Genomic DNA, 104,169 nt, shown 5'->3' with positions numbered 1-104,169 from the left:
GTATCCCTTTTGGCATAATAAAGCACCCCACTTGTTATCCAGTATATCATACTGTCTAACAAATGGGGTGCAGTTCATTTTGCGGACTCCGGTTCTTTCGAATCATGCCCATCGTCAACTGGCAGGCTTATTCAGCCGAAGAGCAAAGGCCGGGGTTTACCGGACGGATAAAGCGCGGTATAATGGAAAAAACAACCATATCGTCAGGAAAATCTTTGGGGGATTGTGCGATGGAGAAACGGACGTTGAAAGAACTTCTTGTTGTGGCGAGTATGCTGTTTGGCATGTTCTTTGGGGCGGGCAATCTGATTTTTCCAGCTTCCATGGGGCAAATGGCAGGCTGGAACCTTTGGCAGGCGTCCGCTGGCTTCCTGATCACCGGGGTGGGGCTGCCGCTTTTAGGGGTGGCCGCCCTTGGAGTCAGCCGCGAGGATGGGCTTCTGGGATTGAGCAGCCGGGTCGGGAAACGGTACGGGCTTTTCTTTACCTGCGTTCTTTATCTTACGATCGGGCCGTTCTTTGCGATCCCCAGATGCGCGACGGTTTCCTACACGGTCGGGATTGAACGGGTCCTGCCCGGAGCGGGGCAGACCGTGGGACTGGCGGTGTTCTCCCTGCTCTTTTTCGGCGTGGTGCTGTTCTTTTCGCTCAGGCCGGGGGAAATCCTGACGTGGATCGGGAAGGTGCTGAACCCGCTGTTCCTCTTCTTCCTGGCAATCCTGGTGGTGCGCGCATTGGTTTCCCCGCTGGGGAACTTCGCAGAGATTGCCCCGTCGGGCGCCTATGCATCGCATGCGTTTTCCACAGGGCTTTTGGAAGGGTACAACACCATGGATGCGCTGGCCGGGCTTGCGTTTGGAATCGTTGTGGTGGAGGCAATCCGCGGGCTGGGCGTCAAGGAACCGGGGCAAGTGGCAAAACGTACGGTGTATGCCGGGATTTTTAGTTCGCTGCTGATGGCGCTGATCTATGTGCTGGTCACGATTGTGGGCGCACAGAGCCGCGGGATGTTTGATGTGGCAAGCAACGGCGGAGAGGCGCTTGCCCAGATTGCAGAGCATTATTTCGGAGGGGCCGGGGCCATCATCCTGGCAGCCACGATTACAGTGGCCTGTTTGAAGACGGCGGTCGGGCTGGTTACCAGCTGCGGGGAGACGTTCGTGCGGATGTTCCCGGGCGGGCCGTCTTACCGGGTGTGGGCAGTGCTGTTCTGCATCCTATCCTTCCTGATCGCGAATGTTGGACTGGATGCAATTATCGCTTACTCCACGCCGGTCCTGATGTTCCTCTATCCACTGGCGATTGTGTTGATCCTATTGACACTGTGCGGGAAGGCGTTCCACAACGACCGTGTGGTCCTGCAATGGACGGCCGGCTTTACAGCGGCAGCGGCGGCCTTTGACTTTCTCCGGGCGCTGCCCGAAGGCGTGCGTACTGCCCTGCATCTGGACCCTGTGGTCAGGCTGGCGGACACCTGGATCCCGCTCGCCAGCCAGGGCTTTGGCTGGATCTGCCCCGCATTGGTGGGGCTGTTGATCGGCCTTCTGGTCCGATATATCGGGGGGAAAAAGAACCCAACCGGCGGCGAAAAGGCTGTGCCTTCCCAGACTTCCGTATAAAAATGTTATCCGCATGGGATAGGGCGGCGCGGCGAAGATGCCGCCGCACAACAGGATGCCTTTGCAAACAAAAGCGTGGAAAAAGGGACCGGAATCCACAATCATGGATTCCGGTCCCTTTGTATTTGATTGGATTTCAGGTGTTGAAAGAAGATGTCAAATTCGTTGCCGGTTTCCCATTACCGGCGTGCCGGTGCGGGATCGCGGGCGGGTTCCGCCGGACGGCCGGGGATCTTCGGCAGGGAGTCGAAGCCGGGCTGCAGGTCCGCATCGGTCGGGATGTAGTCGGTCATGGTCTTCTCCATGAAGGAGGTGTAGGCGGCCATGTCGAAATAGCCGGTCCCGGTCAGGCCGAACAGGATGGTCTTTTCCTCGCCGGTCTCCTTGCATTTGAGCGCTTCGTCGATCGCCACGCGGATCGCATGGGAGGATTCCGGCGCGGGCAGGATGGTCTCCACGCGCGCAAACAGCATGGCAGCCTCGAAGACCTTCGTCTGCTCGACGGAACGGGCTTCGTCGATCCAGCCGTCGTGGTAGAGCTTGGAGACGATCGGAGACATGCCGTGGTAGCGCAGGCCGCCCGCGTGATTCGGAGACGGGATGAAGCCGCTGCCCAGTGTGTACATGCGCGCCAGCGGCGTGACCTTGCCGGTGTCGCAGTAATCGTATGCATAGAGGCCGCACGTCAGGGACGGGCAGGAAGCGGGTTCGACCGCGATGAAATATGGGTTCTTTTTGCCCAAGAGCTTATCCTGCATGAAGGGCGCGATCAGGCCGCCGAGGTTGGAACCGCCGCCGGCGCAGCCGATGACGATGTCGGGATATTCGCCGAGGATGTCCATGGCTTTTTTCGCTTCCAAGCCGATGATGGACTGGTGCAGCAAAACCTGGTTCAGGACGGAGCCGAGCACATAGCGGCAGCCCTCCGTCGAGGTGGCAAGCTCAATGGCCTCGGCAATGGCGCAGCCCAGGCTGCCGGTCGTGTCCGGGTTATTTTCCAGGATGGCGCGGCCCACCTTCGTGGTATCGCTCGGGCTTGGGATGACATTCGCGCCAAAGGTTTGCATGATGGCTTTGCGGTAGGGTTTTTGGTTGTAGGAACCCTTTACCATGAACACGGTCAGCGGGATGCCGAAATAGCCGCAGGCCTCCGCAAGGGCGGTGCCCCACTGCCCAGCGCCGGTCTCTGTGGTCAGGCTGGTGATGCCCTGCATCTTGGCGTAATAAGCTTGCGCGACAGCCGAATTGAGCTTGTGGCTGCCGGAGGTGTTGTTCCCTTCAAATTTGAAGTAGATCTTTGCCGGGGTATCCAGATATTTTTCCAGATCGTATGCGCGGTTCAGCGGGGAGGGCCGGTAGGCTTTATAGATATTGAGCACCGGTTCGGGGATGTCGATGTACCGCGTGGTGCTGTCCATCTCCTGCGCCGCCAGCTCTTCGCAGAAAATCGGATAGAGCTCTGGGGTCTTGACCGGCTCCAGGGTTGCCGGGTTCAACATGGGGTCGGGCTGTTCTTTCATATCCGCACGCAGGTTGTACCATTGCGTGGGCATCTGTTCCTCTGTTAAATTAAATCTGTGTGGAATCTTTGCCATGCGAATTTCCTCCTTTTGATTTTTATAAACAAAAAAGCCCTTGCCCCATTTTCTGGGACAAGAGCATTCACTCCTGCGGTACCACCCGGATTGCGCCTTCGCGCCGCTTGTTCCGCATACTTCCATACGCGCTCCCTTGGTAACGGGTGGAGTTCCCGTCGGCAGCTACTGGGACTGTCTTTGTCCGTTCGCCCCGCCCTCGTAAGCCCATTCCATAAGCCGCTGCCCGCCGCAATCGCACCGCCTGCGGCTCTCTTTTGAGCGCTTTGCCTATGTACTCTCCTTACTCAACGGTTTCTTTTGTTAATTTCATTATAGAAATGGAAATGCCATTTGTCAAGGGTAAGAAACAAATTTTTTATTTTCCGCTGGATTTTAGGGACATGTGGTGAATAATACAGGGAGAAGAAAGTGTTTTACTTGCAAAATGTGCGTTATAGGGATATAATCATACAAATACCAAATTTTCAGGAGGTACCAATTTATGCAGCTTAACCAACCTGTTCAAAATCCTGCGTTTATCAGCAAACTGAAGCAGTTTGATACAAATAAAACAAGGAAAGACGAACTGGAACTGATCGAAGAGATGCGGAAAATGCACTACATCACCCCGGTGACGCTGGATCCGAGTCCCGAAGAAGGCAAGCCGAACCAGCAGACCCAGGTGAAGTTCCGTGCAGCGACCACCACAAAAGGGGAGAGCTTCTTTGCAATGTTCTCCGACATGGACGAACTCAAAAAATGGGCGCCCGACACAAAGGACGCCATGACGCTCGATTTTACCGAGCTGCGCACGTTGGTCCTGGGCCAAAAGGGGCAGGTCGCGGGCTTTGTGGTCAACCCGGCAAGCCAGAACCTGGTGATCCGCACCAATACGATGGAGCAAATCGCCAATCCGTTGCAGCAACGCCCGATCAGCCCGGATATGGTGGTGCTCTCCAAGCCCGATCCGTATCCGAAGGAGCTGGTGCAGACGCTGTGCGAATATTTTAAGACCCGCACAGAAGTGCTCAGTGCATGGCTGTTCACGGCGAATTATAAGACCAACATGAATGAGCCGCACCATCTGGTGATCGTGAGCCTGACCCAGGGCGTCAACCACCAGGAACTCTTTAAAGCGACGGTCGATGCCTGCCATAAGGCGATGAAGGCGGGCGAATTCCTGGATCTGATGCCGTCCAGCGGCAAATTTGGCAAACAGGCCATCGAGGACAAGAAGCCGTTCTACCGCAAGGGCATCGACGTGGAGTTGGAAGATTAAATGACCGCCCTGCGCGATTTTGACTTGGGGGCGACGCTGGAATGCGGGCAGTGCTTCCGCTGGGACCGCCAGCCGGACGGCTCCTATCGGGGGACCGCCGGGGGGAAGGCCCTGTGTGTTTCGCAGGATCATATGGAAGCGGCCATGGACGATCCCTTCTGGCGCGCGTATTTTGACCTGGACCGCGATTATGCGGCCATCCGGGAGGCCTTGTCCGCGTCCAGCCCGGTTTTGGCAAAGGCTGCGTCCTTTGCGCCCGGGATACGGATTTTGCAGCAGGACCCGTGGGAGGCGCTTTGTTCGTTTATCATCTCCCAGAACAACAACATCCCCCGGATCAAAGGGATCATTTCGCGGCTGTGCGAAGCCTTTGGCGAGGAGATGGAGCAAGGGGTCCGGTGTTTTCCATCGCCGGAACGTCTTGCCGGCCTGGAGGAAGAGGACCTCGCGTGCCTGCGCTGCGGCTTCCGCGCGCGGTACATACTCGACGCGGCGCGGAAGGTGGCTTCCGGGGAAGTCGATCTGGAAGCCCTGCGGGCCGCTCCCCTTGCACAGGCGCGCGAGCAGCTGATGGCCATTGTGGGCGTGGGCCCCAAGGTGGCGGACTGCGCGTTGCTCTATGGCCTGCACCGGCTGGAAGCATTCCCAATGGATGTGTGGATGAAGCGCGCCATGAAGGAATGGTTCCCCGGCAGGAAACCGGAGGACTTCGGCCCGTATGCCGGCATTGCCCAGCAATACCTGTTCCATTATATCCGCACGGCGCCGCCGGGCGGGCAATCCGTGAGCGCTTAACGTCGTCAAAAAGACCAATTCAAACAACCATCCCGGGCACGGGCGTTTTCGCCCCGTGCCCGGTTTTTGGTCCGATGGCTTTCCATAAGGAGGATACGTTTTGTTGGGTCCGGCCAATTTTTTGCAGATTCGCTGCGGCTTACAAACTCGCCCATTCTCCGCTTGCTTTTTTGCCAAAAGGTATTTCTTTTTTGTGGAATATGCGGTATAATAAGGGCATCTAAAAGATAGGAGTGATTCCAATGGCATTGGTAAATACCAAGGAAATGTTCAAAAAGGCATACGACGGCGGCTATGCGATCGGCGCGTTCAATATTAACGATATGGAAATCATCCAGGGCATTATGAGCGCCTGCGCGGAGCTGAAGGCCCCTGTGATCCTGCAGGTTTCTTCCAGCGCCCGCAAGTATGCGCACCCGGCCTATCTGGTAAAGATGGTCGAGGCCGCTGTAAAAGAGAATCCGGATATTCCGGTTGCCCTGCATTTGGACCATGGCCCGTCCTTTGAGATGTGCAAGGCTTGCATCGACGACGGCTTCACCTCCGTCATGTTTGACGGTTCCGCAAAGCCCTATGAGGAGAATGTGGAAGAGGCCCGCAGAGTGGTCGAGTATGCACACAAGTACAACGTCACGGTAGAGGCCGAGCTCGGCAAGCTTGCCGGCGTTGAGGACGACGTCAAGGTAGAAGACGACAAAGCACAGTTCACGGATCCGGACGAGGTACAGGATTTTGTAACACGGACAGGCGTGGACTCCCTTGCCATTGCAATCGGCACGAGCCACGGTGCTTACAAGTTCAAACCCGGCCAGAAGCCGAAGCTGCGCCTTGATATCCTTGAGGAAGTTTCCAACCGCCTGCCGGGCTTCCCGATCGTTCTGCACGGCGCCTCCTCTGTCCTCCCGGAGTTTGTGCAGATGGTCAACCAGTACGGCGGCCAGATGCCCGACGCAATCGGCATCCCGGAAGAGATGCTGCGTGAAGCGGCAGCCAAGGCAGTCTGCAAGATCAACGTGGACTCCGACCTCCGCCTCGCGATGACCGCAACCGTCCGCAAGTATTTTGCGGAGAATCCGTCCCACTTCGATCCCCGCCAGTATCTGGGGGTTGCGCGCGACGCCATCCAGGGCCTCGTGGAGCATAAGATCAAGACGGTTCTCGGCTGCGAGGGCAAAGCCTAATTGTAACGCTTCCAATCGAAATGTTTGCCGCCGCCTTTTCCACTGCGGAAAGGGCGGCGGCTTTTTCTATGCATTTTCGGCAGGACGGAACGGCAAAATTTTGGGTTCGGTTTGCGTCCTTTCTTGGGGGAACCCTTGGATTTTCGCGCATTTGGCCAGAAAAGAGAACCCAGTTTGTATAAACTATACAGAGAATTGCATGCAATTTATAACTTTCCAGAAAAACTTTCTATTTCTATTCCGTTAATTTTTGCATTTTGGCTTGTAATGTTTGTGAGAATACGATATAATTGTTATTAATTTGATTGAACAATTGTAAAGTTGTACCAATCAACCCCTGAAAGGAGTTTTTAAGGTGAAATTGTACAATGCAAAAGATATTCTGAACATTGCAATTGCGGGGCATAGCGGAGCAGGCAAGACCTCCATCGCGGAGGCCATGCTCTACCTTTCCGGCGCCACAGACCGCTTTGGCAAGGTCGGCGAGGGGAATACGGTATGCGACTATGACCCCGAGGAAATCAGGAGAAAAACAACCGTCAGCGCGGCAATCGCCCCGCTGGAGTGGAGAAATCATAAGATCAATCTGCTGGATGCTCCCGGACTGTTTGACTTCGAGGGGGCCATGTGTGAAGCGGTGCGCGCGGCGGATTCGGTCCTGATTGCGGTTTCCGGCAAGGACGGCGTGAACGTCGGCACGGAAAAGGCAGTTGCAGCGGCGGACGCCCGTGGCCTGGCGAAGATTTTCTTTGTCAACGGCCTGTGCGATGAGAGCGCGCGTTTTTACCGCGTGTTCGAGGACTTGAAGGCCAGTTTCGGCCCCTCGGTTTGCCCGGTGGTTGTCCCGTACATCGAAGATGGCAAAGCAAACATATATGTCAATATTTTGGAATATAAGGCCTACGATTACTCGAACGGCAAGCCCGTTGAAGTGGCCATGCCGCCCATGGGCGACCGTTTGGAGGGCCTGCGCACGGCAATCTATGAGGCTGTTGCGGAGACCAGCGACGAGATGTTTGAGAAATATTTCTCCGGCGAGCCTTTTACGCCGGAAGAGGTCATCGTGGGCGTCAGCAAGGGCGTCAAATCCGGCGCGATCTGCCCGGTGTTCTGCGGCGACGCGCTCCTGATGCGCGGTATGGAGCAGTTCCTGGACGGCCTGACCTGGCTGGCCCCATCCGCTTTGGAAAAGAGCGGCGAGATTGCAGCCGACATCGATGGGAACCCGGTCGAGCTTTCGGTCAACCCGGACGGTGCAACGGCGGCGATCGTCTTCAAGACCATCGCGGACCCCTTCGTTGGAAAGATGTCCTTCATCAAGACCATCTCCGGCAAGGTTGCGACGGACGCCCAGCTCATCGATATGCGCACGGGCAACTTGGAGCGCATCGGCAAGACGGTTATGATGCGCGGCAAAAAGCAGGAGGAGATGGGCTGCATCACGGCGGGCGACATCGGCGCTGTGCTCAAACTAGGCAACGTCTCCACGGGCGACACGCTGTGCTCCCCGACGCGCAAGGTCACCTTGGACGGAATTACCTATCCGGTCCCGACGCTCTCCATGGCCATCCTGCCGAAAAAGAAGGGCGAAGAGGATAAGGTGGCGCAGGGCCTGTTCCGTTTGATGGAAGAGGACCCGGTCATCAAATTTGAAAACAATGCCGAGACCCATCAGATGGTCATCAGCGGCCTGGGCGAGCAGCATCTGGATGTCATCGTTTCCAAGCTGAAAGCGAAGTTCGGCGTGGAGGTCACGCTGGAGCAGCCGCGTGTCCCGTACCGCGAGACCATCCGTAAGAAGGTGCAGGTCCAGGGACGCCATAAGAAACAGACGGGCGGCCACGGCCAGTTCGGCGATGTGTGGATCGAGTTCGAGCCCTGCGACAGCGAGGGCCTGGAGTTTGGAGAGCGCGTTGTGGGCGGTTCCGTCCCGAAGGGCTACTTCCCGGCGGTCGAGAAGGGATTGCAGGAGTGCATTGCGCACGGCCCGTTGGCTGGCTATCCGGTGGTAGGCCTGCGCGCCACGCTGTATGACGGTTCGTATCACCCGGTGGATTCCTCGGAAATGGCGTTTAAGACCGCGGCCTCCCTCGCGTACAAGGCAGGTATGCCGCAGGCCAGCCCGGTGCTGTTGGAACCCATTGGCACCCTGCGCGCCACGGTTCCGGACGCGAACATGGGCGACATCATGGGCGAGGTCAACAAGCGCCGCGGCCGCGTGCTGGGCATGGAGCCCGCAGGCCCCGGCAAGCAGACGGTCGAGGCAGAGGTCCCGGTGGCAGAGATGCACGACTTCTGTACATTTGTCCGCCAGGTTACCCAGGGACGCGGCAGCTATACCTTCGATTTTACCCGCTATGAAGAAGCGCCCGCCCAGGTTGCCCAGAAGGTGATCGAGCAGGCCAAGGCGGATGCCGAATAAAGGCTTCCAGCAGGGGCATGAAAAAGCCGCCTTTCCCAGCAGAACGTTTTTGTAAAATTTATGTAAGAGAACCGGCAGCCGTTCCAGTCCATTTCGACTGGAACGGCTGCTTTATTTTTTGCCTAGATTTAACAAAGGGAAAACATGCCTTTAACGCTGCCCATCTATTCTATGTATCGGTAAATTTCGTAGGGAATTGATACGGCTTATCAAAGCCGGATGGGAAAGGTTGTTAAAAAATGGAAGAAAACAAGAAAACATGGAGCGCCCAGAAGAAGGGCGTGCTGATCGCTGCCGGTATCCTGTGTATGTTGCTTTTGATGGGTGCGGGTGTTTTTGCAGGGATGCATTACCAGGAATGGGTGGATGCCCCGTATAACGAGGAGCAGACGTTCACCCCCGATCTCGACGAGGCGGCGCAGGACTGGAATGGCAACACACCGCCGAGCGCAAATGGCGAAGAGCAGGGGATCAAGATCCCGGGCTATGCGTCCATCGCTCTGCCAGCTGGGGAGAAAGATGTTAAGATCCTGCTCCTGAACCCGGAAGAAAACCCTTGCTACTTTATTTTTGAGCTGGTTTTGGACGAGACGGGCGAGACACTGTACACTTCGAAGATGGTAGCGCCAGGCAAGGCCATCCAGGAAGAGACGCTTTCCCGTGCGCTGGATGCAGGTGAATATGAGGCGACGATTAAAATCAGTACCTATTCTTTGGATACCAATACCCAGATGAATGGGGCGAACGTCAAAACAAAGCTGCTGGTTGGCTAACGTCTATTCTGATCCCTTTACAGGGGCATTTAGATAGAGATTTCTACAATAATGGAGGAACAAATTATGAAAAAAGCAATGGCGTTTTGCCTCGCAGCGCTGATGGCGGCCGGTATGACGACCTCCGCGTTTGCAGCGGCAAAGGACGTGAACCCCGGCAGTGTCATTTTCGATCAGGATTCCTTTATCAATGGCAAAGCCAGCGTAGAACTGGAATATGACGCTGTGGCGGAGCCGACCTATACCATCACCATCCCGATGGGCGTACAGCTCGTCAAGGGCGGCACAACCTCCACGTTCAAGGCGGAAGGCATCTCGAATTTGAACGGCGGCAAGATTGTGCTCTCGATTACCAGCACCCGCAAGTCCGGCATGCCGGACGATTGCCCGGATTTCGCGCTCTATCGCGGCCACAACTATGTGCCGTATGAGGTGCAGGGCTTCTATAAGGACGGTACATCCCACTTTGTCAGCGAACTCAATAAAGAAGTGATGTCCTTTGATGAGGACGGCGAGTACCGCTACAGAGTCATCCCGTCCAAGATCATTCCGGTGACCGGCACCTATTGGGGCAACATCACCTTCCAGTTCGACATTGTTGAATAAGATCCCCTGTGTTTATTAAGCTAAAATCGTTTTCTATCGATTTGAAATCTTGCAAATATCTTCTTTCTTAGATCTTCAACTTCCCCCGAGCACCCGCTCCGGCAAACTGCCGGGGTGGGTGCTTTTTCTTACTGCTGTCTTCCTCAGCGCAGGAAAGGCATGTTTCCCTGTGCTGGCGCATATTCATTAGAGATGAAAAAGCGGCGGCCGCCGCGGGGAGGGATCCGTTATGTTTGTATGTTCCATAAAAGCGGGAAAGAAGAAGTGGGTGATTGTTGCGCTGGCGGTGATTTTGGTGGCTATAACGGTATTTTTGGCCTTTGGGAAATGGAATGCTGCCGCGGAATCCGGAAACGCCAAGGGGTACAGCTGCCTGGCCTCCAGCAATGACGAGCGCGTCGCTTTCTTGGCACAATTCGGCTGGCAGGTGGAGACGGAACCTTTGGAGATCCGGGATGTGGCCATCCCAGATCCATTCGACGAGGTGTACACCCAATACAACACCCTGCAAAAGCAACAGGGCTTTGACCTGGAACCATTGGCGGGAAAGGTCTGCCGTCAATGGGTTTACGAGGTGACCAATTATCCAGCCGAAACCCCGGTTCATGCCAATTTGTTGGTCTTTGAGGACCGTGTGGTCGGCGGCGACATCTGTTCCACGGAATTGGATGGTTTTATGCTCCCATTTGACGCGCTGGGCAGTGGGAATGCGGGCACGGCTTCCTCTGCTGTGAGCTCCGCCCTTCCGGAGAGCGCGGTCTCTTCCGGGGCCCCGGTTTCGTCCCAGGCGCCGGTTTCGTCCGAGGGAGCTCCTGTCTCCTCTTCGGAGATCCCCGCGAACGCCTGGCCGACGGACTGAGGAAAAGGCATGGCACGATGCCGCAAAACGTTCGCGGCATCGTGCCATGTTCGTGCGTTTGGCCAGCGGGAGGATTTTGCTCTTTGCGGAAAGAACGATTGTATTCGCGGGGGAAAACCGATATAATAGAGGAATCAAATTTGGATGGATGTGAAAACATGCCAAAGGAACGGTTGGACAAGGTATTGGCTTCGCAGAATATCGGGAGCCGGAAGGAATCCGGCGCGCTGATCCGGCGCGGTGCGGTAACCGTCAATGGGCAGGTGGTGCGCCAAGCGGACAGCAAGGTGGATCCGGAGCAGGACGCCATCGCGGTGGAAGGACAGGCGCTCCATTTCCAGCGGTATTCCTATATTATGATGAATAAGCCCGCAGGGGTGCTCTCGGCGGCGCGGGACGCACGCCAGGAGACCGTGTTGGATCTTTTGCCCCCGGAGTTGAAACGCCGTGGTCTTTTCCCGGCAGGGCGGTTGGACCGCGATACAGAAGGGCTGCTATTGATTACGGACGACGGGGATTTTGCCCATCGGATGCTGGCGCCAAAGAGCCACGTCTATAAGCTTTACGAGGCGGAACTGGACCTTCCGGCCACCCAGGAAGACGTCAAAGCCTTTGCCGCTGGAATCGAATTGGGCGACCGCATATGCCTGCCCGCGGAGCTCCGGCTGTTGGATGCTACGCGGGTGCAGGTGCAGATCTGCGAGGGCAAGTTCCATCAGGTCAAGCGCATGTTCCACGCGGTTGGAAAGACCGTGTTGCACCTCAAACGCCTGCGTATCGGCGCGCTGGAACTGGACCCTGCGTTGGCCCCCGGGCAGGCGCGTCCGCTCCGCCCGGAAGAACGGGACAAGATCTTTCGTGCGAAAGATTCTGTAGCGCTTTAAGAAAGCATTTGTCTTTTAGCGGATTTTCATAAAGGTGTTGTTGCATTTTTGGGTAAAAATCGCCTGTTCAAATAGGGGGGCATCTGATATGATAAGGACTAGCCCCGTTTTTTGACATAGGGACGGGACGCTTGTTTTTCATCGTTGCAGAGGGAAACAGGGTTCTTGACGGAATTTAGGAAAGACTCGCTTTTTGGAGGATTTGTAATATGGCGAACATATCATTGAGGCATGTTTGTAAGACGTTCCACAATGGAGTGGTAGCGGTGCGGGATTGCACATTGGAAGCGGCCGAAGGGGAGTTCCTGGTTGTGGCGGGTCCGGAAGGCTCCGGAAAGTCCACTTTGTTCCAGCTCATTGCCGGCCTGGAGACGCCAACCGAAGGGGATATCTATATCGGCGGCGTGGTGGTGAATCAGCTTTTTCCGCAGCAACGGGACATCGCGATGGTCCTGCCGAACCACGTTCTCTATCCGGAGTTAACGGTCAAGGAGAACTTAGCGTTCCGCCTAAAAATGCACCGGATGCCGGAGGCAGAGGTGGAACGGCATGTGCAGGAGGTTGCCGGCTTGTTGCAAATCGATCCGTTGCTGGACCGAAAGCCGGGCGCGCTTACTTCCATGCAACAGCAGATGGTAATGCTGGCCCGGGCCATGGTGCAAGGGCATAAGGTCCTCCTTTTGGATGAGCCATTTGTCCATTTGGACGAAAAACTGCGCGCGCAAATGGGGAAGGAGCTTCGCGAACTTCATAAGCGGTTGGGGATCACCATCCTTTATGCAACGAAGGATCAAGCCGAAGCGGTGGCTTTAGGGGACCGGATTGCCGTAATGAAGGAAGGCTTTATCCAGCAGGCAGGTGCGCCGGAAGAACTCTATGCGTCCCCGGCCAACCAGTTTGTGGCGGGCTTCCTTGGCAATCCTCCGATGAATTTCCTCAATGTCAAGGTGGGCGCGGACGGTTCGGATTATACGTTCACGTTCGGAAAGAGTGCCGTGCGTATGCCGCAAGGCTGGGATGGAACCGGCGTTTTGAAGAGCTATGTGGGCAAGAACGTTGTCCTGGGGGTGCGCCCGAAGGATGTCCATGACGATCCCGCCTTTGTGGAAAAAATGGAAAAGGGCGTTGTAAATGCAGAAGTCGAGGTTATGGAGTCCGTTGGCGGGGAATCCTATCTCTATCTGACGTGCAGCGGACATTCCATCACAGCAGGGGTTGACGCAGATGCGATGCGGCAGAGCGGCGAACAGATCCAAATCGCCTTTGATATGGAGAAAATAAAGCTTTTCGACAGCGATACAGAGCATACGATTTGGCGTTGAACAGGCTTTCTGTGGCTTGGGAAAGCTCAGCTAGAAAAATAGCCCTCTGAAATATGAACAAATTGTAAATTACGCGGCAATTTCCACAAAAAAATTTTTTATTTTGTGATATATAGTTGAAATGTGTGCTGCTTTTATGTAAAATATATGTAGCCTTTTTATAGAATCCACCATCAAGATTAGCAAATATAGATAAAGTGAGGGAGCAGCATGTCAAACAGACTATTTCAAGGGGTTATTCACCAGATGAGGGACGCTATTGACCGCACAATCGGTGTGATCGACGAGACGTCCGTCATTATTGCCTGCAGCGAGCTGGGGCGGATCGGCGAGGTCAACGACAGCATTACCGCCGATGTCTTGGCAGCTCCGGGAACCTTTGTGGTGAATGGTTACACCTACAAATCCTTTGGCAGCAGGCCGCGGCCGGAATATGCGGTGTTTGTCTCCGGTTCAGACCCGGAAGCCAGCCGGTATGCATCGCTGCTTGCCATCTCTTTGAGCAGCATCAAACAATACTACGATGAAAAGTATGACCGCAGCAACTTTATTAAAAACGTGATCTTGGACAATATCCTTCCCGGCGATATTTATCTGAAAGCGCGGGAACTGCGCTTTAATTCCGACGTCAGCCGGGTCTGCATGTTGATTAAGATTACAAACAAGTCCGATATTTCCGCTTACGATGTGATCCAGAACCTCTTCCCGGATAAGAGCAAGGATTTTATCATCAACATCAACGAGACAGACATTGCGTTGGTCAAGGAGATCCGGGCGGGCATTGAACCGAAGGACTTGGAAAAGCTGGCCGGTTCCATTGTGGATACCCTCTCCAGCGAATTTTATACGCATTGCGTGGTCGGCATCGGCACCATTGTAGTTGGCATCAAGGATTTGGCCCGTTCCTTTAAAGAGGCGCAGGTTGCTTTGGAGGTCGGCAAGGTGTTCGATACGGAGCGCGCCATCGTCAGCTATGACAATCTGGGCATTGCGCGTCTGATCTATCAGTTGCCGACGACCCTGTGCGAAATGTTCCTCAAAGAGGTCTTTAAGCGCGGCTCGATCGAGTCCCTGGACCACGAGACGTTGTTTACCATCCAGCGCTTCTTTGAGAACAACCTGAATGTCTCGGAGACATCCCGTAAGCTGTTTGTACACCGCAATACGCTGGTGTACCGCTTGGAGAAGATCAAGAAGATCACCGGTCTGGACCTGCGCGAGTTCGAGGACGCAATCGTCTTTAAAGTGGCGCTGATGGTCAAAAAGTACCTTTCTTCGAATCCGGTCAAGTTCTAATAGAGGGATTTTTGCCGGAGGTTGTCGGAAGCTTAAAAAATTACAAAAATATTACAAATTATTTCTTTTTGAAAACAATAAATACAGCACCCATTGGTATTATGTAAACATGCCGGTGGGTGCTGTTCTGTGTATAGAAAACGGCCTGTTGAAACGGCTTACAGCCGCACCGGCTGGGCAGATATGGTAATTACGCGGGGATGGAACATCCCGTTTCGAGATAGAAACCATCGTGTGCTTTGAAAACCGCACGGCGTTTTGATAACCGGTCTTTTATGGTCCAAGGGGGATCTGCGCCCTTGGCGCGGTTTTTATGCACCGCAGGGCTTTGGGAGAGAGAAAATGATTGAATTTAAAAATGTGAGCAAGACATATAGCAACGGGACACATGCACTGCAAAATGTGAATTTGACCGTTGCAGACGGGGAGTTTGTATTTATCGTAGGCTCTTCCGGCGCCGGAAAGAGTACGTTCTTGAAATTGATTATGTGTGAGGAAACGCCCAATGAGGGCGATATTATCGTCAACGGCACCCATATTACCAGCCTAAAAAAGCGGGAGATCCCGTATCTCCGGCGCATGATGGGCATCGTTTTCCAGGATTTCCGTTTGATCGATAACATGACGGTCTATGAAAACGTGGCCTTCGCTATGCATGTGATCGGGGCCACACAGAGCGAAATCAAAAAGCGCGTGCCCTACATATTGAGCCTGCTAAATTTGCAGGATAAGCAGAAATGCCGCCCGAACGAACTCTCTGGCGGCGAGCAGCAGCGTGTTGGGCTTGCGCGCGCACTGGTCAACAACCCGAAGCTCATCATCGCAGACGAGCCCACCGGGAATATCGACCCGGCGCTCTCGTTTGAAATTGTCGACCTGCTCAGCGAGATCAACCGGAGGGGGACCACCATCCTCATGGTGACGCATGAGCACTCTTTGGTCAAGCACTTCCATAAGCGTGTGGTAGAGATTCATGACGGCCGGATCGTGGCCGATACAGCTTCGATGGAGGTGGAACCAGATGCGCAAGATTAAAACGGTACGTACCCCAAAGAAACGGTCCGGTTCCCGGCTTTCCAGCTTGGGGTACTTGCTGAAAGAGGGCGTTAAGAATATTTGGAGCAACCGGACCATGAGTTTCGCCTCCGTTGGCGTGCTGGTTTCCTGCCTGCTGTTGACGGGCGCGGCGGTGCTCTTTTCCATGAATGTGGATGTGGCTATGAAGTCGCTGGAGGGGAACAACTCCACGACGGTCTACCTTCAAGAAGGGCTGCCCACCTTGACCAGCCTCCGGGTGGGGCAGGAGATCAAGCAGCTGGACAATATTGAAGAATGTGAATTTGTCTCAAAGCAGGACGCTGTGCAAAATATGTTGGATATGCTGGGCGACGACGGCACCGTATTGGAGGGCCTTTTGGGGGATGAAAATTTCCTGCCGGATGCGTTCCGCATCTCGATGAAGGACCTGAATCTGTATGATGAGACGGCGGCGCAGATTGAAGCGATCAATGGCGTGGACGAGATCATCGATTATTCCGACATCGCGGAGCAGCTCACCAGCTTGGACAACCTAGTGACCTCCGTAGGCTTTTGGATTGTCCTGATTTTGAGCCTTGTTTCCCTGTTTATCATTTCCAATACGATCCGTGTGACGATGTTCTCACGGCGGTTGGAAATCAGCATTATGAAATCCGTGGGTGCGACAAACTGGTTTGTCCGGGTCCCCTTTATCGTGGAAGGCGTGATTATCGGCCTCCTGTCCGGCGGGGTGGCCAGCGGGTTGCTGGTGCTCGTCTATAACAAGCTGGTGTCCTCCATTGCGTCGATCCCCTTGTTTTCGCCGGTGGACATCGGGCCCATCACTTGGCGCATTACTCTGATCTTTATGTTGGCCGGCGCCTTGTTTGGCGCCCTGGGCGGCCTGATTACGCTCGGTAAATACCTGAAGAAAGAAGGAGGAGATTTAGGTGGCCTGTAAGAAGAGATGGCTCAAGGGGTTTGTGGCATTGGTATTGGCGTTTTCCGTATTCTGCGCGCCGGGCGCGATCCAGCTGCATGTGGATGCAGCCTCGTCCGACCAGCTTTCCGATCTGCAACAGAAGCAAAAGGACTTGCAGCAGCAGAAGCAGGAGTTGGCCAAGCAGCAGGCGGCAACCGACCAGAAGCTGGCCAGTTTGAAGGCGGATAAAGAAAAACAGCTGGAATACAAAAATACACTGGATCAGCAGATGGAAAACCTCCAGAGCCAGATCACGGTGCTGAACGAGCAAATTTCCACACTGGATCAAAACATTACGGAAAAAACAGAGCAGATTGCCGACAAGCAGGCCGACATTGACTTTAACTATGAGCAGCTAAAGGAACGCCTCTGTGCCCTGTATAAGACGGGCGAAGCGAGCAACTTACAGATCCTTTTGAATTCCGAGAATGTGATGGATCTTGCCAATAAGACCCATCTCTTGCAGGTAATCACCGAGCATGACACAGAATTGATCAATACGCTCAAAGAAGAGTTGCAGTCCATTGCAGACGAAAAGGCGGAGATCGAGCAGAACCGCCAAGAGGTCGCCGCAGCGAAGACGGAGCTCGATAACAAGCGCAACGAATTAGGTACGTTGGAAAGCGAGGCCCAGCGCGTGCTGGATGAGCTGACCGCAAACGAGCAGTCGATGCAGTCGGAGAGCGACAGCCTTGCTGCGGAACAGAGAAGGATTGAGCAGGAAGAGGCACAGGCTGCCGCGGAAATCGACCAATGGTGGGCGGATTATTATGCCTCCCAGAACAGTGGAAGCAGCGGTGGGAATAGCGGCGGAAGCAGCAACACCACGGCGCCAGAGAGCTATGTAGGCGGGCAGTTCACCTGGCCGGTGCCGGGCTATACGCACATTTCCTGCGGTTACAGCAGCGGCCATAAGGCCATCGACATCAACCGGACCAACGGAAAGAGCATTTCCGGCGCGCCGATCGTGGCGGCAAACGGCGGTACAGTGGTTGTGGCAGGCTGGCATTACAGCTATGGCAACTATGTGATGATCGACCACGGCGGTGGATATTCGACCTTATACGCCCATGCGAGCAGCCTGGCGGTCAGCAAAGGGCAAACCGTGAGCCGCGGGCAGACCATCGCCTATGTTGGCAGCACCGGGAATTCGACGGGGCCGCATCTGCATTTTGAGATTCGTGTCAACGGCGTGCGGAAGAACCCGTTCAATTGGTTCTCTTAATTAGAAGCGCATTTTAGACAGGCATGTCCTTTTGGGAAGGGGCGCCCGCAGCGGCGTCCGCAGATCCGTCGTTGCTTGCGGGTGGCAGGCCCTGCGGCGGATGGGATTTCCGGCGGGACATGCCTGTTTCAAATCGGATAAAAGGGGTTGTGCAAAGGAGGGAATCCATGAAGCAGTCAAAAAAAATCCGGCGCGTGGCCGCGGTTCTGGCGGCGGTAGCTGTGCTGTGCTCCTCTACCACGTCGCTTCGGTGCGCTGACGCGGCCGTTTCCGAGGGGGATCTGGATGCACTCCAGCAGGAACAGCAGGAGCTGGAGCAGCAGCGTGAGAAATTAGAGCAACAGCAGGAAGCGACGAAAGCAAAGCTGGACCAACTGCGCGCGGATAAGTCAAAGCAGCAGGAATATAAGGCAACCCTGGACAGCCAGATGCAGAATGTCCAGAGCCAGATCAATGTTTTAAACCAGCAAGTTTCAACACTGGACACCAGCATCCAGGAGAAGACAGCACAACTTTCCGGCAAGCAGCAGGAAGTCAATACGACCTTTGATGAATTGAAAAAGCGCTTGTGCGCAATCTATAAGACAGGGGAAGCCAGTACCCTACAGATCCTCCTAAGTTCCCAAAATGTAATGGATCTGGCCAATAAGACCTATTTGCTCCGCAGCATTACGGAGCATGACGTCGCATTGATCAATGGCCTCAAGGAAGAGATGCAGGGGATTGCGGCGGAGAAAGCGGAGATTGAGCAGAACCGGGCCGATCTCACCGAAGCGAAGAGCACCTTGGATCAAAAGCGCACCGAATTGGGGGCGTTGCAGAGCGAAGCGCAGAATGTTTTGGACGGCATTGCCAATCAGGAACAGGGTATCCTGGCGGAGAGCGACGCGCTCTCCATGGAGGAAGAGGAGATCCGCCGGAGAGAAAATGAGGCCGGCGACCGGATCGACCAGTGGTGGGCCGATTATTATGCGGAGCAGAAGCGCCAACAGGAGGAGCTCAAACGCCAGCAGGAGGAAGAGCAGCGGAAACAGCAGGAACAGGCGCAGCAAAACCAAGAGGAAAGCGAAAGTTCCACACAGCCGGTGGAAGAACCCGAGCAGGAATCCTCCGCGCCACCGGTTGTGAACGACGCCCCTCTGGAATACGTGGGCGGGCAGTTTACTTGGCCAGTGCCGGGATATACCCACATTTCCTGCGGCTACAGCAGCGACCACAAGGCGATCGACATCAACCGCACCAATGGAAACAGCATTGATGGGGCGCCGATTGTGGCGGCGAACAGCGGAAAGGTAGTAAAAGCGGGCTGGGACAACAGCTATGGCAACTTTGTGATGATCGACCACGGCGGCGGCTACTCCACCCTATATGCACACGCCAGCAGCTTGGCAGTGAGCACGGGCCAGCAGGTGGAACGGGGCCAGACCATCGCCTATGTGGGCAGTACAGGCGATTCTACAGGCCCGCATCTGCATTTTGAAGTGCGCGTCGACGGCGTCCGGCAGAACCCATTCAATTGGTTTTCCGCAGGTTGACCAGCAATGGTTAACAGCGGATGGGACCGTTGGAGCGGGCAATATATGGCTGGAAAGGGCCAAAAACGGGTAGGATTGACAGAAAATTTACATTTGGCCGTATAAAAAGAAAACGAAATCCGGTATGATAGTAAAAAAGGCCGGGGACACATGAACAGGCTCCGCCGGAATCTTTTTCAGGGATGAAAGGGTTCTTGGAATATGGATGCGGGGCGGAAAGATGGAAATACCTGCATAGTAAGGAATGATATGTGATGGGTAAGAAAATATCTCTGGGGGCGGCAGTTGCTGTTGCTGGGATCACAGCGGCGGTCACCGTATCCCTGACATACGTATACGCGATGAACAGCTTCAATGAAAAGGTGGCCGACGTCAACGAGCGGCAGGCGATGTACACAAAGCTCAGTGAGATCGACCAAAAGGCGCGGCAGGACTACGTCGGTGAGATTAACGAAACGCAGTTGACCGATGGCATTTGCGCGGGATATATTGCGGGGTTGGGCGATTTACAGGCCCAGTACATGTCCGCGGAACGGTATAAGACCTATCAGACCGGCACGGCAGGGAAAAACACCGGCGTTGGGATTAAAACAGCCATGGACGAGGACGGCAACATGGAAGTCATCCAGGTGATGCCGAATTCCCCCGCGGAGCAGAGCGGCATCCGAAAGGGCGATACCATCGTCTCGATGGACGGCCGCGAGATTGTCCGGATTACGTATGGCGACGCGCTCAACCGCCTGGACGGGACAGCCGGAACGACCGTCACCCTGGGGATTTACCGCGCAGCCCAGCCTACAGAAGCCGCCGCGGAGAGCGAGAATACTGTTGCGGACGGCACAGACTCGTCTGGGACGGAACCGCAGGGGGAGTATCTGGAAATCACCGTTACCAGGGCGGAATACACCAAGCAGAGCATTACTTCGTCCGTGATCAACGGGAATGTGGGATACATCAAAATCTCTGAATTCAACGACAGCAGCGTCGAGCAATTCAATTCCGCCCTTTCCTCGCTCAATAAGCAGAAAGTAGCGGGTTTGGTAATTGACTTGCGGAACAATTCCGGTGGCAGCGTGGAGGCGATGGCGTCCATGCTGGACACCCTGTTGCCGGCGGGCAACCTGGTGACCACGCAGGATAAGAATGGGCAGACGACGGTGGAATATACATCGAAATCCAACGAGATTGCGCTTCCGATCAGCGTCATTGCAAATGAGACCACCTTTGGCGCAGCAGAAATTTTTGCTGCGGATATAAAGGAATTCAAAAAGGGCCTGGTTGTCGGACAACCGACGGCGGGATATGGCACAAAGGACGAGGTCATCCCCCTTTCGGACGGTTCTGCGATTACGCTTTCCGTGGCGAATTATTTGACGCCGGGAGGGACCGTGTTCAACGGCGTAGGGATTGCCGCAGATATATCCGCCACCTTGACCGAGGAGCAGATGGACTTGCTGGCGCGCGATGAACTAGCCCATACCGATGATGCGCAGCTGCAAGCCGCCGTCAGCGCATTGGTACGCCAAGGGGCGGCAGTTGCAGAAATCCCCGGGACGCAGAGCGCGCAGGGGACGGACGCCATCCCGGAGGAGGCCGGGGAAGGTTCGGCAACCGGTGAGGACGCCGCCTCTTCGGAAGGGACCCAGCCGACGGAAGAAAGCAGTACGTCCAGCAGCACGGCAGGATAAACGTTTTTCCTGGGAAGCACAAGGGGTTGCCAGAAAACCAGAAGATGTAAGAAGGTATCCCCAGCCGTGTGCGGGTTTGGTGAATTTTGCAGAGAGAGGTTTTTCTCCCTTATGGCTGCCTTTTGGAAAACCGCCCTATAAAGAAGATAAGGGGTCTGCTTGGAAGCAGAGTAGCCTTATGGCCGTAAAAAGAGCGAAAAGCCCGTGCAGGGAGATAGAAAAAATGGAACGAAAAGAGGAATATCTCTTTTTAAGGGAAGAAATCATGAAAAATAACAGCGCTGCGGAGAGTTACCGGAATGTCATGTACACGGTGACGATCGCTTTGCTGACGATTGCATTTAGTCAAAAGGAACCATTGCTGTTCCTTTTGCCGCTTTGCATTATCCTCCCGGCCTATAAAATCATTATAGATAAATTATTGGGAATGTGTAGGATTGCAGCCTATTTGATCGTATTCTTAGAGGGCAAGGACTTTCAATGGGAGACGAATTTATACCACTATGACAAGCTGTTTTCCAAGGGAAAGGCATCTATTGACGCATACTTATATTATGGGATTACGGCTTGCTGTTCTCTATTGGCAATGATACGAATCGATTTTTCGAAGATGCTGGATGCCGCAAATTTGTTCCGTATGGCTGTCATTGTGATCACAACAATCCTTTGCTTTGTAATCATTCGAAAATTGGATATTCGTTACCTTCAAGCGAAAGAAAAGTACATAGATGGATGGAAGAAGGTAAAAGAAGCCAAAGCCTCTGGACAAAATGGAAGCTTTTAGAGGTGAGCGGCATGAGCGCTGTTGCTTATCCGTTTGGAAAACCGTTCACTTTATAAAAACCTCCAGATCTGATAGAAAAAGGATACCCCCTCTTCACAGCCTTAGCTGTGAAGAGGGGGTTCTTTGGACAGCATCTGAAAAGTATGAAAGCAAAAATCTGCCTTGCAAGCCGGCGGATAGAATGATAAACTATAAACATACGAAAAGGATGGGATTCATGTGGAAAAGCTGAAAAAAATTTGGCGGTTCTTGACTGCCCCAGAGATGCTTCTGTACATTTTGTTCGGCATCCTGACCACGGCGGTCAATATCCTTTCCTTTGGGCTGCTGCGGGATGTCCTGCAATGGCAGTTGCTGACGGCCAATACGCTCGCGTGGGTGCTCTCCGTCGCGTTCGCCTTCCTCACCAATAAGGTCTTTGTGTTCCGAAGCAAAAGTTTTGCGGCCAAGTTGGTGCTGCGGGAGCTGGTCTCCTTTGTGGGTGCGCGCCTGTTTTCCCTCGCGGTGGATACCGCAGGCATGTGGCTGCTGGTGGACGTTCTCACCTGGAACGACTGGCTGGCAAAAGTCCTCATGAATGTCATTGTAATTGTTCTCAATTATGTGTTCAGCAAACTGTTTATTTTCAAACGCCCGCAGTAGAGCGCATTTCCCCAATATCATCAACGGAGCGCAGCCAGCGCCCCGGCCAATGGAGGATTTTACATGTTAGCAACGGAAAAGACCATGGAAAAAATTGTAGCGCTTTGCAAAAGCCGCGGCTTTGTCTACCCGGGTTCTGAAATCTACGGTGGCCTATCCAATTCCTGGGATTACGGCCCGCTCGGTGTGGAGTTTAAGAACAATGTGAAAAGGGCTTGGTGGAAGAAGTTCGTCCAGGAAAGCCCCACCAACGTCGGTTTGGACGCCGCAATCCTGATGAACCCGGAGGTCTGGGTGGCTTCCGGCCATGTGGGCGGCTTCTCCGACCCGCTGATGGACTGCCGCGATTGCAAAACGCGCCATCGTGCCGATAAATTGATCGAGGACTTCACCGGGGAACCGGCGGACGGTTGGAGCAACCAGCAGATGATGGATTTCATCAAAGAGCACGACATCAAATGCCCGAACTGCGGTTCCTCTAACTTTACGGACATCCGCCAGTTCAACCTGATGTTTAAGACGTTCCAGGGTGTGACGGAGGATGCGAAAAATGAACTCTATCTCCGCCCGGAAACTGCCCAGGGCATCTTCGTAAACTTCAACAACATCCAGCGCACCACGCGTAAAAAGGTCCCCTTCGGCGTATGCCAGGTGGGAAAGAGCTTCCGCAATGAGATCACGCCGGGCAACTTTATCTTCCGTATCCGTGAATTTGAGCAGATGGAATGCGAATTCTTCTGCAAGCCGGGCACCGATCTGGAATGGTTCGAATACTGGCGCGGCTTCTGCCGCGACTGGCTGCTGTCCCTCGGCATGACGGAGGAGAACATGCGCCTGCGCGACCACGCCAAAGAGGAGCTTTCCTTCTATTCCAAAGCCACCACGGACATCGAGTACCTGTTCCCGTTCGGCTGGGGCGAGCTCTGGGGCATTGCAGACCGCACGGACTACGACCTCAAGCAGCATCAGGAGCACTCCGGCAAGAGCCTGGAATATTTCGACCAGGAGGCCAACGAGCGCTACATCCCCTATGTGGTGGAGCCGTCCCTCGGCGCGGACCGTGTGACTTTGGCCTTCCTCTGCGACGCATACGACGAAGAGGTGGTCGATGCAGAAAAGAAGGACACCCGCGTAGTCATGCACCTACATCCGGCGCTCGCGCCGTTCAAGGCTGCTGTGTTGCCCCTCTCCAAAAAGCTGAACGATAAGGCGCAGGAGGTCTACAACCGCCTGACCAAGCACTTTATGGTGGATTACGACGACGCCGGTTCCATTGGCAAGCGGTATCGCCGGCAGGATGAGATTGGCACACCATACTGCATCACCTATGACTTTGACAGCGAGACCGACGGCTGCGTTACCGTCCGTGACCGCGACAGCATGGAGCAGGAGCGTGTGAAGATCGACGACCTGGTGCATTACATTTTGAAAAAGATCCAATTCTAAAAATCGGAAGAGGCCGGAACCCATGCGGTTCCGGCCTCTTCTTTTATAGAAACGTTACGTTTCGGCTGTATAAATGCGCAGGACGTCGTCCGATCCGTAGGCAACCAGATGGTTGGAATCGTCCGGCGCGATGGCGAGAAAATCCGATAAGGTCATAAAAGCGCCCCCGTTGGCATAGGTGACCGGGTATTCCTTTCCACCAATCTGGCAGGCTTGGTTCTTTACCGTGGCTTGGAGCCCACAGAGGCGCGCCGTTTCTGGGACGGGAAGGAGCACCGCTGTATCGCCTCCGGAACCCATCATCATGTTGCGGTTCAAGCTGGTGTCCCGCCCATTTACCCGGATAGTCCTGCGCGCCGATGCCGCACGGAGGGCCACCGTCATATCAGGCAGGGAAGAGAGGGCAACCGGCACACGGACGATCCCAAGGGCATAGGGGGCCACGTCGTATGGCTGAAAATAGACGACCAGATTTTCGCCGTCGAGGTAGTACGAATAATTGCCATCCAACGCCCGCACGGCCTCTGATGCGGTTTCATAGAGCGATTCATCCGTTAAGATGTTCTTCAAATGGGAAAGGATTTTATCCGTGATTTCCGGGATCGCTTCTTCCGGATTCCGGAAGAGATCGCGGAACTCGTAGAATTCGCCGGTCTCCGGGTTTACATTATAAGAACTAACCCAGCTCATCCCATGCGCGCCGCCGGTGTAGGTTTCATTGGTCAGCCAGACCGATAGCAGCCCGCTGTCCTGGTAGTCGAATACACTCTGGTAGAACAGTGTGGACGCCTGTCCCGCGCCGCCGTTTCCCGCTGCGGTTTCCTCCAGGTCTGCCATGGCATCCTGTTGCTCCGCCACAATTTTTGCGTTGAGCTCGTCCGCACCGGGAAATCCGGAGAAGTGCGGTGTGACGATTTTCCGCTGGATGTTCCCCTCGGTTTGGTTCTCAATGGAGATCGTTGGCGCGGATATGGTCGGTTGCGCCTCCGGAAGCGGTGCCTGCGAAGACCCAACGAGATCAGGTTGGGAGCCTGAATTGGAGGAGGAGCTCTGGGAAGAGGAGATGGTACCAGAAGAAGGAGCCTCCTGATTGGTGCATCCGCCTGTGGACAAACAGAGGCATACCGCTAACATCATTGCACATACGCGTATCAACATATATTTCATAGGAATTCTCCCTTTTGTTTCTTGAAAAAATGCATATCGTTTCAAAGAAGTTGTCTGCATTCATTATAAGGAATTTAAAAAAAATCGCAATAGAAATGACACAATTGTAAGCTGTGGTTTCAATCCGTAATGTCTTTGAAAAAGCCTATAACAAATATGCATATTTTCAGGGACGCTTCCGAGCGCAAAGCAGTCCGGAGCGTTTTCAAAGAGGCAGGACGCACTTCATTTATATGTGTCTATAGTCGCTTCTCTACTTAAATAATCATGCCACCGTTTACGCCCAGGACCTGGCCAGTGATGAATGATGCGCGGTCGGAGACGAGAAACCGGACGGCGTCCGCAATGTGGGTCGGGGAACCGAGCAGTTCCAGAGGCGTTTCCTCCCGTAGGGCTTCCAGGGCCTCTGCGCCCAACAGGGCGTTCATCTCCGTGTCGATCACGCCCGGAGCGATACAATTGACCCGGATGTGGGACGGCCCCAGTTCCTTTGCAAGGGCCTTCGTGAAGCCGATCACAGCAGCTTTGGCGGCGGAATAATGTACTTCGCAGGATGCGCCCACCTGCCCCCACATCGAAGAGATATTCACAATCGCCCCGCTCTTCTGATGGATCATATGTGGGAGCGCCAACTGGCAGCAATGGAAAACGCCTTTGACATCCACATCAAACATGCGATCCCAATCCGCCTCCGTCAGGTCGGTGAACAGCTTTTGCTGTGCAATCCCTGCGTTATTGACAAGCACATCCACTTCACCAATGGTGTGGAACATGGATTCTACCTGGGAGCGGTCCGAGACGTCCGCGCGCACAAGGATGTGCGGAAGGCCGGCAATTTGCTGCAATTCCCGGCAAAGCGCCTTGGCATCGGCTTCGCGGCTATGATAGTTGACGGCAATGCGGTAGCCGTCCGCAGCCAACCCGCGCGCAATGGCTGCACCGATCCCGCGCGAAGCGCCGGTCACAAGAGCTGTCCTCATAGTATGTGCCCCTTTCCTTATAGATTATCCGTGGCGAGCATGATCGCCGCCAACGCTGCGATGGGGGCGGTTTCCGTGCGCAAAATGCGGGGGCCAAGCGTTGCGATTTTTGCGCCGTGCTCCTGGGCAAAACGGACCTCTGCCTCAGCAAATCCGCCCTCCGGGCCGATGAAGAGGGAGAGCTTCTGCGTCTTCGGCCCAACAAGTGCGGAGATATGCTCGCCGCCGCCCTCATAAAAGAATAGGATTTCCCCCGCTTTTTCGGCTTCTTGGATGGCGGCGCGGAAGGGCAGGGACGGGGAGACCTGCGGAATCACGCCGCGCCCGCTTTGCTTGGCCGCTTCCTCGGCGATCTTTTGCCAGCGGTCGGCTTTCTTTTTGACGGCCTTCTCGTCCGGCCGGGAGACGCAGCGCTCCGACAGCATGGGGACAATGCGCGATACGCCCAATTCGACGGACTTCTGGACGACCGCATCCATTTTATCCGCCTTGGGAAAAGCCTGATAAAGCGTGACAAAGACAGAGGGTTCGCTAACACTGCGGCAGAAATTCAGCACTTTTACGGTCACGGTTTCCCCGTCGATCTGCTCGATTTCGCAGTTGTAATCCGTGCCGATGCTGTCGCAGAGGATGAGCGGTTCGCCCGGCCGCATCCGCAGGGATTTGGCGATGTGATGGGCGTCGGGCCCGGTCAGAATGGCGCGCTCCTCTGGAATATAATCGATAAAAAATCTTGGCATGATGGTCACCTCAATGGTTTGATTGCTTTATTATACCATATCAGGAGGTTGCTAGGTCGTTTACCGCCATAAAAATCATAGACCATTTGCGCTTAGTAGCGGTAAGATGGCGTATTGTTGGAAAGTGGCATATGTGATGTTCGCCCCTCTAAACGCACACAGCAGGTTATAGAACATTCGGCAAACGGGTAGCAACGTACAGATGGGGAATTCTTGAAGAAATGGCTTGACAAATCCTGTGATGTACATATAATAATACTTAGTAATACTAAGTAATTTAAATAGGAGAAGGGAAATGGATACAAGGTATGAACGGCAGCTCAAACGCGGCGTGCTGGAAATCGTTGTCCTCAAGCTCTTGAGCCAGGGGCGCGCCTATGGCTACCAGCTTTTGCAGCGTCTTGACCAGGAAAGCGGGGGCCTATTCCGCATTAAGGAAGGGACCCTATACCCGATTTTATACCGCCTGGAGGACGATGGCCTGGTTGTCTCGGAGTGGAGTATCCCCGAAGACAAGAGCGTTGCAAAAAAATATTACCGCTGTACGCCGAAAGGGGAGGAGGCCCTTGTAGAGCTGCTGGAGCTTTGGCGCAAATTTGACAGGGTAGCCAACCATTTTTTACAAGGGGAGGATGGGAAAACATGACAAAGGAAGCTTATATCCGCGCGGTGATGCGAAACTTGCGGCTGCCGCGCAAAATTAAAAAACGGATCAAAAACGATTTGCTGAGCGATTTTACAGCGCGTATGGAGGCGGGTGAAACGCAGGAGCAGATTATAAAAGATATGGGGACTCCGGACAAAGTAGCCGCGGAGTTCCACGAGAATTTTGCCGGTCAATTGCTTCCCCAAAGGACGCCGTTGGATTGGTTCCTTCTGATCGCGGGGATTTTGTTTGGTGCAATTGCCCTCTTGAAGGTTTTGGGCGAAGTGTTGCTTCCAGCCGTTTTATCGGCACTTTTTGCAGGCGGACCAGCATTCCCAGAGGATGTCGCTATCATCGGAGGGGCGGATGGGCCGACCGCGGTTTTTGTCACAGGGAGTTTGGCCATAGGTTCCATCCAGTGGATCGGGATCTTGCTTCCGCTTCTGCTGTGTGCGCTTTTTGTAGGGGCTTATCTTTGGCATCGAAGGAAGAAGAAATCTTCCATATCGTAAAAACAAGCGGCAGGAATCCTGCCGCTTGTTTTTGCATGGATTTACCACTTGACAGGGTGCGAGAAATATGTAATACTCTTAACTGTACTATTTAAAATAATACAGATATTACATATAAAGGAGGAGATTCCCAATGTTTCTTGGCGTGCTGATCACGGGCATTCCCTTTTCGTTGGTATTGGGAGCCCTGTTGTATTTCCCCTTCTTCCTGTGGAAGAGAAAACTCCATCTTTCCGCCCTGCGCCATCTGACGGTATATGCACTGATCTGCTTTACCATTCTGGTGTTTGATGCAACCTTGCTGATCGGTGGAATCAATTTCATGCCGCCCTATTATTTCTTAAACCTGGCGCCCTTTGAATGGCTGCGCCATCCCTATGAGATGGGCATGGAACGGATGGCCAGCCAGTTGGTGCTGAATATCCTGATGTTCGTCCCATTTGGCCTGCTGTTGCCAATGGTCTTTCCGCGTTTGCGCGCCTGTTGGAAAACGCTTCTGGCGGCTCTCGGCATCACGGTGTTGATCGAGGTGCTGCAATATTTCACCGGACGTTCCGCGGACATCGACGATGTGATCATGAACGTGCTGGGTGCTGTCATGGGGTACGGCCTGTTTGCCCTGCTGAACAAAGCGCTGCAATCCAGAAAGTGGTGGCAAAATATGTTGGGGGCTCAGTTGCCTGCATCCCTTAGAAAATAAATCAAATGATTTGATGGAACTAGGCTTGTTGAGAACTAGCTCGATGGGAAAGGAAAAGGACCTGTTCAAAATGAACAGGTCCTTTTCCTTTGTTTATGATGGAATCCTCCGTTAGGGACGTGGAAAAGGCACAATGAAATAAGAAAGCAATCGATTTCCCGCTTGCGGAGTCCTGCGAATGCTCCGGACATCTAGACTTCTTATACATATTTTTACATCTTTTATTAAGACTATTATACCATATTAATATGTTTTTATATACACTTAAACCACGCTTTATATACCTATAAAATTAGATACAAGAGTATTGAGCAATGAAAGAGTGGAAATATGGGATATTTTGACGAGAAGTTTCATAAGCGCGAAAAGAAGTACCGGCGGAATTATGAAATAGACGACAGCCTCTATGTACGCTTGGAACAACTCTCCACTGTATACGATGCCACCATTACCGACTTAGTAAATGCTTCTTTAGAGCACTTGATCGAAAGCGAAAAGATTTCCCTCTATAAAAAGGCAGACAACGATTTTTCTGTGACGCATACGCTTCTGATTCGTGAGAGCAATCTCGCCGGGCTCGAGGAACTGAAAGCGAAATACGGCGTGAGCATCTACAAACTCGTGAATATCGCCATCAGGAATGCGCTCGATGAATCGTAAAACAAAAAGCGGTTGAACGAGAAATTTATTCCTCAAATGCATGGATTTGTGAGGTGGCATAGGAAGTGTCAGACAAAAAAGTGATCGTACCGTTTACTGCCTTGACCTTTTGTATTGCCTATGGTGTGTCAAGCGTGTTGATTGTGCTTGGCCAATTCGGATATAGAGTTTACGGCTTGGTTGGCTCATTACAACAATTTGCAATGAATATCCCCTTTGCTATTTATATTTTGTCTCCCGCGATTGCTTCATTTGTCGTTTTAAGAAAGAATGGCGAAGTAGCAAGTTTGCGGGAATGGATAAAAACGGTCTTTTATTGGAAAACGGATGTTTTTGTCTATCTGGTTGTAGTTGCAGGCGTTGCACTGTATTTTGGTATACATATGGCAGTAGCAGCAGGCACAGATAAGATGCTTCCGTTTTATATGTTTTTCCTTTCTTTGCCTGGGAATTTTTTTATCGGCGGCCTGGAAGAAACTGGCTGGATGTATGTATTGCAGCCCGGACTAGATAAAAGATATGGGTTCCTTGTTTCCTCCATTTTCGTTGGGGTTATTTGGATTTTTTGGCACATCCCCCTCTTTTTTATTCCTGGAACAAATCACTGTGACGGGCTGATTGACTTTTGGATGTTCAATATACAGGTTATGTCATTAAGTTTTTGGCTCTGTCACAACAAATGGTTGATTTTTGACGAGAAATAGCGTATAATAATAGTAAGAAACAGTACCACCGAAGGAGGTAATTGGATATGCCTACTATCAAAGACGCATTAGATATTATCGGTAAGTTGACTGTCGCAGAGCAGGAAAGCCTTAAAACAATGCTTTTAAGTCCTGCCTTTGTAAAGTCTTTGAATATTGAAGATTTCGTAGCAAAGGAACGCTTTGCAAATGGTCGTGTATGCCCTCTTTGTGGCTGTATCCATGTGGTTCGCAATGGTCATCGTAAAGATGGCACACAGCGATATGTATGTAAGGATTGTGGCAAGTCCTTCGTGATTGCTACGAACTCCATTGTGTCTGGTACAAGAAAAGACTTGTCCGTGTGGGAGCAGTACATTGATTGTATGATGAATGGCTTATCCATTCGTAAGACTGCTGTTGCTTGTGGGATTCACAGAAACACCGCATTCCTTTGGAGACACAAGATTTTGGATGCACTTCAGAATATGGCAGACGATGTTACCCTTGACGGCATTATTGAGGCTGACGAAACTTTTTTCGCCATCTCGTACAAGGGCAATCATAGCAAGAGTAAGACATTTGCTATGCCACGCAAGGCTCATAAGCGTGGTCATTCTACACATATCAGAGGCTTGTCCCAAGAAAAGGTATGTGTTCCTTGTGCGGTTAATAGGAATGGCTTGTCTATCTCCAAGATTACGAATACTGGTAGAGTTTCTACAAGAGATTTACATCATATTTATGATGGTAGGATTAAGACCAATTCCACTCTTGTTACGGACAAGATGAACTCCTATGTGAGATTTACAAATGCCAATGGCATTGACCTTGTGCAGTTAAAGACTGGCAAAGCCAAGAAAGGCATTTATAATATCCAACATATCAATAGCTACCATAGCCAGCTAAAGAGGTTTATGCGTGGCTTTAACGGTGTTTCTACCAAGTATCTGAACAACTATCTTGTGTGGAATAACCTTGTAAATTACGCCAAAGAAAGCGACATGGAGAAAAGGAACATCTTCTTAACTTTCGTTTTGGCAACATTGAAAACTGCTAAATGCAGAGATTTATCAAACAGACCAGCAGTTCCTCTGGTCGCCTAATTAGAATTTGTGGAGATGATAAGATGGTCAATATAACAGATGTAAAACAGATTCTTCAATTTGCAATAGATGCGGAGATTAAAGTCTTTCTTGATGGTGGCTGGGGTGTAGATGCTCTTCTTGGATATCAGTCAAGAGCCCATAATGATATTGACATTTTTGTAGAAAAGAACGATTATCAGAACTTTATAGAAATAATGAAAGCTAATGGCTTTTATGAGATTAAGATGGAATATACAACATTGAACCATACTGTATGGGAAGATTTGAAAAACAGAATTATTGATTTGCATTGTTTTGAATATACGGACGAAGGTGAAATTCTTTATGATGGGGATTGTTTTCCGGTAGAAACTTTTTCGGGTAAAGGAAGAATTGAGGAAATAGAGGTTTCCTGTATTGAACCATATAGTCAAGTAATGTTCCATCTGGGATACGAGTTTGATGAAAATGATGCACATGATGTGAAGTTATTGTGTGAGACACTTCATATCGAAATTCCAAATGAGTATAGATAACTGCAAATAACAGTTTGTAGGGGAGTTCTGATACTCCCCTATAAAAATGGCTATTTATCAACTGTTTGTTGTGACATAGCCAAGTTTTTTTAGAGGGGCAATCTATAAAATAGCAGGAAAAGGGTATGTGTTTGTGTATGTGCTGTTTCATACCATGTTTAATGCCATGTCCTCCTTGTTTGTTTCCAGGATGACATGGGCGGGGACAATTGTTGCAAATATTGCAATGATTCTTTTTTCGATCGCAATTGTTACGATGCATCGCAAATCTAAAACGAAAGATGGATAAGCTTTATCTTTTAAGCGGTTCGTCCCGCACGGGTAACCGCTTTTGCGGAAAAATTCTAAAAGGGCTGCATCATCGAACGATGCAGCCCTTTTCCTTTTGTCTGTCTATAAATTTAAAATGTCAGAGCCGCTTCCAGAGGAGAAAACAAGGGGACTCTTTTGAGGCCTTTCGTATAGCGCCAAGTGTTTTCAGTCCATTTCAGCTTTAAGATTCCGTTTCGCGGACCAACTGGTAGGTCTTCATGCCGCCGCTGAGATTATAGGCGTCAAAGCCGTGTTGCTTTAGGATACGCGTAGCAAGGTAGCCGCGAAGCCCCACACGGCACGTAACATAGACCGGCTTATTCGGATCCAGTTCCGATAGGCGGCCGCGCAGTTCGTCCAGCGGGATGTTTTGATAACCGGGGATGGTGCTCATACCGAATTCCGCCGGGGTGCTCACATCCAGGCGAGTGGTGCCTTCGGGAGAGAGGCCCGGGATATCCTCCGCATAATAGACGGGCATATCGCCCTTGAGGATATTAGCCGCGGTAAAACCCAGCATATTGACCGGGTCCTTGGCGGAAGAAAACGGCGGTGCATAGCAGAGCTCCAATTCTTCCAGGTCGTAGACAGTCCCATGGAGACGTATAGCGGTTGCCAGCACATCGATCCGCTTTTCTACGCCCTCGTATCCTATCGCCTGCGCACCGAGAATGGCACCGTTGCCGTCAAACAACATCTTCATAGAGATTGGTGTTGCGCCGGGATAGTATGAAGCGTGGGACTGCGGATGGATATAGGTCTTGCGATAGGGAAGGCCCAGCGCCTTGGCCTGCTTTTCGTTTAGACCTGTCGAGGCAGCCGTCAAATCAAACGCTTTCAACACCGAGCTTCCCTGCACCGGCTGTGCAGCTTGATGGCCGCCCAACGCATTTTCTGCAGCGAGCCGCCCCTGTTTGTTGGCCGGACCTGCCAGCGGGACCAGCGTTTCCTTTCCGCTGACCAGATGCGTCACGCCGATGGCGTCCCCAACTGCATAAATGTCCGGGTCGGACGTCTGGTAGGAAGCGCTTACAGCGATGCTGTTGCCCACGCCGAGATGCAATCCGGCCTCTTTTGCCAGCTTGTTTTCCGGAGAAACCCCGATCGAGAGAAGCACGAGGTCGCTTTCGATCGCGCTTCCGTTCGATAACTCCACCTGCAGGCCGGTATCCACCTGTGCGATTCCTGCCAGGCCAGTTTTCAGCCGCAAAGAGACGCCATGCTCTGTCAAATGCCTATGTAATATTTGTGCCATTTCCGGATCGAGGGAGGCCACCACTTGGTCTGCAAATTCAACGATGGTCACATCCAGACCGCGCCTCTGAAGGTTTTCCGCCATCTCCACACCGATGAATCCCCCTCCGACCACAACGGCGCGTGAAGCGGAGCGGCCTTTTAGATAGGCATCGATCCGTTCCATATCGGTTACGGTGCGCAGGGTAAAGACACCGTCGAGATCGATCCCCGGCAAAGGCGGACGTTTCGGTTCGGCCCCTGGGGAGAGGATCAACTTATCATAAGATTCGGTATAGACCTCTCCGGTCCGCAAATTTTTGACTTGCAGCTCTTTCTCTGCACGATGGATCGCAAGCACTTCATTTTCGGTCCGGACGTCTATGCGGAAGCGGTTGCGGAGCAGATCCGGTTTTGTAACCAGAAGGGCATCCTTTTCTTGGATGGCGCCGCCAATATAATAGGGAAGCCCACAGTTTGCGTAGGAAATATAATCTCCCTTTTCGAACAACACGATGTCGGCATCTTCGCTTAGTCTTCGTAAACGCGTCGCGGCGCTTGCACCGCCGGCCACACCGCCTACAATACAAATCTTCATTTTAAAACCTCCTGCTGCTCGTAATGATATCCCTATTTTAATACCAAAAGTTGCGAAAAGGATGTGACTAAGTTACAGTAGACGGCTGACTGAACAAAGAAAAGCCATTGCCAATTTCAACCCACACCACCCTCGCGGGTGGCGACTGGCTGACGCTGTTGGTTGTGGGATCGTCCCCGCATTTCAATCCACACCACCCTCGCGGGTGGCGACGACCCCCGGCGCGGTATGGACCAAGGAGAAAAATATATTTCAATCCACACCACCCTCGCGGGTGGCGACCTTCCAACGAGATGTTTTTCTTGGATGGCTATAGGATTTCAATCCACACCACCCTCGCGGGTGGCGACATATCAAAAAATGAGCAGCGTTGAAACCAAAATAATTTCAATCCACACCACCCTCGCGGGTGGCGACATGATTGCCACCCGGGTTAAAAACGGAGGGACAATTTCAATCCACACCACCCTCGCGGGTGGCGACTTAATGCAGAGAGCTATCAGGATCCGCAACTGCGAATTTCAATCCACACCACCCTCGCGGGTGGCGACCTGATAAAATCGACCATCGGTTGAAAACCTACATTTCGCCTTCCACCGTGCGGACCTTGCTCAGGTCTTCCGTCTCGCGGACGCTGTTGAAATACTCTGTGATGGTTGCCATCTCGACATTTGCGCCCTGCACAGCGTCCGAGCCGTCCTGCTGGAGAACCCTTGCATACTGGCCGGAATCGGGGCCGCCGCCGTGGTCGCCATTGCCCATCATGCCGAGCGCTTTTTTCACGCCGGTCTCTTTGCCGGTCTGCTCGTTGCGCTTGAGGGCGTTGACAATCTGGCTGTCGCTGTAGATGTTGACATAGTCCTTCATCGGCGCATAGGCCAGGACTTCGGTGCCGTCGATGGCCTTCCACTTGAAGATGTCGGAATCGCGCTCGGTGTTCTGCTGCTGCCAGTTGAGCTTCGTGGTGACGAAGTTGTCCATGCCGGCCTTCTTCAGGATCTGCGGGAACTGCCCGTTAAAGCCGAATGTATCCGGCACATAGCCGACCGTACTCATCTGGTTGAATTCCCTCTCGAAGAAGCGCTGGCCTTCCAAGCTTTGGCGGACCAAAGCTTCGCCGCTGGGGAGGTTCAGGTCCGGCTCGACCACCTGGCCGCCGGGGTTGTCCCACTGCCCGTTGGCGATGAGCTCCTTGACGTCCTCATACATCTCCGGGTAGTATTCCTTGGTCCACTCATAGTGCTTCGAAGCGGACATGGTGAACTTGTAGTTCTCATTGCTCTTCAGGTTTGTGATTGCGCGGTTGAACGTATCACTGATGACATCGCGCGCGGTGTCCTCATAGGGCCACTGCCATGCGGTATCGATGTGTGCGTTCGGGACCAGGTACATGGTCCAGCTGCTGTCGATGTGCGCCTCAGAAGGCGGATCTTCACGGACAGCCAATGCCTGGGTCATGGCCGAAGCTGCCATGAGCGTCGCAAGCATAAACGAGACTGCCTTTTTCAAATTTTTCCTTTTCATACTTCTCTCCTTTTTTTGCATGCCCGTCCAAGCGGGGTGCAAAAGTATTTAAAGATGCTGGATACATTCCCGATAGGTTATGCACGCTCCTTTCCGTTTCATGTTATTGTGCCCCAAGGGGAAACTTGAGGGCTTCATTTGTAACTATCTGCAAACATCGGATGGCGATGTTTTGTCAGCTCAAACCAATTCCTCCATGCCGACGGAGGCTACATAATCAGCCCAGATCTGGCCGTTTTCCTGGGAATTGAGTTCGGTTTTCACGCCTGCCGCGCCCGGGTCGTCGATGCCGCAGAGGTCGGCACGCAGGGCGTTCTGCATCAGGAGCAGGTACAGGGTTTCGGAGTAATCCTTGACCAGCTGCTCCACTTCCGGCGTGGCGAACGACAGATCGCGTTCCTCGATCTCCTGATAGAGCCGGTCGGTCTTGATGAGGAACACCGGGTCATAGGGGTAAAGGACATACTGCTGATCGAACAGGGTGGAGAGGGTATCTTCATAGCCGGCCAGAAGGTTGACCGTGTCTTCTGCGCTCCAGTTCTGTGCGGATAGGTTCCAGTAATTGGGGATAAAGGAGGTCCCGGAGAAGTAGGCGCGCACCATCTCCTCGTTGTCGCCCAGCAGGTCCTGCATCAGGCGGGAGATGTTCACATCCTGCCGCTGGGGTTGCTCCATCAGGTAGTGGAGCAGTGCGTTTTCCTGCTTTTGGCTGGTGAAGCTCTCGATGGTCTCCAGAATCAGCGGAACCTTCACATTGAAATAGAAGTCCTCCTGACCGGCCGCCATGGACCCCTCCATATCGGAGGAAAGGGAGGCCATGACGGGGTCTTTCAAGGAGATAAACAGATATTTCATGTAGCGGGTATTGAGATCGTCCTGCACCTGGATGCCGTAGAGGTCCTTCAGCTCCTGGGGGAGCGCCTCTGCGGAGGCGTTTACATACCGGTCGCCCAGGCCGCGATACAGCCATTCGTTCGGTTGGTAATGCAGGTTGCGCGCATGGACCTTGCTGTCGAAGAAGGCATGGTATAGGGTGCGGGACATGGTCTGACATGCATCCGGCGTGTACATCGAGAGGGAGATCGCCGCGCTTTGCCCGCCGACGCCGGAGAGGATGATGCTCTCGCCGTCCTCGTTGGTGCGGAGCAGGACCACCGGCTTGTCCAGATTGCTGCCAAATACGCCGGTATAATAATTGTAGAAGGAAATGACCATACTCAGGTCGCTGAGCTCGGCGCTTTCCCGGATGGCGCTGTCCAGGTAGAATACGGCGTTTTCCCCGCCGGAGGACAGGTTCAGCGGTTCAAAACTGCCGAAGCAATAGCTGGAATTGATCAGGTCGTAATAGTCGTACCAGGTGGGGCGTTCCAGCTGGAAGGATTTTTCCGGGCTGTTCGCCGGTGCAAAGGGGATGATGGCGTTCCAGTCGGAGCCCCCCGCAAGCTGGAAGGAAACGCTGCTGATGTACTTTTCCATATGCGTCAGGTTGTTGGAGTCAAACAGCGGCATCATCAGGACCTTTTTCCCTTGGAAGGCCAACAGATCCTCATAGAGGTCGCCATCCACCTGGAAATCCACGCCGGTGTTTTCCCCGAGCTTGACGTCGTATTGGAAAACGACGGATTCGCAGTCCTCCGACACAGGCCCGATCTCCCAGGCGCTTCCCAAATTGTTCAGGGCGATTTCTGTGCCGTCCGCATCGGTGCAAACCGGCTCCGACGCTTCCACCTCGCCGATATCCAGATAAAACATCCGGTCGGGGGAAAGCTTGTCCGGCGTCAGTTCTATGGAAACACTCACAATCTTGCTTTCGATGTCCGTAGGCTCCACGGTGTAGGAAACGCCGAACTGTGCAAGGTCGGGGTCCATATGATAGGATGCATCCCCCTGCGTATGCCACAGGCCAAACGCGGACAGCGCCACCAAAACCAATGCGGCGCAGCCGCCGATCAAAAGATTCTTTTTCATAAAAGTTACACCTCCAAAAAGTTGCCGCGCAAAAAATCTATGCAGTTTGATAAAAAACACGTGATAGCGGTACACATTTGAAAGAATTGGTAAATTCCTCTTATCAATATTATACAAGCAACCTCCTTGGAAAAAGTAGGGGAACATTTTTTGAATACAGGGGGGTTCCTTTGGGAAAATGGATAATTTACTTGAAAGAAGTAGATAAAAATTAATAAAATATCCCATATCATCCACTTATAAACAGCAAATGGACAGGGGAACGACACCCTGTTGAGGAGGAACTATGAAACATCGAGGAAGATGGATTGCGCTTGGGGGCATTTTGGCAATCTTGGCGGCGGCAATCGTGGCCGTTTGCGTGGTAGATCCAAAGTATGATCTCCACTATACGGTATCGGCCCCGGAGGTAAAGGCCAATACGCTGGAGGTTGTGCTGGAAGTACATAATTCTCCCCTATCGCGAGGGAAAACCGTTTCCTTATATATAGGGGATAAGGATGTGACCGTACAATCGTGCACGGGGGCGGATGGAGTGAGCCTGCCGGCCCATCAGACGGAGGACTTCCTGACATTTGAGTTGGGGCGTGGGGCCGACGTTTCGCTGGTCTATCAGGTGCCGTTGGGAGCCTCTGGGAAACATGGCCAAAGGGGGATGGTGCAGGAGGAATACTGTGTGTTCGACGGCGGCCAAGCGCTGCTCCTGCCGATGGAATTCTATCAGGACGGGTTCCCGCAGGATGAGGCGGTGGTGCGCTCACTGCGTGTCGCGCTCAAGGCGCGGGAGGGTTGGACGGTCATCCTGCCCTTTGAAGAGCTTCAGGATGTGACCTGGGCGGACGCCTACAACCTCAACAACGACGCCTTTGCCATGGGGAACTTTGCGCAATACTTTCCCGCAGAGCAGACCGGCGGTGCGGCGGTCTATGGGGTCGCGGGGGAAGAGGGGCAATTCCCGCAGGAGGTCGCCTCCGGCATCTCCGCCCTGCGCGCCTACTATGCGGAGCGGTTCGGCACAGAGGAGCAGCCGTATCAGATCATCCTCTTGCCAACAGAGGAAGGGGACGTGATCGGCGGAGCGGGGGTGCACAGTGTATGCGCAACCTTTGACGCGGCAGACCGGCGGGACTGGGAATTGCTCAGCCATCGCATGTTCCACGCCTATTTCGACCATGCGGTCCCGACACAGACCTTCCATGCCGCGCCAAACCTCTGGTTTTACGAGGGATTGGCGACCTATTATGAGAACGCCTCCATGGGAGCGCTGCCGGAGGCACAGCGGGAAGTGCTGGATATCCGCCCTGAATGGCAGTTCAACTCCCTGTTTAACCGGTATTTGACGATCAAAATAAAGGACCCGGCCCTTTTCTCATTTGCGCCCATGGACGAGGCGGATCTTTCGGAATCCGCAGGACGGACGGAATTCCTGCATTATATCCAGGCGCCACTGGTGGTCAAGCTGGTGGAGGATCGCGCGGAAGAGCGATCTGGGGGGAAGGACGCGGTGCTGCGTGCGGTTTTGGAAAAGGGCGGGGAGGACTTCTCGCCTGCGGCGCTCTTGGCGGAACTGCTGGGGGAGGACGGCGGAGCGGTCTACAACCGCTGGTTCCAGTCGGAGGAATTGCTGCCCATGTGGGAAGATGCAGACCCCGCTTACCCAGAGGAGCGCGCCCTGGAGGATGTCGCCGATGTGGAAGTGATGCTGGCCAGTTGGATGACCAGCCAATTGGGGCAATACCCCTGCGACCTGCCCGATTGGGAGACGGCCTGCCAACTGGAGGACATCCCTGCGTTCCAGGAGGCCTCTTTTGCGGATGCGGAGACCGAACGCTTGGTGGAAGAGCATTGCCCAGTGGTTTGGAAGCTGTTGAAGCAGTATGCGCTGCGCGCGCAGGTATGCGGCGTGCCGTTTGAGGAACCCATGCTGCGGTACCGGCTCTTGGCCGACGAGGACAATCTTCAGAAGTGGGAGGATTGGCTCCATGCACAGGGGGTTTCCGCCGCCGTTTCGAATGGGGGAGTATAACGGAATTTCGATTCCATTGAAAAATATCACCAAACAACCGGCTGTCACATGACGAATCATGTGGCAGCCGGTTGTTTTTTGCGACGCATGGAGCGCGTCAGGGACACACAGGCTGTAATGTGTTTGCTGGCCTGTTTTCCCCGTTCGTGTTTTGAGAGATTTGGTTATTAATCGTTTTATATAAATATTCTGAACTAGTTGACAATTGCTTATGAAAATGATTTAATAGTTTCGGAAGACATTGGAAAAATAAGGAATTCCGGTAATATTATTTATCGGATGAAAGGAGGGTAGGGGATCTTTTTTGGAATAGGAAAGAATTTCATGTGGAGAGGAGTGCAAGAATGAAAAAGAGAACTTTCGGACAAAAGCCATGGAGACGGACGCTGGCCATTTTGTGCAGCGCATGTATGATTACCTCCTGCCTGCCGTTTGCAACGGCCTCGGCCAAAACGGTGGACGGTTTGGCGGATCTATCCAGGCAGACGGCGGCGGAGGGCGCGGTCCTGCTGAAGAACGAGGACCAAACCCTACCGGTGAAGCCAGATGAAACGGTTTCGGTGTTCGGACGCATTCAGATCAACTATTTCAAGAGCGGCACCGGTTCCGGCGGCAAGGTAAACGTCGATCATGTGACGAACATCCTCGACGGTTTCCGCAAAAATCCGAAGATCCATGTCAACGAGGACCTGGCGAAGGTCTATGAAGACTGGGTCGCGGAGAACCCGCCGGTGGGCATCGGGGATTGGACCGAGCCCTGGAGCCAGGCGGAAATGCCCGTGACCGAAGAGCTGGTTGCAGACGCAGCTTCCAAATCCGATAAGGCGATCATCGTGCTCGGCCGCACTGCGGGCGAGAGCAAGGACGCCAGCAACACGGAGGGAAGCTTCCTCCTGACCGACGACGAACGCGACATGATCCAAAAGGTCACCAACCAATTTGACCATGTGGCCGTCCTGTTGAATGTCGGCAATATCATCGACATGAGCTGGGTGGAAGAGTACGGCGTCGAGTCCGTGATGTACGTTTGGCACGGCGGTATGGAAGGCGGCAAGGCGGTCGCAGACGTTGTCAGCGGTGATGTCCCGGCCTCCGGAAAGCTGAGCGATACCATCGCTACGTCGTATGAGGATTATCCTTCCGCCGGGAACTTCGGCAATAATGAGTACAACAACTATGTTGAGGACATCTATGTGGGATACCGCTACTTTGAGACGTTTGCGCCGGATAAGGTGCTGTATCCCTTCGGTTTTGGCCTCACCTATACCGACTTCGCCGTGGAAACCACCTCCGTGGAAGAAGTGGACGGCAAGATTGAAATCACCGTAAACGTAACGAATACGGGCGATTATAAGGGCAAGCAGGTTGTCCAGGTCTACTACGGCGCGCCGCAGGGAGAGCTGGGTAAGGCGGCGAAGTCCCTAGCGGGCTTTGCAAAGACCGGTCTCCTGCAGCCAGGCGATTCCCAGGAGATGACCATCTCCTATGACATCGACCATATGGCTTCCTATGACGATGCAGGCAAGACAGGCCATAAGTCCGCCTATGTACTGGAAGCGGGCGATTATCCGGTCTATGTGGGCACATCCGTGCGCGACTGCGACGTGGTGTACACCCATACGGAGCCGGAGCTGCGCGTGGTTGAACAGCTCCAAGAAGTCATGGCGGTGGACCCGGACCATGCGTTTGAGCGCATGGCTGCAACGGAAGATGCAGAGGGCAACATCGTCATGGAGATGGAGCCGGTGCCCACCCGCACAGTGGACGTCAACGAGCGCATCCAGGCGAACCTGCCGGAGACGATCGAACCGACGGGCGACCAGGGCTATACGCTTCTGGATGTCTATAACGGTGATATCAGCATGGAAGAATTTGTGGCGCAGCTCCCGTTGGAGGACGTCGCCTATCTGTGCCGCGGCGAGGGCATGAACAGCCCGAAGGTCACCCCGGGCACGGCTTCCGCGTTCGGCGGTTTGACGGACAGCCTCAAGGCGTTCGGTATCCCGATCGGGTGTTGTGCAGACGGACCGTCCGGCATCCGTATGGATGACGGTGAGCTGGCGACAGCGCTGCCCATCGGCACACTGATGGCCTGCACCTGGAACACCGACCTGGTGGAGAAGCTGCACACCCTGCACGGCCAGGAATTGGTGCTCAACAATGTGGAATGCATGCTGGGACCTGGCATCAACATCCATCGCGACCCGCTCTGCGGCCGCAACTTTGAATATTTCTCCGAAGACCCCGTGCTCACCGGTGTGATGGCCTCCGCTGCGACCCGCGGCGTGCAGAAGAGCGGCGCGATGGTTACGCCGAAGCATTTTGCAGCCAACAACCAGGAGCAGAACCGGAATAATAACGACTCCCGCGTTTCGGAGCGCGCCCTGCGCGAAATCTACCTCAAGGGCTTTGAAATTGTGGTGCGCGACGGGAACACCGGCACCATCATGACCTCCTACAACAAGATCAACGGCATTTGGGCCGCTTCCAACTATGACCTGTGCACCACGACCCTGCGCAACGAGTGGGGCTTTGACGGCATGGTCATGACCGACTGGTGGGCCAACGAAAACGAGGACGGCCTGCTCCGCCAGGAGGCCGCCATGGTCCGCGCACAGAACGACATTGCGATGCCTGTGGCGGACGAAGCGGATTCCATTGTCAATGCGGTCAACGCCGGTGTGCTGACCCTTGGCGAAGTGCAGCGCAGTGCGATCAATGTGCTGAACTGCCTGATCAAGTCCCCAGCGTTCGCACGCATGTATGATTTGGACTATGTAAGCCCCTATGAGCCGGGCGAGCATTGGTTCAGCGTCGAAAAGAGCGAGCCGGGCGACCCGATGATCAGCAGCCTGACGGTCGGCGGACGCGCCATCCGCATCTTCAACCCGCTGGTGCTGGACTATGAAGTCTATACCAAACTGAACGAGGGCGTGGAAATCCCTGAAGTGGCCGTGGAAGCGCCGGACGGCGTGAAGGTCCAGGTGGTTCAGGCAACCCAGGAGAACCCCATTGCGGTCATCTATGCCAACGAGGGTATGGAGGAGCGCATCTATAAAGTGATCTTTACCGATGAAGCGGGGCTCCCGCCGGTATTTGAGAACCCGATCTATGCGTATGCAGATGACATCCAGGTCAATGGCGAGTCCATCCTAGAGTTTGAATCCACCCTCACGGACTATTCCGTCCTGTTGGAGGATATGGCATCCATTCCGGAGATCACGGCCGATGTGCCGGAGGGCGTAACCTATACAGTGGACTATGACCCCAATACGCACATTGCGGTGATCCGCTGCGAATCCCCGGATCAGGCGTTTGTCTATACGGTTCGCTTCTCGCAGGGGCCGCGCAGCGATGAATTCGATGGTACCGAGCTGCAAAGCTTCTGGACCGTCAACCGCCCGAATCCGGAAAACCTCAAGCTTGAGGACGGCGCCCTGTGCATCACCACAGAGGTGGGCGACCTGTACCAGACGAACGACAACCTGTGCAACTATGTGACGCAGCCGGCCGCCGGCAACTGGGACGCCTATACCAAGGTGACCTTTGACCAGAAACCGCATCGGTTGTATCAGGAGATTGGCATGATCGTCATGCAGGACGAGGACAATTACATCACGTTCCGCATGGAGTACAATGAGAGCAGCAGCGCCCAGCGTCCCGGCGCGAACTTCTTCCTCTCGCAGGAGAGCAACGGGACCCACAGCCAGCTGGTTGCCAGCAAGGATCTGGCCGACTTGGTGACGGACAACGTCATGTATCTGAAGCTCTCCAAGCGCGGGAACACCTATACCGGTGCGATCAGCGTGGACGGCGAGACCTATTATGATCTGGGGGCTTCGGCCTCTGGGAACTATTCCGATCCAAAGATTGGCCTGTTGGCCTCCGACGGTTCTGTGGATGGCGACCATCTGACGGCAAAATTTGATTATCTCCGCTTCGACACCAGCATGGAGTCGGAGTATATCCCAGTCGGTTCGGGAACAACCCGGATCAAGGCCGCGGATCAGTATGCCAGCATTTCGGGGACCATGCGGCCCGAAAACACATCGGATGAGGATGGCGGCCGCAACCTGGGCTATTGCGACAAGGGCGAATATGCCATCTATAACATCGAGATCCAGAAATCCGGCTATTATGACATTGCGGCCCGAATTTCCAGTGGGCAGGATGCGCTTGGGCAGTATACGTTCGTGATGCAGATCAAGGGCGAGACGTTTGCATCCTTCACCACCGGCGGGACCGGCGGCTGGCAGAACTGGGTGACCAGAGAAGGCCCGCGCGTGTATCTCGAGGCGGGAAAATATAAGGTTAAGGTCTTGATGACGACCGGCGGCCTGAACCTGAACTGGTTCGAATTTACGGCTGTCGACACGCCAGCAGAACCGGGCGATCTGATTGTTACGTATCCCACCAGCGCACAGCTGGCCGTGGATGGCGAAGACATGACCATTGCAAACCTGATCGGCCGCTATGAGACAGCAATGGAAAAGGATGCTTCCTATACGCTGACCTTTACCCCGCGCGTAGAGGGCGAGGAATTTGCGGCAATCTCTGTAAACGGCGAACCGGTTGTGTTCGATGCAGACACCGATACCACGGCCTACATCTATGAGGGTACGATGGGCAGCGGTGACACAGCGCTGGATTTCTCCTTCACCGTGGTGAACAAGCAGATCCTACGCACGACCATCGAGATTGCAGAAGGCCGTGCGGACGAAGCAGCGGAAGCTGTACCGTCCGTGAAAGAGAAGTACGAAGCAGCCTTGCAGGCGGCGAAGGACGTCGAAGCAAAGAAGACCGCAACGCAGGACGAGATCAACACCGCATGGAGCAACTTGATCGACGCACTGCATTATCTGAGCTTTGCCGCAGGCGACAAGAGCCAGCTGGAAATCCCGATGGAGATCGCAGAGTCCATCAACCGCGACCTGTTCACGCCGGACAGCCTGGCAGCGCTGGACGAAGCGTATGCAGCGGCGGAAGACCTGCTGGACGATGAAGAAGTCCTGGAAGCGGACATCACCGCAGCGGTGGATGCGCTGTATGACGCCATCTATGGCTTGGTCTACCGCGCAGACGTCACCGAGCTGGAAGCGCTGGTCCTCAAGGGCGACGGCATTGTTGAAAACGCCGGCCAGTACATCCAGAATGACGCATGGACGAGCTTTGAGACCGTCCTGGCCGAAGCAAAGACCGTGCTGGAAGATGCAAACGCAACGCAGGATGCGGTGGACACCGCAGCAGAAGATTTGGCAGCGGCGATCTCCGCCCTGCGCCTGATCCCGGATAAGGATGCGCTGGAAGCATTGATCGGGGAAGCCGAAGCGATCAACACCAGCAAGTACACGGCAAAGAGCGTAGCAACGATGAAGGCCGCATTGAGCACCGCGAAGGCGGTCCTGAACGACGCAGAAGCGACCGAAGAAGGGGTTGCAGACGCGGTCGAGGCGCTGGAGAACAGCATCGACGGCCTGGTCGAGAAGAGCACCTCCACGAGTTCGAAGGGCAGCACGTCTGCGAACATCGGCAACGCATACGGCGCAGCGGGCGTTGTATCTGCAAGCCAGAGCGTGGCGGCGAATGCCTATGTGGTTTCCGACACGACGGTCAACTTCACCTTGAAGAGAGGCAGCGCATACTGCTTCAAGATGACGGTCGTGAACGGCAACGCCATGACGCCGAGCTTCACGGTCGGCAACGGCGAAGTGCTGAAGACGCAGTTCGTGGCGAAGGTTGGCAACGACTACTATTACAGAGTCTATGCCACCGGCACGCCGGGCCAGAGCACGGGCGTTTACACCACCCTGCCGGGCCAGAACGCAGTGAAGCACTGTGCCGTGACGATTGGCTAATCGGAAATAGTAAAATAAAAGGGAAGGATTCTTCCCGATAACAGTAAGGCCCCAACCCCGGGGAGATTCCCAGGGTTGGGGCCTTTTAGGTTTTTTCTTGAATTACTCGACGTTTACCGTGCAGTAATTGACCGGCGCTTGACCAGGGATGGCCGCATAGACGCCCGTGCTGCCGGCGCCGACGCCCTTGACCGTCAACAGGTAGGAACCATTGCGCAGCTTCAGGCCGGCGGTGATCAAAACATTGCTGTTGCCGGTGGTGAACTGTGGGGTTCCAACGTTTCCATTCGGTGTAAACAGGAACGTATAAATGTTTCCCTGCCGGATGGTAAAGGGATGCGTGGTGTCACAGGTCAGGCTCCCGGTGGGGGTGGACCCCGACGACGAAGAACGATTGCCGGTGGCCTGGAAGCTGACGGAGGAACCGTCCACCGTCGTCGTAATCACCGCCGTGCCCGTGCCGACATTGTTGATCTGGAAGATGTACCCGTCGCTTACCTTCTTGCCGAAGGTGACCGAAACGGCGGACGGGTTGGAAGATGTGGCAGTCGGCTGCGTTGCACTGGTGGTGAACACTTTGTAGTAATATGCCGAATTGCTACCAAATGTATAGGGAGAGGTGGTATCACACCGCAGCGGCGTACCGCTTGAAGTGGACCGCGTGCCCGTTGCCTGGAAGCTGACGGAAGCGCCATCGGCCGTTGTTGTGGTGATGACCGCCGTCCCCGTGCCGACATTGTTGATCTGGAAGATGTACCCGTCGCTCACCCTCTTACCAAACGTAACGGAAACAGCTGAAGGATTGGAAGACGTGGCGGTCGGTTGTGTGGTACTGTTTGTAAACACTTTGTAGTAATAAGTCGAATTACTACCAAATGTATAAGGAGAAGTGGTGTCGCAAGTCAACGTAGAGGAAACGATGGACTTGTTGCCGGTCGCTTGGAAGCTGACCGAAGCACCGTCCGCAGTGGTCGTGGTGATCACCGCCGTGCCCGTACCAACGTTGTTGATCTGGAAGATATACCCGTCCGAGACCTTTTTTCCAAACGTCACGGATACAACCGCAGGGTTGGAAGAAGTCGCGGTTGGCTGCACGATACTGTCTGTAAACACTTTATAATAATATACAGAATTATTACTAAATGTATAAGACGATGTGTCACAGGTCAATGCCGGCGTTGCAGATTTATTGCCGGTTGCCTGGAAGCTGACAGAAGCGCCCTCCGCCGTGGTTGTGGTGATGGTCGCTGTGCCAGAACCGACGTTATTGATTTGGAAAATATACCCGTCGCTCACCTTCTTGCCAAATGTAACGGAAACAGCCGACGGGTTGGAAGAGGTCGCGGTCGGCTGCGTTGCGCTGGATGTAACTACCTTATAATAGTATACATCGTTGGAACCAAACGCATAAGAAGATGTGTCGCACGAGATGGAAGGCGTGGTTGGGTTGGACGGGGCCACAGGCGTACCAGCCTGTGAATAGTCCTTAAAGGAGTAGTTCAAGTCCACATTCCCACTGATCCCCGCTAGGGTGCCGTATGCATACTGCCAAATGGTATAAGCTTTATCGAGGTTGGCCACATCCCTGCCCCAGCTTGCCACCCAGCGGTCATACTTATCAAGGCGCGGGCTGGATAGGTTGGAATTAAAGATGTTGACCGAACTATAGACGCCAGTGCGATAACCGGCCGCTTCTATTTTCCCGCAGAACGCCTCCACAATGTCCGCCATCAAATTGGTATCCATGGTGCGGTGGACAGTGTCCTCGATGTCGTAAAAGACGGGGTAATCCAGTTCACGCCCATCCAAAATGCTCAAACAGAAGTCAGCCTCCTGAAGGGCGTCTTCTACGGTTTCCGCATAGCTAAAGTGGTATACCCCCACTTTAATGCCATTTGCGGTGGCGCCGCTGTAATTCTGCGCAAAATAGGCGTCGGTCTGCACTTCCGGGGCGGTCTTCCCATATCCGGTGCGGATAATTGCGAAGTCGATCCCTTGGTTTTTGACCGTTCCCCAATCAATATTTCCTTGCCAGGAGGACACATCAATCCCCTTTAAGACAACGTGTACATAGCAGGTTGCGCTTTCTCCCGCGCTGTTCGTGGCGGTGACGGTCGTTGTACCAAGCTGGTGGCCTGCCACCAGACCATTGCTGACGGATGCAATGCTTGGATTGCTGACGGTCCATGTGGCGTTCATCGTGGGGGAACCATTTTCATAAGCGGTAATCACCGCGCTTTCCCCGACTTTTATCGCAATGGACGTGTTATCAATTTGAAAAGTTCCTGTAGACGTAGCCGCAACAGCGGAAACATCCTCCGCAAAAGCAGCAGCCCCACAGTAAAATGTGAGACAGAACGTCAAAAGCAAAGCGAGTATTTTTTTCAATTGGGCTCCTCCTTTAAAGCGGCTACGCCGCGAACACGCGCAGCCGGAACAACGCTCCGCATAGATGAAAGCTGTTTGCATGTTTTTTTAAATGGTTCGTTCAATCGCATATCCCCTTTCTTCTGGTTGGCCGGGCCGCATCCGGCACGGAACTTCATGCAAAATCCGGCGGATTTTTACATGGTTTTCGTGTTTGATTATATGGGAATTCCAGAATTATGTCAAGTACACAGAGGGGATATGCAAATATGGGAAAGAATAGAAAAACACAGAGGAAAAATGGCGTAGAACAGGGGATTCCTGGAAGGATAGGAAACGTTTGTACGACGAAGGCAGGGGGATAGAAGAGGCCGTTAGGGAGGAAGTAAAAGGGACAGAAAAAAGGCGGCCCGTGCCGCCTAATTTTCGTCATATTTATGTATAATGTTTCATTTGTTGCAAAATGTATGCCCGGTATCCCAGAAATTCCCGGTCATATGGGCACACTTGCAACACAAATTGGATGCGGCCGAGCAAACTGTGGAGATAGGGCCCTGGGGCGCATGACTCGCCCGTCCGCCCTTCGTGGAGCAGATGGGAGGATAGGCCGAAGCGTTGAATATAATAGAGTTCCTGCCGGATGCGCCTGCGGAATTTACGCCCGGCCTGCGGGCGGTCGTTTACGAGGATGCCGGTCACTTGTTGCCGGTTTCCCCGCCGGGCGATAACGGTTTTCGATTCATGAAGAAGGAATCCGTGCTCGCACAAAAGCCGCCGTATAAAACGGATCAGCGTATCCGGTGAAAAGTCGCCCGAAAAGGTCAGGTCGTCGCTGTACCGGGTGTAATGGATTTTACGGCCCTCGCAAAACGCAGCGATTCGGCAGTCCAAAGGGAAAAAGACTAGATTGGACAACAGCGGGCTGGTGGGGGCGCCCTGCGGCAAAACGCCGTCGAGGGTGCAGAGAGTAGCAAAGAAAAAACTCAGGGCCGCGTTGTAACTTTCGGTGGCTCCTTCCCTTGCAGAGGATGCCTTGGCGGATGATTGGATCTCTGGATTCCTGCACAAGGCACGGTCGATGGCCGCATAGGCCGCTGGAAAAGGAATGCTCCCAAAGAAATTAGCGATGTCGAGCTTGACCACGAAGGGTTGCCCGACATGCGGGGCCGCATTGCGCAAAAGCGTGCAGCCCGGCTGATAAGCGGTCGCATGGGGAGAGACTTCCCCCACAGACAACAGCGAAAGGATACCGCGTTGCACCTTTTTAAGCCCAAGGGAGGGCGCCGCAACCGGCCGGTAACCGCCGCTGTGTTTGGCCAGCCAGAAAATTTGGTATTCCTGCCGCTTTTTCCGGGCGGATCGCAGGGACAAAAGCCAATACAAGCTTTTTTGCACGGAACGGATGGAAGCATCTGGCTGGAGCCATTGGCAAAAGTCTTCGGGTGTCTGGATCATCCGCTTCCCTCCTGATTTTTAAAGGTGCGGCGGGGCAACACATCAAACACCTGAAGGGATGCGGGCGCAGCCGTGTGGGAATACACGCAGTGTATCGATTACACGGCGAATCCCGCATGCCTCTTTCTGCCCAGATATCCTATTGGCCGGCGACTCCCCGGCCAGCCGTGCTGACAATAGCCACGGAAAGCGCTGTTGTCCCGCCTAACGAATACTGTATCATATTTCTTTACAAAATTCTATTCTAATTTTGTAACATATCATAAATTCTTTCGTACCAAAGGGAATGTAAAGATTTTTCCACAAATTTTTTAAATTATACTAGAAAAAGTCATAACATAGTGCTATAATACTTTAGGTTTCAACATGATTTCTAGTGAAGGAAAAGAAAGGAGGATCATAATAAGGATCCGTCAGTCGAGCGGATGCCTCATAAAGAAGACCATAATCATTTGGGAAGTTATTTTGATTAAAAGGAGGAGACTTAAGTTGAAAAGAAAAACATGGCGCTCTGCTGTTGCGCTGGTACTCGCCGTTCAGATGGCGGTGGCAAGTGGCGTAACCGCAATGGCGCAGACCAATATGGTTGCTTTGAATCCCAGCAGCCAGGCCTCTGTTTCCGTGGTAAACGACGGGGAAGAGGAGACAATCACTCGTTACCTCAGCGATATGCAGCCTGCGAAGGCGACCGTCGGCTGGGGCAGTTTGATGCTTGATGAGGGCCTTGAAAACTTGCCCTTGAAGCTGCGCACGGAAGACGGCGGCACCAAGGTCTATGAGAAGGGTATCTGCGCACACGCAGCTTCGGAATTGGTTTACGACATCGAAGGCCGCGGTGTGCAGCGCTTCCAGTCCTACATAGGCGTTAACTATTCGAAGTCCCGCGGCACCTGCGGCTTTACCGTTAAGGCGGACGACGAGGTGCTGTTTACGGTAGATCGCATCGCAGAATCCGATCCGCAGCAATATGTGGATGTAGAGATCCCGGCGGATGCAAAACAGCTGATTCTGATTACGACGACGGGCGGCGATTCCAACGATTCCGACCACAGCGTGTGGGCGGATGCAAAATTGATTCTGGACGCCACTGTACAGCAGAATCTTTATAAGGTGACCGCTTCTACGGACAAGACCATTTTGGATGCCGGCGAGACGGTGAATATCAGCTTGTCCGGCACGTTGGTCGACGATAGCGTTGCTGATCTCTCCAATGCAGAGATTTCTTACACCAGCAGCGATAACGAAGTTGCAACGGTCGACGGCAGCGGCGCAATTACGGCGGTAGCCAACGGCTTGGCAACGATCACCTGCGATGTTACATTGGACGGCATCACCAAGAGCGCTTCCATCGACCTGATTGTGGGCGATGAGGTGGAAGGCAAAGTTTGGTCGGTTACTTCCCCGGAGGGTAATGTCGGCGGCATCTTTATGTTGGGCAGTGAAGGAAATCTCTCTTATACCGTCCAGCGCGATGAAAAGTCCGTCCTGGATTTCGGCGCAATGGGCATGAAGACCGAGATTGGCGACTTCTCCGAGGGCTTGGAATTTGTATCGGTTTCCGATGCGACGACCGTGGACGAGACCTATTCGGTCACTTCCCATAAGAAGGCCGAGTACCGCAACCACTATACAGAGCGCACGATTACCTTTATGAAGGACGGCGTGCAATTTGACGTTGTAGTTCGCGCATATGACGATGGCTTGGCGTTCCGCTATGTCATCCATGGGCCGGAGGGCGAGTCCTATGCGGTCGAGGATGAAGCGACAACGTTTAAGCTTCCCGCGGGCAGCAATGTATGGTCGATGGCCTATGGCAGCGGCGCTTATTCCTATGAGTCGCATTTCTATAAATATACGGCAGAGTCGGTCAGCGGCAACCAGACGATCCCGATGCTGTATGAAACCCCGGACGGCACGTTCGGCATGATTTCGGAAGCTTTGCTGACGGGATACATGGGTTCCATGGTTGTGGCGCAGGATGGGCAACTGAAAGTTTCCGCAACGCCGTTGCAGAGCACGGACCCGACCGTAGAGGGAACGTTTGCATTCCCGTGGCGCTTTACCGTTGTTGGCACCTTGGGCGACATCAACGAGAACACCATGACCGAAAACCTCAGCCCCGATCCGGCAGAGGGCGATTACAGCTGGGCAGAGCCGGGCGTTTGCTCCTGGACTTGGCTGGTTGGCGGCGCAAGCATGCAGTCCGATCCGGATCAGATCAAGAAATATATCGACTTTGCATCCGAGATGGGCTGGAAGTACTTCATCATGGACGAAGGCTGGCAGCCGCGTTCGAACCAGGGCGACGGTACCCGTTACTTTGGTGAGTACGGTTGGATTGAAGATGTCATTAAATATGCAAACGAAAAGGGCGTCGGCCTGATCGCATGGGTACACGTCGACGACTTGAATACAGCGGAAAAACGCGCACAGCGTTTGGACCGTTGGGCAGGGCTCGGCATCAAGGGCATCAAGGTTGACTTCTTTGACCGCGAGACCGACGAACGTGTCCAGCTGATGGAAGACGTCTATGCAGACTGCGAGAGATTGCACCTGGTTGCGAACGTCCACGGCGCGAACAAGCCGACCGGCGAAGTCCGCACCCACCCGGGCATCCTGACCCGTGAGGGCATCTATGGACAGGAAATGGGCGACCTGACCGCAGAGCAGTATACGATTTTGCCGTTTACCCGTAATGCAGTTGGCCCGGCCGACGTAACGGAGACGGTTTATCCGAGAGGCAACTCCACCACTTCTGGTTTCCAGGTAGCTTTGTCCGTCCTGATTACGAGCGGCATGCACTGCTTGGCCAGCAGCGTGGAAGATTATCAGAGCAGCCCGGCACTCTCCTTCTATAAGGACTTCCCGTCTGTTTGGGACGACACGCATTTCATCGACGGCTATCCGGGCGAGTTTACCGAATTGGCACGCCGCAGCGGCGACAAGTGGTATGCCTGCGCGATTACTGACGAAGCGCGCGACGCAGAATTCAAGCTCGATTTCCTGGACGACGGTGAATATTATGCAATGATCTATGCAGATGACGGCACGAGCAACCGTGGCCTGAAGCTCGAGATCGAGAAGGTCACGAAGGACGACACCCTCACCGTTCCGATGAAGGACGGCGGCGGCTGCGCAGTCATCTTCACAAAAGAAAAGCCCTCCGCGGCAGAAACCATCGAATTTGCAGAGCATGAATTGACTCTGGAGCGCAATACCAGCACCACGTTGGATGTGACCATTACGCCGGAAGAGCCGCTGATCCCCAGCCTGGTTTGGGAATCCAGCGACCCGTCGGTTGCGACGGTGGACGGTAGCGGCAATATCACCGCTCTGCGTCCCGGCACGGCAGTCATCACAGCTACCTCCCCGGTGGACGATTCCGTATCGGATTCCTGCACCGTGACGGTTGAGATGGAGAAATATACCCTGGACCGCAACACCTGGACCATCGAGCGCGAGAGCAGCGAGAACATCTCCTTCCCGAGCGAAACGTCCATGATCCAGAATTCGCTGTCCGGCGATGTCGACGGAAATACGGATTCCAGCAGATGGCCGCAGAACATGGTGCTCTTCCCGATGAAGGATGAAAACTTCACGGCCACTGTGAAGGTGAGCGGCGGCTTGGATACCGCTTTCCAGACGGTAGCATTGACAGCATTTGCAGATAGCAACAATGCTGCTTCTGTCATGAGAAGATACCACAGCCACTTTGGCGGCAACGTCTTTGAGTTTATGCGCTATCAGAACGGCTATAGCGAGCCCTATGTGGCGGACACCAATCCGTCTGAAGATGCATACTTGAAGCTGGAAAGAAACGGCAACATCTTCAAGGGCTATTATAGCTATGACGGCCAAGAGTGGGTGCAGATTGCAGAGCAGGATTGCACGCAGCTCCTGAGCCAGGACAACGTCATGCTTGGTGTATACACCGGCAACGGCGCTGGTAACAACAACAGCATCAAAATCACAATCGAAGACTTCACCTATAACGACGAGCTGATCCCGTTCGCTGTGAGCACCGAGACCACAATTACAGACGTAGAGCCTGTAGCGCTGGGCGAAGTCTATGCGGGCACTGCATTTGAAGACCTGCAGCTGCCGAGCACCGTTAAGGTGACCTTGCTCGATGGCACCGAGGCAGAGCTGCCTGTCACATGGGCAGCAGGCGACTACGACGGCGATACGCTGGATACCTACACGCTGGAAGGCACCATTACTTTGGAGAACGGTGCATTGAATGTGATGGATCTGAAGGCAACGGCAACCGTCACGGTAGTAGAGGCGCCGGTAGAGGACAACACGATCACGGCAACCTATAACAACAAGGACGTCACCCTGTCAGTGGACGGCGAACCGCAGAAGATCGCAGACCTGCTCGGCAAACTCGAGATGAAGGATGTTGCGACCGGTTCGAATGTCGAACTGACCTTTGCACCGCGCGTGGAAGGCAAGAACTTCCGCTCCGTGAGCATCGACGGCGCAGAGCCGGAGCTCATCAGCGGCGATTCCTACACTTACACGGTTCCGATGGAAGGCGACGGCGTTGTTCTGGACTTCGTATTCGAAGTGACCGATAAGCGCATCCTCGAAGAGACTTACAACTACGCGAAGACCTATGTGGACGACGGCACCGTCGATTCGCTGGTCACCGCAGCGAAGGAAGCCTTCATGGAGGCTTATGAGGCAGCGGCAGCGGTATTGGACGACGACACGGCGACCCAGGCGCAGATTGATGCGGCTTGGAATGACCTGCTGAACGTCATCCACTATCTGGACTTCCAGGCGGGCGACGCAAGCGCGCTGGAAGAGCTGTATAACATTTTGAGCGGCCTGGTGGAAGACGACTTCACGAGCGACAGCTGGGCGGCATTTGAAGAAGCAATGACGCAGGCAGCGGAAGTTATTGCAGACGGCGAGCCGCTGGAAGCGGACGTCACGAAGGCCTATGAAGACCTGCTGAACGCAGCGGAGGGCTTGGTGCGTGCATCCGACCTGAGCAGCCTGAACGACTTGATCGAGAAGGCGGAAGAAGTTGCGGCGGAGATCGCAGAGGGCAAGTACCTGCCGGACGGCCAGGAAGCTTTCCAGGCGGCATTGGATGCAGCAAAGGCGCTGACGAAGGACGACGCACAGGCGACGATCAACGAAGCGGCACAGACGCTGACCGAGGCCATGGCGGCGCTCCGCAAGAAGGCAGATAAGAGCGAGCTGGAAGCAATCCTGAATGAGCTCGAAGCACTGGACGCTTCCGATTACACAGCGACGAGCTATGCAGCGGTTGCAGCTTCCATTGCAAACCTGAAGACCCTGCTGGCGGACGAGACTCTCGACGCAGAAGAGGGCCAGGCGGTTGTGGACAACGCGGTCGCACAGGCGCGCGCGGCAAAGGCCAACCTGGTTGAAGTGAGCAACGGTGGTTCGAACTCCGGCAGCTCCAGCAATGGCAGCACGTCCGCAAACGTTGGCAATGCATATGGCGCTTCCGGTGTTGTGGCAGCAGGCCAGAATGTATCGGCTGTGAGCGCATATGTCCGCAGCGACACGACGGTCAACTTCACGCTGAAGCATGGCCAGGCGTATTGCTTCAAGATGACGGTTGTCAACGGCAACGCTATGACGCCGAGCTTCACGGTCGGCAACGGCGATGTGCTGAAGACGCAGTTCGTGGCGAAGATCGGCAACGACTACTATTACAGAGTCTATGCGATCGGCACGCCGGGCCAGAGCACGGGCGTTTATACCACCCTGCCGGGCCAGAACGCCGTCAAGCATTGCACGGTAACGATTGGCTAATCGAAAATAAAAGGGAAGGCTTTTCCCTAATAAACAGTAAGGACCCAATCCTGGAAGCTCCCGGGATTGGGTCCTTCTGTATTTGATGCTTCTATTTCTCACATGTGGTGCTGCGGAGCTGTGTGTTTTGCCTTTATGAAACAATTTTTCGACTGCCTCTGTAGGGCTTTCCCTGTGGAGCGGAAAACAAACTCCTCACAGTTTGCTTCCGTAGGGAACGCCGTAGGCGCGAGAGGCACTGTGCGCCCGCCGTAGGCGCGGATGACGCTGTGCGTCCGATTGGCTAATCTAAAATAAAAGGAAAGTTTTTTCCTTATGAACAAAGAGGCCCCTGTCTTGGGATATCCTAGGGCGGGGCCTTTCTGCCTATGGCCGGAATAAGAGCGGTGTGAGGAAGGTTTGGAAAGGCTGTATTTGTAAGATGCTTTCCGCTTTTCAAAAAGGGCCAGGGGTGTTTTTGTGTACGCAATTGGCACAATGGTTCCTGGAAAATAAGACGGTATTTCATTTGACTCATTCAATTACAGATTTGATACTGTTCAATTTGCGTAGAAGATGCTATAATAACAAAGATATAGACGGACAATTTAGAACTATTTTTAACAAACCCTTCAAAATTTAGTGATAAACATCCATATATTCGTGGGTGGGCAAGGGATTCGTTCCCAAGCAAGATCGATAGAAAGGTTCGCGTTTAATCGAAAAAGGGGGCGGTGAGTTGTCTCATAAATTGCGCATATGGTGCGCAGCGGTCGCCGTGGCACTGGCCATTTCGCTGCTTTTTTCAGGCTGTTCTCTTTCAGCTCTGGACGCCCAGTCGCTGATGCGCCCTCCGCGTCCTACGGGGGAGCGCGCACAAATCCACGACGAACTGGAAAAATCGGCGGGCGCAAACCCTACTTTAAAATACCCCAGCAGGGGGGAATACCGCTCTGCAATTATTATGCATAGCCTTGTTAGCGCAGGGCAGGAAGATGCCATTGCATTCTATCAGAAAAAAGGCGACAGTGCTGGAATCAATGTCATGTTTATCCATAAAACAGAAGATGGCTGGAAGGCGGTTGGGGATTTTAATAACCCGGCCACTACAGTGGATAAAGTCTGTTTTGGCGATATAAACGGCGATGGGCACGACGAGGCGGTGATCGGTTGGGGAAGTAACCTCAATAACTCGACGACCATTTGCGTGTACTATTATGAAAACGGAAAAATGTGCGAGCTCAAACTGGAGCAGTCGTACACAGAAATGGTGGTTATGGATTTTGACGATGACCACAGCGATGAAATATTTACCGCGAGCGTAACGGTCGGCGACCAACCTGCGATTGCCCGGTTGTTGCGGGTCCGGGACGACCAGTTGGAGATCATCGGTTCCGCCAATCTGGATACGACCGTAACCAGCTATGCCTCCACTACGGCAGGAATCATCAGTGAATCCGGGAACTTGAAAGGCGTTGTATTGGATGGCCGAAAGAGCGCCGATACCTTGGTAACCGAGATGCTGTATTGGGACAAGGAGGCTTCTACCTTGCAATCCCCCTTCTATGACAGCAATGCGCAGACGTCAAACTATACCCAGCGTAGGACACATGCGGTGTCGCAGACGATTGGGGATAGCAAGATTATTGAAATCCCCATTGTGACGCCGATGCCTGGTTATACGACGGATAACGCTCCGGATGAAACAAATTATTTAACGAATTGGCATCGCTTTGATGAGCGCGAAGGGACCTTGGTCCGAAGCGCTTCTATGGTAATGGATTACACCGATGGGTATTCCTTCCTAGTGCCGGACATGTGGCGGGGGAAAGTCAGCACACAGATGGACCCTTCCACGCGGACACTGACTTTCTATGAGTGGGTGGTTGCGGATGAAACCACCGGTTCCGGCGCGATGGGGGCGGCATTGCTGCGCCTACATGTCTTTACAAAGGACAGTTGGGAACGCCAGGAGGGGACAGATGGGTATTACCAGCTTGTGGACAACAACAATTTGGTGTTTGCCGCAGCAATCCCCACGCCGGATAATGCGCTGTCCCTCACAATCAATGATATCAAAAATGGATTTGAGCTGATCCGTCAGGAATAAGATAAAAATATGGGAGTTGTTGAGAGAGGTCCCAGCAAGGTTCACATGGGGAATGGGCGTGGGACGGACGTTTAAAAGTTCAGTAGGAAAGGGTGTACTGCCGTGAAAAAAGTATTGGTTGCAGAGGATGAACAGGCCATCCGCGAATTTGTTGTGATTAATCTGAAACGTGCCGGATACGAGCCATATGAGGCTTCCAATGGGGAGGAAGCGCTGGAAATCTATGAACGGGAGGGCAAGGATTTTGACGTTGCCATCCTGGACATCATGATGCCCGGAAAGTACGACGGCCTGGCCGTCTGCAAAGAGCTGCGCAAGCAGAGCGGCTCGATCGGGATTATCATGCTTACCGCGCGGACACAGGAGATGGACAAAGTCAGCGGCCTGATGATGGGCGCGGACGACTATGTGACGAAGCCGTTCAGCCCGTCGGAATTGGTGGCGCGTGTGGATGCGGTCTACCGCCGGGTTGCTTTGGCGCAGATGCGCGATGAAAACAATTTTAAAGAGGAGATCCGGTCCGGGGATTTTGCGCTCAACCTGCGCAACCGCACCTTGATGAAGCGCGGCGCGCCCATTGAGCTGACGCAGGTGGAGTTTCAGATCATGGAATACTTTTTCTCCAATCCGGGGACCGCTCTGGACCGTTCCGCGATTTTGAAGCATGTGTGGGGGGAAGCCTACTATGGAGAAGAGAAGATTGTGGACGTCAATATACGCCGCCTGCGCATGAAGGTGGAGGACGAACCCAGTAACCCAAAACATATCGTGACGGTCTGGGGACTCGGCTATAAATGGGAGGCATAAATTTAGAGAGGAATCCATAGGAAAGGAGGAAAACCCGCATGGTGGTAAAGGGAATTACAAAACGCTGGCTTTTGAACAGCCTTGGTGTTATACTGATCTTGATCGTCGCGCTGGTTTTCAGCCTTTCGTATGCCATACAAAATTATATTTATTATGGGATTCAACAGGCGATCAACGGCCGCGCAGGGGAATTGACCAATGTTTTCTCCGATTACGGGAAACGTTCTTCGCAGGACTTCCTCACGGCCGCGCGAAATTATGTGGAGAATTTCCCCAACAAGGAAAGCATGGAGTTGATGGTGTTCAATTCCGAGGGGCATATCATCACAACGTCCATTGGGTTTGCGCCGGATCAAAGCCAGCCCATGCCGGATTACCAGCAGGCATTGGCCGATGCGAATGGGTATGGCACATGGACCGGGCGCTTGACCAGCGGGGAAAAGGTGATGGCTGTCACGCGGGTGATCCAAAACGACGCCGGCAGCGTGGTGGGCGGCGTCCGGTACGTTGTTTCGCTGGAGGAAGCGGATAAGCAGATCGGTATGGTGGTAGGGATTCTGATCCTGGCGGGCGTCGTGATCCTGCTTTTTATTTCCACTTCGAGTTACTATTTTATGAAGTCCATCCTCACGCCGATCAAGGAGATTGGCGCGACCGCGCGGCGGATTGCACAGGGCGATTTCAAAGCGCGCATTGAAAAATCCAACGACGATGAGATCGGCCAGCTGTGCGACACCATCAACGACATGGCGGTGGAGCTGGGCGCGGCGGAAAAGATGAAAAATGATTTCATCTCCTCCGTCTCCCACGAGCTGCGCACGCCGTTGACTGCCATCAAGGGCTGGGCAGAGACGATGCAGGGCGGCGGTATGGACGACGAAACCTTCGACAAGGGCATGAGCGTCATCATCCGGGAATCCGAACGGCTGTCCGGCATTGTGGAGGAGCTGCTCGACTTTTCGCGTATGCAGAGCGGCCGCATGACCCTGACAATGGACAAAATCGACATTCTTGCCGAGTTGGGCGAAGCGGTCTATATGTTCAGCGAGCGCGCAAAATCCGAACACAAGTATCTGCTATATGAAGAGCCGCGGATGCTTTCCCCGGTCTTGGGGGACATCAACCGTTTGCGGCAGGTATTTGTCAATATCCTGGACAATGCGTTAAAATATACAGGCGAGGGCGGGACCATCAGCGTGGTTGCCTCCGAGGAGAACGGCTACATCCGGGTCGCCATCAGCGACAACGGCTGCGGTATCCCGCCGGAGCACCTGCCCAACGTGAAAAAGAAGTTTTATAAGGCGAACCAGACCGTCCGGGGTTCCGGGATTGGGCTGGCACTCGCCGACGAGATCATGCGGCTGCATTCCGGCAGCCTGGAAATTGAAAGCCACGAGAATGTGGGGACTGTGGTGACCATCCGGATCCCTGCATTCCTCGAAAAGGCGCCGGACGCCGCGCAGGACACAGAAAGGATATCCGAATAGAATGGCTAGAGAAAAGACAAAACGTATTACTTCCATCGGCGGCCAGGCACTGATCGAGGGCATCATGATGCGCGGGCCGAAGCGCACCGAAATTTCTGTGCGCATGCCGGATGGCACCATTTCTTCTGAAACCCTGGAGACGGACGGCCTGGGGAAGAAGTACAAAATTTTCCGGCTCCCGATTTTCCGCGGGATAGCGGCTTTTATCGATTCCCTTTCCACAGGCTTTAAGGCGCTGAATATCTCCGCAGAGAAGTCTGGGATGGCTGAGGAAGAGGGGGAACCCTCCAAGTTTGACCAGTGGATGGAGCGGGTGTTTGGCGATAAGCTGATGAACGCCATTATGGCGGTGGGCACGGTCCTGGGCCTGCTCTTGGCCATTGTGCTGTTTTTCTTTTTGCCGACCTGGCTGTTTAATGTGTGCGAGCAATACCTCTTTGGAACGGGGATTGAAGCATGGCGCTCCATCATTGAGGGCGCGATGCGCATCGGTATTTTTGTGGCGTATATCGCCATTGTAGCGCATATGTCGGAGATTAAGCGCGTGTTTGAGTATCACGGCGCGGAACATAAGACCATTTTCTGCTATGAAAATGAAGAAGAGCTGACCGTTGAAAACGTGCGGCATCACAGCCGCTTCCATCCGCGCTGCGGCACGAGCTTTATGATTATCATGCTGCTGCTGGGGGTCATCATCGGGTTCTTCATCCCGTTCACAAACCCCATCCTGCGCACATTGGTCAAATTGCTTTGTATTCCGGTGGTGGTGGGCATCGGCTATGAGCTCATCCGTATCTGTGGGCGTTATGACAACCTTGCCACGCGCATCATTTCGGCCCCCGGCCTCTGGATGCAACGGCTGACAGTCAAGGAACCGGACGACAGCATGATCGAAGTGGCGATTGAGGCGATGAAGGCGGTCATCCCGGAGGACGGGACGGATCTGCAATGCCCGTTACAGGCCAAGCAGCCAAAGGAGAAAACGGCATGACGCTGCGGCAAACGTATCAAAAGGGAAAGATGCTTTTAGAAAAGGCAGGGATTGAAACCCCTGCCTTTGATGCTGTCTGCCTGTTTGAAAAGGTCTTTGGTATGGATCGCCAAAAGCTGATGATCCATGGGATGGAACCGGCGGAAGAAGCGCACGCGGCCGCATATTGGGAGCTTTGTGAAATGCGGGCGCAGGGGCGGCCGTTGCAGTACATCCTTGGCGAGTGGCCGTTCATGGATTTTACGCTTTGCGTGGGAGAAGGCGTTCTGGTGCCGCGCGAGGAGACGGAGTTGCTGGTGTATACAGCGGCGGAACGGCTCCGTGTGGGCAGCGGCGCGAAAGGGCCTTGGAAAGGGGTTGACCTCTGCGGCGGAAGCGGCGCAGTGGCGATCGGGCTTGCATCCCTGCTCCCAGGGTTAGAGATATCCTGCGCAGAGCTCTATGCGGATGCTTTCCGGTTTTTGGAGGCCAATGTCCGCCGGCTGGCAAGCAAGGCCGTCCATCCGGCCCGGTTAGATGTCTTGTCGCCGGAATCGGCCGCACCGTTTTCCGGGCTAGATCTCGTGGTGTCAAACCCCCCTTACGTGGAGGCGGGGGTGATTGCGGGACTACAAAAAGAGGTGCAGCAGGAACCGCGCACAGCCCTGGACGGCGGGGAAGATGGGCTGGTGTTCTACCGGGCGATTGCGCAGCTATGGGTCCCGCGTTTGAAGCCCGGCGGCGTTGCCGCTGTGGAGATCGGGGAAGAACAGGCGCAGGCCGTGACGGAATTGTTCCAAGAGGCGGGTGTGCGGGAAATCGAAGTGCGCAAGGATTTTAACGGGTTGGACCGCGTGGTCGTAGGATGTTTTTATCCGGGGCCATGAGAGGGGAAGGCCCTGGCAGATGAAATGCCAAACGAAAAGGGTCCCAGGGATTGACTTTTTCCAATAGGAGGAGTATACTCAATTCAATTGAATAGGATCTTCAGGGCGGGGTGCAATTCCCCACCGGTGGTATAGCCCACGAGCCGCATGGCATGATTCGGTGAAACTCCGAAGCCGACCGTATAGTCTGGATGAAAGAAGATCGTGTATGGCAGAATAAAAACGTCTCTGCACGCATGGATTTGCTCTGGAATGTTGGATTCCAGAGCTTTTTTATGTTCTGTGGCCAGAAGCCCCCTGCCATTTCAGGATGCCTTGAACGACCGTTCAAGGTATTTTTCTTTTTTTCGGAGGTGAAAGATGGAAGATCAAGATTATATGCGCTTGGCCCTGGAACTGGCGAAGCGGGGATGCGGCTGGACGAACCCCAACCCCATGGTAGGGGCAGTCCTTGTAAAGCATGGCCGTATCATTGGACAGGGATACCATACGCGCTATGGAGAGCTCCATGCGGAGAGGGAGGCTTTGAAGGCCTGCACGGAATCGCCGGAGGGCGCAACCATGTATGTTACGTTGGAACCCTGCTGCCATCATGGGAAGCAGCCTCCCTGTACCGATGCAATCCTGGAGGCCGGGATTGCCCGCGTGGTGGTCGGTTCGGAAGACCCCAATCCGTTGGTAGCGGGGAAAGGCCTGGAGCGGTTGCGTGTCCAAGGGGTGGAGGTGGCCACCGGCGTCCTGCGGGATGCTTGTGACGCGCTCAACCAAGTGTTTTTCCACTTTATCCAGACCCGGCGCCCTTATGTGGTGATGAAATACGCGATGACGATGGACGGAAAGATCGCCACACGGACCGGCGCTTCCCAATGGATCACCGGCGAAGCGGCCAGGCGGCGTGTCCATCAGGATAGGCACCGGTATGCGGCAGTTCTGGCAGGAATCGGCACTGTCCTCGCGGATGACCCTTTGCTGACCTGCCGGCTGGAGGGAGGAAAGAACCCCATCCGGGTTCTCTGTGATACCCATTTACGGATACCGCTGCACAGCCAAATTGTACGCACCGCCAGGGAAGTCCCCACCATTTTGGCCGCAGTCTCCCCGGAGCCGGGGAGGAAGGCAGCGCTGGAGGACGCTGGCTGCCGGGTTTGGACCCTTCCGGAGCGGGAGGGCCGGGTGGATCTGCGTGCATTGATGGAGAGGCTTGGAGAGGAAAACATCGATAGCCTTCTGCTGGAAGGGGGCGGCGCGCTGAATTGGGCGGCGCTGGAGCAGGGGATTGTCCAAAAGATTCAAGCTTATATCGCCCCGAAGATCTTCGGCGGTGCGGCCGCCAAGACACCGGTGGCGGGCATAGGGGTTGAACTGCCCTCCCAGGCGGTCCGGCTGAAAAATACGGTGGTTGTCCAACTTGGAAAGGACTTTTTGCTGGAAAGCGAGGTGGACGGCAATGTTTACGGGGATTGTTGAAGAAATTGGGACGGTCCGCGCGGTCCGGCGCGGCGCGCATTCCTCTGTATTATCGATTGGGGCTGTCCGAATCCAGAACGGTCTAAAAATTGGCGACAGTGTTGCGGTAAACGGCGTATGCCTGACGGTCTGTTCAAAGGACTCCGGAGGGTTTACAGCGGATGTGATGCACGAGACGCTCAACCGCTCTTCCCTGGGATGCCTCTCCGTGGGCAGCCGCGTAAACCTCGAGCGTGCAATGGCGGCGGACGGGCGGTTCGGCGGTCACATTGTATCGGGACATATCGACGGGGTAGGCTGTATCCGAGCCCTCCAGAGGGATGACAACGCCCTTTGGTATACGGTGGAGGCAGCCCCGCAGGTTCTACGGTATATCGTTGAGAAGGGATCGATCGCTATGGACGGGATCAGCCTAACGGTCGCTTCTGTTTCAGAGACGGATTTTTCGGTCTCTGTTATTCCACATACGGCCAGCGCCACCATATTGGGAGAGAAACGGCCGGGCGATCCGGTCAACCTGGAGACGGATGTAATTGGAAAATATGTGGAGAAGTTTTTGTGCGCATCGAAGGAGGCGCCTACATCCAGGGGCGTCACCTTGGAATTTCTGGCGCAAAACGGATTTTAAGGAGGAATTTCCATGTTTCAATATGATTCGATTGAAGACGCATTGGAGGCGCTGCGGCAGGGACACTTGATCTTGTGTACCGACGACCCCGACCGGGAGAACGAAGGCGATCTCATCTGTGCAGCCCAGTTTGCAACCACTGGGAACATCAATTTTATGGCCACCCATGCCAAGGGGCTGATCTGTATGCCCATGTCGGCCGCATATGTCCAAAAGCTCCGGCTCCCGCAGATGGTGGCCGACAATACGGATAACCATGAGACGGCGTTTACCGTCTCCATCGACCATGTATCCACAACCACCGGTATCTCCGCTGCAGAGCGCTCCATCACCGCGATGAAATGCGTTGAAGAAGGGGCACGTCCGGAGGATTTCCGGCGCCCCGGCCATATGTTTCCCCTTCTGGCAAAGCCGAACGGCGTTTTGGAACGCAACGGCCACACAGAAGCGACGGTCGATTTGCTGCGGCTGGCCGGTTTGAAGGAATGCGGCCTGTGCTGCGAGATCATGCGGGAAGACGGCACCATGATGCGCGCCACGGAACTCCAGCAGAAGGCGCAGGAATGGGGCTTGAAGTTCATCACCATCCGAGATCTGCAAAATTACCGCAAACGTCATGAAAAGCTGGTAGAACAGGTGGCTGTGGCACGCTTGCCAACCAAATATGGGGAATTCACCGCCTATGGCTACCGCAACAAGCTGAATGGGGAACACCATGTTGCTTTGGTCAAGGGGGACATAGGGGATGGACAGAGGCTGCTGTGCCGCGTTCACTCCGAATGCTTGACGGGGGATTGCTTCGGCTCACTCCGGTGCGACTGTGGCCAGCAATTGGCGTCGGCGATGCGGCAGATTGAGAAAGAGGGACGGGGGATTCTGCTGTATATGCGGCAGGAAGGCCGTGGAATCGGTTTGCTCAACAAACTGAAGGCCTATACGCTTCAAGACCAAGGCATGGATACCCTGGAGGCAAACCTCGCCCTGGGTTTTCCTGGAGATCTGCGGGAGTATTTTATCGGTGCGCAGATTCTGCGGGACTTGGGGGCAAAGACCTTACGGCTCCTGACAAACAACCCGGATAAGATCTACCAATTGTGGGACTTTGGGATGGAGATTGTAGAGCGAATCCCCATCCAGATGGAGGCAAATCCGGAGGACCTGTTCTATTTGCAGACAAAGCAGCACCGCATGGGCCACATTTTACATTATGAAACCGATGTATCCAGTGAAGGAGGAACAACCTTATGAAGATTTACGAAGGAAAACTGGTTGCGCAAGGGATGCGTGTGGGAATTGTAGCTTCCCGTTTCAATGAGTTTATCGTTTCTAAGCTGCTCAGCGGCTGTGAAGACGCCCTGCTGCGCCACGGCGTGCTGGGCGATGCGATTTCTGTCGCATGGGTGCCGGGTGCGTTTGAAATCCCTGTGGTTGCCAGCCAAATGGCAAAGAGCGGGCAGTACGATGCGGTAATTGCGCTGGGCGCTGTGATCCGGGGCGCCACCAGCCACTACGACTATGTTTGTAACGAGGTCTCCAAGGGGATTGCGCATGTGTCGCTGGAGAGCGGCGTCCCGGTTATGTTCGGCGTTTTGACGACGGATACCATCGAGCAGGCGATCGAGCGTGCAGGGACGAAAGCGGGCAATAAGGGAGCGGAATGTGCGCAAGGGGCCATTGAAATGGTAAACCTACTGCGCACCTTAAAACGTGCAGACTGATCCCCGGCGTTTTGCTTGAAAGGCGCCCCCTGCCAAAAGATAGAAGGTTTGCAAGAAACTTTGTTCGAAATTTGTCCCCATCCATTGCTTTTCTTTCAAAAATACGATATAATAATGCAAGTTATTTTATGACTTGTCACTTCGAGACGCCGGAACTTCTTCCGGCGTTTTTCCAATCAAAAGACCGGAGGGAATCAAATGGCCATGGACAAAAGCCGCGGCGCGGCTGCGGGAAAAACGATGGATAAAAAGGCGGCGCTGGAGACAGCGCTGGCGCAGATCGAAAAGCAGTTTGGCAAGGGCGCGGTGATGCGTCTGGGCCAGAACGAGGCCATGCATGTGGAGGCGATCCCCACCGGTTCGCTTTCCCTGGATCTGGCGCTCGGGATCGGCGGGCTGCCGCGCGGCCGTATCGTCGAGATCTACGGCCCGGAGAGTTCCGGCAAAACCACGCTGGCCCTGCATTGCATCGCAGAGGGGCAGAAGAACGGCGGCAACGCGGCGTTCATCGATGTAGAGCACGCCCTCGACCCGGTGTACGCCCGCGCGCTGGGCGTGGATGTGGACGGCTTGCTCGTTTCCCAGCCGGATACCGGTGAACAGGCGTTGGAGATCACGGAGGCGCTGGTGCGTTCGGGCGCCATCGACGTGATTGTTGTCGACTCGGTGGCGGCCCTGGTGCCGCGCGCGGAGATCGAGGGCGAGATGGGCGATTCCCACGTCGGCCTGCAGGCGCGCCTGATGAGCCAGGCGCTGCGCAAGCTGGCGGGTGCGATTTCCAAATCCAACTGCGTGGCGATCTTCATCAACCAGCTCCGCGAAAAGGTGGGCGTGATGTACGGCAACCCGGAGGTCACCCCCGGCGGCCGCGCATTGAAGTTCTATTCCTCGGTGCGCATCGATATCCGCCGCATCGAGACGCTCAAAAACGGCACGGAACAGGTCGGCTCCCGCACCCGTGCGCGCGTGGTGAAAAATAAGATTGCGCCGCCGTTCCGCGAGGCGGAGTTCGACGTGATGTACGGCCGCGGCATTTCACGCGAAGGCGAGCTGCTCGACCTTGCGGTCAAGCTCGACATTGTGCAGAAGAGCGGCGCCTGGTTCTCCTACAAGCAGGAGCGCCTTGGACAAGGCCGCGACAATGTCAAAAACCTGTTCGCCACCAATAAGGAACTGGCGGACGAAATCGAACAGCAGGTCCGCGCAAATGTCGGGAAACTCTATGCCAAGTCGGCGGTACCCATGCCGAACGCTTCCCCAGCGAAACCGCTGGAGATCCCCGCGCCTGCGGCGGAGGAGGCAAAACCGGCCTCCCGCGCAGCGGCTGCGAAAATCGACATAGAGGCCGACGACGTCGAATAGACATGAATCATAAAAGGATGGGAATGCTTTGTTAGTTACCGCATTGGAGCCGCGGCGGAAACGCCTGACGGCCCTGTTCCTGGATGGGGAGCTCGCCGCAAAGTTAGACTCGGAGACCCTGTTGCAATCCGGCCTGCGGATTGGGATGGAGCTCGACGACGAAGAGCTGTACCGGCTAATCCAGCGGAGCGACGCACACCGCGCGCAGGAGAAGGCGCTCTACCTGTTGGAGCACCGCAGCCACTCCAAAAAGGAACTGGCGGATAAGATTTCCCGGACGGCGGGGCGCGAGGCAGCGGAACGCGCTGCGGAGCGCATGGAAGAGCTCGGCCTGGTCAACGACGCGCAATATGCGCGCAATTTGGCGGAAGAGCTGCTGCAGCGCAAGCGGTTTGCGGCGCGCCGTGCGGAATATGAGCTCTTGCAAAAGGGGATCGACCGCGCGCTCGCCCAGGAAATTGTGGAAGAGCTCGCCCCAGAGCCGGAGGAATCGCTCCGGTTCCTGCTGGAACGGAAGTATCAGAGGTCCCTTTCCGATGAAAAAGGGCGCCGCCGCGTGTTTGCTGCGCTGCAGCGGCTTGGTTACAGCGGCGAGGACATCCGCACAGCGCTGCGGGACTATATCGACTACGAAAATGAGGATTGAAGAATGGCATCTGTTGGAATGATCAGCCTCGGCTGTGAAAAGAACCGGGTGGACGCGGAGATGATGATGGCGCGTCTGCAAAAGGCAGGATATGAATTGGTGGACGACGCCTCCTGTGCGGATGTGGCGATTGTGAACACCTGCGGCTTTATCGAGGCGGCCAAGAAGGAGTCCATCGGGGAGATTTTAGAGCTCGGCAAGCAGAAGGCGGCCGGGCAAATCAAAGCGATCGTGGTCACCGGCTGCATGGCGGAGCGCTATCAGCAGGAGATCCGCAAGGAGCTGCCCGAGGCCGATGCGGTCTGTGGGATTGGAGCGGACGCCGACATTGTGGAAGTGGTGGACCGCACCCTGCGTGGCGAGCATCCGGAGCTGTTCCCCGAAAAGACGCTCCTGCCCCTGTGCGGGGAGCGCGTCCATTCGACGCCGCTCTACTCATCCTATATCAAGATCGCGGAGGGCTGCGACAACCGCTGTTCCTATTGTGCGATCCCATTGATCCGCGGGCCGTACCGCTCCCGCCCGATGGAGAGCATTCTGGAGGAAGCGAAGGCATTGGCGGAAAGCGGGACAAAGGAACTGATCGTCATCGCGCAGGATACCACCCGCTACGGGCGCGACCTATACAAGAAATGGATGCTGCCGGAGCTGTTACATAAGTTGGGCACCGTGGACGGCGTGGAGTGGATCCGGCTGCTGTATTGCTATCCGGACTTCATGACGGAAGAACTGATGGATACGATTGCGCAGGAGCCAAAAATTGTCAAATACGTCGACCTCCCGCTTCAGCATTGCAGCGGGCCGGTGCTCCGGGCCATGCGCCGCTTTGGGGACCGCGAAACACTCACGGCGCTGATCGGGAAGATGCGCGAGCGAATCCCCGGCCTGGTCCTGCGCACCACCGTGATTGCAGGCTTCCCCGGCGAGACGGAGGAGGACTTCGCGGAATTGTGTGATTTTATCAAAGAAATCCGCTTTGAGCGGCTGGGCTGCTTTGCCTATTCGCAGGAGGAGGATACCCCCGCCGCCGAGATGGAGAACCAGATCGAAGAGGACGAGAAGCGCCGCCGCGCCGGCCGTGTGATGGAGACCCAGATGGGGATTATGCAGGATTGGGGCGAGGCACAGGTTGGCAGGGTGTTTGACGTGCTCACCGAAGGCTTCGATGAGGAGACGCAGTGCTGGTTTGGCCGCAGCTATGCGGATGCACCGGAGATTGACGGCAGGGTCTATTTCACGGCCGCAGATGTGCCTGCCCCGGGACAGTTTGTGCGGGTGCGTATCACCGCATGTATGGACTGCGACCTGATGGGCGAAGCGGAATAGCGCGCCCCGTGGAGGTATCGATATGAACTTGCCCAATAAACTGACGGTATTGCGCATGGCGATGGTGCCGTTTTTCGTTGGAGCCCTGCTGTGGCAGGAGCTGCCGCACAACTGCTTGATCGCATTGCTCCTATTTCTTGCAGCGTCCTATACGGATCACTTAGATGGAAAGATCGCCAGAAGCCGGAACCTGATTACCAACTTCGGGAAATTCATGGACCCGTTGGCGGATAAGATCTTGGTGATTTCCGCCCTGGTTTGTTTTGTGAGCTTGGGGCTGATCAACCCCTGGTGGGTGCTGATTATCATTGCGCGTGAATTCCTGGTGACTTCCCTGCGGCTGGTTGCCGCGGACGAGGGTGTGGTGATCGCGGCGAACAAATGGGGAAAGGTCAAGACGGTCAGCCAGATCATTGCCATCGCATTGATCTTGGCGATGCAGTATGCACAGGAGCTGATCGCTGCGGGAACCCTTTCCGCTTTCTCGGTGGGAGGCGTACCGGGCGGGATGGTTTTCCTGTGGATCGGGGAAGCGCTCATGGCGGTTACCGTGTTTTTTACGGTACTCTCCGGAGGAATCTATTTAAAACAGAATTGGAAGGTAATCGGCAATTCGAAATAAGGAAAACAAAAGGCCGCGGACGCACTTGTTGCATTCCGTGGCCTTTTACGTTTTTCGGGATTGCTTTTTCTGCTTCTTTCGCGCACGCTTAAATCGCAGGAAAGCGATGTATTCGCGGAGCTCTTTTTTCTCTGCATCCTCAAATTCGGCGGGCAGAAGCATACAGTTTTCTGCCCTATGGAACGAATAAGGTTCATCCACCAAACCAAGCAGGTAGTCAAGCGATATATCGAATAGTTTTGCGATTTCCATTTTCATTGTGTCATCCGGAACGCTGCGGTTTCGCTCGTATGAAGAAATTGTATGGATGGATACGTTGAGTTTATCCGCTAAATCCTGCTGGGAAAGGCCGTGATCCTTGCGAAGTTCCTGGAGCCTTTCTCCTAACATGGTTTCCCCCTTTGTATATGCAATTTTGTTTGTTCATGCTTATAAATATTATAAATTTTTTATGGTTTTATACAATTAAATGAAAGAAATCTTATGAATTTTTCTTGACACTCATAAAATCCTGCGGTATCATTTAAATAATCCGGAAGAAACTTATGGGTTACCGCGCCCCCATAATCCGAGAAAAAGGAGGAAAAAACATGAAAGCCAATAAAAAGAGGATCGTCCTGTCGGCGCTCTCCTTGGTTTTGGTCTTCTGCCTGCTGGCAGGCGGAACCATGGCCTGGTTTACTGACACGGAAAAAGTGGCTGGTAATTTTTCCGCTGGTATTCTGGATATTGAAGTAAATCCAGACCCGGAGAACGGAAACTTTACGACCACGAAGCCGATGGAGTTTAAGAATCTCCGCCCGATGCTCCTTGATAATTTTGATAAGGAACTGGTGGAGTCCGGCGACGTCAACAATCTGGAAAACAACAACCAGGACCCGGAAAATTATCCCGAGGATAATCTGCCGATCTATTTCCGCCCGGTCCATATTGAGAACCGGGGCACCCTGCCGATCTATATTCATCTCGGCATGAATGCGACGGCTGGCAACGACACAGAGCCGGTGCTCTATGGCGACAACAAGTATGAGATCGACCAGAATCAGTACCCGGATAAGCCATGTGCAAATACGCTCGAAGACGCGCTCAAGATTTTTGTCTATAAGAAGGATGGGGATACTTGGACGCGTTTGGAGAACATCAACCTCAACAAGGAAACGGCCACCTCTAACGAGAAGATCTGCTATGACCCCACCGATTTCATCGGCGCCGGCGAAGAGGTTACATACATCATCGGCGGATACCTGCCGTCTACGGCGGGCAACGAATACCAGGGCCAGCATTATCACGGCGCTCTGGAAGTCTGGGCTCGTCAGGTGGATCAGGGTCCGTACGACCATGGTGATACCGGCGTAGATCCGGAATTTATTACCGTGGATGTACCGGCGACGTTGGTAAATGTGTCTATCGGTGAAACGGGTGAAGTCGTGGAAAGCGGCTTGACAATTCCGATGACCTTTGCAGCAGGAACAACACAGGCTACCGGTTCTGAGGTTATGGAGCAGATTGAACAATTCCTTGAAACTTATAGCCATGATGGAGTAAAATATAAGTATGCTGGTTCTTATGCACCGCCGACATTTGGGATTATCGATAATGGAGATGGCACATATTCGGCTAGCTTTGAGGGAACAGATTATAAGAGTTTGCGTATAGATGTGAGTCCCAGAGGATAAAGGGAAACAAAATTTCTCTGAATCTGTAGCATGAATAGGTAAATCCTAGGATTGTGGGGTCAACTGTTACCTTATAAGTTTCAAACCTCTTTTCTTTGCAAAGAAAACCGTTTTCAAGTTTCCTTTCCCATTCTCTTTACATTTTCCGCCCAGCGGCATATAATAAAACGTACAGAATATGTATGGTTGAAATGCAGCGAGCGGAAGAAGTACCTTTGGATTTTCCTGCAACAGAGAAAAAGCGCCATGGGTTGAGAGCGCTTTTGGCGGGCGCCGGAGGGAAATGCGTCCGTGATGCCGGAAAAGAGACCGGCAGTGCAGGCGGGGGGAAAGGATAGTATCCTCGCACGGCAGCCGCCGTTACCGGCAGCAACGAGATAGAAAACGGAGTGGAACCGCGGTTAAAAATCGCCTCCGTCCCTTTGGGGACGGGGGCGGTTTTTTATTGTTTTGGAAAGCAGGTGACAAGGGAAGTATGTTTGACCAGTTAAAAGCAGAGTTGGATTCCATCATGGAGCGGGACCCGGCCGCGCGAAGCCGGTGGGAGGTCTATTTCCTCTATTCGGGCTTCAAAGCGGTGCGTTCTTACCGCAAAGCGCACTGGTTTTATCAGCATGGGCATAAATTTATCGCGCGTTGGATCAGCCAGCGTGCCCGGCATAAGACGGGCATCGAAATTCACCCCGGCGCAACCATCGGCAAGGGCCTGTTTATCGACCACGGGATGGGCGTCGTGATCGGCGAGACAACCGAGATCGGGGATAACTGCACCCTGTATCAGAACGTTACGCTGGGCGGCACCGGTAAGGAACAAGGAAAACGCCACCCAACCTTAGGCAACAATGTGATGGTGGGCTCCGGCGCCAAGGTGCTGGGGCCGTTTAAAGTGGGCGACAACGCCCGCGTGGCCGCGGGCGCGGTAGTCCTGGACGAGGTCCCGGCCAACGCCACGGCGGTCGGCGTGCCCGCGCGCGTGGTGCGGATCAACGGCGTCAAGCCCAACAGCCTCGACCAGGTGCATGTGGCGGACCCGGTTTCGCAGGAGCTGTGCCGGATGCAGGCCAAGTGCCTGAATTTGCAGACACGTTTGGAGGCTTTGGAAAAGGAGCGCGCCCGTTCTTCGGAACATCCGGAGCGCGAAAAGAGTGCGCAATAGCCATTCGATAAAATGCCCCTGCCCAATGCGCGGAAAAGACACGATGCGTCTTGTATTTTTCCGAAAAATCCCATATAATAACGGGTACTGGAGCGCACAGAACAATAAAGCTGGGAGGAACAAGGACAATGAAAATCTATAATACCCTGACGCGCCAAAAGGAAGAGTTTGTGCCGATCACAGCCGGAGAGGTGAAAATTTACGCCTGCGGCCCCACGGTGTACAATTACATCCATATTGGCAATGCGCGGCCGATCTGTGTGTTCGATGTGTTGCGCCGCTATATGGAGTACCGGGGGATGAAGGTCACCTATGTGCAGAATTTTACGGATGTGGACGATAAGATCATCCGCAAAGCGAATGAGGAGAACAGCGACTACCTCACCGTCTCCCAGCGTTATATTGAAGAGTATAAGACGGACGCCGAGGGCTTGAATGTCCGCCCGGCGACGATCCATCCGCTGGCGACGGAGAACATCGAGGAAATCATCAGCATGGTCGCCACCTTGATCGACAAGGGCTATGCGTATGCGGCGGACAATGGGGACGTCTACTTCCGCACCCATAAGGACGAAGGCTATGGAAAGCTTTCCCATCAGCCGCTGGAGGACCTGGAGGCGGGCGCGCGCATCGCCGTGGGCGAAGAGAAAGAGGATGCGATGGATTTCGCCCTTTGGAAGGCCGCCAAAGAGGGGGAGCCGAGCTGGGTATCCCCGTGGGGTAACGGCCGCCCGGGTTGGCACATTGAGTGCTCCGCCATGGCAAAGCACTATTTGGGAGAGACCATTGACATCCATTGCGGCGGGCAGGACCTGATTTTCCCGCACCACGAAAACGAGATCGCACAGAGCGAATGCTGCAACGGGGTGCCGTTTGCGCACTACTGGATGCACAACGGATATATCAACGTCGATAACCGCAAGATGAGCAAATCCCTCGGCAATTTCTTCACGGTGCGCGATGTGGCGGCGCAGTTCGGCTACGAACCCATCCGCTATTTGATGGTGGCTTCGCATTACCGCAGCCCCATCAATTACAGCGTGGAGGTCATCGAGCAGTGCAAGGCGGGATTGGAGCGCCTGTACAATTGCCGCGACAACCTGGCGTTCCTGCTGAAGAATGCCCCGGAAGGGGAAAAGGAGGGCGAGAAAGAGATTCGCCGCCGCTTCAGCGAATACCAGGACCACTTCATCGAGGCGATGGAGGACGATTTGAACACGGCGGATGCACTGTCGGCGCTGTTTGACCTGGCGAGGGACATCAATTCCACGCTGAATGCGTCCTCCGCGCCCAGCAAGGAGCTGTGTGCCTATGCGCTGGACCTCTTTAACGAGCTGGCCGGTGTGCTGGGCCTGCTCTACAACCAGAAGGACGACCAGCTTCTGGATGAAGAGGTGGAAAAGCTGATCGAGCAGCGCAACGAGGCCCGTAAAAATAAGGATTGGGCCACCGCGGACCGCATCCGTGACGAGCTGAAAGCGCGCCATATCGTTTTGGAGGATACGCCGCAGGGCGTCAAATGGAAGGTTGAGGAATAAATCCGGTTTTGCGGCCCGGTGAGGACAACCGGGCCATGCGGCGCCGGGATGAAAAGCGGCTCCCGCCGGACTAACCAAGCCGGCGGGAGCGCGGTTTCTATGAGAAAAGGGGCGTTCCGATTGGCAAAGGAAAAGGAAAACAAGACGAATGTCATGCGGATCTTGGACAAGGCAAAGGTTCCGTATAAATTCTATTTTTACGAGCATGAAGACGGGGCCATCGACGGCGTTGCGGTCGCCCATAAGCTGAACCAGAATGTGGAGCAGGTGTTCAAGACGTTGGTGACGAAGGGGGCATCCGGCGCGTTCTACGTCTTTGTGGTGCCGGTGGCAAAGGAATTGAACCTCAAGGCAGCGGCCAAAAGCGTGGGGGAAAAATCCGTGGAGATGATCCACGTGAGCGAGATCAATAAGGTGACCGGCTACATACGCGGGGGATGTTCCCCCATTGGGATGAAGAAGCTGTACCGCACCGTGGTGGACAAGAGCTGCGAGGCCTTTCCCAGCATCATTTTCAGTGCGGGAAAGATCGGTGCGCAGGTGGAAGTAGCGCCGCAGGATCTGCTGCGTTTGGTGAATGGAACATCGGCGGAGATTGCAGTGGAGCCGTAGCAGATGCGGCAATGGGATGAGAGGGAGTGGAACCATGACGGAAACTTCGCTTTTGCAGGCGATTGAAACGATGATGGACCGAAAGCTGGAGCCGATCCGGGAGGATATGGCCCGCATGAAGCAGGATCTGTCCGGCGTCCGGCAGGAACAGGCGACGATCCGCCGTGATGTGACGGCGGATAGCCAGACGCTTGTCGGAGTCAAGCAGAGCCTGACGGAACTGAAACAAGGGAATACCGCCCTGAAGCAGGAGATCAACGCGGTGAAGCAGGAGACGGCAGACTCTAAACAAAAGCTGGTGGGCGTTGCGCAGGATCTTTCCACGGTGAAGCAAGGCATTACCGCTGTAAAACAGGCGGAAGCAGATCTAAAACAACTGGTGACCGGTGTGGAACAAGACGTGACCGGATTAAAACAGGCTGTGGCGGCAGAGCGTCAGGAGTTGGCCGGATTCAAGCAGGAATTCTTGGCGGTGAAGCAGATGCTTTCCAATCTGGAAACGGTTGCTTCCGGGATCGAGCAGGATGTGGCGACGATCCGCCAGGACATTGCAAAGGAACGAAAGGCCATGGAACTCATGGCACAGAAGACGGTCCAGGTGGAGGCCACCCTGGAGAACGTTACGAATCCGCGCCTACAGACGGTGCAGGACAGCCAAAAAGAGGTGCAGTCCCGCCTGGATGCATTCGACCTGTTGGACGAAAAGCTGGAGAAAGTCCGCAGCATTGTGGACGTTTTGCGGGCGATCCGAATCAACCCGCAGTATTGATCGCATTGGAAACCGGCGGGCGGTTCCCGGCCAAGGAAGGGCCCGGGCCGCCGCGCCGGTTTTGTTTTAAAAACGTTTGTGACAGGAGAAAACCATGGAATATCAAAAGATCCGTGAATTGCAGGATTGGCCGCGCCAGGAGGCGTTTGACCATTTTTATCATCAGGTGGTCACAGCGGTGACCCTGACGGCGGACGTGGACGTTGCGCCGCTTCTACAGGCCTGCCGGGAGAGGGGGCTTCGCTTCTTCCCGTCCTTCCTGCATCTTCTCAGCCGCGTGGTCAACCGGCACGATGCATTTAAGATGGGGCATAATGCGGAGGGGGAACCGGTCATCTGGAAGCAGGTTTCCCCCTCCTACACGGTCTTTCAGGAGGAGGATTCCTCCTTTTACAGCCTCAGCACGGAATATGTCCCAGAGTTTGAAGCGTTTTACCGGCAGGTGGTCTTGGATATCGAGCAGAGTAAGCCCCTGCAAGGCCCGCAGTGGAAGGAGGAGCCGCCCAACCGGTTCTATGTCTCATGCATCCCGTGGCTGCACTATCGGGGCTTTAACATGCAGATGTACGGCGACGGGAAGTTGCTCTGCCCCATTTTTACGTGGGGAAAGTTCGAGCGCAGCGGGGACAAAACCGTGATGCCGCTCACCATACAGATTCACCACGCCAGCGCGGATGGGTTCCATATCGCTCAGTTGTTCCAGGAGTTGCAATGGGAAGTGGATCACTTTTCAGAGGAACAGGCCGGCGCATAGCGAAGGAATCGGGCTGCGGAAAATCATTTTCGGAATTTTAGCGCTTCGACAGGCTTCCGTGCCTTTCTCCCTTCCCCAGTGATACAATGGCGTGGAAAGGGGAGGAGCGAACGTGCAGATCGCGATCTGTTGTTCAATGCAGGAGGATGCGGATCATGGAACGTACCGGACGTATGGGCTAAAAATGGGGGATGTGCGTGTGGATGATATTTCCACCCATTGGCGTACAGTCGCCCGTTTGCGGCGCAAACTGATCAAAAACCAGGTTTCCCCGGTGCATCTGTGGGATGTAGTGGAGGACTTTTTGGCGGCGTGTTAGGCTGGTTTACCCGATGGAAAAGTTCACAACAAGAGAAAACGGCTTCTGTCCAGGGGATTCCCGAGACGGGGCCGTTTTTTCATGCGGCGGTCAAGAGGCGTGGCATATGTGACCGTTACATGCTTTTTTGCGAATCGTTCGAAACAGGATTGAAAGAATCGTGTTTTTTCAGTATAATAGGAATGATTTTCGTCTATTTTAACGAATGATGGCAATGAAATGGGAAGGTTGTCTCAAGCTGCACTGCCAAAGGAGGAGCGCTATGGAATTGCAAAGGGGTATAAAACGTTTTGCAATAGGGTTGTTTTTGCTGCTGTTTGCGGTAGGGGTTGTCCCCCTGCCTGTACTTGCGGCGGAAGAACAAGGAAATGCGGATAAAATCCAAATTACATACTACTATTTTTCTTCCTGCGAGAGCTGTGAGGATGGGGAAAATTACCTGCTCGCCCTGGAGGGACAGATCGAGGACGCGATCTCCCCGGACGAATATGAATTCCATCTAAAGAACGTCTTTGAAGAGGACGCCTATGAGGATTTCATGGAACGTACCAAGGATATGGCAACGGACGAGTTCACCCCGGCCCCTCCCATGCTGGATGTGAATGGGACCTGCCTATTTGGGGTGGACGACATCACAAACAAGGCCCGCAGCGTGATCCTGGAGGAAAAGGAAAAACTGCGCACGGAAGAAGAGCGGCTGGAGAGCTTCCGCAATGTTCCGGCCGAGAGCTCTTACTTTGTGTATTTCTATGTGCCCGCCTGTGACGACTGTGAAAAGGTGCAGGTTTACCTGAGCAATATGGACAAGCAGTTTGCGTTGGAGCAGAACCAGGTCACCAATTTGCAGGTAAATTATGTCAACATGAGCGCCCTCGACAACGTGCCCCTGGCGCATTGGTTCTTTGACCAATACGGCGTGCCGGAGGACCGGCAAAAAGCGCCGGTCCTGTTCTATCAGAATGGCTATTTGCAGGGCTATGAGGACATCGTCGCCAATATGCCGAACATCATTATGAGCGGCGAAGCGCTGAACTGGGAGGACATCGACTATGTGCCGGAATCCCAGGCCGGGAGCTTTGGGTGGAACGATTGGGCCTTTCTGGTGGTCACCGGCTTTGCGAACGGCTTGAGTCCCTGCGGGATCTCGCTGCTCCTGCTGTTGTTTTCCCTGCTGCTGGCCAAAAATGCCAATATCCTCAAGCTGGGCTTGACGTTTATCACCGCGCGCTTTTTGACCTTTTTGCTGCTGGGGACGGTTTTGTACTCCGCATTTGAGCAGATCAGCGCCATCCTTTCCCCGGTGGGAAAGGCTTTGCAAATTCTCATCGCAGTTTTGGCGGTGTTCTTTGCGATCCTGAATTTTATGGATTACTTTGCGGCGAGGAAAAACGAGTATGGGAAGATCCGCTTCCAATTGCCGCCCAAGCTCCGTGCATTCCAGCGCGATTACCTGGAGAACACCTTGAATTGCGGCGGCAAGTACCTGACGGGAACGGTCTTCATCGCGGGGATCGTCCTCTCCGTAGGGGAGTTCCTCTGCACGGGCCAGCTCTATTTGGCGTCGATCATCTATATGATGCAGCGGCAGACAGCCTGGGACATGACGGTCTTTTTGGCGTTTGTGGTCTATCTGCTTGCGATGTCCCTGCCGCTTTTGCTGCTGACCCTATTGGCAAAACGCGGTTCCCAGGTGTTGCAGCTTTCGGAAATGACGCGCGGGAAGCTGCCTTGGATTAAATTGCTCTACGGCGTGCTGTTCTTGTTGTTTGCCGTATTATTATTTGTATTCTTGTGGTGATTGCGATGTTTGGAAAGAAAAAAGAGAAATCGCCTGCGGCGCTGGGCTTCTCCCTGTTTAATCAGGAAGGGGAACGGACGGCGCAGCATGCAGCGGTATCCCTGCCCTTGAACCGGGAGGCGGTTTTGGAAAAGAGTATCGAGTTTTTCCAGGACCCCCATCCTTGTGCGATCCACGAAGGGGCTGTGCGGATGCGGATGTTGGGAGAGTTGGAGGCCTATCTGAAAGGGAAGGGCTTGGTAAGGCTCTCAGAGATGCCGGATTCCCTGCGCCATTACCTGGATTTGGAAGCTGAATATGTATATATTGCGCTCGACGAGGCGTAGCAGGATGCTTTACGCCGGCGCAGATCGGCAATATCGGGTGTCTGGAAAGTGTTTATCCAATCCTATCCAGTAGGGGTTGGTAATTTTTCACAATTCGCATTATAATCTTTTCATTTGTCCCTGTCTGCTCTATAATGGGGTGTAAGGGGGGATAAAGAATGGTTTATAAAGTGCTGGAAGAGACCGTCACCGACGAGGAGCAGGGACAGCGCCTTACATATGGCATCATTGCCGGAGCTGCTGTGGTCAGCGATATTTCCGATAAACGCGAAGCCGTGGAACGGCTTGTCGAGTTGCTGAATACGCGGCAGGTGCCCCTGATGCACTTTAAAGATGTGATCGAGGACTTCCTGACACGATAAAAGAAATCTCTTCTCAATCATTGATTGAGAAGAGATTTCTTTGTATGAAACAAAAAGGTTTTGTGAATAAAAATAGAAACGCCGTCCTTTGGACGGCGTTTCTATTTAAGAGAGAAGAAAAGGAAAATTTATGAAAAAGAGAAGATCTTGTAATCGATTTTTCTGTTCCCCTTGGAACGATTATAAGTATAAAGAATCTTTGTGAACACTGCGTGAAATAGAAATGATCATTTTACAAAAATCAGATGGAAAATAAAAGAAGAAAGCTCCGCTGTACCTCCATGCATAGGTATTCATGGCCAAAGAGGCGAAGAGGTCCATTGCCGCCCGTTCGATGGCCATACGGCTCCCATCGGCCTATTTATAAAGGGAGATTAAAAGGAACGGCATGGCTTTTTCGTCCCGTGGGCACAGCAGACCATCTCCCGTATATAGCGCGTCCTTATGGATACGATCTGCCGTGCATGTGGGGGCGTTGGATGCATATATATGGAAATCAAACAAAAAGCCGGCTTAAAATTTTATACGTGTTCTCTAAAAGGACAGTCGAATTTGGAACACTTTTGGAACACTATGTTCTATATAATCAAACCAAAGGCCAAAAGATCAAAACTTTTGTGCCAAAGTTCAGGAAAGGAGAAAGGAACATGAACAAAAGAGTATGGCGATCTGCGCTTTCTTTGTTGCTGGTCTTTACGCTTGTATTTACCAGTGGACTTTCCGCATTCGCAGCAACTACGGAAAACCGTGCAGATCCAGCCGAAACAGCTGCCGTGTATCTCAGCGATATGGAATGGGTATCCGCTGAAGATGGATGGTGGCAGGTCCGGAAGGACCGGGACGTCAACGTACATAAGATTGTCCTGACAGATGAAAACGGAGAGGAGGTCCCGTTCGAGAAGGGACTCGGAACCAGTGGCAATGCGACCATTGTCTATGATTTGACGGGCTATGGTGCGCTGCGCTTCCAGGCGCAAATTGCCATTCAGTCGGATAACTGGTGGGGTGGAACGAGCTTTACGCTGAAAGCGGATGGCGAGGAGTTCTTTACCCAGAGTTTGACCAGCAGCAGGGGCATTACGCCTGTGGATGTAGAAATTCCGGAAGGCACGACCATCTTGACGATGGAAAACTCCGGCGGTTCCAATTCTGTTTGGGCGAATGCGCAGATTATCTGCGACCGCGCTGTGATGGACCGCTTGAAGACGCTGTCTGTGCAGCCGGAGGAGCCGGCCGTTGCTGTGGGGGATAGCACCAATCTGGTGATCTCCGCGTATTCCAACGGTCAGGAGAGCATTGCGTTGAATCCGGAGCAGTGCACGTATTCGAGCAGCAATCCGGAGATTGCAACGATCGATCCGGATACAGGTGTCATCACCGGCGTAGCGGATGGCATTGCAACAATCACCTGCACGGTGGTGGATGCGGTGGATCCGAGCATCAGCCGCACGGCTACCTGTGAGATTATTGTTGGCGAAGGCGAAGAAGGCGCAACTTGGTCGGTCACGTCGCCCGACGAGAATATCTCTGCCCTGTTCTTTATGGACGCGGAGGGCGCCATCCGCTTCTTTACCACGTACGGCGGCAAGACGGTTGTTTCCAGCTCCCCGACGGGCCTGGTGACCAACGCCGGTGATTTCCGCAACGGCCTCACCTTTGTAAGCCGTGAAGACGAAGAGGTCACGGATTCCTATGACCTGATCGGCGCGAAAGTGAACCATGTGGACACAACCGCCAACCAGATGACGCTGAACTTCACAAAGGACGGCGCCTCTTACAGCATCATTGTGCGCGTTTATGACGACGGCATGGCGCTCCGCTATGCAATCGAGACCGAGGACGGCCAGGAGCTCACCATTTCGGAGGAAAATACGGGCTTCCAGCTTGCCAGCGGCTCTGTCGCACAAGCGATGGAATATGAATATGCAAATGAGTCGGTTGCGCAGGAAGAGGAAGCACACAGACTGCGCGGCGGCTACTGCATGCCGCTCCTCTATGAGACCACGGACGGCGTTTGGGCGCTGCTTTCCGAAGCAGACCTGAATTCGACCTACTGCGGCGCACAGCTTGTGGGCGACGGCACCGGTATGCTGAATGTAGAATTCACGCCGGAGCAGACGGAAGACGTTGTTACGACTGCACCGTTTACCTCCCCGTGGCGCTTTGCCGTCATCGGCACGCCGAAGGCCATCGCAGAAAACACCATGGCAGAAACCTTGAGCGAGGACTGCCAGCTGGAAGACACCAGTTGGGTCCAGCCGGGCACCGTGGACTGGACGTGGCTGAACGGCGATCTCCGCCATACCGACCCGAACGTGGACTTCGAAAACGATGCGTTGGACATTTATAAGGAATATGTCGACTTCGCGGCAGAGATGGGTTGGGAATACCAGCTGCTGGACGAAGGCTGGCAGAGACAGAACAGAGACCCGGATGATGATTCCATTTACAAGGGCTATTACGATTGGACGGAAGAGCTGATCGATTATGCCAATGAGAAGGGTGTCGGCCTGATTGTCTGGGCGAACAGCGCAGACCTGGATACCCCGGAAGAGCAGGAAGAGCGCATCACCGAATGGGCGCAGATGGGCTTCAAGGGCGTCAAGCCGGACTTCTTTGATTCCCAGTCCCAGGATACAATCCTGCAAATTGAAAACCTGATGAAGGTTACGGCGGAAAACCACATGCTGCTGAACCTGCACGGCGCAGGCAAGCCGACCGGTGAACGCCGCACCTATCCGAACGTCATTTCCCGTGAAGCGGTGTTCGGTGCAGAGCAGTATGACTTTATCCCGGACAACGTGAGCGCGCGCCACAATTGTACGCTTCCGTTTACCCGCAACGCAGTAGGCCCGATGGACTACACCCCGATGGCTTCCTATGGCGTGAGCGGCGACCATCGTCAGTTTACCCTGGCGCATATGGCTGCCCTGCCAGTCGTATTTGAAGCTGGCGTGCAGTGCATGGCGGACAAGCCCGACGTTTATCGTGCACATCCGGCCTATGAGCATTATTTCAAGAACATGCCTTCCGATTGGGATGATTCCATCCTGGTGGACGGCGAGCCCGCAGCGTATGTAAACTTCGCACGCAGAAGTGGGGACGACTGGTATCAGGGCATCATCTGCGATGCAGCCCGCAATGCAGAGTTCTCCCTGGACTTCCTCGGCGAGGGAACCTACACCGCATACATCTATACGGATGGCGAAAACCCGATGGAGACCGTTGACGAAGAGATCCGCACGGTCACCAAGGACGACACGCTCAATATCCCGCTTGCAGAGACGGGCGGCGCGGCAATCCATTATGTTAAGACAGCCGAAGAAGAGCCTGTTTGGGATACCAACGCACTGTACTCGATTCTTTCTTCCCTGAAGGATGCAGGCATCGAGGTCAACAGCAACAATACCAGCCCTGGGGCGATCGTTGACCTGTGGTGGAACTTCGCTGGAGATTCCTTGTTCTGGCGCTTGATCCCGGATGCAAATCAGGAATACTATCGCATTCAGCCCGGCAGCACAACGGTCACCGTTCTGATGCCGACCGATTCGGAAGTGGCAGTCAATACCAAGCTGACCGTCGGCAACATCGACGATGCAGACGATTCCCAGTGGTGGAAGATCGTAGAAGCGGAGGATGGCACGTATCGCATTCTGAATAAGAAGGCGGAATTGGCAGGAACGCCGCTCTATATCGCAACGGATAGCGATTCCACGACGGACGGCGCACCGATCGTTTTGGCGGACGAAAGCGCTGCTTCCAGCAAGTGGAACCTGGTGAAAAAAGAAGAGCCCGAGCCGGAGCCTGTGGAGCCGGCAGCAGAAATCAAGGTTGACCAGAGCCTGCTCAACGTGGGCGATGTGACCGATGTAACGGTTTCTGTAACGGACAGCAACAGTGAAGAAGTCACAGAATACACCGTAGAAAGCAGCAATCCGGCCGTTTTGGAAGTCACCCGCACGGCGGATGGCATTACCGCAGAAGCACTGAGCAATGGCACTGCCTCGATCGTCGTTCGTGCAGATCTGGGGGATGGCGTCGTTGTGGATGCCTATGCACAGGTGATTGTTGGAACTGAACCCGTGGAAGGCAGCGTCTATGAGGTTGCCGCTCCGAATGCGGACGTAAAAGCATTGGTCGCTTATGACGCAGTCGCTGGCACAGTATCCTATCTGGCAAGCAAGGACGGCGAAGTCATGGCCGGCGTATCGGGGACAGGCTTGATGACCAATATGGGCGATTTCCGCAGCGGATTGGTCCTCGGCGAAGTCACCACCAGAGAGGGCAATGATTCCTATGACCTCCTCGGCGGCAAAGTAAAGCATGTCGATAAAGATTACAATGAGACCACGTTCCCGTTCACTAAGGACGGCGTGAACTACAGCATTATCTTCCGCGCATACGACGAAGGCGTTGCCCTGCGCTATGCGATCGACGGAAACGGCGATGAACTGCAAATCACCGAAGAGTTCACCGGCTTCCAGCTCCCCGAGGGCTATCAGAAGCTGTGGGGCCAGAGCATCGGCGACAACTCCAGCGTTGCCAACGAATGGCCGCACAGAGAGTATAGCAACCGTTCGAGACTGGATGGACAGAACTTCAATATGCCGTTGCTGTATGAGTCCGAGAGCGGCGCTTATGGCCTTTATTCCGAAGCAGACCTGATGACCGGCACCTATTGCGGTTCCGTGCTCGCAGGCGGCGAGGATGGCATGCTCACCGTGAAGTTTGCACCGGAGCAGGCGGCAGAAGGCCCGGTTGTCACGACGGCGCCGTTTACGTCCCCGTGGCGTTTCCTGGTGATGGGCGATCTGGCAGAGATTATGGACAACACCATGCCGGAAAACCTGAGCCCGGACAGCGTGATCGAAGATACCAGCTGGATTGAGTCCGGCGTCTCCAACTGGACCTGGTTGAACGGCGACCTGCGCCATGACCAGATCCCGGCAGATAAGTTTGAAACCGAAGGCCTGCGCATCTACAAGGAATATGTAGACTTTGCAGCAGAGATGGGTTGGGAATACCAGCTCCTCGATGAAGGCTGGATGATCCCGTACAACCGCACCGAAAATAAGGAAGAGCAGCCCGGCTATGATCCGGATGCACCGGCTGGCCAGCGCTATCTGGGCTATTATTCCTGGACAGAAGAACTGGTTGAATATGCAAAGAGCAAGGGCGTGAAGCTCCTTGTTTGGGTGCATAAGAACGATATTGTCACCGAGAAACAGCGTGAGCGCATTGCATACTGGGCGGATCTTGGCATCGCAGGCATCAAGCCGGACTTCTTTGATTCCGCAACACAGTCCACTATGCAGCTGTATGATACGCTGCTCAAGCTGACCGCAGAGAACCATATGATTATCAACCTGCATGGCACCGTAAAACCGGCAGGCGAACGCCGTACCTATCCCAACGCTTTGACGAGAGAAGCTGTTGGCGGTGCAGAGGGCTATGCAGTAAGCGACTGGCGCGACCCGAACGATTACGGCGGCGGTTCCTATCCGTGGGGCGGCGATTTGACCGCTGCAAACAACTGCGTGATCCCGTTCACGAGAGGCGCAGTCGGCCCGCTGGATTACACCCCGATGGCATCCTTCGGCGCATTGAACAACGTGCGTTTTGGCCCGACGGATCCGGATACCGGAAAGCCGCAGGAATTTGACAACCCGCCGTTGTTTACCCTGGCCCATATGTATGCCCTGCCGATCATTTATGAGAGTGGCATCCAGTGCCTGGCGGATAAACCGTCGGTTTATAAAGCAATCCCCTACTATGAGCAGTATTGGAAGGACATGCCAGCCTCCTGGGATGAGAGTAAGTTGATCGACGGCGAAGTTGGCGAACTAGTCGAGATGGCAAGACGCGATGGCGACGATTGGTATCTGGGCGTTATCTGCGCATATGAAGAGACCAAACCGGTCGACATCAATCTGGATTTCCTGGGCGATGGCACGTACACCGCGTATATCTACAGAGATAACCCGGACAACCCGCTCGATTTGGATGAGCCGATGAACGGCCTGATTGCTGAGACGAGAACGGTTACGAGTGCAGACACTTTGACGCTCGAACTTGCTGGCCTCAATACCCCGGTTCTGGAGTATGAGTTCAAGCAGGCGGACGGCAGCACGGTTACGGCACACAGCCGCAGCGACCTGACGACCTCCGGCGGTGCAGCAATCAAGTTCGTGAAGAACACCACTCCGAGCGAGCACATGCTGACGGTCACCTTCCCGAACACCGTTGAACTGAGCATCAACGGCGAGAGCCAGACGATTGCCAACCTGATCGGCGCGTATAAAGACGTCGTGATGGCGGACACCGAGCTCGAGCTGACCTTCACGCCCAGAGTGGAAGGCCGCGAGATCGCAGGCGTCACCGTGAACAGCGAAGCCATTGCGGAAGACAGCTTTGACGCTGCCGAGTATGTGTACAGCGCGGCCATGCCGAACGCGGACACGACGATTGAGCTTGGCTTCACAGTGGTAGACAAGCAGAACCTGCGCGCTGCCATTGAGATTGCAGAGGGCCGGGCGAACGAAGCTGCGGAAGCAGTGGAATCCGTACAGGAGAAGTATGAAGCAGCCTTGCAGGCGGCGAAGGACGTCGAAGCCAAGAAGACTGCAACGCAGAACGAGATCAACACCGCATGGAGCGACCTGATCGACGCGCTGCATTATCTGAGCTTTGTGGCAGGCGACAAGAGCCAGCTGGAGATCCCGATGGAAATCGCAGATTCCATCGACCGCGACCTGTTTACGCCGGACAGCCTGAAAGTGCTGGACGAAGCGTATGCGGCGGCGGAAGACCTGCTGGACGATGAAGAAGTCCTGGAAGCGGACATCACCGAAGCGGTGGATGCGCTGTATGACGCCATTTATGGCCTGGTCTACCGCGCAGACGTCACCGAGCTGGAAGCGCTGGTCAACAAGGGCGACGGCATTGTCGAAAATGCAGACCAGTACATCCAGAACGACGCATGGACGAGCTTTGAGACCTCTCTGGAAGAGGCAAAAACCGTCCTGGCAAATGAAAACGCAACGCAGGATGCGGTGGATACCGCAGCAGAAGATTTGGCAGCGGCCATCTCCGCCCTGCGCATGATCCCGGATAAGGATGCTCTGGAAGCATTGATCGGGGAAGCCGAAGCGATCAACACCAGCAAGTACACGGCGAAGAGCGTGGCAACGATGAAGGCCGCATTGAGCACCGCGAAGGCAGTCCTGAACGACGCAGAAGCGACCGAAGAAGAGGTTGCAGACGCAGTCGAGACGCTGGAGAACAGCATCGACGGCCTGGTCGAGAAGAGCACCTCCACGGGCTCGAAGAACAGCGGCAGCACGTCTGCCAACGTCGGCAACGCATACGGCGCAGCGGGCGTGGTATCCGCAAGCCAGAGCGTGGCAGCGAATGCCTATGTGGTTTCCGACACGACGGTCAACTTCAATCTGAAGAGAGGCAGCGCATACTGCTTCAAGATGACGGTTGTGAACGGCAATGCCATGACGCCGAGCTTTACGGTCGGCAACGGCAATGTGCTGAAGACGCAGTTCGTGGCGAAGATCGGCAACGACTACTACTACAGAGTCTATGCCATCGGCACACCGGGCCAGAGCACGGGCGTTTATACCACCCTGCCGGGCCAGAACGCTACAAAGCACTGCACGGTAACCATTGGCTAATTGCTTTCGTAGACGGACGCTGTGCGCCCGATTGCCTGAGAGCAATAAGGCAAAATTGCAAAGGAAATGCAAAGACTCCAGCAGATCAAATATATCTGTGAAGAAGATGACTTCCCTTTACAATGTGAAGAATATGAATAAGCAAGTGTTTAAGCTCTCCTTCTCAAAAAATGTTAAAATATAAGGAATACCCCCTGTTCCGTGTTTAGGAACAGGGGGTATTCCTATTTGATCAAAATATTTGCATGGGGCTACAAAGTGGAGAAATTCCTTTTGGCCGTGGGGCTCTTCTTTAATTGTAGTGTCACAATATGGGGCAAGATAAATGCACATTATATAAGAATCCAGCGCTTTTATTAGGAAAGCGCCATTTCCTTGTCTATAAAAGGGAGGTGGAATTGTAAGTGAATATACGGAAAATGGATCAATCGTGTGTAAGCCTGTTATCCGGTCGTGTTGGAGGCATTTCTCTAAAGGCGGGCCACAGGACGCATAGCGGACACACAGTGCCTTTCGCGCCTACGGCGTTCCCTACGGAAGCAAACCGCAAAGAGTTTGCTTTCCGCTCCATAGGGCAAAGCCCTACAGAAGCAAGCAAATCTTCATAAAGACAAAACACACAGCTCCGCAGCAACACACGTGAGCAATAGAAACATCAAATATAGAAGGACCCAATCCCGGGAACTCCCAGGATTGGGTCCTTACTTGTTTATTAGGGAAAAGCCTCCCCTTTTATTTTGTCGTTTCCGATTCGCCAATAGCTACATGCAATGGACGCATGGCGCCCGTCTACAAAAGCACTTACGCAATCGCCACGGCACAATGCTTCACTGGACGTGCAACGTCTTTCGCGCCTACGGCGGCAACCACGGAAGCAAACCGCAATTATGGCGTGTTCCGTTCCACAAGGGAAATCCTACGGAAGCAATCAGCCAATCGGACGCACAGCGTCTTTTCGCGCCTACGGCGTTTCCTAAGAAAGCACTTATCCAATCGTAACCGTGCAATGTTTCACGGCTACATTGCCCGGCAGGGTGGTGTAAACGCCCGTGCTCTGGCCCGGCGTGCCGGTGGCATAGACTCTGTAATAGTAGTCGTTGCCGATCTTCGCCACGAACTGCGTCTTCAGCACATCGCCGTTGCCGACCGTGAAGCTCGGCGTCATGGCGTTGCCGTTGACTACCGTCATCTTGAAGCAGTATGCGCTGCCTCTCTTCAACGTGAAGTTGACCGTCGTGTCGGAAACCACATACGCCTTCTGGCTGGTCACGCCCTGGGCTGCGGATACAACACCCGCTACGCCGTATGCATTGCCAACGTTGGCAGACGTGCTGCCCTTGCCGCTGTTGCCCGTGCCCGGCTTCTCCGCCTTGACCAGGTTATTCGCGGCAGCTTCCAGGTTGGTATATGCCTTTGCGACCGCCTGCTCGTCTGCATTCGCATCCGCGGCAACCGTCTTCGCAACGCTCAATGCCGCCTTAAAGGCCGCCACGCTGCGGTCGGTGTAGCCGTCCAGATCCTTCTGCTCCATCTCGGCGATCAGCTTGTTCAGCTCATCCTTGTTCGGGATCTTCCGCAGGGCTGCCATTGCATTGGACAGCTCCACTGCCTTTGCATCCACGTCGGCCTGCTCTGCGTCTGCGTTCAGAAGTAGTTCTTCCGCCTCTGCCAGCACCGTCTTGAAGGCCGCCATGGCTTCGTCGTCGATGTAGCTGTTCAAGTCAAGGCCGTTCGCCTCGTTCACCGTGTTCTGGAGGATGGACATATCCGCACGCATTTCCAGCTTGTCGATCGCTGCCTGCAAGTTGTCATATGCCTCGTCCACGTCCGCCTTCAGGGCGTCTTCCTCTGCATACACGTCTTTCGCTGCGTCGAGCGATTCCTCGAAGCCCTCGGTCGTGCCCGGCTTGAACTGATCCAGCATGTCTTTCAGCTGCTCTGCAATGTTGATCAGCGGCAGCAGGGTTTCCTTATCGCCCGCTTCGAATTCCAACAGGTGCATTGCATCCAGCAGGTCGCTCCAAACCTCTTTGACTTCTTCTTCGGTTGCGTCCGCATCGTCATAGACTTCCTGTGCCTTTGCCAGGGCGTTCTCGAAGAATTCCTTGGCAGACGGCACCAGGCTGTCGATCACGTCCTGCGGCACCGCGTTGGCCTCTTCCAATACGATGCCCAGGATGCTCTTATCCACGCTTGTGAACGTGAAGCGCAGGGTCGTGCTCTCGCCCGGCATCGTGAAGGTGTACGTGCAGCCGTCCGCTGCAAACTTGATGTCCTCGCCGTTGAGCTGCGCTCCGGAGAACGCGCCCTTGGTCGGGGTGAAGGTGAAGGTCAACTCTTCGCCCGGCTGTACCTTCGCGCCATAGATCGCATCTGTGGAGATGATTTCCTCCGCTTCGCCCTCGACGCTCATCGATGCGTTGCCGCTCCACTGTACCGTCAGCAGCTGCGGCTCGGTGTTTTCAGTTTTTTCAAAAGTGAAGGAATGGAAAGCAACCGCACCTTCCACCAGTTCAATGGACACATCCTTTACGCCATTCCAAAGGGAAGACGGGATTTCCACCGTAAAGTCTTGATCGTGGGCCGCATCCCATCCGCCGGTCTGTGCGATTCGGACGTCGACAAACTCGTTGTCGCCCTCTCCGAATCGGAAGCGCAGAAGGGCTTCCTTTTCTTCTTCTGTGTCGGCGCGGCCGTTTGCCACACGGACGGTCAGTTTAGAAGCGCCTGTTGAGCCAAAGTCGAGACCGTCGTAGTAGAGGATTTCACCCTTGTCGAATCCACCGACGACCTGATCAGGCTCGCCGCGTTCCAAGTTGACAGAGCCGTCCACGGAATCATAATTCCTTGCATAGGTGGTAGTATAGGCGGATTTGCTTCTTCCAGTGAGAACCAGTCCATCAATTGCGGCTTGCAATTGTTCAGCCGCTTCCGCTACAGCATCGTTGTCATAGATGTCCACTGCGGATGCTGACTCATAAGCGGCTTCAAAGATTTTCCAGGTTTCTTCCGTGTAAAGGAGGGGCCGGTTCTCAACCTTCGCAGTAATGTCGGCGGCCTCCTGCATGGCGTTTTCGTAATCTTCGTTCACCACGGGGGCGCTGTCGTATCCGGTGAAGACCAGTGCCTCAAAGTCAAAGCTGGTGCCCTTTTCAAAGCCGATGACAAGATCCTGCGGGCCCATAATCCCCTTTGCAGGAACGGTTTGTTTAAAGAACGTCTCAGAGGAGAGCTCATAGGACTCGCCTTCGCCAGCCTTAAAGACAAAGGGAATGGTCTTTTCCGTCCCGTTGTCGTTGTAACGCAGATACCCATAGACGTCTTCTCCATTGAGGCTTCGTCCCTGGATTGTCACTTCTTTGGAGCCATAGCTGCCAAATTCGACATTGTTAAATTTGATTTCCACTTGATCGGTGATTGCGCTGACATAGTTCTGCATGATCACATGGCTTCCGCCGTCGATATCCGTGATTTCAATATCGCCCGCGGCGGATTCCGGATTTATCTGCTCATAGGGGCTGATATACTGCACGGTACCTTCTTCAAACCAGAAGGAATTCAAGGCGATGGAACCATTTTGGAAGACCAACACAAGATCGTGCAGGCCAGAGATGCGGGGAATATCAAAGGTCTGGGACTTGTACTCACTCCAAGAGCCGGTCGGCTGGAATTCCAGCGTGGTCACCAGTTCGCCGGTGGGGGAATCCAGACGTACGTCGATGATCTGCGAATAACTGTTGTTATTGGAGCCATTGATGGTGATCTTCGCACATCCGTTGAGGCCAAAGTCCACATCCTCATACAGAACCCAGTTGCCGCTGGTGATTCCGCCTAAGGCCGTTTCGGGTTCCCCGGTTTCCCCGGTGCCGCTTTCCGTCCAGAGGTTGCCGCTGCTTTCCGCATAGGATTCTGCTTCAATCGTCTCGTACGGGTCCACGTTTGTCTTTTCCACAAAGGTCTGGGTCAGATATTCCGGCGTCAGTTCGGCCTCTGGCTGGAATTCATCAGAAGCCATGTACTGAAGGATGCTGTAATAGAGCTGCTTTGCTTCGGGGTATTCCTCCATCTGGTTCAGCAGGTCGAAGGTGCATACCACCAACTTGCCAGCTCCCACGTTTGCTTCAAACAGGCTGCCTAGCTTCCGGCTCCACTCCATGTGGTCAATGTTCCAGGCGAGGGGTTCCAGATCTGCCGGAGCATCGTCCAGGACGACCGCGCGCGAGCCTTTCATCAGATTAAACCACTGATAATCGTTGAAATATTCCGTGGGGAAATAGCGGAAGATCGGGTGGTCGTTTTGTACATACATGCCCATCGTGTGGGCGTCACGGTCCGAGCGGTGGAACATCTTGCTCCAGTAGTCCGTCGTCCAGCGTACGGCCACACTGTCGGGAATGGTTTTCAGGCTGGGCTCCGGCAGGAAGAGGACTTTTTGGCCGTTCTCCAACGCCTGTAGGGTTGCCTGGTCCATGTTGGTAGAGACCAGAACATCCGAAGGCACTGTGGGGTTGAGATCGCTGGGATAGACCCACAGGTCGTAGCTGTTGGAGCCGATGGAATCCACGGAGACCTCCAACTTTAGCTTTGCCGCTTCTGTCACGCCCGCCAAGGAGGTGGTAAAGGCGCCGATCTCTGTTACACCGCCCTGCGCAACGTCCGTCGCGTCAAGGGTTCCCTCTGCAAGGACGGTATCGCCATTTGTCAGTTTCCATTGCCCAACAACGCCGTCCAAAGCGGCCGGGCCGTAGTTGACAACGGAGATCGTTCCCGTCAGATCTTCGGAGTTGGTGAGGACCAGCTTCGGAAGCTGTGCCAAAACAACGACGGAATCGTTAAAGCTCTTATACTGCTCTTTCGTAAAGCCACCGGGCTTGTCTTCCATGAAGTTGTCCAGAATGCCGACGTGTGCGGTGCCCTGGCCGGGGAAGTCCTGGATGCTGAGCAGCTGATAGCCGGCCATATCCGGTGTGCGCAGCGCGGTTTCCATATCGGCACGGTAACCGATCGCGGAGACACGGGCGGATACTTTTGAGAAGATCTCGTTCATGTGAAGCAAGCCTTTGCTCTCCATGAGATCCCGGTAATACTGCAAGTTGCGCGCCTCAAAAACGCCCGATTCATACTTGGGGATTTCTTCGTCGAACAGGGGGAGGACCTGGTACTGGCCCGCCTCGTGGTTCATCAGGGGCTTATCCACCTCTTCAATGGCATGCTGATAGGTGAACGTTGTGTTCGGCTGCATGGACTCCAACGCACCGCCGGAGGCCGCATCCACCCAGGAGAACGAAATGCGCGTATGATACGGGTCGGAATTTGCCCTTGTTTTGCAGGTGGTCCAATAGTCGTCCCCTTCGTTGAGAGAAGGCGCCCAATAGTTGTTGTTGCTGCCCTCCGCATACAGGCGGGTATCGTCCACGCTGCGGCAGAGCTCGCGGAGCGCGTTTGCGCCATCCCGGTTGCTGCCGGTGGTATTGAGCTCATTGCCCCATGCAAACATAACAAAGGACGGGTGATTTGCAAGATATTCGAGAATTCTTACAGCCTCTTCGTTGAAATAGTCGCCGAAGGGCGTGCCGCCAAACCCGTAGAGCTCCGGCTGCATGTAGATGCCCAGCTCGTCGGCCGCTTCGAACGCTGCCTCCGGAGGCGTCCAGGAGTGGAAGCGGAAGAAGTTGATGCCGAGTTCTTGTGCCGTGGAGAAGAAGTCGAGCCACTCCTCCTTGGTCATGAACGGGTATCCGGTCAATGGGAAGACGGCGGAATTGCCCTCGCCGCGCATAAAGGTGGTGGTCCCATTGATGGTGAATTTTGTCCCGGAGGTCTTAAATTCACGCATACCGAAGTTTTCGACAAAGGTATCGGAATACATACCTTCTGCATCCAGGGAGATGGTCATCTCATACATGGACGGGTCAAATTCCGACCAGAGGCGGACGTCGTCGCCCATCGCATAGGTGACTTCGATTTCCTTTTCCGTCTCATCCGCGGCCAGGGAGAATTCCTGTACGGCCTGCGGAACGGTATGTACATCGCCCTCGTGGTTGTAGCTGTGCGCCTGGAGGGTCAGGTTGCCGTTGACCGCCTGTCCTGTCGTATTGGAGAGCGTGATCTTTGCCAGAGCGGTTTTGGCGTGAATGTCCGGATAGATCCGCACATCCTGGATAAAGACAGGGTCCACGGCCTTCAGCTCAATTTTTCCCAAAATGCCGTTCCAGTTTGTCACCGTCTCTTCCGTCAACATGTGGCTATTGGTTCCCACCTGATAATCTGTGTTGCGCACCTGCACCGTGATGGTGTTTTCCTGGCCGGGGATCAGGCCCGACAGGACGTATTCCTGTGCCGTGCCCAACGTATCGTTGGAATTATAGTTGGTCTGCTCCTGGCCGTTCACCCAGACCTGGGTATTTTTGGTGCGCTCCATCAGGAACGTAACGTGTTTTCCTGCCCAGTTTTCCGGGATAAAAACCTTCTTTTGATAGACCGCATCGCCGGTATAGGTGTATTTGCGGTTCAGATGGTTGGTGTTGACCGATGTATTCCGATTGCCCTTTTTATTTTCGTCCAGCGTTCCCGGAAGGATACAGGTATCGGACAGGGTGCCGTCCTCTGGGGAATAGGAACCCAGTTTCAGCTCCCAGACGCCCGCCAGGGATTTTTGATCGGTAACAATGTGATCCTGAAAGACTGCGACCGCGGAATCAAGCGCTTCGTAGGCAGAGTGAATCTGCGTTTTATTGGCGGCCTGGTCCTGGAAGACCGCATCAGCTTCTTGGATAGCCGCTGCAAAGGCGTTTTTGGCCTCTTCGGACGCTTGACCGTTTTCGGTTCCGGTCCCCGTGCCGTCCAGGAGGGATTGGGACTCCCCGAGCAGGGTTTCCAAGTCGTCCCGGCCATACATGTTGCGGGATTCCTCAAAAGCATGCATCGCAGCGGACAGTGTATCGGCAGCCGCTTGGATGGCCGCTTCGTCGGATTCCGGCAGGGAGGCGGCTTGCAGCTCCGCTTCGTCGATCGCTTGCTGGAAGAGATCGATCTGTTCCTGGGGATACTGGCCGATTTCCTCACCGGCTTCTGCCTGGCCGATTGCCTCATATGCGTTATCAAGCTGATCCCACAGCGGTGCATAAACGCTCTCGGCGGCAAAGAAATTCAGCTCCGCGCAGGAGGCCATGGATGCGTTTACCGCTTCCAGACGCACATAGCGGGCGGAAACGGGCGCGGAGAAGACCGCTTCTTTTTCGGTCATATCGCTTTCCCAGGAGCCCTCTGCAATGGGCGTGTAGGTGTTTCCATCGGCGCTGACCGAGATCGCATATTCGCGGATATAACCGTTGGAATTCCCGTCCTGCCTGGGCAAATACGTCAGCTTTGTCAACTCGACATTCCGGCCCAAGTCTACGGAGATCCAGTGCGGGGCCGAAGCAGAGGTGCTCCAGCGGGTATGCCACATCGTCCCGGAATCGCCGTCGATGGCCAGGGACGCATAGCAGGTGTCACTGCTGCTCTCTTCACTGGATGCGGTTGCCGTCATCAAAAACTGGGGGATTTTTACAGGGTTGTTGTCGTAGGCAACGGCCTGGACCCACGATAAAGGGATGCTGCTGGCGAGCAAGGCGGCAGTACAGGCCATGGCTGTAACTCGCCTTGCAAAGAATCCTTTCTTTGACATTTTTCTCCTCCTTGATCCAATCTTTTTTTCATCCTCTTTTTAGCGTGTACTCTGTCACCTCCTCATGGCACATAACGATATAAAATATATTATGTGGTTGTATTATTATGATTATTATATAACTTTATAATATTATGTCAATGTATTATAGGGCATATAGTTGAATGTTTTGTTATTTGAAATGTTTTTTCTGCATACAAAAAATAAAAGCATTCCGGTGGGGTGAACGCCGATAAGGAAGTACGAGAAACAAATTAACTTAACGGCTGACAAACAGGTGCAAAAAGGGATGGAAGCTTAGAGCTTCCATCCCTTTTTAAATGCCCAATTTATCAAACAGAATTTTATTTCGCTTTTGTGCATCGCTGATGATTTTATCATAAGACAAAATCTCAATATATGCATTCATTTTTTCATGGTATCTGTAGTAGCCCATTTTATCAGGAGTTTGCGTAAAATCATGAAAGGTTAGAACCTGTTCCAATGTACTTGTGATATCACATACTGCATATAAGTAAAACTGTGTGTTGTCACCAACTCTAATAATTCTTCCATCTTTATCCTTAACATTGTTTCCTTTGAGTTTTGTGACATATTCATACAACTGATTTACAGGATTAGAGCCGTTGCTATAGTCGTTTCGCATAGGACGTTTCAACTCAAATAAGACAATAGTCTCGTACTCACGTCCACGGTTTTCTTCATCTGATACGGCAACAGGATTATCCAGAACCATAATATCCGTACGCTTTTCTTTCGGATTATTATCAAAGGAGATGTCCGAAGAAATATAGCTACAATACGCGAGCTTTTCATCGATTAGCCAAAGATTATGGTTGCTGTAAGGAATATCGGAGGCCGTTGTACGCATTGGGTAAATCAGATTATGCAAAAAGCTTTCTTTCTGAAAGCGACCATCGTCTTGCCGTCGAATAGCAAACTCCATTAGATCAAGAATCACTTTTCTGTGGGCTACATATTCAGCAAGTGCAGCTCCATTTGCGCTGTTGATTTTTTCGATTTGTTGCCCAAATCTTTCGATGTATTCATCGGACGTAATGGCCCCTTTATTCAGATCACTTAACAGTTTTACGTTTTCCTGCGTGGTGTGTCGGTCAAACTCTCTTTTAATACGATGCAATTCATCATCAAGCTTATCATCGCTCAAGTTGGGCTTAATATGTGCTATATCGTCTGACATATATTTCAACAAGTGCCGAAATTGCGGAGCTTTATAGGTCACATAATCTGAAATCCGCTTCATTTTATTTTGTGCAATGGGTTGGAGATAATCACTCAAAAATTTGCTTACTTCAACAATTACGGATTTCATAATCTGATCTATAGTTACGATATTTGCCAAGCTGTCTAAAGTACCCCCGTCAGGGATATTGAAGGACAAACGGTTCATATCAACGTTATCATCTAAATAGCTACCCCGTAAAACACCAATATACCAAAAACCGCTTTTTTCGTATATTTCACGGTCCAAATCAGTAATATACTTGTCCAGTTCTTTAGTTTCAACCAAACGATTATGCGCACATAGGTATAGCTTATTGCCATTTACTGAATTCTCTTCTGCTTTTACATGAAGCAACTCAAATGTTTCATTTCCAATCTCAATGGTAACGCTATTTTCTTCAGTCTGGATTTTCTCATGGAAAATCTGATTCAAATCATAACTTTCATCATCATCTACCAAAATAATTTTGGGACAGTCACTGGAAATAAAGTACACTAAACAGTGTTGGATAATTCTTAACGCTACAGTCAGCCCTCGTTTTGGAAGCACTTTTGCGTACGGTTCCATACAGTTTTCCAAACGAATACTCGTCCGATTATCTTTTTGGTCTTGACATTCTGTCAGAGTATCGTTGATCTCTGAATTTGCCGCAGAAAACTCAAATTCTCTTTTTACGTAACTGTCCCGATCCCAATAAATGCTTTCAATATCTGCCTTTTCAAAAGCAATGAGCCAAGAGAATCTGCCTACGCCTTTTCCTCCTATAGCCGCTTTATAAGTCGAATCTGATTCCATAAAGGAATTTAGATTTTCCTCATTAAAACCCACGCCATTATCTATTATTTCGAACGAACTTATAGGGGCTAACTCGTTTGCATCAAAAGACATTTGATTGCTTCGAATTATTTTTATCGTTATATAGGCGTTAAAGTCTTCTCCCAACTTTTTTCTCTCATCAATTGCATGAATAGAATTGACGATGGCTTCAAACAAAGGAATCAATGGCTGATTCTTTGGTAAATTGAAATTTTTGATGCGGCCACGAAGATTAATTCCAAACTTCCGCATTAGAAATCCCCCCTGAATGGAAAATAGCAACAGACTTCTTTGTTTTATTTTATCATAATCTATAGAAGCGAACAACAGCACAGCTTTAGAGAAAACTAAGCTTTTTTGACCACTATTTCTACGCAATTAGAGGGTCGATATATGCACCTAAAGTATAAAGATATACATTTGCCCGGAAGCAAGCCCACGAAGCACTGATTTGTAGGCCTTTGGGGATTCTAAACGCGTAGGCACAAACATCATAATATCAGCGGGCGCAAGCAGATTTCTGCTTGCGCCCGCTTGGTTACCACACAGCAAAGACGGAGGAAGCCGTCAAGGGCGCGGAGCGTCCATCTTGACCCTTGACGGCTTCCTTTGGCTTTGCTATTTCTTCCCTACGATAGCTTCTGTAAGTTTTACCTGTAAGCGGTGCTTCATGTACTCATCAATATCGATGTGCGGCAAACCATCTTTGTCATAGAGAGTTCGCGTACAAATCTTCTTGATGTAGCGGTCGTAGTACCGCAAGACGCGCTCCAATGCTGAAGTATTACAATGTCCCGGATTCGCTGGTCCAAGCGGTCGAGGCCGGGGAGATGCCGAGCGACGAGGAAAAGGCGCAGGCGGCGAGCGAGGCGGATTTCGCCATCATCGAACTGCAATCCCCCAGCATGGCGATGGAATACACCGACGGCCGGCCGCAGAACCTGACCTATGGCGAATATACGGCGGACGCCATGCGCGAAGTCAGCATCGGGTACGATTGGTACCACGCGGCCGGCACGCTGGTCCAGTATAACGAGACCCCGGACGAGTCCAAGGGCGATTATAAGTCCAACCGTTCGAGAAAGGGCAACACCCATGCGGGCACCCCGGAAAATCTGGAACTGATCCAGGAGACCGTGGAACTGATGGGCGACAAGCCGATCATCTTCATCCTCAGCATGGAGAACCCGATGGTCGTCTCCGAATTTGAACCCTCCGTGGACGCAATGCTGATGTATGCCTCCATGCGCGCTCTGCGGGGACGGATTGTGGAGCAACTCCAAAACGGGGCCCTATCCCGCCTCGATAGGGGGCATTTGACGGCCAATGCCCTGGCCCAGGCGGTCCAAAAGGGGGATCATGTTGCGTGCGAAGCCTACCGGCAGGTATGCAGTTTTCTGGCGATGGGCATTGTCAGCTTAATCAACCAGTTAAATCCGGGGAAGATCGTGATGGGGGGCCGGCTGGCGGAAATCCATCCGGGGCTCCTTCTGGATACCATCTATAAAGAGGTAGAGAGCCGCACACATTCCTTGCTTGTGGGCAAAATTACGCTGGAAGTCAATCAGCTTCATCCCAGCCCATCTTTGTTGGGGGCCGGTGCTTATGCGGCTTATCAGGAGCTTTCCCATCCGGAACACTTGCTAACGGCTTTTGCAGACAGAACAGCTTTGTACGCACGTGCGCGCGAACTGGCTTAAAAAGAAACCCGCCGGAATGGGAGTTCCCATCCAGGCGGGTCTCTTGCTTCATCTGAAAAACAAAAAAGAAAAGCCCTCAGAACGATATCGTTCTGAGGGCTTTTTGGTGGACATTACAGGACTCGAACCTGTGACCCTTCGCACGTCAAGCGAATGCTCTAGCCAACTGAGCTAAACGTCCATTTCCTTTGGCGGCTCGTCCCCTGACAGAGAGCGCCGTGCCCTCCCAATAAGGGCAGAAAGGATGAGGTGTTTTTAAAGTGCTTTATTATTATATCCGAGACGGTGGGAAAAATCAAGGGGTTTTGTAAAATTTTTTTAATCCCGATTCCATTCGCTTGTAAAAGGGGGATATTTGCCCTATACTGAGAAAAATAGAAAGGGAATATGGGACCCAAATGAAAATACGGCGGCGCATTTCAGCGGCGAATAGGAAATCGCCGGTTTTAGGCCGTCCAATCGAGAAAGGGGAATGCATCATGTCAGTTGGCCTGGTTTTGGAGGGGGGCGGAACACGTGGGGCTTATACCAGCGGCGTGTTGGATGTGTTTAATGAGAACCAGATTGTTTTTCCGGTGGTTTATGGAATTTCCGCAGGGGCGTGCAACGCTTTGAGCTATATCTCCGGACAGGTGGGGCGCAATTTCCGCATTTTTTACGATTATATCCAGGATGACCGGTATATGAGCGTGTCCAGCCTGCGCAAGACGGGAAACCTGTTTGGCTTTGATTTTATTTTCGGGGAGTTGTCGCACAAGCTCCTACCGTTCGATTATCAGGCTTTTTTTGCATCCCCGACCCAGTTGATGGCTGGCACCACGGATTTGCATACTGGAGAAGCCATTTTTTTTGGAAAAGAGGACCTGGACGAAGGCTTTACGCCGGTGCGCGCTTCCAGCGCGATGCCGTTTGTATCGAAAATTGTACGCTATCATGGCCATGAGCTGTTGGATGGCAGCTATTCCACATCGATCCCCCTGCGGCGTTCTTTGAACGATGGGAATACCCGCAATGTGGTGGTGTTGACGCGCGACGCCTCCTACCGGAAAGGCACCCGGTCCGAGTATCCCCGCACAGCGCTTCGAAAAATCTATGGCAAATATCCCAGCTTTATTGAGGCTGTGCAGCGGCGGCCATTGGTATACAACAGCGAATTGGATCTTTGCACCCAACAGGAGCAGGCGGGCAAAGCGGTGTTGATCCGCCCCAGCAAACCCATCCCGGTCGGGCGCTATGAGAAGAATCCGGAGCGCCTGAAACAGGCTTATGAGATGGGGAGAAAGGATGCGGAACAGAAGCTGCCGGAGGTCCGCGCATTGCTTGCACAGGGATAGAAATGTACAGCGGAGGGCGAGAAGCATGAAAATTTGTATCCTATATGGCAGCCCACGAAAAAAGAATACGTATGCGGCGGTACAGCAGATAAAAGAACGCCTGCGTCTTCATGAAGAAGTGGAATTCGTCGAGTACATTTTACAGAAGGAGCCCCACGATTTTTGCTGCGGTTGCTATACCTGTATCAACGGTGCAGAGGAAAAATGCCCCCATGCGGCGCATGTCCAGCCGGTCATTCAGGCGATGCGCGGCGCGGACGGCCTGATTTTTGCAACGCCCGTCTATGTGATGGATATGACGGCCCAGATGAAAGCGTTTTTGGATCACACGGGTTATTTTTATATGGTACACCGCCCCTACCCGGAGATGTTCCAAAAGTCCGCCCTGGTGGTTTCCACGGCGGCGGGGGCCGGTACGAAGGATGCCAATGCGTCGGTCATACGGTCGTTAAAGCACTGGGGCGTCCGCAGGATCTATTCCTGCGGCATTTCGATCTTTGCCCCGGGGTGGGATGCCATTCCTGCTTCCCGCAAACGGAAAATCGAAAAACGGCTTGATTGTGTGACGGATGCCTTTTGGCGCTCCTTGGGGGCAAAAAAGCGCCCGACGATGCACACAAGGCTGCTGTTTTTCGCAATGAAACAGATGCAAAAGCGCAAGAAAGGGACGGGGGCGGACGCTACCTATTGGAAGCAGCAGGGATGGCTCGATGGAAAGAAGCCGTTTTGAGCGACCGATTTCCCCTTGACAGATATACAACATCGGGGTATGATAGTAAATGCAAATGATTTGCATTTAGGAGGTTCCCGTGAAAAAGAGACAACACGCCGGGAGGCCCGGCGTTTTTTATCCAATGCGGCGGGTGATCGCCGCATTTTTCTGTATATGCTTGCTTATAACGGCGGTTGCCGGTTGTACGCCCCGCCAGCCGGAAGATCCCCCGCGCTTCCGTATCGTCACATCGTTTTACCCAATGTATATTATGACCTTAAATATTATAGATGGGATTGATGGCATCCAGGTGGACAATATGGCCGGGCAGCAAACGGGGTGTCTGCATGATTACCAGCTGCAATCCAAGGATATGAAAAATATCGAACAGGCGGACGTTTTTGTCATCAATGGGGCTGGTATGGAGAGCTTTATGGAAAAAGTCACCGACCAGCTCCCGGACCTGCGTGTGATTGATTCCAGCGAGGGGATTTCCCTGTTGATGAGTGGGGAAGATGCCCACGGCCATGATGAAGAGGTTGCGCATGACCACAGCGATGCGAACCCCCATATCTGGGTGTCTATTTCCAATTGCATGAAGCAGGTGCGCAACATTGCGGATGGACTCATCGAAGCCGACCCCGAGGACGCGGTGGCTTTGGAGGAGAATACGCAGGAATATCTCGCAAAGCTGAGCGACTTGCGGGGGCGGATGCACGAAGCCCTCGATGATCTTCCAAACCGGGACATCATCACGTTCCACGAGGCGTTCCCCTATTTTGCGGAGGAATTTGACCTGCATATCGTCAAGGTGGTGAACCGGGAGCCCGACAGCCAGCCCAGCGCCAAGGAGCTCGCGGATACCATCCGGTTGATTGAGAGCACGGATGTGAAAGCGGTTTTTGCAGAGCCGCAGTATTCGACGGACGCTGCGCAGATCATTGCCCAGGAGAGCGGCGCCACGGTCTATCTTTTGGACCCGGCCGTGACCGGCGAAAATGATAAGGACGCCTATTTGCGCGCGATGGAACAAAATATGGAGGTTTTGAAAGAGGCATTGGGCGGCGCCTAAGATGCCTTTTTCTTTTACAAATCGTATAGATTCTACAGAATAATACTTGATGGATGGGATTCGAACATGGAACAATGTAAATGTAGTACGCAAATCCGGGGGTTGACGGTGCGCAAACGCGATGGTGTGATTATTCACGACGTCACCCTGGATGTACATCACGGTGAGATCATGGCGATCATCGGGCGCAACGGCGCGGGAAAAACGACCCTGCTCAAAGCGCTGCTGGGGCGCATTCCCTACACCGGAAGCATCACCTTCACCAATCCAAAGGGAGAGCGCGTGGAAAAGCCGCGCATCGGCTATGTACCGCAGAATATGGTGTTTGACCGCTCGACTCCGATGACCGTTGCGGATATGCTCTGTGCCAATCTTTCGTCGTTCCCGATTTGGCTGGGACATAAAAAGGAGAAGCTGGCGCGTGCCGGCGCCATGCTGCAAAAGGTGGGCGGAAAAAACCTATTGCAAAAACAGTTGGGAAACTTGTCCGGCGGCGAGATGCAGCGGGTGCTGCTGGCCTTTGCGCTGGAACCCATGCCGGATATGCTCTTGCTGGATGAGCCGGTTTCCGCGGTGGACCGCAAGGGGATCGAGGTCTTTTATGACTTGGTGACCTCCTTACGCAGCGAATACCACATGCCGGTGATTTTGGTTTCGCACGATCTCTCCCACGTTGCGCGCTATGCCACGCGCGCCGCGCTGCTCGACCGCACGATCCTGGTCAGCGGTGACGTCAAGACGGTGATGGCTTCGCCACAGGTGCGTGAAACCTTTGGCTTGGATGTTGTGGGAGGTGCGCGCGCATGAGTGTTCTATACAGTTTGATTGATACGCTGCTTCCGTTTGAATGGACGGAATTCGCCTACATGAAAAATGCGTTTCTCGCCGTGCTGTTGATCACCCCGTTGTTCGGCCTGGTCGGGACCATGGTGGTCAACAACAAGATGAGCTTTTTTTCCGATGCGCTCGGCCATTCGGCCCTCACCGGAATCGCCATCGGCGTTTTGCTCGGCGTGGACAATTATCTGCTTTCGATGCTGGGGTTCGCGCTCCTGTTTGCCTTGTGCATATCGGCGGTGATGAGCTCCGGGACGTCGTCGGCAGATACGATCATCGGCGTATTCTCCAGCACCGGCTTGGCGCTGGGCGTGGTATTGCTCTCCGCAACCGGGGGCTTTGCCAAGTATTCCAGTTACCTGATCGGCGATATCCTGACCGTGCAGCCGTCCGAAATCGGCCTGTTGGCCATTGTGCTGGCCGCCGTAGTGATCGTTTGGATACTCTTTTTCAACCGTTTCCTGCTGACCAGCGTCAATACCGACCTGGCGGCCAGCAAGAACATCCACACGCGCCTGATGGAAAAGCTCTTTGTTGTGATTGTGGCGGTGATCGTCACGATTACGATCAAATGGGTGGGGATTTTAATCATCAATTCCCTGTTGGTGCTACCAGCGGCGTCGGCGAGAAACCTGGCGAGGAGTATGCGCTCCTATCATTTCTGGGCGATTGGCATTTCCCTATTCTCCGGCGTCAGCGGCTTGATTGCGTCGTACTACCTGGGGACCGCAGCGGGCGGAACCATTGTTTTGATCGCCGCAGCCATCTTCTTTGTGACCTATGTACTGGGGCATGCCGGCGGAAAGAGCCGTGTGGGTTGATTCCTGTAGAAATCATGATGCCACATGCCGTTATCCTCTAAGGGGGTAGCGGCATGTGGCTTTTTGCACGGAAATTGACACGATTTCTTTTCCAGTGCGATGCAAGGAGGCACATGGAAAAGGGATTCCCACAGATGGATGAAAATTCCTTATGGAAGTTTGGAAAGCGCAGTGGACAGGGAAATCGGAGAAAGGACGGTCCACAGCAGTATATCGGAAAGGAAGGGGGAAGTATGCCGGCGGGCATGCCCAGCAAGGCGTGCTGCCGTGGGAAGTCCGGCGCAACATTCGGGAGCGCCGTACCCATGTTGGAGAACGCCCTTCCTTTCTATAACATATTAAGGATAGAAAAATGGGAAATGCCCGGGGCCCTTCTGCAGAAGGGGGCTCCCCGGGCATTTCCGTTTGGCAATGGGTATATGCAATCGCTTATTTGCGCTTGTACTTGGAAAGGTCGATGGCCACAGCGACAGCAATAATGATGCCTTTGATAATCTGCTGCCACATCGGGCTGATGCCGATAAACTGCAAGCCATACTGGATAACGGTGAAGATCAACACGCCGCTGACGATGCCGCCGACGGTACCGATACCACCGTTCAACGATACGCCGCCAACCACGCAAGCTGCGATGGCGTCTGTTTCATAGCCGTCGCCGTAGTTGTTCGTTGCACCTGCGGTTCTGGCTGCTTCCAGGACGCCGCCGACGCCGTACATGAAGGAAGCGAGGATGAAGATCAACATGATGGTCTTGAATACGTTGACGCCGGAAACGACAGCCGCTTCACGGTTGCCGCCGATCGCGTAAACGTCCTTGCCAAAGGTGGTCTTATTCAGGATAAACCAAATGGCAATGGTGAAGAAGACAGCGATCGGGACCAAAATCGAAATTCTTCCAAACAGCTTGGTCTGGCCAAGTGCGGAGAAGTCCGGACGGATACCGCCGATCGGCTGGGAGCTGTTCGGAGGCATATCGAAATACAGGGAACATGCGCCGTAGATCATAACCTGCGTTGCCAAGGTCGCAATAAAGGGATGCATGTCATACTTTGCAACCAGGAATCCGTTCAATGCGCCGAACAGCATGCAGGCGAGGATTGCCGCAATAATCGGCAGGAATACCGGCAGCTGCGGAAGATCCGGATAGAACCGGTTCGCATAGGTAGCCGTCTGCAACATGGAGGTGGAAACAACTGCCGCCAAGCCGACCATACGGCCTGCGGACAGGTCCGTACCGGCGATCAGGAGGGCGAAGCAGATGCCCAGTGCGATGATCAGTCTTGTGGAGGACTGCGTCAAGATATCCAGGATGACCTGAATCTGCATGAAACGGGGCTCAATGAAGCAGATGACAATAACCAGTACCAGCAATGCCAGCATAATGGCGTTATTCGTCAAGAAATTCTTTGCGGTTCTTGTCGAAAAGAAGACTTCCGGGTTGAGGCGATGCCCCCGTACAATTTGGAAAATACCGTAAATGACGGCAGCTATGCCGATGCCTACAATAAACCAGGGCAAATCAAATGTTTTTTCCGCATCCAAGACAAACGAAAAGATGACGCCGAGAATAGCCAGCACAATACCGACGCCAATAAAAATAGTCGCATATTGCTTGCGCGGGATGCTCTTCGCGTTTTGCATAATTGATGTTCCACTCCTTACATAAATTTCGTAGCCAGGCGCATAACCGAAACGGAGTCCGCCTCCTCGCGGTCCAGGAAGCCCGTCACGCGGCCTTCGCACATGACCATCACGCGGTCCGCCATGCCCAGCAATTCCGGCATCTCCGAGGAGATCATGATGATCGACTTGCCTTCTTTAATCAAGTCGTGCATGATCGTATAGATCTCGTATTTCGCACCGACGTCGATGCCGCGCGTCGGTTCATCCAGGATCAGGATGTCCGGATGCGTCAAGAGCCACCGCGCAATCAGAACCTTCTGCTGGTTACCACCGGACAGGTTCTGCATCAATTCCTTCATGCTCGGCGTCTTGGTGTGCATGCTCTCGTTGGATTCCTTTGCCGCCTTAAAGCGCTTGCCTTCCTGCAAGACGCCGTGCTTTGCAAAACTCCTCTGCGCCGCAATAACGGTGTTGTCCTCGATTGACAGGATGCCGAACACACCGCTCTGGCGGCGTTCCTCGGTCAGAAGCGCCAATCCGTGCGCCTTCGCGTCGCGCAC

74 protein-coding genes, 1 tRNA gene, 1 CRISPR repeat array and 1 riboswitch are annotated in these 104,169 nt (G+C 53.8%); of the genes, 59 read left to right on the top strand and 16 right to left on the bottom strand.

The window, feature by feature from the left end; all coding sequences use genetic code 11:
* The first annotated feature begins 230 nt into the window (after positions 1 to 230).
* Positions 231 to 1,619 carry a branched-chain amino acid transport system II carrier protein gene (gene brnQ, locus B5F54_RS11580; RefSeq protein ID WP_087234345.1) on the top strand — a complete coding sequence of 463 codons (1,389 nt, stop codon included), beginning with the start codon at positions 231 to 233 and terminating at the stop codon, positions 1,617 to 1,619.
* A gap of 179 nt (positions 1,620 to 1,798) precedes the next feature.
* Here brnQ and B5F54_RS11575 read toward each other — a convergent pair whose 3' ends face one another.
* The gene (locus B5F54_RS11575) at positions 1,799 to 3,214 is read right to left on the bottom strand and encodes a TrpB-like pyridoxal phosphate-dependent enzyme (RefSeq protein ID WP_087234343.1); all 1,416 of its coding nucleotides are present in this window, start codon (positions 3,212 to 3,214) and stop codon (positions 1,799 to 1,801) included.
* Between the two features lie 484 nt (positions 3,215 to 3,698).
* Between B5F54_RS11575 and B5F54_RS11570 the strand changes: the two genes are divergently transcribed.
* From B5F54_RS11570 to B5F54_RS11485, 18 genes are all read left to right on the top strand, one after another.
* A complete protein-coding gene (locus B5F54_RS11570; protein ID WP_087234341.1) occupies positions 3,699 to 4,475 on the top strand; it encodes an enhanced serine sensitivity protein SseB C-terminal domain-containing protein in 777 nt (258 codons plus the stop codon).
* Positions 4,476 to 5,270, top strand: a complete 795-nt coding sequence (locus tag B5F54_RS11565; protein ID WP_087234339.1) for a DNA-3-methyladenine glycosylase family protein — start codon at positions 4,476 to 4,478, stop codon at positions 5,268 to 5,270.
* A 242-nt stretch (positions 5,271 to 5,512) separates the two neighbouring features.
* Positions 5,513 to 6,451 carry a class II fructose-1,6-bisphosphate aldolase gene (fba, locus tag B5F54_RS11560; RefSeq protein WP_087234337.1) on the top strand — a complete coding sequence of 313 codons (939 nt, stop codon included), beginning with the start codon at positions 5,513 to 5,515 and terminating at the stop codon, positions 6,449 to 6,451.
* Positions 6,452 to 6,806: 355 nt separating this feature from the next.
* On the top strand, positions 6,807 to 8,873 hold the full coding sequence (locus B5F54_RS11555; RefSeq protein ID WP_087234335.1) for an elongation factor G: 2,067 nt from the start codon (positions 6,807 to 6,809) through the stop codon (positions 8,871 to 8,873).
* A 239-nt stretch (positions 8,874 to 9,112) separates the two neighbouring features.
* A complete protein-coding gene (locus B5F54_RS11550) occupies positions 9,113 to 9,646 on the top strand; it encodes a hypothetical protein (protein ID WP_087234333.1) in 534 nt (177 codons plus the stop codon).
* 66 nt (positions 9,647 to 9,712) lie between these two features.
* Positions 9,713 to 10,252: a hypothetical protein gene (locus B5F54_RS11545; RefSeq protein ID WP_087234331.1), complete on the top strand. Its 540-nt coding sequence runs from the start codon at positions 9,713 to 9,715 to the stop codon at positions 10,250 to 10,252.
* A gap of 229 nt (positions 10,253 to 10,481) precedes the next feature.
* Positions 10,482 to 11,111, top strand: a complete 630-nt coding sequence (locus B5F54_RS11540) for a DUF4830 domain-containing protein (RefSeq protein ID WP_087234329.1) — start codon at positions 10,482 to 10,484, stop codon at positions 11,109 to 11,111.
* Positions 11,112 to 11,269: 158 nt separating this feature from the next.
* Complete coding sequence (locus B5F54_RS11535; RefSeq protein ID WP_087234327.1) at positions 11,270 to 11,995, top strand: pseudouridine synthase; 726 nt, start codon at positions 11,270 to 11,272, stop codon at positions 11,993 to 11,995.
* Between the two features lie 209 nt (positions 11,996 to 12,204).
* On the top strand, positions 12,205 to 13,317 hold the full coding sequence (locus B5F54_RS11530; RefSeq protein WP_087234325.1) for an ABC transporter ATP-binding protein: 1,113 nt from the start codon (positions 12,205 to 12,207) through the stop codon (positions 13,315 to 13,317).
* Between the two features lie 210 nt (positions 13,318 to 13,527).
* Positions 13,528 to 14,613, top strand: a complete 1,086-nt coding sequence (locus B5F54_RS11525) for a PucR family transcriptional regulator (protein WP_087234323.1) — start codon at positions 13,528 to 13,530, stop codon at positions 14,611 to 14,613.
* Between the two features lie 342 nt (positions 14,614 to 14,955).
* Positions 14,956 to 15,648, top strand: coding sequence for a cell division ATP-binding protein FtsE (ftsE, locus tag B5F54_RS11520; RefSeq protein WP_087234321.1), 693 nt, complete (start codon positions 14,956 to 14,958; stop codon positions 15,646 to 15,648).
* A complete protein-coding gene (ftsX, locus tag B5F54_RS11515; RefSeq protein WP_087234319.1) occupies positions 15,635 to 16,591 on the top strand; it encodes a permease-like cell division protein FtsX in 957 nt (318 codons plus the stop codon). The genes ftsE and ftsX overlap by 14 nt, the downstream gene beginning before the upstream one ends.
* Entirely contained in the window at positions 16,581 to 17,837 is a 1,257-nt protein-coding gene (locus B5F54_RS11510) for a murein hydrolase activator EnvC family protein (RefSeq protein ID WP_172749721.1), read from the top strand. Before ftsX ends, B5F54_RS11510 begins: the two co-directional genes overlap by 11 nt.
* A 167-nt stretch (positions 17,838 to 18,004) precedes the next feature.
* Positions 18,005 to 19,372, top strand: a complete 1,368-nt coding sequence (locus B5F54_RS11505) for a murein hydrolase activator EnvC family protein (RefSeq protein ID WP_172749720.1) — start codon at positions 18,005 to 18,007, stop codon at positions 19,370 to 19,372.
* 254 nt (positions 19,373 to 19,626) lie between these two features.
* The gene (locus B5F54_RS11500) at positions 19,627 to 21,060 is read left to right on the top strand and encodes a S41 family peptidase (RefSeq protein ID WP_087234317.1); all 1,434 of its coding nucleotides are present in this window, start codon (positions 19,627 to 19,629) and stop codon (positions 21,058 to 21,060) included.
* Between the two features lie 76 nt (positions 21,061 to 21,136).
* The gene (locus B5F54_RS11495) at positions 21,137 to 21,844 is read left to right on the top strand and encodes a hypothetical protein (RefSeq protein ID WP_140400371.1); all 708 of its coding nucleotides are present in this window, start codon (positions 21,137 to 21,139) and stop codon (positions 21,842 to 21,844) included.
* A gap of 219 nt (positions 21,845 to 22,063) precedes the next feature.
* Positions 22,064 to 22,486, top strand: coding sequence for a GtrA family protein (locus tag B5F54_RS11490; RefSeq protein WP_087234313.1), 423 nt, complete (start codon positions 22,064 to 22,066; stop codon positions 22,484 to 22,486).
* Between the two features lie 63 nt (positions 22,487 to 22,549).
* Positions 22,550 to 23,932 (top strand): glycine--tRNA ligase, encoded by a 1,383-nt coding sequence (locus B5F54_RS11485; RefSeq protein WP_087234311.1) that lies wholly within the window; start codon positions 22,550 to 22,552, stop codon positions 23,930 to 23,932.
* A gap of 54 nt (positions 23,933 to 23,986) precedes the next feature.
* Here B5F54_RS11485 and B5F54_RS11480 read toward each other — a convergent pair whose 3' ends face one another.
* From B5F54_RS11480 to B5F54_RS11470, 3 genes are all read right to left on the bottom strand, one after another.
* Positions 23,987 to 25,099 (bottom strand): DUF3298 and DUF4163 domain-containing protein, encoded by a 1,113-nt coding sequence (locus tag B5F54_RS11480; protein WP_172749719.1) that lies wholly within the window; start codon positions 25,097 to 25,099, stop codon positions 23,987 to 23,989.
* Between the two features lie 257 nt (positions 25,100 to 25,356).
* Entirely contained in the window at positions 25,357 to 26,079 is a 723-nt protein-coding gene (gene ymfI / locus B5F54_RS11475; RefSeq protein WP_087234307.1) for an elongation factor P 5-aminopentanone reductase, read from the bottom strand.
* 17 nt (positions 26,080 to 26,096) lie between these two features.
* Complete coding sequence (locus B5F54_RS11470; RefSeq protein ID WP_087234305.1) at positions 26,097 to 26,819, bottom strand: 16S rRNA (uracil(1498)-N(3))-methyltransferase; 723 nt, start codon at positions 26,817 to 26,819, stop codon at positions 26,097 to 26,099.
* Positions 26,820 to 27,114: 295 nt separating this feature from the next.
* Here B5F54_RS11470 and B5F54_RS11465 point away from each other — a divergent pair, with 295 nt between their 5' ends.
* From B5F54_RS11465 to lnu(C), 7 genes are all read left to right on the top strand, one after another.
* Positions 27,115 to 27,465, top strand: coding sequence for a PadR family transcriptional regulator (locus tag B5F54_RS11465; protein ID WP_087234303.1), 351 nt, complete (start codon positions 27,115 to 27,117; stop codon positions 27,463 to 27,465).
* A complete protein-coding gene (locus B5F54_RS11460) occupies positions 27,462 to 27,977 on the top strand; it encodes an HAAS signaling domain-containing protein (protein WP_087234301.1) in 516 nt (171 codons plus the stop codon). Before B5F54_RS11465 ends, B5F54_RS11460 begins: the two co-directional genes overlap by 4 nt.
* Before the next feature lie 133 nt (positions 27,978 to 28,110).
* A complete protein-coding gene (locus B5F54_RS11455; RefSeq protein ID WP_087234299.1) occupies positions 28,111 to 28,677 on the top strand; it encodes a VanZ family protein in 567 nt (188 codons plus the stop codon).
* 330 nt (positions 28,678 to 29,007) lie between these two features.
* Positions 29,008 to 29,337, top strand: coding sequence for a hypothetical protein (locus B5F54_RS11450; RefSeq protein WP_087234297.1), 330 nt, complete (start codon positions 29,008 to 29,010; stop codon positions 29,335 to 29,337).
* Between the two features lie 65 nt (positions 29,338 to 29,402).
* Positions 29,403 to 30,041, top strand: coding sequence for a CPBP family intramembrane metalloprotease (locus B5F54_RS11445; protein ID WP_087234295.1), 639 nt, complete (start codon positions 29,403 to 29,405; stop codon positions 30,039 to 30,041).
* Between the two features lie 47 nt (positions 30,042 to 30,088).
* Positions 30,089 to 31,126 (top strand): IS1595-like element ISSag10 family transposase, encoded by a 1,038-nt coding sequence (locus B5F54_RS11440; protein ID WP_002837184.1) that lies wholly within the window; start codon positions 30,089 to 30,091, stop codon positions 31,124 to 31,126.
* A 23-nt stretch (positions 31,127 to 31,149) separates the two neighbouring features.
* Positions 31,150 to 31,644: a lincosamide nucleotidyltransferase Lnu(C) gene (lnu(C), locus tag B5F54_RS11435; protein ID WP_019543803.1), complete on the top strand. Its 495-nt coding sequence runs from the start codon at positions 31,150 to 31,152 to the stop codon at positions 31,642 to 31,644.
* Positions 31,645 to 32,137: 493 nt separating this feature from the next.
* On the opposite strand, the gene B5F54_RS11430 is transcribed toward lnu(C), so the two are convergent.
* The 3 genes from B5F54_RS11430 to B5F54_RS11420 form a co-directional block, all read right to left on the bottom strand.
* A complete protein-coding gene (locus B5F54_RS11430) occupies positions 32,138 to 33,787 on the bottom strand; it encodes an FAD-dependent oxidoreductase (RefSeq protein ID WP_087234293.1) in 1,650 nt (549 codons plus the stop codon).
* A 113-nt stretch (positions 33,788 to 33,900) separates the two neighbouring features.
* Positions 33,901 to 34,338: a CRISPR direct-repeat array (repeat unit 33 nt; unit sequence ATTTCAATCCACACCACCCTCGCGGGTGGCGAC).
* Between the two features lie 28 nt (positions 34,339 to 34,366).
* Positions 34,367 to 35,311, bottom strand: a complete 945-nt coding sequence (locus B5F54_RS11425) for a hypothetical protein (protein WP_172749718.1) — start codon at positions 35,309 to 35,311, stop codon at positions 34,367 to 34,369.
* 180 nt (positions 35,312 to 35,491) lie between these two features.
* Complete coding sequence (locus tag B5F54_RS11420; RefSeq protein WP_087234289.1) at positions 35,492 to 37,279, bottom strand: hypothetical protein; 1,788 nt, start codon at positions 37,277 to 37,279, stop codon at positions 35,492 to 35,494.
* A 286-nt stretch (positions 37,280 to 37,565) separates the two neighbouring features.
* Between B5F54_RS11420 and B5F54_RS11415 the strand changes: the two genes are divergently transcribed.
* On the top strand, positions 37,566 to 39,305 hold the full coding sequence (locus B5F54_RS11415) for a hypothetical protein (protein ID WP_087234286.1): 1,740 nt from the start codon (positions 37,566 to 37,568) through the stop codon (positions 39,303 to 39,305).
* A 344-nt stretch (positions 39,306 to 39,649) separates the two neighbouring features.
* Positions 39,650 to 45,160, top strand: coding sequence for a glycoside hydrolase family 3 C-terminal domain-containing protein (locus B5F54_RS11410; protein ID WP_087234285.1), 5,511 nt, complete (start codon positions 39,650 to 39,652; stop codon positions 45,158 to 45,160).
* 102 nt (positions 45,161 to 45,262) lie between these two features.
* On the opposite strand, the gene B5F54_RS11405 is transcribed toward B5F54_RS11410, so the two are convergent.
* Together B5F54_RS11405 and B5F54_RS11400 are read right to left on the bottom strand one after the other, a co-directional pair.
* Complete coding sequence (locus tag B5F54_RS11405) at positions 45,263 to 47,548, bottom strand: GH25 family lysozyme (RefSeq protein ID WP_172749717.1); 2,286 nt, start codon at positions 47,546 to 47,548, stop codon at positions 45,263 to 45,265.
* Between the two features lie 414 nt (positions 47,549 to 47,962).
* Positions 47,963 to 48,982 (bottom strand): reverse transcriptase family protein, encoded by a 1,020-nt coding sequence (locus tag B5F54_RS11400; RefSeq protein WP_087234281.1) that lies wholly within the window; start codon positions 48,980 to 48,982, stop codon positions 47,963 to 47,965.
* A 489-nt stretch (positions 48,983 to 49,471) separates the two neighbouring features.
* Between B5F54_RS11400 and B5F54_RS11395 the strand changes: the two genes are divergently transcribed.
* The 14 genes from B5F54_RS11395 (at position 49,472) to pgsA (ending at position 68,787) form a co-directional block, all read left to right on the top strand.
* Positions 49,472 to 54,778, top strand: a complete 5,307-nt coding sequence (locus B5F54_RS11395; protein WP_172749716.1) for a glycoside hydrolase family 97 catalytic domain-containing protein — start codon at positions 49,472 to 49,474, stop codon at positions 54,776 to 54,778.
* Positions 54,779 to 55,496: 718 nt separating this feature from the next.
* Positions 55,497 to 56,867: a VCBS repeat-containing protein gene (locus tag B5F54_RS11390; RefSeq protein ID WP_242969688.1), complete on the top strand. Its 1,371-nt coding sequence runs from the start codon at positions 55,497 to 55,499 to the stop codon at positions 56,865 to 56,867.
* A gap of 102 nt (positions 56,868 to 56,969) precedes the next feature.
* Positions 56,970 to 57,674 carry a response regulator transcription factor gene (locus tag B5F54_RS11385; protein ID WP_087234277.1) on the top strand — a complete coding sequence of 235 codons (705 nt, stop codon included), beginning with the start codon at positions 56,970 to 56,972 and terminating at the stop codon, positions 57,672 to 57,674.
* Between the two features lie 38 nt (positions 57,675 to 57,712).
* A complete protein-coding gene (locus tag B5F54_RS11380) occupies positions 57,713 to 59,161 on the top strand; it encodes a sensor histidine kinase (RefSeq protein WP_087234275.1) in 1,449 nt (482 codons plus the stop codon).
* A gap of 1 nt (position 59,162) precedes the next feature.
* Entirely contained in the window at positions 59,163 to 60,152 is a 990-nt protein-coding gene (locus tag B5F54_RS11375) for a DUF1385 domain-containing protein (RefSeq protein WP_087234273.1), read from the top strand.
* Entirely contained in the window at positions 60,149 to 61,018 is an 870-nt protein-coding gene (gene prmC / locus B5F54_RS11370; protein WP_087234271.1) for a peptide chain release factor N(5)-glutamine methyltransferase, read from the top strand. The genes B5F54_RS11375 and prmC overlap by 4 nt, the downstream gene beginning before the upstream one ends.
* Before the next feature lie 92 nt (positions 61,019 to 61,110).
* A riboswitch (FMN riboswitch) is annotated at positions 61,111 to 61,225 on the top strand.
* A 153-nt stretch (positions 61,226 to 61,378) separates the two neighbouring features.
* Positions 61,379 to 62,485 carry a bifunctional diaminohydroxyphosphoribosylaminopyrimidine deaminase/5-amino-6-(5-phosphoribosylamino)uracil reductase RibD gene (ribD, locus tag B5F54_RS11365; RefSeq protein ID WP_087234269.1) on the top strand — a complete coding sequence of 369 codons (1,107 nt, stop codon included), beginning with the start codon at positions 61,379 to 61,381 and terminating at the stop codon, positions 62,483 to 62,485.
* Positions 62,466 to 63,113, top strand: a complete 648-nt coding sequence (locus tag B5F54_RS11360) for a riboflavin synthase (protein ID WP_087234267.1) — start codon at positions 62,466 to 62,468, stop codon at positions 63,111 to 63,113. Before ribD ends, B5F54_RS11360 begins: the two co-directional genes overlap by 20 nt.
* Before the next feature lie 12 nt (positions 63,114 to 63,125).
* The gene (locus B5F54_RS11355) at positions 63,126 to 64,361 is read left to right on the top strand and encodes a bifunctional 3,4-dihydroxy-2-butanone-4-phosphate synthase/GTP cyclohydrolase II (RefSeq protein ID WP_087234265.1); all 1,236 of its coding nucleotides are present in this window, start codon (positions 63,126 to 63,128) and stop codon (positions 64,359 to 64,361) included.
* Positions 64,358 to 64,831, top strand: a complete 474-nt coding sequence (gene ribH / locus B5F54_RS11350; protein WP_087234263.1) for a 6,7-dimethyl-8-ribityllumazine synthase — start codon at positions 64,358 to 64,360, stop codon at positions 64,829 to 64,831. Before B5F54_RS11355 ends, ribH begins: the two co-directional genes overlap by 4 nt.
* Before the next feature lie 198 nt (positions 64,832 to 65,029).
* Positions 65,030 to 66,193, top strand: coding sequence for a recombinase RecA (recA, locus tag B5F54_RS11345; RefSeq protein WP_087234261.1), 1,164 nt, complete (start codon positions 65,030 to 65,032; stop codon positions 66,191 to 66,193).
* A gap of 28 nt (positions 66,194 to 66,221) precedes the next feature.
* Positions 66,222 to 66,839 carry a regulatory protein RecX gene (locus B5F54_RS11340; RefSeq protein WP_087234259.1) on the top strand — a complete coding sequence of 206 codons (618 nt, stop codon included), beginning with the start codon at positions 66,222 to 66,224 and terminating at the stop codon, positions 66,837 to 66,839.
* 3 nt (positions 66,840 to 66,842) lie between these two features.
* The gene (gene rimO, locus B5F54_RS11335) at positions 66,843 to 68,165 is read left to right on the top strand and encodes a 30S ribosomal protein S12 methylthiotransferase RimO (RefSeq protein ID WP_087234257.1); all 1,323 of its coding nucleotides are present in this window, start codon (positions 66,843 to 66,845) and stop codon (positions 68,163 to 68,165) included.
* 22 nt (positions 68,166 to 68,187) lie between these two features.
* A complete protein-coding gene (pgsA, locus tag B5F54_RS11330) occupies positions 68,188 to 68,787 on the top strand; it encodes a CDP-diacylglycerol--glycerol-3-phosphate 3-phosphatidyltransferase (RefSeq protein ID WP_087234255.1) in 600 nt (199 codons plus the stop codon).
* 45 nt (positions 68,788 to 68,832) lie between these two features.
* Here the strand turns inward: pgsA and B5F54_RS11325 are convergent, their stop codons facing one another.
* Positions 68,833 to 69,177: a helix-turn-helix domain-containing protein gene (locus B5F54_RS11325; protein ID WP_087234253.1), complete on the bottom strand. Its 345-nt coding sequence runs from the start codon at positions 69,175 to 69,177 to the stop codon at positions 68,833 to 68,835.
* Positions 69,178 to 69,377: 200 nt separating this feature from the next.
* Here B5F54_RS11325 and B5F54_RS11320 point away from each other — a divergent pair, with 200 nt between their 5' ends.
* The 11 genes from B5F54_RS11320 (at position 69,378) to B5F54_RS11265 (ending at position 85,779) form a co-directional block, all read left to right on the top strand.
* Complete coding sequence (locus B5F54_RS11320) at positions 69,378 to 70,463, top strand: TasA family protein (RefSeq protein ID WP_172749715.1); 1,086 nt, start codon at positions 69,378 to 69,380, stop codon at positions 70,461 to 70,463.
* A gap of 475 nt (positions 70,464 to 70,938) precedes the next feature.
* Complete coding sequence (gene epsC / locus B5F54_RS11315) at positions 70,939 to 71,619, top strand: serine O-acetyltransferase EpsC (protein WP_087234249.1); 681 nt, start codon at positions 70,939 to 70,941, stop codon at positions 71,617 to 71,619.
* A gap of 128 nt (positions 71,620 to 71,747) precedes the next feature.
* Entirely contained in the window at positions 71,748 to 73,157 is a 1,410-nt protein-coding gene (cysS, locus tag B5F54_RS11310; protein WP_087234247.1) for a cysteine--tRNA ligase, read from the top strand.
* 153 nt (positions 73,158 to 73,310) lie between these two features.
* The gene (gene ybaK, locus B5F54_RS11305; protein WP_242969690.1) at positions 73,311 to 73,769 is read left to right on the top strand and encodes a Cys-tRNA(Pro) deacylase; all 459 of its coding nucleotides are present in this window, start codon (positions 73,311 to 73,313) and stop codon (positions 73,767 to 73,769) included.
* A 34-nt stretch (positions 73,770 to 73,803) separates the two neighbouring features.
* Positions 73,804 to 74,538, top strand: coding sequence for a hypothetical protein (locus tag B5F54_RS11300; protein WP_087234245.1), 735 nt, complete (start codon positions 73,804 to 73,806; stop codon positions 74,536 to 74,538).
* 94 nt (positions 74,539 to 74,632) lie between these two features.
* A complete protein-coding gene (locus B5F54_RS11295; RefSeq protein ID WP_087234243.1) occupies positions 74,633 to 75,292 on the top strand; it encodes a CatA-like O-acetyltransferase in 660 nt (219 codons plus the stop codon).
* 112 nt (positions 75,293 to 75,404) lie between these two features.
* A complete protein-coding gene (locus B5F54_RS11290) occupies positions 75,405 to 75,611 on the top strand; it encodes a DUF6514 family protein (protein WP_087234241.1) in 207 nt (68 codons plus the stop codon).
* 262 nt (positions 75,612 to 75,873) lie between these two features.
* A complete protein-coding gene (locus tag B5F54_RS11280) occupies positions 75,874 to 77,409 on the top strand; it encodes a hypothetical protein (protein ID WP_087234237.1) in 1,536 nt (511 codons plus the stop codon).
* Between the two features lie 5 nt (positions 77,410 to 77,414).
* Entirely contained in the window at positions 77,415 to 77,735 is a 321-nt protein-coding gene (locus B5F54_RS11275) for a hypothetical protein (protein ID WP_087234235.1), read from the top strand.
* A 158-nt stretch (positions 77,736 to 77,893) separates the two neighbouring features.
* Positions 77,894 to 78,097: a DUF6514 family protein gene (locus B5F54_RS11270; protein WP_087234232.1), complete on the top strand. Its 204-nt coding sequence runs from the start codon at positions 77,894 to 77,896 to the stop codon at positions 78,095 to 78,097.
* Between the two features lie 647 nt (positions 78,098 to 78,744).
* Positions 78,745 to 85,779, top strand: a complete 7,035-nt coding sequence (locus tag B5F54_RS11265) for a glycoside hydrolase family 97 catalytic domain-containing protein (RefSeq protein WP_172749714.1) — start codon at positions 78,745 to 78,747, stop codon at positions 85,777 to 85,779.
* A gap of 985 nt (positions 85,780 to 86,764) precedes the next feature.
* Here B5F54_RS11265 and B5F54_RS11260 read toward each other — a convergent pair.
* From B5F54_RS11260 to B5F54_RS11250, 3 genes are all read right to left on the bottom strand, one after another.
* A complete protein-coding gene (locus B5F54_RS11260; RefSeq protein WP_087234228.1) occupies positions 86,765 to 93,448 on the bottom strand; it encodes a carbohydrate-binding protein in 6,684 nt (2,227 codons plus the stop codon).
* Between the two features lie 316 nt (positions 93,449 to 93,764).
* Complete coding sequence (locus B5F54_RS11255; protein ID WP_087234226.1) at positions 93,765 to 95,762, bottom strand: ATP-binding protein; 1,998 nt, start codon at positions 95,760 to 95,762, stop codon at positions 93,765 to 93,767.
* Positions 95,763 to 96,128: 366 nt separating this feature from the next.
* Complete coding sequence (locus B5F54_RS11250; RefSeq protein ID WP_419761420.1) at positions 96,129 to 96,272, bottom strand: helix-turn-helix domain-containing protein; 144 nt, start codon at positions 96,270 to 96,272, stop codon at positions 96,129 to 96,131.
* An 11-nt stretch (positions 96,273 to 96,283) separates the two neighbouring features.
* Here B5F54_RS11250 and B5F54_RS11245 point away from each other — a divergent pair, with 11 nt between their 5' ends.
* Complete coding sequence (locus B5F54_RS11245; protein WP_087234222.1) at positions 96,284 to 97,210, top strand: ROK family protein; 927 nt, start codon at positions 96,284 to 96,286, stop codon at positions 97,208 to 97,210.
* Positions 97,211 to 97,314: 104 nt separating this feature from the next.
* Here the strand turns inward: B5F54_RS11245 and B5F54_RS11240 are convergent.
* Positions 97,315 to 97,391: transfer RNA gene (locus B5F54_RS11240), tRNA-Val, on the bottom strand.
* A 298-nt stretch (positions 97,392 to 97,689) separates the two neighbouring features.
* Here B5F54_RS11240 and B5F54_RS11235 point away from each other — a divergent pair.
* From B5F54_RS11235 to B5F54_RS11215, 5 genes are all read left to right on the top strand, one after another.
* Positions 97,690 to 98,544 carry a patatin-like phospholipase family protein gene (locus B5F54_RS11235; protein ID WP_172749713.1) on the top strand — a complete coding sequence of 285 codons (855 nt, stop codon included), beginning with the start codon at positions 97,690 to 97,692 and terminating at the stop codon, positions 98,542 to 98,544.
* A gap of 25 nt (positions 98,545 to 98,569) precedes the next feature.
* Positions 98,570 to 99,274, top strand: a complete 705-nt coding sequence (locus tag B5F54_RS11230) for a flavodoxin family protein (RefSeq protein WP_087234218.1) — start codon at positions 98,570 to 98,572, stop codon at positions 99,272 to 99,274.
* A 79-nt stretch (positions 99,275 to 99,353) separates the two neighbouring features.
* On the top strand, positions 99,354 to 100,328 hold the full coding sequence (locus B5F54_RS11225) for a metal ABC transporter substrate-binding protein (protein WP_242969687.1): 975 nt from the start codon (positions 99,354 to 99,356) through the stop codon (positions 100,326 to 100,328).
* 66 nt (positions 100,329 to 100,394) lie between these two features.
* Positions 100,395 to 101,135 carry a metal ABC transporter ATP-binding protein gene (locus tag B5F54_RS11220; protein ID WP_087234216.1) on the top strand — a complete coding sequence of 247 codons (741 nt, stop codon included), beginning with the start codon at positions 100,395 to 100,397 and terminating at the stop codon, positions 101,133 to 101,135.
* Positions 101,132 to 101,986: a metal ABC transporter permease gene (locus B5F54_RS11215; protein ID WP_087234214.1), complete on the top strand. Its 855-nt coding sequence runs from the start codon at positions 101,132 to 101,134 to the stop codon at positions 101,984 to 101,986. The genes B5F54_RS11220 and B5F54_RS11215 overlap by 4 nt, the downstream gene beginning before the upstream one ends.
* Positions 101,987 to 102,415: 429 nt before the next feature.
* Here B5F54_RS11215 and mglC read toward each other — a convergent pair whose 3' ends face one another.
* Together mglC and B5F54_RS11205 are read right to left on the bottom strand one after the other, a co-directional pair.
* Complete coding sequence (mglC, locus tag B5F54_RS11210; protein ID WP_087234212.1) at positions 102,416 to 103,627, bottom strand: galactose/methyl galactoside ABC transporter permease MglC; 1,212 nt, start codon at positions 103,625 to 103,627, stop codon at positions 102,416 to 102,418.
* 17 nt (positions 103,628 to 103,644) lie between these two features.
* Positions 103,645 to 104,169 (bottom strand): ATP-binding cassette domain-containing protein (locus B5F54_RS11205; RefSeq protein ID WP_140400370.1); only part of this gene is annotated, 525 nt, incomplete at its 5' end.

Origin of the sequence: Anaeromassilibacillus sp. An250 (assembly GCF_002159845.1) — a bacterium.
Taxonomy (GTDB): Bacteria; Bacillota; Clostridia; order Oscillospirales; family Acutalibacteraceae; genus Anaeromassilibacillus; species Anaeromassilibacillus stercoravium.
Note: the sequence above shows the minus strand (reverse complement) of the source record. Positions and strands in the feature narration are given on the sequence as shown.

Excerpts from the sequence above, each read along its gene's own strand:
- brnQ (WP_087234345.1), top strand. The coding sequence starts at position 231 with ATGGAGAAACGGACGTTGAAAGAACTTCTTGTTGTGGCGAGTATGCTG.
- B5F54_RS11575 (WP_087234343.1), bottom strand. The coding sequence starts at position 3,214 with ATGGCAAAGATTCCACACAGATTTAATTTAACAGAGGAACAGATGCCC.
- B5F54_RS11570 (WP_087234341.1), top strand. The coding sequence starts at position 3,699 with ATGCAGCTTAACCAACCTGTTCAAAATCCTGCGTTTATCAGCAAACTG.
- B5F54_RS11565 (WP_087234339.1), top strand. The coding sequence starts at position 4,476 with ATGACCGCCCTGCGCGATTTTGACTTGGGGGCGACGCTGGAATGCGGG.
- fba (WP_087234337.1), top strand. The coding sequence starts at position 5,513 with ATGGCATTGGTAAATACCAAGGAAATGTTCAAAAAGGCATACGACGGC.
- B5F54_RS11550 (WP_087234333.1), top strand. The coding sequence starts at position 9,113 with ATGGAAGAAAACAAGAAAACATGGAGCGCCCAGAAGAAGGGCGTGCTG.
- B5F54_RS11545 (WP_087234331.1), top strand. The coding sequence starts at position 9,713 with ATGAAAAAAGCAATGGCGTTTTGCCTCGCAGCGCTGATGGCGGCCGGT.
- B5F54_RS11540 (WP_087234329.1), top strand. The coding sequence starts at position 10,482 with ATGTTTGTATGTTCCATAAAAGCGGGAAAGAAGAAGTGGGTGATTGTT.
- B5F54_RS11535 (WP_087234327.1), top strand. The coding sequence starts at position 11,270 with ATGCCAAAGGAACGGTTGGACAAGGTATTGGCTTCGCAGAATATCGGG.
- B5F54_RS11530 (WP_087234325.1), top strand. The coding sequence starts at position 12,205 with ATGGCGAACATATCATTGAGGCATGTTTGTAAGACGTTCCACAATGGA.
- B5F54_RS11525 (WP_087234323.1), top strand. The coding sequence starts at position 13,528 with ATGTCAAACAGACTATTTCAAGGGGTTATTCACCAGATGAGGGACGCT.
- ftsE (WP_087234321.1), top strand. The coding sequence starts at position 14,956 with ATGATTGAATTTAAAAATGTGAGCAAGACATATAGCAACGGGACACAT.
- ftsX (WP_087234319.1), top strand. The coding sequence starts at position 15,635 with ATGCGCAAGATTAAAACGGTACGTACCCCAAAGAAACGGTCCGGTTCC.
- B5F54_RS11505 (WP_172749720.1), top strand. The coding sequence starts at position 18,005 with ATGAAGCAGTCAAAAAAAATCCGGCGCGTGGCCGCGGTTCTGGCGGCG.
- B5F54_RS11500 (WP_087234317.1), top strand. The coding sequence starts at position 19,627 with ATGGGTAAGAAAATATCTCTGGGGGCGGCAGTTGCTGTTGCTGGGATC.
- B5F54_RS11485 (WP_087234311.1), top strand. The coding sequence starts at position 22,550 with ATGTTAGCAACGGAAAAGACCATGGAAAAAATTGTAGCGCTTTGCAAA.
- B5F54_RS11480 (WP_172749719.1), bottom strand. The coding sequence starts at position 25,099 with ATGAAATATATGTTGATACGCGTATGTGCAATGATGTTAGCGGTATGC.
- ymfI (WP_087234307.1), bottom strand. The coding sequence starts at position 26,079 with ATGAGGACAGCTCTTGTGACCGGCGCTTCGCGCGGGATCGGTGCAGCC.
- B5F54_RS11470 (WP_087234305.1), bottom strand. The coding sequence starts at position 26,819 with ATGCCAAGATTTTTTATCGATTATATTCCAGAGGAGCGCGCCATTCTG.
- B5F54_RS11465 (WP_087234303.1), top strand. The coding sequence starts at position 27,115 with ATGGATACAAGGTATGAACGGCAGCTCAAACGCGGCGTGCTGGAAATC.
- B5F54_RS11460 (WP_087234301.1), top strand. The coding sequence starts at position 27,462 with ATGACAAAGGAAGCTTATATCCGCGCGGTGATGCGAAACTTGCGGCTG.
- B5F54_RS11455 (WP_087234299.1), top strand. The coding sequence starts at position 28,111 with ATGTTTCTTGGCGTGCTGATCACGGGCATTCCCTTTTCGTTGGTATTG.
- B5F54_RS11450 (WP_087234297.1), top strand. The coding sequence starts at position 29,008 with ATGGGATATTTTGACGAGAAGTTTCATAAGCGCGAAAAGAAGTACCGG.
- B5F54_RS11440 (WP_002837184.1), top strand. The coding sequence starts at position 30,089 with ATGCCTACTATCAAAGACGCATTAGATATTATCGGTAAGTTGACTGTC.
- B5F54_RS11430 (WP_087234293.1), bottom strand. The coding sequence starts at position 33,787 with ATGAAGATTTGTATTGTAGGCGGTGTGGCCGGCGGTGCAAGCGCCGCG.
- B5F54_RS11425 (WP_172749718.1), bottom strand. The coding sequence starts at position 35,311 with ATGAAAAGGAAAAATTTGAAAAAGGCAGTCTCGTTTATGCTTGCGACG.
- B5F54_RS11420 (WP_087234289.1), bottom strand. The coding sequence starts at position 37,279 with ATGAAAAAGAATCTTTTGATCGGCGGCTGCGCCGCATTGGTTTTGGTG.
- B5F54_RS11415 (WP_087234286.1), top strand. The coding sequence starts at position 37,566 with ATGAAACATCGAGGAAGATGGATTGCGCTTGGGGGCATTTTGGCAATC.
- B5F54_RS11410 (WP_087234285.1), top strand. The coding sequence starts at position 39,650 with ATGAAAAAGAGAACTTTCGGACAAAAGCCATGGAGACGGACGCTGGCC.
- B5F54_RS11400 (WP_087234281.1), bottom strand. The coding sequence starts at position 48,982 with ATGATCCAGACACCCGAAGACTTTTGCCAATGGCTCCAGCCAGATGCT.
- B5F54_RS11380 (WP_087234275.1), top strand. The coding sequence starts at position 57,713 with ATGGTGGTAAAGGGAATTACAAAACGCTGGCTTTTGAACAGCCTTGGT.
- B5F54_RS11375 (WP_087234273.1), top strand. The coding sequence starts at position 59,163 with ATGGCTAGAGAAAAGACAAAACGTATTACTTCCATCGGCGGCCAGGCA.
- prmC (WP_087234271.1), top strand. The coding sequence starts at position 60,149 with ATGACGCTGCGGCAAACGTATCAAAAGGGAAAGATGCTTTTAGAAAAG.
- ribD (WP_087234269.1), top strand. The coding sequence starts at position 61,379 with ATGGAAGATCAAGATTATATGCGCTTGGCCCTGGAACTGGCGAAGCGG.
- B5F54_RS11360 (WP_087234267.1), top strand. The coding sequence starts at position 62,466 with ATGTTTACGGGGATTGTTGAAGAAATTGGGACGGTCCGCGCGGTCCGG.
- B5F54_RS11355 (WP_087234265.1), top strand. The coding sequence starts at position 63,126 with ATGTTTCAATATGATTCGATTGAAGACGCATTGGAGGCGCTGCGGCAG.
- ribH (WP_087234263.1), top strand. The coding sequence starts at position 64,358 with ATGAAGATTTACGAAGGAAAACTGGTTGCGCAAGGGATGCGTGTGGGA.
- recA (WP_087234261.1), top strand. The coding sequence starts at position 65,030 with ATGGCCATGGACAAAAGCCGCGGCGCGGCTGCGGGAAAAACGATGGAT.
- rimO (WP_087234257.1), top strand. The coding sequence starts at position 66,843 with ATGGCATCTGTTGGAATGATCAGCCTCGGCTGTGAAAAGAACCGGGTG.
- pgsA (WP_087234255.1), top strand. The coding sequence starts at position 68,188 with ATGAACTTGCCCAATAAACTGACGGTATTGCGCATGGCGATGGTGCCG.
- B5F54_RS11325 (WP_087234253.1), bottom strand. The coding sequence starts at position 69,177 with ATGTTAGGAGAAAGGCTCCAGGAACTTCGCAAGGATCACGGCCTTTCC.
- B5F54_RS11320 (WP_172749715.1), top strand. The coding sequence starts at position 69,378 with ATGAAAGCCAATAAAAAGAGGATCGTCCTGTCGGCGCTCTCCTTGGTT.
- epsC (WP_087234249.1), top strand. The coding sequence starts at position 70,939 with ATGTTTGACCAGTTAAAAGCAGAGTTGGATTCCATCATGGAGCGGGAC.
- cysS (WP_087234247.1), top strand. The coding sequence starts at position 71,748 with ATGAAAATCTATAATACCCTGACGCGCCAAAAGGAAGAGTTTGTGCCG.
- ybaK (WP_242969690.1), top strand. The coding sequence starts at position 73,311 with ATGCGGATCTTGGACAAGGCAAAGGTTCCGTATAAATTCTATTTTTAC.
- B5F54_RS11300 (WP_087234245.1), top strand. The coding sequence starts at position 73,804 with ATGACGGAAACTTCGCTTTTGCAGGCGATTGAAACGATGATGGACCGA.
- B5F54_RS11295 (WP_087234243.1), top strand. The coding sequence starts at position 74,633 with ATGGAATATCAAAAGATCCGTGAATTGCAGGATTGGCCGCGCCAGGAG.
- B5F54_RS11280 (WP_087234237.1), top strand. The coding sequence starts at position 75,874 with ATGGAATTGCAAAGGGGTATAAAACGTTTTGCAATAGGGTTGTTTTTG.
- B5F54_RS11275 (WP_087234235.1), top strand. The coding sequence starts at position 77,415 with ATGTTTGGAAAGAAAAAAGAGAAATCGCCTGCGGCGCTGGGCTTCTCC.
- B5F54_RS11270 (WP_087234232.1), top strand. The coding sequence starts at position 77,894 with ATGGTTTATAAAGTGCTGGAAGAGACCGTCACCGACGAGGAGCAGGGA.
- B5F54_RS11265 (WP_172749714.1), top strand. The coding sequence starts at position 78,745 with ATGAACAAAAGAGTATGGCGATCTGCGCTTTCTTTGTTGCTGGTCTTT.
- B5F54_RS11260 (WP_087234228.1), bottom strand. The coding sequence starts at position 93,448 with ATGTCAAAGAAAGGATTCTTTGCAAGGCGAGTTACAGCCATGGCCTGT.
- B5F54_RS11255 (WP_087234226.1), bottom strand. The coding sequence starts at position 95,762 with ATGCGGAAGTTTGGAATTAATCTTCGTGGCCGCATCAAAAATTTCAAT.
- B5F54_RS11245 (WP_087234222.1), top strand. The coding sequence starts at position 96,284 with ATGCTGAAGTATTACAATGTCCCGGATTCGCTGGTCCAAGCGGTCGAG.
- B5F54_RS11235 (WP_172749713.1), top strand. The coding sequence starts at position 97,690 with ATGTCAGTTGGCCTGGTTTTGGAGGGGGGCGGAACACGTGGGGCTTAT.
- B5F54_RS11230 (WP_087234218.1), top strand. The coding sequence starts at position 98,570 with ATGAAAATTTGTATCCTATATGGCAGCCCACGAAAAAAGAATACGTAT.
- B5F54_RS11220 (WP_087234216.1), top strand. The coding sequence starts at position 100,395 with ATGGAACAATGTAAATGTAGTACGCAAATCCGGGGGTTGACGGTGCGC.
- B5F54_RS11215 (WP_087234214.1), top strand. The coding sequence starts at position 101,132 with ATGAGTGTTCTATACAGTTTGATTGATACGCTGCTTCCGTTTGAATGG.
- mglC (WP_087234212.1), bottom strand. The coding sequence starts at position 103,627 with ATGCAAAACGCGAAGAGCATCCCGCGCAAGCAATATGCGACTATTTTT.